Source organism: Rhodocytophaga aerolata (assembly GCF_030503435.1).
Taxonomy (GTDB): domain Bacteria; phylum Bacteroidota; class Bacteroidia; order Cytophagales; family 172606-1; genus Rhodocytophaga; species Rhodocytophaga aerolata.
Genome location: NZ_JAUKPO010000012.1, coordinates 1 through 115,343, shown reverse-complemented (window position 1 = coordinate 115,343; position 115,343 = coordinate 1). Strand labels below are relative to the sequence as shown.

General features: G+C 40.6%; 106 protein-coding genes (1 of these 106 running past the window's edge). 80 read left to right on the top strand and 26 right to left on the bottom strand.

Translation table 11 applies throughout. From position 1 onward, the window contains the following. From mrdA to Q0590_RS19770, 8 genes are all read left to right on the top strand, one after another. Positions 1 to 1,000, top strand: the 3' portion of a protein-coding gene (gene mrdA / locus Q0590_RS19805) for a penicillin-binding protein 2 (protein ID WP_302039333.1). It extends 959 nt beyond the left edge of the window; 1,000 of the gene's 1,959 nt are visible here — the last part of the coding sequence; its start codon lies beyond the left edge, outside the window; the stop codon is at positions 998 to 1,000. A 21-nt stretch (positions 1,001 to 1,021) separates the two neighbouring features. After that, entirely contained in the window at positions 1,022 to 2,299 is a 1,278-nt protein-coding gene (gene rodA, locus Q0590_RS19800) for a rod shape-determining protein RodA (RefSeq protein WP_302039332.1), read from the top strand. A 106-nt stretch (positions 2,300 to 2,405) separates the two neighbouring features. After that, on the top strand, positions 2,406 to 3,146 hold the full coding sequence (locus tag Q0590_RS19795) for an NRDE family protein (RefSeq protein WP_302039331.1): 741 nt from the start codon (positions 2,406 to 2,408) through the stop codon (positions 3,144 to 3,146). After that, positions 3,143 to 4,177: an ATP-grasp domain-containing protein gene (locus Q0590_RS19790; RefSeq protein ID WP_302039330.1), complete on the top strand. Its 1,035-nt coding sequence runs from the start codon at positions 3,143 to 3,145 to the stop codon at positions 4,175 to 4,177. Before Q0590_RS19795 ends, Q0590_RS19790 begins: the two co-directional genes overlap by 4 nt. A gap of 214 nt (positions 4,178 to 4,391) precedes the next feature. Further along, positions 4,392 to 5,486 (top strand): vWA domain-containing protein, encoded by a 1,095-nt coding sequence (locus Q0590_RS19785; RefSeq protein WP_302039329.1) that lies wholly within the window; start codon positions 4,392 to 4,394, stop codon positions 5,484 to 5,486. Between the two features lie 133 nt (positions 5,487 to 5,619). Continuing rightward, the gene (locus tag Q0590_RS19780) at positions 5,620 to 7,182 is read left to right on the top strand and encodes a P-loop NTPase family protein (RefSeq protein ID WP_302039328.1); all 1,563 of its coding nucleotides are present in this window, start codon (positions 5,620 to 5,622) and stop codon (positions 7,180 to 7,182) included. Between the two features lie 106 nt (positions 7,183 to 7,288). Continuing rightward, positions 7,289 to 8,605 (top strand): MutS-related protein, encoded by a 1,317-nt coding sequence (locus tag Q0590_RS19775; RefSeq protein WP_302039327.1) that lies wholly within the window; start codon positions 7,289 to 7,291, stop codon positions 8,603 to 8,605. 158 nt (positions 8,606 to 8,763) lie between these two features. Beyond that, positions 8,764 to 9,276: a PRC-barrel domain-containing protein gene (locus tag Q0590_RS19770; RefSeq protein WP_302039326.1), complete on the top strand. Its 513-nt coding sequence runs from the start codon at positions 8,764 to 8,766 to the stop codon at positions 9,274 to 9,276. Positions 9,277 to 9,357: 81 nt separating this feature from the next. Here the strand turns inward: Q0590_RS19770 and Q0590_RS19765 are convergent, their stop codons facing one another. The 3 genes from Q0590_RS19765 to Q0590_RS19755 all read right to left on the bottom strand — a co-directional run bounded on the left by Q0590_RS19765 (position 9,358) and on the right by Q0590_RS19755 (position 14,554). Further along, on the bottom strand, positions 9,358 to 9,978 hold the full coding sequence (locus Q0590_RS19765) for a sterol desaturase family protein (RefSeq protein WP_302039325.1): 621 nt from the start codon (positions 9,976 to 9,978) through the stop codon (positions 9,358 to 9,360). A 90-nt stretch (positions 9,979 to 10,068) separates the two neighbouring features. Further along, positions 10,069 to 11,232 carry an N-acetyl-alpha-D-glucosaminyl L-malate synthase BshA gene (gene bshA / locus Q0590_RS19760; RefSeq protein ID WP_302039324.1) on the bottom strand — a complete coding sequence of 388 codons (1,164 nt, stop codon included), beginning with the start codon at positions 11,230 to 11,232 and terminating at the stop codon, positions 10,069 to 10,071. Between the two features lie 337 nt (positions 11,233 to 11,569). Next, positions 11,570 to 14,554 carry a serine hydrolase domain-containing protein gene (locus Q0590_RS19755; protein WP_302039323.1) on the bottom strand — a complete coding sequence of 995 codons (2,985 nt, stop codon included), beginning with the start codon at positions 14,552 to 14,554 and terminating at the stop codon, positions 11,570 to 11,572. Between the two features lie 88 nt (positions 14,555 to 14,642). On the opposite strand from Q0590_RS19755, the gene Q0590_RS19750 reads away from it, so the two are divergent. The 5 genes from Q0590_RS19750 (at position 14,643) to Q0590_RS19730 (ending at position 19,686) form a co-directional block, all read left to right on the top strand. After that, on the top strand, positions 14,643 to 15,275 hold the full coding sequence (locus Q0590_RS19750) for a hypothetical protein (RefSeq protein WP_302039322.1): 633 nt from the start codon (positions 14,643 to 14,645) through the stop codon (positions 15,273 to 15,275). Continuing rightward, the gene (mutL, locus tag Q0590_RS19745) at positions 15,275 to 17,125 is read left to right on the top strand and encodes a DNA mismatch repair endonuclease MutL (RefSeq protein ID WP_302039321.1); all 1,851 of its coding nucleotides are present in this window, start codon (positions 15,275 to 15,277) and stop codon (positions 17,123 to 17,125) included. Before Q0590_RS19750 ends, mutL begins: the two co-directional genes overlap by 1 nt. 125 nt (positions 17,126 to 17,250) lie before the next feature. Further along, positions 17,251 to 18,042 (top strand): rhomboid family intramembrane serine protease, encoded by a 792-nt coding sequence (locus Q0590_RS19740; protein WP_378410487.1) that lies wholly within the window; start codon positions 17,251 to 17,253, stop codon positions 18,040 to 18,042. A gap of 5 nt (positions 18,043 to 18,047) precedes the next feature. Further along, on the top strand, positions 18,048 to 18,944 hold the full coding sequence (locus tag Q0590_RS19735; protein WP_302039319.1) for a rhomboid family intramembrane serine protease: 897 nt from the start codon (positions 18,048 to 18,050) through the stop codon (positions 18,942 to 18,944). An 88-nt stretch (positions 18,945 to 19,032) separates the two neighbouring features. Further along, a complete protein-coding gene (locus tag Q0590_RS19730) occupies positions 19,033 to 19,686 on the top strand; it encodes an AlbA family DNA-binding domain-containing protein (RefSeq protein ID WP_302039318.1) in 654 nt (217 codons plus the stop codon). Positions 19,687 to 19,794: 108 nt separating this feature from the next. Here Q0590_RS19730 and ileS read toward each other — a convergent pair whose 3' ends face one another. Beyond that, entirely contained in the window at positions 19,795 to 23,235 is a 3,441-nt protein-coding gene (gene ileS / locus Q0590_RS19725; protein ID WP_302039317.1) for an isoleucine--tRNA ligase, read from the bottom strand. 391 nt (positions 23,236 to 23,626) lie between these two features. Further along, positions 23,627 to 26,035 carry an efflux RND transporter permease subunit gene (locus Q0590_RS19720; RefSeq protein WP_302039316.1) on the bottom strand — a complete coding sequence of 803 codons (2,409 nt, stop codon included), beginning with the start codon at positions 26,033 to 26,035 and terminating at the stop codon, positions 23,627 to 23,629. A gap of 200 nt (positions 26,036 to 26,235) precedes the next feature. On the opposite strand from Q0590_RS19720, the gene Q0590_RS19715 reads away from it, so the two are divergent. From Q0590_RS19715 to Q0590_RS19670, 10 genes are all read left to right on the top strand, one after another. Beyond that, entirely contained in the window at positions 26,236 to 26,535 is a 300-nt protein-coding gene (locus Q0590_RS19715; protein WP_302039315.1) for a hypothetical protein, read from the top strand. A 313-nt stretch (positions 26,536 to 26,848) separates the two neighbouring features. After that, positions 26,849 to 27,475, top strand: a complete 627-nt coding sequence (locus Q0590_RS19710) for a tetratricopeptide repeat protein (RefSeq protein WP_302039314.1) — start codon at positions 26,849 to 26,851, stop codon at positions 27,473 to 27,475. Positions 27,476 to 27,707: 232 nt separating this feature from the next. Next, a complete protein-coding gene (accD, locus tag Q0590_RS19705; protein WP_302039313.1) occupies positions 27,708 to 28,550 on the top strand; it encodes an acetyl-CoA carboxylase, carboxyltransferase subunit beta in 843 nt (280 codons plus the stop codon). A gap of 130 nt (positions 28,551 to 28,680) precedes the next feature. Beyond that, on the top strand, positions 28,681 to 29,235 hold the full coding sequence (locus Q0590_RS19700; protein WP_302039312.1) for a DUF1003 domain-containing protein: 555 nt from the start codon (positions 28,681 to 28,683) through the stop codon (positions 29,233 to 29,235). Positions 29,236 to 29,272: 37 nt separating this feature from the next. Next, entirely contained in the window at positions 29,273 to 30,253 is a 981-nt protein-coding gene (locus tag Q0590_RS19695; RefSeq protein ID WP_302039311.1) for a radical SAM protein, read from the top strand. Between the two features lie 225 nt (positions 30,254 to 30,478). Beyond that, a complete protein-coding gene (gene nqrF, locus Q0590_RS19690; protein WP_302039310.1) occupies positions 30,479 to 31,744 on the top strand; it encodes an NADH:ubiquinone reductase (Na(+)-transporting) subunit F in 1,266 nt (421 codons plus the stop codon). A gap of 168 nt (positions 31,745 to 31,912) precedes the next feature. After that, the gene (locus tag Q0590_RS19685) at positions 31,913 to 33,064 is read left to right on the top strand and encodes a formimidoylglutamase (RefSeq protein ID WP_302039309.1); all 1,152 of its coding nucleotides are present in this window, start codon (positions 31,913 to 31,915) and stop codon (positions 33,062 to 33,064) included. Between the two features lie 71 nt (positions 33,065 to 33,135). Then, complete coding sequence (locus Q0590_RS19680) at positions 33,136 to 35,712, top strand: M14 family metallopeptidase (RefSeq protein ID WP_302039308.1); 2,577 nt, start codon at positions 33,136 to 33,138, stop codon at positions 35,710 to 35,712. 21 nt (positions 35,713 to 35,733) lie between these two features. Continuing rightward, positions 35,734 to 36,705 carry an ABC transporter ATP-binding protein gene (locus Q0590_RS19675; protein WP_302039307.1) on the top strand — a complete coding sequence of 324 codons (972 nt, stop codon included), beginning with the start codon at positions 35,734 to 35,736 and terminating at the stop codon, positions 36,703 to 36,705. A 53-nt stretch (positions 36,706 to 36,758) separates the two neighbouring features. Next, positions 36,759 to 38,327, top strand: coding sequence for an ABC transporter permease/substrate-binding protein (locus Q0590_RS19670; protein ID WP_302039306.1), 1,569 nt, complete (start codon positions 36,759 to 36,761; stop codon positions 38,325 to 38,327). A 56-nt stretch (positions 38,328 to 38,383) separates the two neighbouring features. Here Q0590_RS19670 and Q0590_RS19665 read toward each other — a convergent pair whose 3' ends face one another. Continuing rightward, complete coding sequence (locus Q0590_RS19665) at positions 38,384 to 39,808, bottom strand: BamA/TamA family outer membrane protein (RefSeq protein ID WP_302039305.1); 1,425 nt, start codon at positions 39,806 to 39,808, stop codon at positions 38,384 to 38,386. A 285-nt stretch (positions 39,809 to 40,093) separates the two neighbouring features. On the opposite strand from Q0590_RS19665, the gene yidD reads away from it, so the two are divergent. Beyond that, positions 40,094 to 40,306 (top strand): membrane protein insertion efficiency factor YidD, encoded by a 213-nt coding sequence (yidD, locus tag Q0590_RS19660; protein WP_378410488.1) that lies wholly within the window; start codon positions 40,094 to 40,096, stop codon positions 40,304 to 40,306. 11 nt (positions 40,307 to 40,317) lie between these two features. Here the strand turns inward: yidD and lgt are convergent, their stop codons facing one another. The 4 genes from lgt to carB all read right to left on the bottom strand — a co-directional run bounded on the left by lgt (position 40,318) and on the right by carB (position 46,790). Continuing rightward, entirely contained in the window at positions 40,318 to 41,154 is an 837-nt protein-coding gene (lgt, locus tag Q0590_RS19655) for a prolipoprotein diacylglyceryl transferase (RefSeq protein ID WP_302039304.1), read from the bottom strand. 70 nt (positions 41,155 to 41,224) lie between these two features. Continuing rightward, positions 41,225 to 41,485, bottom strand: coding sequence for a DUF4834 family protein (locus Q0590_RS19650; protein ID WP_302039303.1), 261 nt, complete (start codon positions 41,483 to 41,485; stop codon positions 41,225 to 41,227). Positions 41,486 to 41,651: 166 nt separating this feature from the next. Then, the gene (locus tag Q0590_RS19645) at positions 41,652 to 43,640 is read right to left on the bottom strand and encodes a glycoside hydrolase family 127 protein (protein WP_302039302.1); all 1,989 of its coding nucleotides are present in this window, start codon (positions 43,638 to 43,640) and stop codon (positions 41,652 to 41,654) included. A 309-nt stretch (positions 43,641 to 43,949) separates the two neighbouring features. Further along, complete coding sequence (carB, locus tag Q0590_RS19640; protein ID WP_302039301.1) at positions 43,950 to 46,790, bottom strand: carbamoyl-phosphate synthase large subunit; 2,841 nt, start codon at positions 46,788 to 46,790, stop codon at positions 43,950 to 43,952. A gap of 371 nt (positions 46,791 to 47,161) precedes the next feature. Between carB and Q0590_RS19635 the strand changes: the two genes are divergently transcribed. From Q0590_RS19635 to Q0590_RS19410, 46 genes are all read left to right on the top strand, one after another. After that, entirely contained in the window at positions 47,162 to 48,475 is a 1,314-nt protein-coding gene (locus Q0590_RS19635; RefSeq protein WP_302039300.1) for an O-antigen ligase family protein, read from the top strand. A gap of 259 nt (positions 48,476 to 48,734) precedes the next feature. Continuing rightward, positions 48,735 to 49,490, top strand: a complete 756-nt coding sequence (locus Q0590_RS19630) for a TolC family protein (protein ID WP_302039299.1) — start codon at positions 48,735 to 48,737, stop codon at positions 49,488 to 49,490. A 3-nt stretch (positions 49,491 to 49,493) separates the two neighbouring features. Next, positions 49,494 to 51,608 (top strand): GumC family protein, encoded by a 2,115-nt coding sequence (locus tag Q0590_RS19625; protein ID WP_302039298.1) that lies wholly within the window; start codon positions 49,494 to 49,496, stop codon positions 51,606 to 51,608. Positions 51,609 to 51,744: 136 nt separating this feature from the next. Continuing rightward, positions 51,745 to 52,992 (top strand): glycosyltransferase, encoded by a 1,248-nt coding sequence (locus tag Q0590_RS19620; RefSeq protein WP_302039297.1) that lies wholly within the window; start codon positions 51,745 to 51,747, stop codon positions 52,990 to 52,992. Between the two features lie 64 nt (positions 52,993 to 53,056). Beyond that, positions 53,057 to 54,367, top strand: coding sequence for a lipopolysaccharide biosynthesis protein (locus Q0590_RS19615; protein WP_302039296.1), 1,311 nt, complete (start codon positions 53,057 to 53,059; stop codon positions 54,365 to 54,367). Further along, complete coding sequence (locus Q0590_RS19610) at positions 54,364 to 55,323, top strand: glycosyltransferase family 2 protein (RefSeq protein WP_302039295.1); 960 nt, start codon at positions 54,364 to 54,366, stop codon at positions 55,321 to 55,323. The genes Q0590_RS19615 and Q0590_RS19610 overlap by 4 nt, the downstream gene beginning before the upstream one ends. After that, the gene (locus Q0590_RS19605; protein WP_302039294.1) at positions 55,323 to 56,501 is read left to right on the top strand and encodes a glycosyltransferase family 2 protein; all 1,179 of its coding nucleotides are present in this window, start codon (positions 55,323 to 55,325) and stop codon (positions 56,499 to 56,501) included. Before Q0590_RS19610 ends, Q0590_RS19605 begins: the two co-directional genes overlap by 1 nt. A 52-nt stretch (positions 56,502 to 56,553) precedes the next feature. Beyond that, complete coding sequence (locus Q0590_RS19600; RefSeq protein WP_302039293.1) at positions 56,554 to 57,204, top strand: acyltransferase; 651 nt, start codon at positions 56,554 to 56,556, stop codon at positions 57,202 to 57,204. A 312-nt stretch (positions 57,205 to 57,516) separates the two neighbouring features. Beyond that, positions 57,517 to 57,945 (top strand): 30S ribosomal protein S12, encoded by a 429-nt coding sequence (gene rpsL / locus Q0590_RS19595; RefSeq protein ID WP_302039292.1) that lies wholly within the window; start codon positions 57,517 to 57,519, stop codon positions 57,943 to 57,945. Between the two features lie 72 nt (positions 57,946 to 58,017). Beyond that, positions 58,018 to 58,485, top strand: coding sequence for a 30S ribosomal protein S7 (gene rpsG / locus Q0590_RS19590; RefSeq protein ID WP_302039291.1), 468 nt, complete (start codon positions 58,018 to 58,020; stop codon positions 58,483 to 58,485). Between the two features lie 2 nt (positions 58,486 to 58,487). Beyond that, positions 58,488 to 60,584 (top strand): elongation factor G, encoded by a 2,097-nt coding sequence (fusA, locus tag Q0590_RS19585; RefSeq protein WP_302039290.1) that lies wholly within the window; start codon positions 58,488 to 58,490, stop codon positions 60,582 to 60,584. A 65-nt stretch (positions 60,585 to 60,649) separates the two neighbouring features. After that, positions 60,650 to 60,955, top strand: coding sequence for a 30S ribosomal protein S10 (gene rpsJ, locus Q0590_RS19580; RefSeq protein ID WP_162445067.1), 306 nt, complete (start codon positions 60,650 to 60,652; stop codon positions 60,953 to 60,955). A 270-nt stretch (positions 60,956 to 61,225) separates the two neighbouring features. Beyond that, positions 61,226 to 61,846, top strand: a complete 621-nt coding sequence (gene rplC, locus Q0590_RS19575; RefSeq protein ID WP_302039289.1) for a 50S ribosomal protein L3 — start codon at positions 61,226 to 61,228, stop codon at positions 61,844 to 61,846. Between the two features lie 4 nt (positions 61,847 to 61,850). Further along, complete coding sequence (rplD, locus tag Q0590_RS19570; RefSeq protein ID WP_302039288.1) at positions 61,851 to 62,477, top strand: 50S ribosomal protein L4; 627 nt, start codon at positions 61,851 to 61,853, stop codon at positions 62,475 to 62,477. Positions 62,478 to 62,483: 6 nt separating this feature from the next. Then, positions 62,484 to 62,771: a 50S ribosomal protein L23 gene (rplW, locus tag Q0590_RS19565; protein ID WP_302039287.1), complete on the top strand. Its 288-nt coding sequence runs from the start codon at positions 62,484 to 62,486 to the stop codon at positions 62,769 to 62,771. Positions 62,772 to 62,846: 75 nt separating this feature from the next. Then, positions 62,847 to 63,671: a 50S ribosomal protein L2 gene (gene rplB / locus Q0590_RS19560; protein ID WP_302039286.1), complete on the top strand. Its 825-nt coding sequence runs from the start codon at positions 62,847 to 62,849 to the stop codon at positions 63,669 to 63,671. Next, positions 63,671 to 63,949: a 30S ribosomal protein S19 gene (gene rpsS, locus Q0590_RS19555; protein WP_302039285.1), complete on the top strand. Its 279-nt coding sequence runs from the start codon at positions 63,671 to 63,673 to the stop codon at positions 63,947 to 63,949. The genes rplB and rpsS overlap by 1 nt, the downstream gene beginning before the upstream one ends. Before the next feature lie 5 nt (positions 63,950 to 63,954). Continuing rightward, positions 63,955 to 64,353, top strand: a complete 399-nt coding sequence (gene rplV / locus Q0590_RS19550) for a 50S ribosomal protein L22 (protein ID WP_302039284.1) — start codon at positions 63,955 to 63,957, stop codon at positions 64,351 to 64,353. Then, on the top strand, positions 64,353 to 65,213 hold the full coding sequence (gene rpsC / locus Q0590_RS19545; RefSeq protein WP_302039283.1) for a 30S ribosomal protein S3: 861 nt from the start codon (positions 64,353 to 64,355) through the stop codon (positions 65,211 to 65,213). The genes rplV and rpsC overlap by 1 nt, the downstream gene beginning before the upstream one ends. A 92-nt stretch (positions 65,214 to 65,305) precedes the next feature. Further along, positions 65,306 to 65,725, top strand: coding sequence for a 50S ribosomal protein L16 (rplP, locus tag Q0590_RS19540; RefSeq protein WP_302039282.1), 420 nt, complete (start codon positions 65,306 to 65,308; stop codon positions 65,723 to 65,725). Positions 65,726 to 65,735: 10 nt separating this feature from the next. Further along, positions 65,736 to 65,936, top strand: coding sequence for a 50S ribosomal protein L29 (rpmC, locus tag Q0590_RS19535; RefSeq protein ID WP_302039281.1), 201 nt, complete (start codon positions 65,736 to 65,738; stop codon positions 65,934 to 65,936). A gap of 9 nt (positions 65,937 to 65,945) precedes the next feature. After that, positions 65,946 to 66,206, top strand: coding sequence for a 30S ribosomal protein S17 (gene rpsQ, locus Q0590_RS19530; RefSeq protein WP_302039280.1), 261 nt, complete (start codon positions 65,946 to 65,948; stop codon positions 66,204 to 66,206). Positions 66,207 to 66,208: 2 nt separating this feature from the next. Then, a complete protein-coding gene (gene rplN, locus Q0590_RS19525; protein WP_302039279.1) occupies positions 66,209 to 66,577 on the top strand; it encodes a 50S ribosomal protein L14 in 369 nt (122 codons plus the stop codon). Positions 66,578 to 66,579: 2 nt separating this feature from the next. After that, on the top strand, positions 66,580 to 66,915 hold the full coding sequence (gene rplX / locus Q0590_RS19520; protein WP_302039278.1) for a 50S ribosomal protein L24: 336 nt from the start codon (positions 66,580 to 66,582) through the stop codon (positions 66,913 to 66,915). Then, the gene (gene rplE / locus Q0590_RS19515) at positions 66,908 to 67,462 is read left to right on the top strand and encodes a 50S ribosomal protein L5 (RefSeq protein WP_302039277.1); all 555 of its coding nucleotides are present in this window, start codon (positions 66,908 to 66,910) and stop codon (positions 67,460 to 67,462) included. Before rplX ends, rplE begins: the two co-directional genes overlap by 8 nt. A gap of 9 nt (positions 67,463 to 67,471) precedes the next feature. After that, entirely contained in the window at positions 67,472 to 67,741 is a 270-nt protein-coding gene (gene rpsN / locus Q0590_RS19510) for a 30S ribosomal protein S14 (protein WP_302039276.1), read from the top strand. A 93-nt stretch (positions 67,742 to 67,834) separates the two neighbouring features. Continuing rightward, complete coding sequence (gene rpsH / locus Q0590_RS19505; protein WP_302039275.1) at positions 67,835 to 68,230, top strand: 30S ribosomal protein S8; 396 nt, start codon at positions 67,835 to 67,837, stop codon at positions 68,228 to 68,230. 12 nt (positions 68,231 to 68,242) lie between these two features. Further along, a complete protein-coding gene (gene rplF / locus Q0590_RS19500; RefSeq protein ID WP_302039274.1) occupies positions 68,243 to 68,800 on the top strand; it encodes a 50S ribosomal protein L6 in 558 nt (185 codons plus the stop codon). Between the two features lie 5 nt (positions 68,801 to 68,805). Continuing rightward, complete coding sequence (rplR, locus tag Q0590_RS19495; RefSeq protein ID WP_302039273.1) at positions 68,806 to 69,153, top strand: 50S ribosomal protein L18; 348 nt, start codon at positions 68,806 to 68,808, stop codon at positions 69,151 to 69,153. 8 nt (positions 69,154 to 69,161) lie between these two features. Continuing rightward, positions 69,162 to 69,680, top strand: coding sequence for a 30S ribosomal protein S5 (rpsE, locus tag Q0590_RS19490; RefSeq protein WP_302039272.1), 519 nt, complete (start codon positions 69,162 to 69,164; stop codon positions 69,678 to 69,680). Positions 69,681 to 69,685: 5 nt separating this feature from the next. Next, entirely contained in the window at positions 69,686 to 69,865 is a 180-nt protein-coding gene (gene rpmD, locus Q0590_RS19485; RefSeq protein WP_302039271.1) for a 50S ribosomal protein L30, read from the top strand. Positions 69,866 to 69,867: 2 nt separating this feature from the next. After that, positions 69,868 to 70,314 (top strand): 50S ribosomal protein L15, encoded by a 447-nt coding sequence (rplO, locus tag Q0590_RS19480; protein WP_302039270.1) that lies wholly within the window; start codon positions 69,868 to 69,870, stop codon positions 70,312 to 70,314. Between the two features lie 2 nt (positions 70,315 to 70,316). Further along, complete coding sequence (secY, locus tag Q0590_RS19475; RefSeq protein ID WP_302039269.1) at positions 70,317 to 71,633, top strand: preprotein translocase subunit SecY; 1,317 nt, start codon at positions 70,317 to 70,319, stop codon at positions 71,631 to 71,633. Between the two features lie 20 nt (positions 71,634 to 71,653). After that, positions 71,654 to 72,463, top strand: coding sequence for a type I methionyl aminopeptidase (map, locus tag Q0590_RS19470; protein WP_302039268.1), 810 nt, complete (start codon positions 71,654 to 71,656; stop codon positions 72,461 to 72,463). Continuing rightward, complete coding sequence (infA, locus tag Q0590_RS19465) at positions 72,441 to 72,659, top strand: translation initiation factor IF-1 (RefSeq protein WP_162445089.1); 219 nt, start codon at positions 72,441 to 72,443, stop codon at positions 72,657 to 72,659. The genes map and infA overlap by 23 nt, the downstream gene beginning before the upstream one ends. A gap of 12 nt (positions 72,660 to 72,671) precedes the next feature. After that, on the top strand, positions 72,672 to 72,788 hold the full coding sequence (gene ykgO, locus Q0590_RS19460; protein WP_302039267.1) for a type B 50S ribosomal protein L36: 117 nt from the start codon (positions 72,672 to 72,674) through the stop codon (positions 72,786 to 72,788). Positions 72,789 to 72,797: 9 nt separating this feature from the next. After that, positions 72,798 to 73,175: a 30S ribosomal protein S13 gene (gene rpsM, locus Q0590_RS19455; protein ID WP_302039266.1), complete on the top strand. Its 378-nt coding sequence runs from the start codon at positions 72,798 to 72,800 to the stop codon at positions 73,173 to 73,175. A 62-nt stretch (positions 73,176 to 73,237) separates the two neighbouring features. Beyond that, positions 73,238 to 73,645, top strand: coding sequence for a 30S ribosomal protein S11 (gene rpsK / locus Q0590_RS19450; RefSeq protein ID WP_302039265.1), 408 nt, complete (start codon positions 73,238 to 73,240; stop codon positions 73,643 to 73,645). An 87-nt stretch (positions 73,646 to 73,732) separates the two neighbouring features. Beyond that, positions 73,733 to 74,338, top strand: a complete 606-nt coding sequence (gene rpsD / locus Q0590_RS19445; RefSeq protein WP_302039264.1) for a 30S ribosomal protein S4 — start codon at positions 73,733 to 73,735, stop codon at positions 74,336 to 74,338. Between the two features lie 55 nt (positions 74,339 to 74,393). Next, on the top strand, positions 74,394 to 75,383 hold the full coding sequence (locus tag Q0590_RS19440; protein WP_302039263.1) for a DNA-directed RNA polymerase subunit alpha: 990 nt from the start codon (positions 74,394 to 74,396) through the stop codon (positions 75,381 to 75,383). Positions 75,384 to 75,460: 77 nt separating this feature from the next. Further along, positions 75,461 to 75,967: a 50S ribosomal protein L17 gene (gene rplQ, locus Q0590_RS19435; RefSeq protein WP_302039262.1), complete on the top strand. Its 507-nt coding sequence runs from the start codon at positions 75,461 to 75,463 to the stop codon at positions 75,965 to 75,967. A gap of 140 nt (positions 75,968 to 76,107) precedes the next feature. Beyond that, entirely contained in the window at positions 76,108 to 77,211 is a 1,104-nt protein-coding gene (carA, locus tag Q0590_RS19430; protein ID WP_302039261.1) for a glutamine-hydrolyzing carbamoyl-phosphate synthase small subunit, read from the top strand. Between the two features lie 189 nt (positions 77,212 to 77,400). Further along, a complete protein-coding gene (eno, locus tag Q0590_RS19425) occupies positions 77,401 to 78,678 on the top strand; it encodes a phosphopyruvate hydratase (protein ID WP_302039260.1) in 1,278 nt (425 codons plus the stop codon). A gap of 162 nt (positions 78,679 to 78,840) precedes the next feature. Continuing rightward, complete coding sequence (locus Q0590_RS19420; RefSeq protein ID WP_302039259.1) at positions 78,841 to 79,137, top strand: FtsB family cell division protein; 297 nt, start codon at positions 78,841 to 78,843, stop codon at positions 79,135 to 79,137. A gap of 378 nt (positions 79,138 to 79,515) precedes the next feature. Next, positions 79,516 to 79,995: a low molecular weight protein-tyrosine-phosphatase gene (locus tag Q0590_RS19415; protein WP_302039258.1), complete on the top strand. Its 480-nt coding sequence runs from the start codon at positions 79,516 to 79,518 to the stop codon at positions 79,993 to 79,995. 27 nt (positions 79,996 to 80,022) lie between these two features. Then, complete coding sequence (locus Q0590_RS19410; protein WP_302039257.1) at positions 80,023 to 80,910, top strand: fructosamine kinase family protein; 888 nt, start codon at positions 80,023 to 80,025, stop codon at positions 80,908 to 80,910. 70 nt (positions 80,911 to 80,980) lie between these two features. Here Q0590_RS19410 and Q0590_RS19405 read toward each other — a convergent pair whose 3' ends face one another. The 3 genes from Q0590_RS19405 to Q0590_RS19395 all read right to left on the bottom strand — a co-directional run bounded on the left by Q0590_RS19405 (position 80,981) and on the right by Q0590_RS19395 (position 87,049). Further along, positions 80,981 to 83,953, bottom strand: coding sequence for a glycosyltransferase family 117 protein (locus tag Q0590_RS19405; protein WP_302039256.1), 2,973 nt, complete (start codon positions 83,951 to 83,953; stop codon positions 80,981 to 80,983). A 247-nt stretch (positions 83,954 to 84,200) separates the two neighbouring features. Further along, a complete protein-coding gene (locus Q0590_RS19400; protein WP_302039255.1) occupies positions 84,201 to 85,514 on the bottom strand; it encodes an ABC transporter permease in 1,314 nt (437 codons plus the stop codon). Between the two features lie 203 nt (positions 85,515 to 85,717). Next, positions 85,718 to 87,049 (bottom strand): alkaline phosphatase D family protein, encoded by a 1,332-nt coding sequence (locus Q0590_RS19395; RefSeq protein ID WP_302039254.1) that lies wholly within the window; start codon positions 87,047 to 87,049, stop codon positions 85,718 to 85,720. 216 nt (positions 87,050 to 87,265) lie between these two features. Between Q0590_RS19395 and Q0590_RS19390 the strand changes: the two genes are divergently transcribed. The 6 genes from Q0590_RS19390 to Q0590_RS19365 all read left to right on the top strand — a co-directional run bounded on the left by Q0590_RS19390 (position 87,266) and on the right by Q0590_RS19365 (position 96,066). Further along, complete coding sequence (locus Q0590_RS19390; RefSeq protein WP_302039253.1) at positions 87,266 to 89,770, top strand: penicillin-binding protein 1A; 2,505 nt, start codon at positions 87,266 to 87,268, stop codon at positions 89,768 to 89,770. Positions 89,771 to 89,924: 154 nt separating this feature from the next. Then, on the top strand, positions 89,925 to 91,295 hold the full coding sequence (locus tag Q0590_RS19385; RefSeq protein ID WP_302039252.1) for a vanadium-dependent haloperoxidase: 1,371 nt from the start codon (positions 89,925 to 89,927) through the stop codon (positions 91,293 to 91,295). 199 nt (positions 91,296 to 91,494) lie between these two features. Beyond that, the gene (locus Q0590_RS19380; RefSeq protein WP_302039251.1) at positions 91,495 to 91,902 is read left to right on the top strand and encodes an EVE domain-containing protein; all 408 of its coding nucleotides are present in this window, start codon (positions 91,495 to 91,497) and stop codon (positions 91,900 to 91,902) included. Positions 91,903 to 92,209: 307 nt separating this feature from the next. Further along, entirely contained in the window at positions 92,210 to 93,775 is a 1,566-nt protein-coding gene (locus tag Q0590_RS19375) for a hypothetical protein (protein WP_302039250.1), read from the top strand. Between the two features lie 165 nt (positions 93,776 to 93,940). Continuing rightward, positions 93,941 to 94,822, top strand: a complete 882-nt coding sequence (locus Q0590_RS19370) for a class I SAM-dependent methyltransferase (RefSeq protein ID WP_302039249.1) — start codon at positions 93,941 to 93,943, stop codon at positions 94,820 to 94,822. A gap of 203 nt (positions 94,823 to 95,025) precedes the next feature. Then, positions 95,026 to 96,066 (top strand): tetratricopeptide repeat protein, encoded by a 1,041-nt coding sequence (locus Q0590_RS19365; RefSeq protein WP_302039248.1) that lies wholly within the window; start codon positions 95,026 to 95,028, stop codon positions 96,064 to 96,066. A gap of 21 nt (positions 96,067 to 96,087) precedes the next feature. On the opposite strand, the gene Q0590_RS19360 is transcribed toward Q0590_RS19365, so the two are convergent. The 7 genes from Q0590_RS19360 to Q0590_RS19330 form a co-directional block, all read right to left on the bottom strand. Beyond that, the gene (locus Q0590_RS19360) at positions 96,088 to 96,900 is read right to left on the bottom strand and encodes a sugar phosphate isomerase/epimerase family protein (RefSeq protein ID WP_302039247.1); all 813 of its coding nucleotides are present in this window, start codon (positions 96,898 to 96,900) and stop codon (positions 96,088 to 96,090) included. A 6-nt stretch (positions 96,901 to 96,906) separates the two neighbouring features. Beyond that, positions 96,907 to 99,783: a PVC-type heme-binding CxxCH protein gene (locus tag Q0590_RS19355; RefSeq protein WP_302039246.1), complete on the bottom strand. Its 2,877-nt coding sequence runs from the start codon at positions 99,781 to 99,783 to the stop codon at positions 96,907 to 96,909. Between the two features lie 70 nt (positions 99,784 to 99,853). After that, on the bottom strand, positions 99,854 to 100,243 hold the full coding sequence (locus Q0590_RS19350) for a VOC family protein (RefSeq protein ID WP_302039245.1): 390 nt from the start codon (positions 100,241 to 100,243) through the stop codon (positions 99,854 to 99,856). Between the two features lie 33 nt (positions 100,244 to 100,276). Beyond that, on the bottom strand, positions 100,277 to 100,678 hold the full coding sequence (locus Q0590_RS19345; protein WP_302039244.1) for a GxxExxY protein: 402 nt from the start codon (positions 100,676 to 100,678) through the stop codon (positions 100,277 to 100,279). Between the two features lie 65 nt (positions 100,679 to 100,743). Continuing rightward, positions 100,744 to 101,631, bottom strand: a complete 888-nt coding sequence (locus Q0590_RS19340; protein ID WP_302039243.1) for a sugar phosphate isomerase/epimerase family protein — start codon at positions 101,629 to 101,631, stop codon at positions 100,744 to 100,746. A gap of 195 nt (positions 101,632 to 101,826) precedes the next feature. Then, the gene (locus Q0590_RS19335) at positions 101,827 to 102,669 is read right to left on the bottom strand and encodes a phytanoyl-CoA dioxygenase family protein (RefSeq protein ID WP_302039242.1); all 843 of its coding nucleotides are present in this window, start codon (positions 102,667 to 102,669) and stop codon (positions 101,827 to 101,829) included. A gap of 86 nt (positions 102,670 to 102,755) precedes the next feature. Beyond that, positions 102,756 to 103,949 (bottom strand): Gfo/Idh/MocA family protein, encoded by a 1,194-nt coding sequence (locus Q0590_RS19330; RefSeq protein ID WP_302039241.1) that lies wholly within the window; start codon positions 103,947 to 103,949, stop codon positions 102,756 to 102,758. A gap of 169 nt (positions 103,950 to 104,118) precedes the next feature. Here Q0590_RS19330 and Q0590_RS19325 point away from each other — a divergent pair, with 169 nt between their 5' ends. Next, the gene (locus tag Q0590_RS19325; RefSeq protein WP_302039240.1) at positions 104,119 to 104,964 is read left to right on the top strand and encodes an AraC family transcriptional regulator; all 846 of its coding nucleotides are present in this window, start codon (positions 104,119 to 104,121) and stop codon (positions 104,962 to 104,964) included. 344 nt (positions 104,965 to 105,308) lie between these two features. Here Q0590_RS19325 and Q0590_RS19320 read toward each other — a convergent pair whose 3' ends face one another. Next, the gene (locus tag Q0590_RS19320; protein ID WP_302039239.1) at positions 105,309 to 106,034 is read right to left on the bottom strand and encodes a DUF4197 domain-containing protein; all 726 of its coding nucleotides are present in this window, start codon (positions 106,032 to 106,034) and stop codon (positions 105,309 to 105,311) included. 177 nt (positions 106,035 to 106,211) lie between these two features. Between Q0590_RS19320 and Q0590_RS19315 the strand changes: the two genes are divergently transcribed. Then, entirely contained in the window at positions 106,212 to 107,867 is a 1,656-nt protein-coding gene (locus Q0590_RS19315; RefSeq protein WP_302039238.1) for an amidohydrolase, read from the top strand. Between the two features lie 131 nt (positions 107,868 to 107,998). On the opposite strand, the gene Q0590_RS19310 is transcribed toward Q0590_RS19315, so the two are convergent. Beyond that, positions 107,999 to 108,787, bottom strand: a complete 789-nt coding sequence (locus Q0590_RS19310) for a hypothetical protein (RefSeq protein WP_302039237.1) — start codon at positions 108,785 to 108,787, stop codon at positions 107,999 to 108,001. A gap of 253 nt (positions 108,788 to 109,040) precedes the next feature. On the opposite strand from Q0590_RS19310, the gene Q0590_RS19305 reads away from it, so the two are divergent. Both Q0590_RS19305 and Q0590_RS19300 read left to right on the top strand, forming a co-directional pair. Next, a complete protein-coding gene (locus Q0590_RS19305; RefSeq protein ID WP_302039236.1) occupies positions 109,041 to 110,660 on the top strand; it encodes an aminopeptidase P N-terminal domain-containing protein in 1,620 nt (539 codons plus the stop codon). A gap of 38 nt (positions 110,661 to 110,698) precedes the next feature. Beyond that, positions 110,699 to 111,589 carry a phytanoyl-CoA dioxygenase family protein gene (locus Q0590_RS19300; RefSeq protein ID WP_302039235.1) on the top strand — a complete coding sequence of 297 codons (891 nt, stop codon included), beginning with the start codon at positions 110,699 to 110,701 and terminating at the stop codon, positions 111,587 to 111,589. Here Q0590_RS19300 and Q0590_RS19295 read toward each other — a convergent pair. The 4 genes from Q0590_RS19295 to Q0590_RS19280 all read right to left on the bottom strand — a co-directional run bounded on the left by Q0590_RS19295 (position 111,577) and on the right by Q0590_RS19280 (position 115,228). Beyond that, positions 111,577 to 112,206 (bottom strand): lysophospholipid acyltransferase family protein, encoded by a 630-nt coding sequence (locus Q0590_RS19295; protein ID WP_302039234.1) that lies wholly within the window; start codon positions 112,204 to 112,206, stop codon positions 111,577 to 111,579. The two genes, Q0590_RS19300 and Q0590_RS19295, sit on opposite strands and share 13 nt — an antisense overlap. A 122-nt stretch (positions 112,207 to 112,328) precedes the next feature. Then, positions 112,329 to 113,012 (bottom strand): CAP domain-containing protein, encoded by a 684-nt coding sequence (locus tag Q0590_RS19290; RefSeq protein WP_302039233.1) that lies wholly within the window; start codon positions 113,010 to 113,012, stop codon positions 112,329 to 112,331. A 76-nt stretch (positions 113,013 to 113,088) separates the two neighbouring features. Continuing rightward, on the bottom strand, positions 113,089 to 114,561 hold the full coding sequence (crtD, locus tag Q0590_RS19285) for a 1-hydroxycarotenoid 3,4-desaturase CrtD (RefSeq protein WP_302039232.1): 1,473 nt from the start codon (positions 114,559 to 114,561) through the stop codon (positions 113,089 to 113,091). A 175-nt stretch (positions 114,562 to 114,736) separates the two neighbouring features. Then, positions 114,737 to 115,228, bottom strand: coding sequence for a CARDB domain-containing protein (locus Q0590_RS19280; protein ID WP_302039231.1), 492 nt, complete (start codon positions 115,226 to 115,228; stop codon positions 114,737 to 114,739). Positions 115,229 to 115,343 lie beyond the last annotated feature (115 nt).

Below are 115,343 nucleotides of genomic sequence, written 5' to 3'. Positions count from 1 at the left end.
GTCATTGGTAGGTTTGCAGCAAGGTTCACTTACTACTACGGCACATTTGCCTGATGTTGGCCCTATGGGGTGCCATCACCATTCAGGGGCGCATAATGGGTTGCACAATGCTATTCAATTTTCCTGCAATGTTTATTTCTACCAGGCCTTCCGGCAGTATATCTATCATAAAGAGACAGGAAATACTTTTAAAGATTCAGAAAGAGGCTTAATGCGCTGGCGTGATGCCATTAGTAAGTTTGGATTTGGCCGTACGTTAGGTATTGATCTTCCTAATGAAAAACGGGGCTTTGTACCAGATACGAGTTTCTTCAACCGGGTATATGGAAAAGGCAGCTGGAAATTCTCCAACTGGTATTCCATGGCTATTGGCGAAGGTGAGTTAGGGGTAGTACCGCTGCAAATGGCTAACTTAGCAGCCATTATTGCTAACCGCGGCTATTATTATACCCCTCATTTAATCAAAGGCGTTGGTAAAGAAGGCAAGATAGATTCCAAATATACTACCCGGAACTATGTGGGGGTAGAAAGTGATAAATTCCAGGTGGTAGTAGATGCTATGGCCGATGTGGTACGTGCAGGTACGGCCAGGTTAGCGATTATCGACAGTATAACCGTATGTGGAAAAACGGGTACCTCCGAAAATAAAAAAGGCAAAGATCACTCCGTATTCATTTGTTTTGCTCCAAAAGACAATCCTAAAATAGCAGTGGCTGTGTATGTAGAAAATGCAGGGTTTGGTGGGGTAATAGCTGCTCCAATTGCCTCACTGATTATGGAAAAATATATCAAAGGTGAAGTTAACAAGAAGCGGAAGCCCTTAGAGAAATCATTAATTGAGAAAAGCTTTATGCCTGAACTGCCTAAACCGACTTCCATAGTAGTCTCTAAAAAAGATACAACGATTGTGAAAAAGGAAATGAAAGTGGTGAAGAAAGATACGGTGGTTAAGCAAGCAGAAGAACCAGTACTGGTAAGAGAAATAAAAAGCAACCGATAATTATTAAATTTTATACAGGAGATGTACGACGACAGAGATAGTGTTTCCAGAACGATAGATTGGCTGACGGTGCTACTGTTTGCCATCTGCGTAATAGCTGGATGGCTCAATATATTTGCTGCGGTGTATGATCCGGAGGCCAAGCAGAATATTTTCAGCATGTCACTAAACTCAGGCCGGCAGTTGTTATGGATTGGGTGTGCCGTTTTTATTATTCTAGTGATTTTGCTCTTAGATTATAAATTTTACGAGTTCTTTGCTTATATAATTTATGGCGTAGTGCTTATAGCATTAATAGGCGTACTGGCGCTTGCCCGGGACGTAAATGGCGCTAAATCCTGGTTTGAGATAGGCAGCATACGTATTCAGCCTTCTGAATTTGCTAAGTTTGCTACAGCACTTGCCCTGGCAAAATACATGGGCCGGGTAGGAGTACGCTTCGATCAGTTGCGTACGCAAATTACTTGTGCCATTCTTTTAGGCGTGCCGGCTTTACTGATTCTGATCCAGAACGATACAGGATCAACCATGGTGTTTTCTGCTTTTATATTGGTGTTGTACCGCGAAGGCCTTACGCCCTGGGTGTTGATTTTGGGTGCATTTGCCATTTTTGTATTCGTACTGGCATTAATTGTTCCTCAGTTATATCTGGTGCTAGGCATAGCAGCCGTTGGCCTTATTGTGATCGGGCTTACTCCTAAAAAAACATTTAAGAATATAGCCTTAGTGTTAGCAGGATGCTTGCTGATAGCTGGTGTAGCGATAGGAGTAGATAAAATAGTAAATGATGTAATGCTTCCTCACCAGCGGGCCAGAATTATGGTGCTTTTCGATCCAATGGTCGACTTACATGGCGTAGGCTGGCAGGTAATTCAATCAAAAATTGCAATTGGTTCTGGCGGTCTGGCAGGTAAAGGGTTTCTGGAAGGTACACAAACCAAACTGAACTATGTACCTGAGCAAAGTACTGACTTTATATTCTGTACAATTGGTGAAGAACACGGCTGGATTGGAAGTTTAATTATTATCAGCCTATTTATAGGTTTGTTTTGCCGGATTATCTATTTAGCTGAAAGGCAAAAAGACCGTTTTGCACGTATTTATGGTTATTCAGTAGCCTCTATTATATTTATTCACTTCTTTGTAAATATAGGCATGGCTATTGGGTTGCTGCCCGTAATTGGTATTCCTTTGCCATTCTTCAGCTACGGAGGTTCATCCTTGTGGTCATTTACTATCTTGCTGTTTATTTTCTTGAAATTGGATGCACACCGCAATCAGATGACAGCCAGGTATTAACATAGGTAATTGAAGGTAATTCATCTATTCCACCAGGTTGCTTGTAAGCCTGGTGGAATTTTTTTTATATACCTTTGCTTTTTAAGCTATTACTTGTTTTACCGTAATGTGTACAGTTACCTATCTGCCAACAAGCGATACTACGTTTATTCTTACGTCCAGCCGCGACGAACGGATAGCCCGTAAGCCTGCACTTTTTCCTGTATATAAACACACCCCTTTCCATGCCAAGGTTTTGTTTCCACAAGACGGCGACAAAGGTGGTACCTGGATAGCTAGCAGCAGCACATTAACGGTGTGTTTACTGAATGGGGCTTTCGAAAATCATGTACCAGAACCTCCATACCGGCTAAGCCGCGGGCTGGTAGTAGTATCCGTTTTTGATTATGCATCTGTAGATGAATTTATCCATGCTTATAATTTCCAGGGAATAGAACCCTTTACCATGATTATGGTGCAACATGCCAGCACAGTAATACTAACCGAACTCCGCTGGGATGGGAAAGAAAAACATATCAGTAAAACAAATTCTCAACAGCCATATATATGGTCATCGGTAACTTTGTACGACCGTCAAATGATAGAAGAACGGACTTTGTGGTTTTCACAGTGGCTACAGGAAAAGGCTTTTAACGTAGAATCCATTAGAGGCTTTCATCAAAGTGGTGGCAAGGGAACTGATACATCCTATAATATCCGGATGAATCGTCCAGGACTCGTTTCTACCGTGAGCATTACTAGTGTAGAAGTTGAAATATCTTTACTCAGGATGTATTATGAAGATTTAGCTACTAACACACTGGCGCAACAAACCTTCCGCCGGCTAGCGTACCCACAAATAATATGAGTAACTCCTGGATAAAATTAACGAAATGGGAATTCTGGCCATTCTGGTTGTTTTATACACCTATTTACTTTTATTGGATCTGGTTGAGTATCCGTGCCCGGTCTTTTGTTTTTTTTAGTGCGGCCAATCCCAGAATGGAGTTAGGAGGTTTTGGGGGGTATTCCAAATACAACGTAATCAAGCAGTTTTCTAGCGAACTTATTCCGAAGACAGTATTGATAAACTCAGCCGTCAGTGATCCGGAAGAACTTCTTAAGCAAATCAAAAGTCAGGGCCTGTCTTTCCCGTTAATTATTAAACCAGATGTAGGCGAACGGGGGTGGAAAGTAGAGAAGATCAATCACAGTCAAGCGTTTATGGAATACCTGAGCCAGAACCGCCAAAAATTATTGATACAGGAATATATCGATTATCCGCTTGAATTTGGAATAATGTATCATCGGATGCCTGGACAGGCTCGGGGTTATATAACCTCTATCGTACAAAAAGAATTTTTGTCTGTCACTGGCGATGGAAAGTCTACCTTACAGGAATTGTTTAACCGGTTTACCCGGACAAAGTACCATTTGCCTATGTTGCTGAAGCTGTATAAAGGGGAACTCACGAAAGTGTTGAAGCCAGGAGAAGTACTTGAATTAGTAAGCATTGGCAATCATGCGCGGGGCACTACCTTTCTGAATGCCAATCATCTGATTACACCTGGGCTTGTACAGGTTTTCGACAACATCAGTAGAACTATAGATGGGTTTTACTTTGGCAGATATGATATCAGAGTACCTGGTCTGGAAGATCTGTATGCAGGACGGAATATAAAAATACTTGAACTGAATGGAGCTAACTCAGAGCCTGCACATATTTACGATCCGCAGATGCGTATTTCACATGCCTATAAACATCTTTTTCGGCATTGGCACATTTTGTTTAACATAAGCATGCAGAACCATAAAAAAGGTCATTCGTTTACACCACTTTTGAAAGCTATGACTATACTCCGCAACAGAAAATCAGTGCACTATCTTGCATCTTCCTGAAAAGGTATATTAAATGAATGGTGAAGAGATATGCTGGTTAGAACAACTCGTGTTTGCTTAGCGCAGCAGCTTGCAATTAAAATCAACTTATTTTTTTAGTAAGCTTGTAAAAAATACTCAATTTCAATAAATTACATTTACCGCTTTATTTTACAACCAAATCCCGTAAACTATTGTTAACCTGGTAACGTTAGTTTACAAATTCCACTGACTTATGCTTGGTTACAGATTCTCCCAATTTTCTCCTTCGGAAGAGGGAAAAAGCACCTTTGATAATTTACTGAAAGTATTCATGCAACTAATGGTAGTCACTTCCGGCGACGTAAGTGAAACCTTGCAGTGGATGAATGAACTAGACAAACAATACGGCATGACTACCGATGAGTACGGCATGGGCGATTTTATTCAGGAGCTGAAAGATAAAGGATACATTACGGAAGAAACACCCGGCGGTAAAATTGTGATGACCGCTAAAAGTGAGCAATCTATCCGGAAGAGTGCCCTGGAAGAAATCTTCGGCAAACTGAAGAAAACGCAGAGCGGTAACCATCACACTCCCTTCTCCGGCACTGGTGATGAACTAAGTTCCGATAAACGAAACTTCCAGTTTGGGGATACTTTAGAGCAAATATCCATGACGGAATCTATCCGCAATGCGCAGATCAACCATGGGATTAATGAGTTCATGCTCATGGAAGACGACCTGGAAATAATGGAGACGGAGTTTAAGTCCCAGACGTCTACTGTACTAATGATAGATATTTCCCATTCCATGATTCTTTACGGAGAAGACCGGATTACGCCTGCCAAAAAGGTAGCGATGGCCTTAGCCGAACTCATTACCACGAAATATCCAAAAGATACCCTGGACATTATTGTTTTCGGAAACGATGCCTGGAAAGTACAAATCAAAGATCTGCCTTACCTGGAAGTAGGCCCCTACCATACCAACACGGTAGCAGGTTTAGAACTGGCTATGGACATCTTGCGGAGGCAGAAAAATAAGAATAAGCAGATTTTTATGATTACCGATGGAAAGCCTACTTGCTTAAAAGAGGGTATCCGGTATTATAAAAATAGCTTTGGTTTAGATAGAAAAATACTTAACCGTACCTTGAACCTGGCTGCCCAATGCCGCCGTATAAAAATACCCATCACTACATTTATGATTGCTACCGACCCTTATTTACAGCAGTTTGTTCGCGAATTCACCGAAGTAAACCAGGGCAGAGCCTATTACAGCAGCCTCAAAGGATTAGGCAATTATATTTTTGAAGACTACCAGCGCAACCGCCGGAAAAATGTGTAAAGGATAAGATGTATTATGCTATTTGCTATAAGCTGCTTTGTGTCATTGTGCAGAAGGAGCTAAGCTAGATTGCATCCCATTTTTTACTAGTTAATATCAATGCATTCAAATCAAACCAACGATAAATCGGAACATGAAATATAAGGATCTCTCAACAGAACAATTAGTAAAAGTAAAGACTTTAGGAGAACTAAGGGCTACGGGTTACCAGCCAACCCCTATCCGGCAGGAACTGCGGAATAATCTTATCGCCAGGTTACGGAACAAAGAAGAAGTTTTTCCAGGTATCTGGGGCTATGAAGAAACCGTAATTCCGGATATGGAACGGGCCATATTATCTATGCACCACATTAACCTGCTTGGGTTACGTGGACAAGCTAAAACCCGCCTGGCCCGTATGATGATTAATCTGCTGGATGAGTATATTCCGGTAGTAAAAGGTTCTGAGCTAAATGACGATCCCTTGCAGCCACTTTCCAGATATGCGATAGACCTGATTGCCGAACACGGGGATAAAACGCCTATTGAATGGATGCACCGGTCAGAAAGATATACCGAAAAACTAGCTACTCCAGATGTATCGGTAGCTGACCTGATTGGCGATGCTGACCCAATAAAGGCGGCTACGCTGAAATTACCTTATTCGGATGAACGCGTAATTCATTTCGGGTTGATTCCACGTTCGCACCGGGGAATATTTGTGATAAATGAACTTCCAGATTTGCAGGCAAGAATACAGGTATCTTTATTTAATATTCTTCAGGAAGGCGATATCCAGATCCGTGGCTTTAAAATACGTTTGCCCTTAGACATACAATTTGTGTTTACAGCTAATCCGGAAGATTACACCAACCGCGGAAGTATCGTTACACCATTAAAAGACCGGATAGATAGCCAGATTGTAACCCATTATCCGAAGAGCATTGAAATAGGTAAGAAAATTACCAGACAAGAAGCCATTGTAAAAGAGGAGCAAGTAGATAAAGTACAGATCAACGAACTCGTGGCTGACCTGATTGAGCAGATTGCTTTTGAAGCACGTAAAAGTGAATATGTAGATGCCAAAAGTGGGGTATCGGCTCGTTTGACCATTTCGGCCTATGAAAATTTATTAAGTGCGGCTGAACGCAGAACATTATTAAACAGTGAGAAAGATACCTATGTTCGCGTAAGTGATTTATGGGGTATAATTCCTTCTATTACCGGGAAGGTAGAACTGGTATATGAAGGAGAACAAGAAGGCCCCGTGATTGTAGCCCAGAATCTGATTGGCAAAGCATTACGTACGCAATTCCTGCTGTATTTTCCGGACCCGGAAAAACTAAAAAAACAGCAAAAAAATAAAACAGACAATCCTTATCGCCGCATAACCGACTGGTTTGGGGAGGGTAATACCATAGATTTGCTAAACGACCTGTCTAACAAAGATTATAAAGCTGCGCTGAACAATGTAAAAGGCTTGAGAGAACTAATAGATGCGTATCATGCCCGTCAGGATGAAGCTACCAAGTTGTTTCTGATGGAATTTGCTCTACATGGCCTGGCTGAATACTCCATGATCAGCAAAAATATGTTGACTGCAGGATTACAGTTTAAAGATCTGCTCAGCAGTATGTTTTCCGGGCCGGGCTCCTTTGGCGACGACGACGATGAAGATGATACAGACGACAAAGGCAGAGGCAAGAGATATAGGTAACGATAAAGCGTTCTTTAAGGAGCTGATAAAAAACCGGAGTAAGGCAGATGCATTTACTCCGGTTTTTGTATATTATGGAAGATGTTTTCGCAGCAGGTAAAAATTCATGCAAAAAACCGATAACCAGACCTTAAAAGAACTGGAAATTTTTGAATCCGGATCAGGTAACACTTCTTTGTTAACTAAGCTTGATTTTACCAAAACCAGAAGAGGAAAGATAAAGCTACGGGAAAAACTATCCCATTACTGTACCAGCCAGGAAGAAATATATGCGGTACAGAGCTGCTTACGGTTTTTAGTAGCCGATATCGAAAAATGTACTTTTAAGGTGCATGAGGAGGAGATTTTTAACCTGGAAAACTATTTTTATTCAAATATATCTCCCATTTTCTCTAATACGAAGCTGGATACCTTGCTTCAGATTGCCCGTTACCAGCTCCTATACCAAAGTGAATATGCCTATATCAGAGGGGGAACCTTTAGGCTATTGTCTTTTCTGCATACTATCCAGAAATATACAGACTCATTGAAAGAAGAAACACTGCCACATTTGCTAGGTCAGTGGGTAGAGAAAGTACAGGAAGTGTTGAGGCAAGAACGTATAAGCCGGGCCCTAACTAATTATGCGCACAACACAATGAATTTTGTAGAAGTGATAGAGTACGACCGCCTCTTTAGAGTACAGTTAAAAGATCAAATTATTGTGCTGTTGGATTTATTGGCAGAAATGGATGCATTCTTATCCATGGCTCAAAGTATCCGGAACTACCAACTGGTTTTTCCGGAATTTGTTGCTACCGAAACTCCCTATATAGTTTTTGATAATCTATACCATCTGTATATTAACTCACCCGTCAGCAATGATCTTCGCTTTGATTCACAAACAAATTTTTTGTTTTTAACAGGCCCAAATACGGCAGGCAAAACCACATTACTGAAGGCTGTTGGAACGGCTATGTATCTGGCTCATATTGGGATGGGCATACCAGCGGGTAGTGCAAAGTTAAGTGTGTTTACAGGCATATTTAGTAGCATTAGCCCTTCAGATAATTTGTCAGCGGGGTACAGTTACTTTTATAGTGAAGTTATGCGGGTAAAGGAGGCAGTAGATAAGCTAAAAGACAATACTTCTGTATTTTTTATTTTTGATGAGTTATTCCGGGGAACCAATGTAAAAGATGCCTATGATTGCTCTAAGCTGGTAATAGATGGGTTGCAGCAATGGAAGAATAGTGTATTTATTGTTTCTTCTCATATCACTGAGCTGGCAGCAGAAATAAAGCTTTACCCAAATGTTTTATTCCGGTATATGGAATCTGCTATAGAAGGCAACAAGCCAGTATTCACCTATAAACTTGCTGAAGGCGTTTCCAAAGAACGCTTAGGCTTGCTAATACTGGAAAATGAAAAGATATTTGAATGAGTTACGATTTCATGCTTAGCCAGTATATTCAGTAGGAATAAAACTTCTTTTGCTTTTGCAGGGCTGGCAAAACTTCTCCAACCTACTATCTCATTTACCCGTACATTACTATACATAAAATTTAATTACGCATTAAACGCTAACTAGTTATGAGATATATGAGTTTTGTACCTACCAGTAAAATGAGTTCTGGTAAGGTAACAGATAAATTAGGAGAGCCTTACGGCCACATTACGGACCTGTTGGTAGACCCTTCGAATGGTAAAATTGCCTTGGCTGTATTGTCTTTTGGAGGCGTGCTTGGGTTAGGAGATACGCACAAAGTTATTCCTTTTGAAGCCTTACAGATGAACCCCAATACGTTTGATTACCAGATTACTATTGGTAAAGATGTGATAGAAGATGCGCCAAAAATGGATGCCAGCGACGTAACGGATTATAAGAAACTGAATGAACTATTCAAATATTATGGGATGCCTGCTTACTGGGATCAGAATATTAATTTTGATACCCAAGATCCTGTGTATAAAGAAACCAAAGCAAATGACCATGAACAATATGAAGGTTCATACCAGATAAGTGACCCACGAAGGAATCCGGTTGATAACAATAAATTTACAGAGGATGTAGACACGGATAAGCTGGAAGGCAGACCTTCCTCCAAATCATAATGTCAAATTGAAGTATCATAAAAAAGCCTGGAAGTAAAATTCCAGGCTTTTTTATGATACTGTTTTGCGAACATACACTCATTAAGGCAATGTACGGAATACATAATCCCATAACGGTGAGGAAACGCCAAAAGCCTTGTTGTTGTCTTTATAATGATGAATGCTATGGTTTATCCAAAGGATCTTAAAAAGATTTTTGGGCGGCTGATACGCGTGCACAATAAAATGTACAAATAAATAAGAAGCATAGCCCATAATAAAGCCAGGCAAAAAAGCATACGTATATTCACCAATCACAAAATTAAAAGCAACTAACAACCCCACAGCTAATAACACACTTACTACTGGTGGCATAGCCAGGCGGCCTTTATCTTTTGGATATTCATGGTGAACGCCATGCAGATTGTATTGGAGTTTTTGCTTTAATTCAGTATCCGTATCCATATGGAATGCATACCGGTGAACCAAATATTCAATAAATGAAAAAATCAACAAACCACTCAAAAATAATGTGCCTATTAAATAGGCCGGCAACTGAGCATAGGTAAACGCATAATAGATTAAGCCTGCAGAAAATACTGAAAATATAGAGATAGGTACAGCAATATGAGTTCTGGTCAGTCTTTCTAGAATAGGGTTTTTGAAAATTACTTTCTGACCTTTATTTTTTGGTCTTATAGGTGTGGAATGTGTTGTTGCCATAATAACTTTTTTAGTAGCTATCCAAGATAATCAAGGCGAATATAAGGTAATTAATCGGGAATGTAAAGCTTGTTATTGTACAAAAATAGTTTATATAGTTTCGTTCGTATGGGGTAGCAGGTTTTTATTTTTATATTGTTCTAGCACTTTCTGGTAAAATGCCTCATACTTAGGACGAATGCTTGTTACATCAAATTCTTTGGCCCGTTCAATGGCATTCTTCTTAAAAACGGGTAGGTTTTCATCTTTCAGAATATACAAGGCATTTTGCACCATATCCGCAATATCACCTATTTCGCTGATCAGGCCGGTTTTGCCGTGTATGTTTAATTCAGGTATGCCGCCTGCATTGGAAGAAATAACGGGCACCTCGCAAGCCATAGCTTCCAGAGCAGCCAGTCCAAAGCTTTCTTTCTCAGAAGGCATTAAAAACAAATCGCATACAGAAAGTACTTCTTCCACTGCATCTAGCTTTCCTAAAAAACGAACATCATCACAGGTACCCAGTTGGCGGCACAGACTTTCCATAGCTGTCCGTTCCGGGCCATCGCCTACCAGTAACAACTTGCTGGGAATTTTTTTCCGCACTTCGTTAAATACCAGAATAACATCTTCTATGCGTTTTACCTTGCGGAAGTTAGAAGTGTGAATCAGCAGTTTTTCGCCATGTGGGGCTATTGCCTTCTTAAAATGCTCTTTCTTCTGCTTCTTAAACCTATCCAGATCTATAAAGTTGGGTATAACTTCAATCTCTTTTTTTATATTGAAATGATTATAGGTATCCTGCTTTAAGTTTTCAGAGACGGCCGTTACACCATCCGATTCATTGATACTAAACGTAACTACAGGTTCGTATGAAGGATCTTTACCAACTAAGGTAATATCAGTGCCATGCAGCGTGGTTACCACAGGTATGTATATTCCCTGTGTTTTTAAAATTTGTTTGGCCATATAGGCGGCTGAAGCATGGGGGATAGCATAGTGTACGTGCAGCAAATCCAGTTGCTCGTACTTAACTACGTTTACCATTTTGCTGGCTAATGCCAGTTCATACGGGGGATATTCAAAAAGTGGATAAGAAGAGATCGGTACTTCATGGTAGAACAAATTCTCACTGATAAAATCGAGCCGGGCAGGCTGCGTATAGGTGATAAAATGAATCTCGTGTCCTTCACTTGCTAGGGCTTTACCAAGCTCAGTAGCTACTACGCCACTTCCACCAAAGGTAGGATAACAAACAATGCCTATTTTCATCTGCTAATAATGGATTTTAGATGGACAGATGAAATAGCCGAATTCAAATAATTGATTCCAAATATATAATAACGCATGGCTATTTCATGTATTAAGTGGCTGTTTATATAACAGTATATTGCGATGTTTAACAGTTTTCGCAAATTACACCTATTTAACCAATAAGCCGCAGAGTTGGTTCTAATTTTCCATAATGGAATTTGCTTTATATAAATAACCAAAGAAGCCGCTTGCAACCTTGCAAGCGGCTTCTTTGCCTTTGTATCTATCTATAGAAGTATGAGTATTACTTAGAGGATACCCGTATTCCCATATTTTACTGTCTGGATTTCCGGAATTATCTTTTTTTGATACTGGTTAAACTGGTCTGATGGGTAGCCTGATAGTTAATAATAGATTTGTATATAATATCTTGTACACGCCGGCGGATATTGTTTTTCATTAGCTTTTCATTATGTGCACTAGGATATATCCGGTTAGATAAGAAGATATAGACCAATTCTTCATCCGGATCAACCCAGGCAAACGTACCGGTAAACCCTGTATGGCCGTATGAATTCCTCGAAGCAAAATCCGATACCAGGCCGCCGCCTTCTGGTCTTGGTCTATCCCAACCTAGCCCTCTGCGGTTACCTGCATTGTAGCTTTTGGTAAACGTAGGTAGTGTAGGCTCCAGTAAATAACGTCTGCCACCATAGTAGCCTTTTTGCAAGTTCATTTGCATAAGAATAGCCAGATTATTAGCATTGCTGAATAACCCTGCATGGCCGGCCACGCCACCCATCATAGCTGCTCCCTGGTCGTGTACACTTCCCCGTATTTGCCGGCCCCGGAATACTCTGTCCTGCTCAGTAGGCGCAATACACGATTCATCGAAGTTGCAGAGAGGATTGAAGGTAAGGCGGTATAAACCCAACGGACTATAGAAGTTTTGCATCAGGAAATCTTCAATGGGCTGGTTAAGCAACCTTTCAGCTACTTTCTGCATAATATAAAATCCCAGATCACTATACTCAAACCGGTGTTGCGTCTGATTCCGGGGTTTGTATAATAATCTGGAATCAATTGTCCACTTCCACAACGAATCTTTCATAGATTCAATCCCATACAATCCTGGGGCAATTTCCAGGGAGTGCAGGTTGTTTTGAATCTGACTATAATAGCTCGAATTAAGACCCTTGCCGGAAGTTCTGGTTTTTTCCCAGTGTGCCAGATACGCAATCAATCCAGCCTGGTGCATCAGAATATCGCGTATCAGCATATTTTCTTTGTTCGACCCTTTCAGTTCAGGTAGATAATACGATGCTTTCTGATTTACATCTAGCAATTGCCGTTCGTGCAGGAACATTACGGCCTGTAAGGTAGCTGCTACTTTAGTTACTGAAGCAATGTCGTAAATGGTATGAGGTTTAACTTGCTCTACAGAGTCATAGGTCAGATGCCCGTATGATTTGCTGAATATAACTTTTCCCTGTTTGGCAACCAGTATCTGGCAACCAGGCATGTTTTTGTCTTTAATAGCCCAGTTTATCAGGCTGTCAATGCCTTCGTTGAGGTACGCAGCACTCATGCCCACACTTTCTGGAACTGAGTAACTTAGCCGTTTAAGGGAAGCCGTTTGTATGCCTGTCCCTTGTTTAAAGGGAGCAGCTGAAACAGGCAATTTCCCTTTCATTTCAACTGCGCCAAACAGCATTTGTGGGACTAAGCTTTGGGTAATTTCATTGTCTTCATAGGCGCACACCAAATGCTTAATTTTATCGAAATACTTTAAGCTATATGGATTGCCAAAGACAGCTACTACTACCTGCGTTTTCGTGCGCAACCGTTCAATGAATGTACGTGTCTGTAAGCTAATACCATAAGACTTGGTTGCTGCATTGTTCATCTTATGCAGACTTACTACCACTACCTTAAAATGGCTTAGTTTTTCAGCCAGTGTATGATAGTATTGTTCGGTAGCATTCTCGGCTGTTACCGCATAATGCTGGAATGAAGCATAATTATCTAAGGTTGCCTGAAATTCGTTCCCTGTAGGAAGGCCAATAGAGACAGAAGCAAAAGTATTAGTATCTAATACCTGAAAAGGAACAAGTTTGCTTTCATTAGCTACCAGCGTAATAGCTTGTTCATATAAATTACGCTTTACCAGTTCTGCCTGCGGATTGTTCAGGTCCTGATGTAAATTAGTTGGATCTATGCGAGCAGGCGAATGTAAACCTGCCCAATATTTACCGGCAAGAATTCTTTTTACTTTGGCATCTACTTCGGATTGTGAAATTTTCTTAGTTTTAATGGCTTTCTTTATGCCTTTAATGGCCTCTGGTACATCCTCTGAGTAAAGTAATACATCATTACCGGCTAGTAAAGCTTGTACATCTACCTCGCCAGGCTTATAGTACTGGCTTACTCCTTTCATATTCAGGGCATCTGTAAAAACAAGCCCTTTAAAACCCAGTTCTTTCTTAAGAAGGTCTGTTACAATAGCTTTAGAAAGGGTAGAAGCCTGATTTTTAGTAGCGTCATACGCAGGAATATGCATATGGGCAACCATTACACTCATTAGGCTGTCTGCAAAAAGCTTTTTGAAGGGGAATAATTCTGTTTCACTCATGCGCTGCTTGGAGTGTGCCACTACTGGCAGCGTAACATGCGAATCGGAACCGGTGTCTCCATGTCCAGGAAAATGTTTGGCATTGGCCATTACGCCATTGTATTGTAAGCCGTGCATATAGGCAATGCCTTTGGCAGCTACATTTTCTTTCTCTTCGCCGAACGAACGGGTGCCTATTACCGGATTTTCAGGATTGCTGTTGATATCTACTACTGGTGCAAAGTTAATATGTACACCCAGCCTTTTACTCTGACGGGCTATTTCGGCACCCATGCGGTAAATTTGTTCGTTATCGGTAATAGCGCCAAGTGTCATCTGGCGTGGGTAGCTGATGGTGCTGTCTAAGCGCATACCGAGTCCCCATTCCGCATCCATGCCAATGAACAAAGGAACTTTAGCAGCATGCTGGTAACGGTTCGTAAGATTAGCCTGGCGTACAGGGCCTCCTTGGAAGAAGATCAGCCCTCCTATGTTGTATTCCTGTATAAGCGATTCAATATCTTTTTGGTGTTTTTCGTTCTGGTTAGAATAAGCAGCCACCATAAACAGCTGGCCCAGACGCTCATCGGGTGACATAGCGTTGAAAACGCTGTCTATCCATTTATTTTCTTTGGCTTTGTATACATAAGGTTCACGGGAATGCTCAGAGGCTACAGATAAAAATATAATAGAAGGCAAAAGAAACAGCGCAAAAACTTTTTTCAACATAGTAGGGTTTGTAAACTATAAGGCTATACTATTGAGGCTTTAAATTAAGTATTTTTGTATAAATTTTAGATATTCTCTGATCACCTGTATGAAATTACCATCTTTAGTCCGTGTACCAAAATACAAGCGTTTCAACTTCGAACCCAGGCATTATGACCCTGTAAAGGAGGAAATCAAAAATCGTACTGAAAGAATCAAAAGCGAATTAAATAGTTCAGAAAATACAGTTTCTACCGATTCTGTGAACGAACTTCAAGTTAAACAACGAATTTCTGAAGCTTTTGTACGTGACAAGCGCAGGAGTGGTGGAAAAATGAATGGCTTACAACTGTTTCTGGTCTTACTGCTGAGTGCCACGTTTGTGGGGTTTCTCTATATAGGTTTTCCGGCTTTAATTATTACAGGTGTAATTATTTGTTTGTATATTCTACAGCAAAAGGGGTTACTTTCCTTCAATTTTTTTAGTAAAGCATCTGAGGAAAAAGAAGCTGAAGAAGATATACTATCGCCTGCCAGCCGCATTTCCGGTCATATGCGGGAGGGTAGATATTTTGGCAGAAGCCGGACTGTTAGCCGCAATGGGTGGTATAAAATGCTTATTTTGTTTGCTACCGGAGGTGTAGCTCTTGCCTATTATATTTTCCAGCTTAACGGCATTATGTCGTTGCTGATGATTTTTATCTTGCTTATTTTATTTATCAAGGAATCTAACAAAGCTTAATGTCTGATATTATCCGTCTGCTGCCCGATGCACTCGCTAACCAGATAGCAGCAGGGGAAGTAGTGCAGAGACCAGCCTCTGTTGTGAAAGAATTGCTGGAAAATGCCATAGATGCCGGCAGTACCACTATTCAGCTAATTGTTAGAGAAGCGGGTAAATCTCTGGTGCAGGTGATTGACGATGGATCGGGTATGTCGGAAACGGATGCCCGCATGAGTTTTGAACGGCATGCTACCTCTAAAATTAAACAATCCGATGACTTATTTGCCATACGGACCTTAGGGTTCCGGGGCGAAGCGCTAGCGTCTATTGCTGCTGTAGCGCAAGTAGAGTTGCGTACACGCCGGGAAAACGAAGAATTAGGCACCTTAATCCGGATGGAGGCCTCGCAACTCAAAGCACAAGAAGCGGTAGCTAGTTTGCCAGGTACCAACATTGCCGTAAAAAATTTGTTCTTTAATGTACCAGCCCGGAGGAATTTTCTGCGTTCCAACCCGGTGGAGATGCGCCATATTCTGGACGAGTTTCAGCGGGTGGCTCTGGCTAATCCACAAATCAATTTTTCGCTTTACCACAACGACCAGGAAGTATACAATTTGCAAGCTGGTAAGTTAAGCCACCGGATTGTAGGTATCTATGGGAAAAGTTACCGCGAACAGTTAGCTCCCTGCCAGGAAGAAACACCTTTTGTATCCGTAACAGGGTACATTGGTAAGCCAGAGTTTGCCAAGAAAACCAGGGGCGAACAGTTCTTTTTTGTAAACAACCGCTACATACGCCACAATTATCTGCATCATGCAGTAATGGCAGCTTTTGAAGGTTTGTTGCCCGATGAAAGCTATCCTTTTTATGTGCTGTTTATAGACATTGATCCGGTACACATAGATATTAATGTGCATCCGACAAAAACAGAAATTAAATTTGATGATGAACGGTCGGTGTATGCTATTATTCTAGCTTCTGTAAAAAAGGCTTTGGGTACGCATAATATTTCTCCTTCTCTGGATTTTGGCTTTAATGTAAATTTTCCGGGATTAGATACTATGCCTGCTTCTTCGCCATCTGCTGATAGTTTTAAGAGTGCCGCTGGTTCATACACAAAGTCTCCTCTGGAAAAATCTAATTTGAATAACTGGAAAGCCTTATATCAGGAATTTCAGAATAATTTTCCAAAGCAGGATATACCAGAGGAGCGTAAGGAAGAAACTACTTCTCTTACCTTCGAAAGCAAAGCCAACGATTTACCCATGGCTAAGTCTGCTTCTACAGTAATTCCTACGGAAAAAGAAATAGCTACATTCCAGTTGCACAACCGCTTTATTGTAGCCCAGGTAAAAAGCGGTATGATGCTGATAGACCAACATGCCGCACACGAACGGATTTTGTACGACCGGTTTATTATGAACCTGCATGAAAGTACAGCAACAGCCCAGCAACTACTTTTTCCAGTGACGATAGACTTGAATCCGTCTGATTTTTTGATTTTGATGGAGATTCAACAGGAGATTATTAAACTGGGCTTTGTCTTTCGTCTGTTGGGAAAAAACACGGTAGTTATAGAAGGGATACCGGCCGATGTACCTACAGGGAACGAAAAAGACCTCATAGAAGGGTTAATTGAGCAGTTTAAATGGAATAAAGCACAAATTGACCTGACAGCTAAAGAAAATATTGTACGTGCTCTAGCCAGGCGTTCTGCCGTAAAAAAAGGTGTAAAGCTCTCCTCTGAAGAAATGCACAAGCTGATCGAACAGCTTTTTTCTTCTACCAATCCCAATTATGCGCCGGATGGAAGTCCGACCCTGGTTGTATTGAACCTGGAAAAGATTAATAGTTTTTTTGCTAAATAACTATGTTAGGGCCAAAGCTCTATGTATTTTAGCAGCAGAAAGCAAGTAAATTTCTCAACATCGTTTATTTCATTCTAACAATTTGTACCAAAAACAATTATACACTTAAGACATCATCGTATCGCATGGGATTTAATTTGACGCCAATGGTTAGGAATTTATTATTGCTTACTATAGCAATATTTATTTTGCAATCATTGGATTTGCCGTTTATGAGGTATATGCAGTTGTATCCGGTTACTTCTGACTATTTTATGCCTCACCAGTTTGTCACCTACATGTTTTTGCATGATACAAATGGTTGGGGACATATTTTTGGTAATATGTTTGGCTTACTTATTTTCGGGCCGCTGCTGGAACGTTTCTGGGGACCTAAACGGTTTTTGTTTTTTTACTTTTTTACAGGTATTGGTGCAGGCGTACTTCATTCAGGTGTTACTTATTATGAAACTTCCCAGCTGCGTAATGCAACAGAGGCCTACATAGAGGCGCCTACTCCTACAAAGTTTGTATCTTTTATCAGTAAATATGCGTCTAACTCTTATAACTCGTTATATAATTTTCTGAACGACTTTGAAGAAAATCCGACCAGTTCTGAATATTTGGATTATTCTAAAAGGGTTGTAGCAGAAGTGTTTAATGGCCGGGCTAATATTCCAACAGTAGGTGCCTCGGGTGCTATATTTGGAATATTGATGGCATTCGGTTTGCTTTTTCCTAACACAGAAATATTTTTATATTTTCTTTTTCCCATAAAAGCAAAGTATATCGTAGCTTTTTATGGGTTATATGAACTGTACGCCGGTTTTGGCCGCACCCCGGGCGATAGCGTAGCCCACTTTGCACACATCGGCGGAATGTTTTTTGCGTATATTCTTATCAGATACTGGGGAAGCCAGCGGAATAAATTTTATTAATACCCATGAACGGACTACTGGACGATTTTAAAGGAGCTTTCAGCAAACCCAATAACGGACTCATTCAGATCATCCTGATAAATGTGATCGTATTTCTTGTACTGATTCTGCTACGAGTGATACTAAGTATTTCTGAAGTTCCAGAAGTATATTCTACCATTACGAATCAGTTGATGATTCCTCCGTTGATCAGGAATTTTATCTATAAACCCTGGACAGTATTTACTTATTTCTTTACCCACGAAGAGATTTTTCATATACTGTTCAATATGTTGTTTCTGTATTGGTTCGGTAAACTGGTAGATGAGTATCTGGGCAACAGGCGTTTGATTAATCTATATATTCTGGGAGGTTTGGCTGGGGGCATTATCTATCTGCTTATTTATAACTTAATACCGTATTACCAGGTGCGCTCCTCATTTCCCGGAATGATTGGTGCTTCGGCAGCGGTATATGCCGTAGTAGTTGGGGCAGCCACCTTAATGCCTAATTATACTTTCTTTTTGTTTCTGCTGGGTCCGGTACGGATTAAATACATAGCTGCGTTTTATGTAATTCTATCTTTTGCTCAATCTATTGGCAGCAATGCCGGCGGAAATATAGCTCACCTGGGAGGCGCCTTGTTAGGGTTTATTTTTGTTAAGCAATTGAAAAAAGGCACTGATCTGGGCCAGCCACTAACCAATGTAGCAGAAAGCATTAGAAAATTGTTTTCCCGTAAGCCTGCCATGAAGGTAACCTACCACCGGCGCGATGTAAACAAGGCATCGTACAATCCAAATTCGTATACACCAAACCAAGACGAGATAGATGCCATCTTAGATAAAATTTCACGGTCTGGCTACGAGAGCCTGACAAAGGAGGAAAAGCAAAAGCTATTCCGCGCAAGTCAGAAGAATTAAGCATGGTATTGGTGTGCACGAATAGATGAGTAGAATTAACACACTTATCTAAGTCAATCGTTTATAGTAAACTCATTCACCAAAGGCCATGGATTTGAAAGAGTTAAAAGCATTAGTGAAGAAAGGGGAGGGGTTGCATTTGGAATTTAAATTTAAGGCTACTCATCCGGAAAAAATTGTCCGGGAGATAGTAGCCTTTGCCAATACAGAAGGAGGTCTGCTACTGGTGGGAGTAGGCGATGATAAATCCATACCGGGATTAAAATTTGCCGATGAAGACGAATACATACTGACCCGAGCCATCGAGAAATATTGCAAGCCTGCTATTTCCTACACCTTACGCAGGATAATGGTACAACCTGAACGGGAAGTGCTTATTTTAGCTATTGCTGCTAGTGTACAGAAACCCCACTCCGTTATTTACGATTTTGAGAATAACCTTGGAAAAGTATATGTACGGGTAAAAGACAGAAGTGTGCAAGCCAGTAAAGAAATGCGGGAAGTATTGAAAGGCGAACGCAAAGCCCGGAACATCCGCTTCACATATGGAGATAAAGAACGTACGCTCATGCAGCACTTAGCCGTAAAAGGGATGATTACGGTAGATGAGTTCTCTAAAGCCGCTCAGATACCCAGAGCCATTGCCTCTCGAACGCTGGTTCTATTAGTGTTAGCCAATGTGCTCAAAATTCTTCCCAACGAAGTACAAGATTATTTTATAGCTTCTACTGAAGTAGCTTAAGATAGACTAAACAAAAGGCCTCACAGGTTTCTAAAACCTGTGAGGCCTTCTCACTTGGCTAATCTGTTAGAACTGTTAGGTTTAGCACCTAAACAGGTCGGTCAACACTTAGTTCACCACAGTTATCTTCAGATTTAGTATGAAATCATCCATATCCAGTGCGTTGGCGCCTTCTACCTGATCTTGTAAATTAAGCTCCAATGCCTGAGTTTCGGCACAGATATATTCTTTATTGGATTCCAGGGCAGCATTTACCAGATCATTGGATAGTTGTACATCAATCTTAATTTTGTCTTGTACTTCCAGGCCCATATCTTTCCGTAGGTTTTGAACCCGGTTTACTACATCACGGGAAATTCCTTCTTTTTTCAACTCTTCAGTAATAGTAATGTCCAGAGCTACGGTTAAGCCATTTTCACTGGCCACGATCCATCCTGGAATGTCTTCAGAAGTTATCTCTACATCTTCTAACGTCAGATTTACTGCTTGTCCATTCAACGAAACAGAAAGCGTTTTATCCTTTTCCAGTTTCTTTATTTCTTCCTGGCCAAAGGCCTGAATTAGAGCGGCAATTTCTTTCATTTTTGGCCCATACTCTTTACCTAATTTTTTGAAGTTAGGCTTGATTTTTTTGACCAGTATGCCGGATGTATCATCAATATATTCTACCTGCTTAATATTCACCTCTGACAAAATAAGGTCTTCTACATCCTGTATTTGCGCTTTTACTTTTGCTTGCAACACCGGAATAAGAATTCTAGACAATGGTTGGCGCACTTTAATGGTATGTTTTTTCCGTAAAGAATGCACCAGTGAAGAGATATTTTGTGCCAGTGCCATCTTCTCTTCCAGGTTCTGATCTATTGCTGGTGCATCTACCTTGGGGAAGTGGCTTAAATGAACAGACACTACCTCTTCGCGTTTGCTTACCTTATTCAGATCCAGGAACAATTGCTCAGCATAGAAAGGCGCAATGGGTGAAATTAGTTTAGCTACCGTTTCCAGACAGGCGTACAAAGTTTGATAGGCTGCTTTTTTATCTTCATTGTACTCTCCTTTCCAGAAACGCTTTCTATTGAGACGTACATACCAGTTGCTTAAGTCATCCGTCACAAAATCCTGGATAGCTCTGGCGGCTCTGGTGGGTTCGTATTCATCATAGGCTTGTGCCGTTTTCTTGATCAGGCTATTGAGTTTAGAGATAATCCACCGGTCACTTTCCGTTCGCTGGGCCAGAGGTATCTCTTTCTCCTGGTAAGTGAAATTATCCAGATTCGCATACAGAGCAAAGAAAGAATAAGTATTATGCAAGGTTCCAAAGAAACGCCGCTGTACTTCTGTAATACCCTCCAAATTAAATTTCAGGTTATCCCAAGGGGGTGCATTCACAATCATGTACCACCTAGTAGCATCCGGACCAAAAGATTTCAACGTTTCAAAGGGATTAATAACGTTACCTAACCGTTTAGACATTTTGTTGCCATTCTTGTCTAACACTAGTCCGGTAGAAACCACATTTTTGAAAGCTACACTATCAAATAACATTCCGGCAATGGCATGGAGGGTAAAGAACCATCCACGGGTCTGGTCTACACCTTCCGAAATAAAGTCTGCCGGATAATTATTATTGAACACCTCTTGATTTTCGAAAGGATAGTGCCACTGGGCATACGGCATAGCTCCAGAATCAAACCACACATCTATGAGGTCTGCTTCGCGGAACATGCGTTTTCCTTTAGGTGAAACAATTACTATGTCATCAACATAGGGGCGGTGCAGATCTATATTGCCTTTGTTGATACGTTCAATAAACGATGTATTTCTTTGTTTCTGCTCTGCTGTCAGTTCCTTCGCATTCAGGCTTTCGGCAAGCTTTTCTTTTAGTTCTGTTAAGGAACCAATACATGTTTCTTCTGACCCATCTTCTGTTCGCCAGATAGGCAGAGGTGTACCCCAATACCGGGAACGGGATAAGTTCCAGTCTACCAAGTTTTCAAGCCAATTGCCAAACCGGCCTGAACCGGTGGACTCTGGTTTCCAGTTAATAGTTTTATTCAGTTCAACCAGGCGGTCTTTTACTGCCGTCGTTTTGATGAACCAGGCATCCAAGGGATAATATAATACTGGTTTATCTGTCCGCCAGGAGTGCGGATAGGTGTGTTCGTATTTTTCAACCTTAAACGCTTTGTTCTCTTCTTTGAGGATAATAGAGATAATTACATCCGTAGTTTTATAATCGGGATGGCTTTCATCTTCATTAGTATAATTCTTCACATAGAAGTCATCCGGGCTAAGCGGCTTATGTGTTTTAATTTTATACTTCTCAACTCCTTCCTGAAGTTTTATGCCAACTTCCCGGATGAATTTCCCTTTTCTATCAACGGTAGGCAGTTCGTTGCCAGCTTCATCTTGTATAGTTAATGCAGGAATACCGTGTTGTTTGGCTACCCGGAAGTCATCGGCACCAAAGGTAGGGGAGGTATGCACTACCCCGGTTCCATCTTCTGTGGTAACAAAATCTCCGGCAATTACCTGAAAAGCTTTGTCGGCATCATAGAATGGTTGCAGGTACGGCATTAATTGCTCGTAGCGGGTTCCAATTAATTGCTTACCCGTAAATTCCTGCACCACTTCAAAAGGGATGGCTTTATCGCCAGGTTTGTATGCTGATAGTTTCAGGTCTTTATTCTTTTCCGAGAAATACTTTCCTACCAACTCTTTTGCCAATACCACACTTACTGGTTTATGTGTATAGGCGTTGAATGTGTTTACCTGCACATACGTTATTTTTTCACCGATAGCCAGAGCTGTGTTTGATGGCAACGTCCAGGGTGTAGTTGTCCAGGCAAGAATAAATACATCGCCTACAGGCTTGGTAAAAAGAAAGGCTGATTTTGAATCATTCACTACTTTAAACTGGGCCACAATAGAGGTATCCTTCACTTCCTTATAGCAGCCTGGCTGGTTTAATTCATGCGAACTTAAGCCGGTACCATCAGAAGGAGAGTAGGGTTGAATAGTATATCCTTTATAGAGAAGTCCTTTTTCATACAGTTTCTTGAGCAGAAACCAGACTGATTCAATATATTCGGTATGATAGGTAACATAGGGATGTTCCAGGTCTACCCAGTAGCCTATTTTCTCCGTAAGATCGTTCCACTGGTCCGTGTACTTCATTACCGCTTCCCGGCATTTCTTATTGTAGTCTTCAATGGAGATAGTTTTGCCTATATCATCTTTGGTAATACCGAGTTCTTTTTCTACTTGTAACTCAATAGGAAGCCCATGTGTGTCCCAGCCGCCTTTGCGTTTTACCTGAAAACCTTGCAATGTCTTATATCGGCAGAAAATATCCTTAATGGTGCGGGCCATTACGTGGTGTATGCCAGGCGTACCATTGGCTGAAGGAGGGCCTTCAAAGAAAGTAAAGCTGGGTTTGCCTTCGCGTGAACTGACGGACTGTTCAAAAATTTTATTCTCTTTCCAATAGGTCAATACAGATTCACCTACCTTGGCGTAATCTAGATTTTTATATTCCTTATATTTCACCTTAATGCCCTTTAAATAAGCTGCAAAGGTATGAAAAATTGTAGTAAGGCGAAAGATAAGATGCAGCTACGTATGGTTGTCTGCCTCCCACTGTTGAGCAGGATAGTCTTCTTCTATAAATCTAGCGGGTTGCTTTGCCGGTTGGCCTAGAAAGTGAATATAGCAGCGCCGGCTATTATAGCTAGTTTAATAATATTTATGGTTATCCTTTCCATACACCTGATAATTATATACTCCTCTATAACCTTGATTTCAGATACGGTAACTAACGTAGAAAAAAGTAACCAGGTTGTGTGTGTAAGGTAAGACAGTAAGTTTGGACTATTATTAAGGTAAGTTAAGCAAATAGTGCCTGTTTACAGCAATTAAGTTAGGAAGTGGATAATGCAAGTCAGGCTGATTTACCGGCTTTTACGCCAAGTAAAGATAAATCTATTTCCTCGTCTTCATCTTCCAGATAAAATTCATTGTACTCTTCAATCCAGCCATATTCTCCTTTTTTAATTTTACCTGTATCAAAACTAATTAACAGGGAAGGTAACAGAATAAGGTTGGTAAACATAGCACAGAGCAGGGTACTGGAGGTAAGGAAACCCAAAGCTACCGTACCGCCAAAGTCGGAGCCCGCAAAGATGATAAAGCCCGAAAACAGAATGATGGATGTATAAATCATGCTGGAGCCGGTTTCAAATAAGCTGGCACTTACGGCTTTGGGTACGTTTAATTTATGCAGCAATAGTTCCTGCCGGTACTTAGCCAAAAAATGAATTGTATCGTCTACCGAAATTCCAAATGCAATGCTGAAAATGAGAGCTGTACTGGGTTTCAACGGAATGTTAAAATACCCCATTAGGCCCCCGGTAATAAGCAACGGAATAATATTAGGGATTAACGAAATAATAATCATGCGCGGCGATTTGAACAAAATGGCCATAATACAAGCTATTAGCACAAAGGCAATGAGGAGGCTGGACTGCAGGTTTTTGATCAGATAATCGTTTCCTTTAATAAATAGCAACGTGGTTCCGGTTACATAGGCTTTCATAGCTGTACCTGCCAGAGTGGCCTGTAATTTGGGGTTTATCTCATGCTTCACCAGGGAATCCATTTTAATAGAACCCATATCGGCTATTTTTACCGAAATCCGCACTACTTGGCCGGTAGAATCTACAAATGATTTGAGTAACCCAGACTGGTCATCCTGATTGCTTAAGTACCGCAGTAAAAAGTTTTTTTCTTGATTGGTAGGCAGGCGGTAATATTGGGTGTTGCCATTAAAAAAGGCTTGTGTAGATGCCTTAACAAAACTTACTACCGAAACAGGTTTAGATAGTGCCGGAATCCGGGCCAGCGTATCTTCTAAAGATTCTATCTGCTTAAGATTTTCCAGGCGCAGTACTCCCCGTTTTTTACCTGTATCTACTACAATTTCCAGAGGCATTATTCCTTTAAAATTAGCTTCAAAAAAAGCCAGATCTTTTTTTACAGAACTTGTTTCCGGTAAGTCGTCTACCATGTAGGCCAGAGCCTTTATTTTTAATACGCCTGCCAGAGAAACAACAACTACCAGACTTGTAAATACATAAATAGCTACACGGTTATGATGAATGCTATGATGAAAAAAGCGGAGTACGCCATTTAGCATCCGGGCGTCCAGATGCCTGGTCTGGCGGGCTGTAGGAGAGGGTAAATACGAAAATACCGCCGGAATAAGAATAAGGCTAATCAGAAAAGTATTCAGAATGTTGATACCAGCAATAATACCAAACTCCCGCAGGATAGAGATATTGGCAAAACCTAACACAATAAATCCAATGGCTGTAGTAGCATTGGTCATTAAAGTGACGATGCCAATTTTGCGGATAATCCGGCTGAGGGCTTTAATCTTATTGCCATGCGCCCGTATTTCCTGGTGGTACTTAGTCAGCAGATAGATGCAGTTAGGAATCCCGATTACAACAATAATAGAAGGCAATAACCCGGTAAGCAACGTTATTTTGTACCCAAACAGAACAATGGTGCCTAGCACCCATACCACTACTACACCAACTACGATCAATGGAAAAAAAACGGCATAAAAAGACCGGAAGAAGATAAAAAGAATAAGAGCTGTAATTACCAAAGAAAACACCAGGAAGCGGCTTAACTCTGCTTTTACCTGTGTGGTCATAATAGTACGTACGTAAGGCACACCGGCATAATGCAGCCGGATACCTGTTTGCTGCGTAAATTGTTCTCCCAGTTTTTCTATCTCATTTACCAGACCAATCCGGTTCTCAGAGTTGAGCATACTTTTTTCTATGGCTACCAGCAGAATGGTGGCTCCTGTTTGCTGATTGATTACTTGTCCTTTGTAAAACTCCAGCTTATTAGCCTCCGCCAGCAAACTATCCAATTCAGCTTGGTTCTGAGGGAGAGGGCTGAAAAGTGGACGGGGTATCAATTTTCTGGTAGCAGTGTCTTTTGCCAGATATTGTAAGCGGGGCAGAGATAGTACAGTAACAATGCCTGTTTGCCCGGCAATCTGATCGGATAAGGTTTTTAGCTCAATGAAATTACGTAATGCATATACTTGGCTATCCTGCATGCCTATAGCCAGTATGTTACTGTCTTCGCCGAATTGCTTTTTAAATTGTTGAAAATAAATAAAGTCTGGGTCTTCTTTAGGAACAACAGCAGCAAAGTCATAGCTCATCTCTGCTTTTCTGCCTAGCAAACCCATACATATAGTAAGCACTCCTATAATAAGAATGAGGGTAAGGCGGTATTTAAGTATAATATGGGCTAATCTGGTCCACATATGGTAGGAAATATGAAAGCAAAGGTATGAATCCAGAGTTTATGCTGGCAATGAACAATACTTTCTCCCTACATAATTTATATAGTATCCGGGCAATTTTATGGTCAGGTAATTAAATTCTAACAAAAAATTACAGGAAGGAGTTATGTAGTTAGCAAAAGCTGTCTATTTTTGTGGCAATATTAATTAAATACAACGGTATGATTATAAAGATTTCCCATATCAAATCGAAATTTGTACAGGCTGCTTTCCTGCTGGTGTTAATCAGTACGGTTGCTTGTACCGGCCCTCAGTCTAAATACAATACAATAGATATATCAGATCCTAATGCTGGAAGTGATTATGTATATGGAAACATAGATGGCCCGCCCTTGCAGGCAAACCATCAATACGAGGCAGATCCTGAAGTAGGAGCACGTATAAATGGGCTACGCGATAAAATGTTTGGTAGCCCCACTGGTGCTGAAGCAGGAGTACAACAGAACAATCCAGGACAATAAATTTCAACTACACCCTATGCCAACAGGCAGGAAGTTTCTCATCACTTGAAACTTCCTGCCTGTTTTATTGATTTTTTAGTAGATTATTTATAACTTAACAGCCTTTATTTTAACGGACCTATATTTTAAGGAGCCAGGTGAAATAAAAAAACAATTAAAAGCAATTTATATTATTTGTTCTTTTATCCATCCTTAGATGTGGAGTAAAAGAATTGATTTCAAATAATATCTTCTGATAAAATGTATTTTTACAGAAGGCAGCTAGGGAACTTAACTGATTGGTTTTGAATTAATTCTTTTAAATCAGCGTAGCATGGCAACAAATAATTTAATTGATGGCGAAAATGTACCTGATCGAGGAAGTGAGTCGTCTTCTATTCCTTCTGCCGAAGGGGTACAAGATTATGATTTATCATCTACGGTAAAGCCTGCCACTACACTTTCCGCTACAGTTATTTTATTTATTCTGGCTGGTATTGCGTTATTAGTTTTTACCCGTTTTGAGCATTCGCAGAGTTTGTTATATTATTATGATGAGAAGGAAGATTTTTCTCAGGTACTGCCTATTTCGCTAACCGAGCAACTAGCCGCTGCCAGTACCACGTTTACTTCCAAATCTGATCCTGCTCACTATCTGCAACCGCTGTACAAGCAACTTATCCACAAACCCACAAACGATACCTTGCATTATTACCTGGGCGTTTGTTATTACCAAATGGACGATCCGGTAAACGCCATTCGTAATTTCCGTACGGTTATGCGCCAGCCCCAGAGCGTATGGGAGCAGAAAGCGCAATTCAGGTTAGGATTATCTCTACTCAAAGCTGAAAAATCTGCAGAAGCCAAAGTGCTTTTTGAGAAGATCAGCCGCCAGCCGCACCATCCTTACCGCGAAAAGGCCGCCAGTATACTCCAGGAGAAAGAGTTTTTTAAAAGATAATATTATTTTTTGAGCCACAGCCTGTGTATCTGGCGATATAAAATATCCGTCTGGGCTGATAGGGTTTTGTAAATTATAAATATCTTTGCTATTCTTCTCTGAAAAATACATTCATACATGTTATGTCACGGAAGGATTACTAGTCAATTTTAATGAACAGTTTCCAACGATCACTCTGATGGAGTAACTCTGGTGCTGCTTATTATTCATTCAACATTCATTATTGGAGATTATGTCTTGGTTTACCAGAAAAGAAAAAGGTATACATACCCCCACAGAGCTTAAAAAAGAAACTCCTGATGGATTATGGTACAAATGCCCTTCCTGCAAGAAAGTGATGCATACACGTGAACACAAAACAAATGCGTATACCTGTATCCATTGTAATTACCACGAAAAAATAGGTTCGGCAGAGTATTATGAACTGCTATTTGATAAAAATCAGTTTACGGAGCTGGATGCAAATATGAGTTCCTCAGATCCGCTTCACTTTGTAGATACCAAACCCTATACCGGCCGTATAGTAGCTACCCAGAAAAAAACCAACCTGAAAGATGCTGTCCGTTCGGCTTATGGCCCGGTAAATGGCTATGATCTGGTAATCAGTTGTATGGATTTTGACTTTATTGGGGGCTCCATGGGCTCGGTAGTAGGCGAGAAAATTGCAAGAGCTATTGACTATTCCATTACCCATAAAATTCCTTTTCTGATGATATCCCGTTCGGGTGGTGCACGGATGATGGAAGCAGGCTTTTCTTTGATGCAGATGGCTAAAACTTCTGCTAAACTGGCCTTACTTGCTGAAGCTAAAATACCCTACATTTCCCTGCTGACAGACCCTACCACAGGTGGTGTAACGGCTTCCTATGCCATGCTTGGCGATTTTAATATAGCCGAGCCGGGTGCCTTAATTGGCTTTGCCGGCCCACGCGTAATCCGTGAAACCATCGGTAAAGACCTGCCTAAAGATTTTCAGAGTGCAGAGTTTGTTCTGGAACATGGCTTTCTGGATTTTATAGTCGACCGGAAGGAGCTTAAAACCAAAATTGCGACATTAGTAGGAATGTTGAAATGATAATACTTTTACTCTTTTTAAAACCTTCTGTTTGTTTAGCTACAGAAGGTTTTTTATTTTATTAACCTTGCAACTGATGCAACTTATCCGGCATTCAGAACCAGATTAACTGATTTTAAGCATTTGAAAAATGGCTAGTGAAGATCACATAAAAGAATTATTAGCTTCTGAAGATGAGCATATCCAGCGCCTGAATGAGATTGTTGTAGATGCTATTCAGGAAGAACAACTGATTACGCAGAAGTTATATGGACAATCTGCAGATAAACCAACATTAGGCGAACGGCTGTCAGATAAAGTAGCCGAGTTTGGAGGAAGCTGGAAGTTTATTATCAGCTTCTCTTTAGGCTTGTTTATATGGATTAGTATAAATACGGTTGTTCTTATTGCGCATCCTTTCGATCCATATCCCTTTATTTTACTAAATCTGATATTATCCACTGTGGCTGCTCTACAAGCTCCTATTATTATGATGAGCCAAAACCGGAAAGAGGAAAAAGATAGAAAACGTGCAGAAAATGACTATCAGATAAACTTAAAAGCGGAACTGGAAATCAGAAACCTGCACCGCAAAATTGATTTGCTAATAGCTGAAGAGTTTAAGAACTTGCATGTCGTCCAAAAATTGCAGCTGGAAATGCTGGAAGAGCTGGAAAAGAAGATGAAAAACCTATCTGTTAAATAGGGCAGGTAAACAATTCATCTCAACAGTAGATAAAAATATGCGGTTAGTTCATCATCCGGTCTTGTGCAATTACTATGTTACCTACCGTTGTAATGCAACCTGTAGTTTTTGTGATATATGGGAAAAGCCTTCGCCCTATGTTACTCTGGAATCGGTAACTCAAAATCTGCAACACTTAAAAAAACTTGGTGTAAAAGTAATAGATTTTACAGGGGGCGAACCACTCCTACACCGGCAAATAGATCAGTTAGTCTCTCTCGCAAAACAACACAACTTTATTACCACCCTTACTACCAATGGCTTGCTCTATCCAAAATATGCTGAAAAATTAAAAGGGAAAGTAGATATGCTACATTTCTCCCTGGATTCGGCCGATAAAGAAGAGCACGACCGGCTTAGGGGAGTAAAATGCTTCGACTTTGTAATGGAATCTATCCGGATTGCCCGAAACTTGGGCGAACGGCCAGATATACTTTTTACCGTCTTTGAACACAACACAGATCAAATAGAAGTGATATGGAGGGATATATGCTTGCCTAACAAGTTAGTTCTTATTCTTAATCCGGTTTTTGAGTACAATGCCGTACAGACTGGCACTAAATTATCCACTCAAACCTTACAGAAACTTTCCTACTGGGCAAAGCAGAAAAACATTTACTTGAATGAAGCATTTATTTCCTTGAGGCAAGATGGAGGCAATCATACAGATAAGCCTGTTTGCCGGGCGGGTAGTTCTACCATCGTCATATCGCCGGATAACAAACTGGTTGTGCCTTGCTACCATTTGGGAACAGAAGCATTTAACATAGAAAACGATCTGTATACTTTATATCACTCAGCTCCTGTGCAGAAGCTTATTACGATGGAAGGCCGGCTTCCTGCCTGTGAAGGCTGTACCATTAACTGCTATATGCAGCCCTCTTTTGCTGTAGAGATGAATAAATATTGGTGGAAAGCTTTGCCCAGTACCTGGAAGTATACTATTACCAAAGGAACCTGGAAACAATTATTTACCTGACCGAGTTATACCATATAGGCTGTGCAAGAGGTTTAATAGCAACAGCTATCAGGCAAAGGCTTGTTGATATAATTTGGTGGGCTTTGCATTTTTTACGAAAAACTTAGCTGCAATCAGGTAGAAAAGCTAAATAAAATGTAAAAAAGCGTTCATCCTTTTTAGGAAATATCAATATATTTGCGGCTGCTAATCAAGCAAAACTTAATTATCTAAATTAATAGTTCAATGGCGCCAGTTGTAATTACATCAATAGTTGCTTTTACGCTTGTAATTCTGTTATTGGTATTTGCCCTGTTGTATGCGCAGAAAAAACTCGTTCAAAGTGGAGATGTTACAATTCTGATTAATAATGAGAAAAAGCTGGTAACTCCTGCTGGCTCGTCGTTATTATCCACACTTGCCAACGATAAAATCTTTTTGCCTTCTGCCTGTGGTGGTGGTGGTACATGTGCTATGTGCCGCTGCGTAGTAGAAGAAGGTGGAGGAGATGTGCTGCCCACAGAAACAGGTCATTTATCCAGAAAAGAACAGCAGGATCATGTCCGTTTAGCTTGCCAGGTAAAGGTGAAGCAGGATATGAAAATACGGGTACCAGAGCAAGTATTTGGTATCAAGAAATGGGAGTGCGAAGTAGTCTCTAACTATAACGTAGCTACCTTTATTAAAGAGTTTGTGGTACGGTTACCAGAGGGAGAATTTCTGAACTTTGAATCTGGCGGATACATCCAGATAGATGTGCCAGCCATTGATGTAGACTTTAAGACCATGGATATTAAGCCAGATCCTAAAGTAGATACCAATGTAGACAAGTTCCGCCCTGATTGGGATAAGCTGAAAATTTGGGACCTGAAGATGAAAAATCCGGAGCCATTATTCAGAGCCTATTCAATGGCCAACCATCCGGCAGAAGGCAATATTATTATGTTGAACATCCGTATTGCTACCCCACCCTGGGACCGGGCAAATAACCGCTTTATGGATGTAAATCCTGGTGTGTGTTCATCGTATGTATTTTCCAGAAAACCTGGCGATAAAGTTACCATCTCTGGTCCGTATGGTGAATTCCATATCAACCCAACTAACCGGGAAATGATCTACATTGGTGGTGGTGCTGGTATGGCTCCGTTACGTTCACATATTTTCCACCTGTTTCATACAGAGAAAACCAACCGGAAAGTATCCTACTGGTATGGGGGCCGTTCAGTGAGGGAGTTGTTTTACACAGAGCATTTCCGGGCAATCGAACAAGAGTTTCCAAACTTCAAATACAATATTGCTCTTTCTGAACCATTACCAGAAGACAACTGGACAGGGTATAAAGGATTTATTCACCAAGTGTTGTTTGAAAACTATCTGAAAACACACCCAGATCCAGAAGAAATAGAATATTACCTATGCGGCCCGCCAATGATGAACGCCGCTGTATTAAAGATGTTAGATGACTTAGGTGTTCCTAAAGATAACATCCGCTTCGACGACTTCGGAGGGTAGAATTAGAAATAATTGCAGAGGTACACCTCACAGGTTTTCAAAACCTGTGAGGTGTTTTTGTTATAGCTGGTTAAATTATCTGTAGGCTGGTGGTTTCTCATTACATTCTTCTCTATATTGCACAGAAGCTATTAGTAATACATACTTACCATTTCACCTGATTATCCTATGGATTTAACCATTTTCTTCGATCCATTAGACGAAAGCCTGCTCTTGCCTCATGCGGCTCCAGATACCCTGCAGCAATATATAAATAGCCATATTGAACGTATGCCTTCGTGGAAAAATAGTGACATCGCTATTATTGGCGTGCCAGAAGACAGAGGAACACCTACCAATAAAGGAACGCATAAAGCCATGTGGGGTGTGAGAAAGAAACTATACAACCTAAAGAAAGGCAACAAAGCCTATAAAATTACTGATCTGGGAGATTTGCGGCCTGGTATTACTTTAGCAGATACCTATTTGCGGCTGCGGGAAGTATGCGAAACCCTCATGCGGAATAATGTAGTGCCACTCATTATTGGCGGCTCCCATGATCTGGATTATGGACAGTACTTAGCCTATGAGCACATTCCTATGCGGGTTTCATTGCTGAATATAGATGCTACCCTGGATATGCAGGAAAGTGATGCCTATACCATGAGTGAACGGCACATACATGAAATACTCGTGCATGAGCCTAATTATTTATTCACCTTCAGCCACCTGGCTTATCAGTCTTACCTTACTTCAGCACACGATTTAGCTATTCTTGAAAAATTATATTTTGATGCTCACCGCTTAGGTCAGTTACGCGAGAATCTGGCAGAAATAGAGCCAGTTATCCGGGAAGCGAACATGATGAGCTTTGATATAAAAGCTATCAAAATGGCAGATGCGCCAGGGAATGCCAATGCCCATGTGTTTGGCCTCACCGCTGAAGAGGCTTGTCAGATTTGCTGGTATGCAGGTTTGAACGAAAGAATGGCTTCGGTGGGTTTTTATGAATACAACCCAGATTATGATAACCGGAGCCAGACAGCAGAAGTGCTTGCAACCATGATCTGGTATTTTGTAGAAGGCTATTATCACCGCAAGAAAGAAGTAGAGTTTTCAGACAAAACGTATACCCGGTATGTCGTGCCTATGTCAGAATCAGAGTCGCAGCAGATTGTTTTTTATAAAAATAAGTTTAATGAAAAGTGGTGGATGGAAGTGCCTTATCCCAGCAAACCTGAGAAGAATTCTGTTATCCCATGCAGTTACAACGATTACCAGATGGCACTAAAGGGCGAACTGCCTCAACGTTGGATAAACCGCTATGCAAAACTGATTTAACTTCTTTCCGTCCTTCACAAACACTAAAACTTGTAGGAAAAGTGGGCTTTACGGATTAACTATACACCCTGATGAAATACCTGTACCTGTTTGTTTTCTTTTACTTTTCAGTCTATTTATCAGCTTTCGCACAACAGATAGAGTTAAGTTATTATCTGCCAGGGCAGACTTCGTATGATCCAGCTATTCCAACACCGGAAGCTTTTTTAGGATACCAGGTAGGTGAGTGGCACGTTACGCATGACCAGTTGGTAGCCTACATGCGTGAGCTGGACAGGGTATCAGATAGAATTACGTTGGTACAGTATGCCCGAACCTACGAATTTAGGCCGTTGCTGTTGCTAACCATTTCTTCACCTCAGAACCACACAAATATTGATCAGATAAAAGCGCAGCACCGGGATCTTTCAGATCCGGCAAAGGCTAGTAGTCTGAATGTGCAGCACATGCCAGCAGTCGTTTGGATGGGATATAGTGTGCATGGCAATGAGCCTAGTGGCACCAACGCATCCTTAGTGGTAGCTTACCATCTGGCAGCGGCTAAAGGACCGACTATAGATTCGTTACTCAACGAAACTGTTATTCTGCTCGATCCAAGTTTCAACCCGGATGGCATGAACCGTTTTGCCAGCTGGGTAAATACACATAAAAGCAAAAATCTGGTAACTGATCCTTATAACCGCGAGTTAAATGAAGTTTGGCCTAATGGCCGCACCAACCATTACTGGTTTGATTTGAACCGCGACTGGTTATATGTGCAGCATCCGGAGAGCCAGGGTAGAATAGCTAAATTTCATGAATGGAAGCCGAATGTACTTACCGATCACCATGAGATGGGTACAAATTCTACCTTCTTCTTCCAGCCCGGGGAACCAACCCGTATTAACCCCCTTACACCGCAAAAAAACAGAGAGTTAACAGCCCGCATGGGTGATTTTCATGCAAAAGCTCTAGACAAAATTGGCTCGTTATACTTTACTGGTGAAAATTATGATGATTTTTATTATGGGAAGGGATCTACTTTCCCTGATGTAAATGGGGCCGTGGGGATTCTATTTGAACAGGCAAGTTCCCGTGGGCATGCCCAGGAAAGTGTAAATGGAGTGTTGCGTTTTCCTTTTACCATCCGTAACCAGGTTACTACGTCTTTTTCTACATTGGCAGCCGTCCGTGCGTTGAGGTTAGAATTGCTCAATTTCCAACGGGATTTTTATAAATCCTCTGCCAAGGAGGGTGCTGCATCCGCTATAAAAGGATATGTGTTTGGTAGCAAAGATGATCCGGTTCGTACCTATCAGATGCTGAAAATTCTGCAACAGCATCAGATAGAGGTGTACCAGCTAGGCAAAAGTATGTCGCAAAATGGAAAAACATTTGATCCGCAGTGGGCATATGCAATCCCAACTAATCAACCTAAGTACCGCCTTCTGCGGGGTATTTTCGATCTAACCACCACCTTTGAAGACAGTTTGTTTTATGATATATCGGCTTGGTCATTGCCTATGGCGTTTAATATGCCCTATATAGAAGCTAAATCAGCACCAACAGTAGGAAAAAAAGTTGAGAAACTATCTTATCCGGAAGGGAAGCTTTATGGCAGTGCAGAGGCCTATGCCTATGTGTTTTCATGGAAAGGCTATTATGCTCCACGTGCGGTACATTCTTTATTGCAACAAGGCTATCAAGTAAGGGTAGCTACCGAGCCTATTACAACCATGAATAATGGGAAGCAGCAGTTATTTGACTACGGATCTATTTTATTGCCGATTGGCACACAAACAAAGGATAAAGGCGAGATACATACGTATTTGCAGGAACTGGCTAAACGCGATGGCATAGAAATATATGGGCTAGAAACCGGCTTAACTCCGGAAGGATTAGATTTAGGAAGTGCCAGCTTCGCCCAGCTGGCTTTACCGAAAGTATTATTACTGGTGGGAACAGGGGTTAATGCCAACGATGCCGGCGAGGTATGGCACCTGCTGGATCAACGGTATAACATGCCTCCTACTATGGTAGACATTCAATCGCTAAACCGGGTTAACTTAAGCAAGTATACCACGGTTGTTATGGTAGGAGGTAATTATAATTCATTAGGCAAAATGGAAGAAGATAAATTGCGGGCATGGATACAAGCAGGCGGCTCGCTAATCAGTATGACGGATGCTATTTCATGGGTTATTAACAAAGGATTTTCTACGGTAAAACTAAAAAATGCTCCTACAGATTCTTTAGCAGCGCAACGGAGCTATGCACAGTTAGAACGTTTCCAGGGAGCCCAACTAATTGCCGGGGCTATATTTCAGGCCAGGCTGGACAGGTCTCATCCGCTAGCTTTTGGGTACCCAGAGGAACTCATTCCGGTTTTCCGTGACCATACCCTGTTCATCGAAAAACCTAAAAACCCCTACGCTGCACCGTTAATGTATACAAATAACCCCTTAATCAGCGGCTATGTACACCCGGCTAATGAGAAACAGCTTCGAAATTCTGCAGGAATTGTAGTAAGCAATTTAGGAGCAGGCAGAGTAATTCTGATGGCAGACAACCCTAATTTTCGTGCGTTCTGGTATGGAACCAATAAGCTGTTTATGAATGCAATCTTCTTCGCTCCACTGATTAATGCATCGGCAGGCCGGGTAGATTAAGGCCGCCTAATTCACCTTTTTATGGTACAGGTTGAACATGTGTATAAAAACTTTGGCGGAACCGCTGCAGTTGCCGATGTGTCATTTGAGGTGGCTGCCGGAGAAACACTTGTTTTACTAGGCAGCAGTGGCAGTGGAAAAACCACCACCTTAAAAATGCTGAACCGCCTGGTAGAGCCGTCGGCTGGAAAGATATGGATTGATGGAAAAGATATTACTACACTACCAATAGTAGCCTTGCGTAGAAAAATAGGCTATGTCATTCAGCAAATAGGGCTTTTTCCGCATTATACGGTAGCGGAAAATATAGGCTTACTACCTGGACTTCTGCAATGGCCTGAATCTAAAATTAAACAGCGAACAGCCTTACTATTAGAAACATTGGGTTTACCGCCAGAGCAATTTATCCGGAAGTATCCGCATGAGTTAAGCGGTGGCCAGCAGCAACGGGTAGGTCTGGCACGTGCTCTGGCAGCCAATCCGCCTATTATTCTGATGGATGAACCTTTTGGCGCTTTAGACCCAATTATCCGTCACACCATCAGGCAAGAGTTTCTGCAACTGGACGAGTTAAAAGACAAAACCACCATACTGGTAACGCACGATGTAACAGAAGCCATTCAGCTAGCTGACCGCATTTGCCTGATGGATAAAGGACGTATTCAGCAAATAGGTCCGGCAAAGGAACTTTTGCTGAACCCAGCTAATACATTTGTACAGCAGTTTTTCAATCATACCCGTTTTCAGCTGGAGCTTATGGTACAAACTTTAGCTGATATTCTGCCAGGAATTTCACTAAATGAATTACCAAATGCTAGGGAAGTGCCGGTTTTTGCCGCTGATGTTAGCTTATGGAATGTTGTAAATAAACTACAAGAAGTGAAAACGGGAGAGCAGTGGTTGGGCATTAAACAAGGACCTTCTGTTTATTATACTACACTTTCTACTATTTTGAGCTACAAGAATGAGCATAGTAGTGATCAACAGGCTTGACACCGGTAGGTTGTTTATTTTTCTTTCAGGACTTGAGCATTAGCCTTTTGTACATGGATTATCTTTCAGGCTTGTTAGCCTATTTTATGGAAAATGGTTCCCTTCTGGCTAAGCAAACAGCCGAGCACCTGGGCCTGACTATCGTATCGGTAGCAATGGCCATACTTACCGGCGTGCCTTTAGGAATAGTATGTACGCACTACCGGAAGTTAGCAACCATAGTTTTGGGAGTTACGGGAATGCTGCAAACAATTCCGAGTATTGCCTTATTAGGTTTTATGATTCCGGTAGTAGGTATAGGCGCTTTGCCGGCTATAATAGCATTGTTTCTGTATGCCTTGCTTCCTATCGTCAGAAATACAGTTACAGGTATCCATGGGGTGGACCCTTCTGTGCGTGAGGCAGCTATAGGCATGGGCCTTTCCCGGAAACAGCTTTTAACAAAAGTAGAACTTCCACTGGCCTTGCCAGTAATTTTTGCAGGCGTACGCACCGCTACTGTAATTAATGTAGGGGTTGCTACGCTTGCCGCTTTAATAGCCTCTGGCGGCCTGGGCGAATCTATTTTTGGGGGAATTGCCCTGAATAATACGTACATGATTCTGGCTGGAGCTATTCCTGCGGCATTGCTGGCTATTGTGTTAGATAATTTTCTTGGGTGGTTGCAAGGCAAGAACGTTGCAAGGATTCAGCCGGGAGCATGGCTGGGTATATGGCTCAGCATAACAGGTATTACCCTATGGATGTTGTTTTCTTCGGTCAGCCATTCTTTCCGGGCAGGTTTTGCTCCGGAGTTTATGGTCATGTCGGAAGGTTACCCAGGCTTACGAAAAACATATAATTTTCAGCTAAGTACGGTAGTGCTGCAATCTGGTTTAATGTATGATGCCTTGCATGCAAAAGCAGTAGATGTTATCAGTGGCTATTCAACCGATGGCCGGATTAAAGAATATAAGCTTTTTACTTTGAAAGATGATTTATCGCATTTTCCTTCGTATGATGCCGGAATTACAATCCGGCAGGAGGTACTTGATACATACCCTCAAATAAGAACAGCATTAGAACAACTGTCGAGCAAGTTTACAGATGCGGATATGATTCAGCTAAATTACCAGGTAGATGTGCTGAAAAAATCTCCGGCTAGTGTGGCAACAAATTATCTCAAGCGAATTGGTTTATTCAGGCCGCCCACGCAAAAACCAATAGCGGTGATCCGGATTGGTTCCAAAATATTTACTGAGCAATATATTCTGGCAGAAATGATAGCCAGGCTTATTGAAGGATATACCAATTTGAAAGCAGACGTAAAAACAGGCATGGGTGGTACCCAGATTTGCTTTGAAGCCCTGGCTAGCGGAGCCATTGATCTGTATCCCGAATATTCCGGCACTGGTTTGGAAGTAATACTGAAGCAGAAACACCTGCTGCCAGATTCAGTAAGCAAAAATCCGGAATATTTATATGCGTATGTAGATCGGGAGTACAAGAAGAAATTCAATATCCGTTGGTTACCACCTTTGGGCTTTAACAATACCTATGCCTTGCTGATGCGGCAGGAACAAGCCAAAGCCTTACATATTGAGAGTATTTCTGATTTGAAAAGGTATATTGAGAGTAAATAATCTGTTGTAAGTAAATAAGCTACCTATACGGATTTGATAAACCTCCTCTGCAACAATTAAATATCCCGTACGAAATGGAAGAAAAAACCTGCTTGTTTCTGACGGTTCATAGAGAAATCTACACGGAATACTGTGTTATAGAAAGTTACAAAGTCAAACCCTACGCCATATCCATACAGGAGTTTATTAGCCAGGAAGTTATCTTCCACATTATAGGTCTTGTTTTGCACATATCCGGCATCTCCATATACTTTCAAGTATAAAGCCATAGGTATTGTCTGAAACTGGCGGAAGGGCATATACTCCGATATATCTGCCTGAACATTAAATAACTCCCTTTTGAATGTTAGCTTAGCCAGGCCATAATTTTGCCCGTCTACTACGTAATACTCATACCCTCTGACAAAATCTTGTCCATAACCGAATCCCCGGATATTATGAAATGGCTGCTGTTCCGGAGAAGATACTTTGCCACGCAGGCTGGCTGTCCAGAAGTATTTGGGGCTAATGGGGCGGTACAAAGCAATGTCTGCCAGTAGGGTAGTCAGATGAAGATCTTCTTTAGGAGTAATACCTGACTGGGCTATTGTCGTGGTAAAATAATGGCCGTGTAAGGGATAAGCCGCTATATCCCGGCGGTCAAGGGTGAGTGTGTAAGCCAGACGAACATACTGCTGCCGCGTGCGTCCTTTCAGGAAATAATCCGGATTGAGTATAGCTAATGTATCGGCAATATGGCTGTCGTGGTATTTGGCTTCCAGGGTATGGAAACAATAGTATTTATTCCGGCGAGTTAACCGGATTCCGGCACTGAATCTACTTCGTAAAACGGATTCTGAATCCAGGTAGTCTAACTTATGTGCCTGTGTTTCATAGGCAACGGATTTATTTTGAGAATAGGATATATCAAATCCAATTCCGGTCTTCTGGGCTTTATCCAGATAAGGAATGCTGTAGCCTAATTCAAAACGTTTGGTAAAACCAAACTGCGCCGTAGCTCTTAATTGCTCACCCCGTCCGCGGAAGTTTTTATGGGCAATTTTAAATCCATAATTTACCCGTTTTAAACTTCTTCCGCGTTCTACCCACCATTCGTTGAAATTCCTATCAGCCAGTTCAAAAATCAGCATCGGAAATATATACCAGCGTTCCGTAACCTTTACCAGCAGGTAGGCAACATTTTTATCCACCTTCAGCATGTGCAAGTCTACTGTTACGAAAAGATTCGTGTTGACTATTTTATTCTTATTTCTGAGCAAAGCCAAGTCGGCAGAAGCCGCATGCAAGGTATCTCCGGCTGTAATATCCAGTTCCCGCAAAATCATGGCTTCTTTGGTTTTTACATTGCCCTCTATAATAATGTGATTTACAATGACATATTCAGCTGCCAAAGTATCTTTATCTGCTATAGTTGCGACTGTGGCAACCGCAGGCTGTGTGGTACGAAGGTTTAGCAACAAGGCTAATAATATGGCTAACATTCGTTGTTCAATGAGAAATAGTTGCTTGCAAAACCAGGTAATTTTTGAGTAAAGCTGTACAAGTTACGCAATTTATTTATAATGTGCCTAGCCTGCCATTCCGGAAACCATAAGCATATATATAGCTAACTGGCAATTATATCTGGCGGCTATTTATTTAAATTAATTTACCTAGAGGACAAAGGTAACCATCAGTTTATCATAAATAATTTGTTAACAAGACGGCATTGAATAAACTTATAAACAAAGCTGCCTGTTAGTGTACAGAGAAAACAGCCTATTGCTATGATGCGAAAAATTTTTATTCTACTGATCCGGTTTTATCAGTATGCCCTTTCTCCTTTTCTGCCAGGTGCTTGCCGGTATACGCCAACTTGTTCGCAATATAGTATTGAGGCTATACAGAAATACGGACCCCTAAAAGGAACATGGCTAGGCCTAAAAAGAATAGGCCGCTGCCATCCGTGGGGAGGGAGCGGCTACGATCCTGTGAAATAAAAGTTTATTACTTACCTTACAGCACTTTGTGTAATACCTTGGGCTTGTTTCTTCGCATTTTTCTGGGCGATCATCAAGATTACTATGCCGGCAATTACAGCAGGTATACTTAATATTTGTCCCATATTCAACAACATATCTGCTTCAAACTCTACCTGAGGCTCTTTTAAAAACTCAACCAGGAACCGGAAAGAAAACAACGTTACCAGAAAGATGCCTAGTAATAAGCCATCGGGGATGGCACTTTTTCTTTTCTTCCATATCTGGAAAAGGGTAATGAATAAAACAAGGCAAAACAAGGCTTCATAGATTTGAGTAGGATGTTTAGCAACAGTTTCTCCTCGTAAGGCAAATATGAATCCCCAGGGTAAATCGGTCTGGTAGCCATAAATTTCAGAGTTCATCAGGTTGCCGAGCCGTATCAGCATACCGGCGAAGGCAACAGTAATTACTATTCTGTCTACAACCCACAAATAGGTCTGGTCTTTTTTCTTGCGGGCATATAAATACAAGGCGAATAAAATACCTATCGTAGCTCCATGACTGGCAAGGCCACCTTCCCAGATTTTGAGTATATCTATTGGGTTCCGTAGATATTCAGCAGGTTCGTAGAACAACACATGGCCTAGCCTGGCTCCAATAATGGTAGACAATACCATGTATACCGTAAGTGTTTCTACATCACTTTCAGGCTTCCCTTCTTTTCTGAATATATGAAATAATATCTGCTGTCCAATAAGGAAACCAAGGGCAAACAATAAACCGTACCACCGGGGAGCAAACTCCATCCCAAATAGTTCTAACGTAAAAATTTCAGGCTTTACATCCCAGACTATGTATTGAAGCATGTTTAGAAAATTAATTGACGAAGCAAAGATAGGTATAAAAAAACAAGACCCTGTAAAGTTAAGATATAGGTTACTTTACTTCTTCATAATCTACGTATTCGCCTCCATTAAAGCTGGTCTTATTTTTTTTGGTATCATTCTCTGGAATATAGTCTATATGAATATCGCCAGCAGTTCTATGTTGTTGCGGACGTTGTCCGTTTTGCCTGTACATATTCCGGTTACCGGCACGGGCACCTAGCATCCAGAAAAGTGTTTTAAAAATAAAGCCACCTATCCGGATAAGTACAAAAATGATAAGGAAGGTTATTATTAAAAATTTGAGTATCATCGATTAGCAATATGTTTTAACTCTAACGAAACAAGTATCTATCTATTTAATGGAAATTTTTACTTTTTTGTTCAGGCAAATATACTAATAGCCCTAAAAACTATAGTATAAATTTATATAAGCGGTAGTGCTATTTACCCTATAGCCTAAGATAATATGTTAAGCACTAATCTTGCTTTTGGAGCCACACGGCCATTTCGCCGGCACCTCTATGCGACCAGGCATAGTAAGGAATAGCCGTAAAAATTGCTTCAGGCTTAGTAGCCTTAGAAGATGTATCACTCGCTTTTAGAACCATTATGCCATGTAATAGCTTTGGCTGTAACTCCGCCGTTAGCTTTGTTTTCCTGGAGACTACGGCATTAGCTATACTTCCCCCATTATCTACTCCTTCTACGCAATATACCAACGGACCTCTTTCTAAAGCCACTTTTCCTCTGTTTTCTTCCACCTGCTGGTTGCTGATTACTTGCCGGATGGGCATACTTAACGTAAGTTCAACGTTATCTCCTTTTTTCCAGACTTGATTTAGCACTGCAAAGCCATTTTGCATTTGGTACTTAGCTGGCTTCTTATTTACAGTAATTGTTAGGGTTGGTTTTTGAGAATCAGTATAGCTATATAAGTCTCCCGGCACAGGCTGATTAGTAGCCCAGCCAGGAATGCGGATATGGAAGGCAAATGGGGAAGATTTTTCTGGCTGCAAGGTAAAGGTAACCTGGCCGTTCCAGGGGTAATCGGTCTGCTGGGTAATCTGCACTTGTTGATTGGCTGTTTTGATAGTGCCTGTTCCGGCTACAAATAAGTTGGCATATATGTCATTGGCTTTAGTGGCATATACATAACCGGGTAAAGAGGGCAAGAACCGGGCTACATTCGTAGGGCAGCAAGAGGTACTAAACCAGGAGCTGCGGGTAGCATGGCCATGATTAAATTTCTGTTGGCCATCTGCTTCCAAAGGGTTTGGGTAAAAAAACAAATTCCCTTCCAGAGAAACACCAGATAAAAATCCATTATACAGTGTCCGTTCAAATACATCCAGATATTGTGAGTTGCCCGAAAGCAGGAACAGCCGGTAGTTCCATAACATACTGGCTAAGGCAGCACAGGTTTCATTATAAGCGGTAAGGTTTGGTAAATCATAGGGCTTGCCGAAGCCTTCTGTCCCTCTTTCGGCACCCAGGCCACCGGTTACATACATCTTCTTGTTGAATGTAAAATCCCAGATCTGGTTAATTGCAGTAATATATGATTGTTCACCAGTAATGGCGGCTACATCGGCCATGCCTGAGTACAAGTAACCGGCTCTCACCACATGACCTACAGGTTCTTTTTGCTGGGTAACCGGAATGTGATCCTGGTAATAGGCAGAGTCTACCGGATTGGCCCAATCGGCAATATACATTTTGCGGTGCTGGTGGTTGCCCCGTTGATCAATAAAAAATTTGGCTAGTTCTAAATAAGATTTGTTTCCGGTTACTCTGTAAAGTTTAACCAATCCTATTTCAATTTCTTCATGGCCGGGCACACCGTATTTTTTTCCTTCACCAAAAGTGTTTGCCAGAAAATCTGCATTTTTAATGGCTACGTTGAGGAAATTCTTTTTGCCAGTGGCCAGGTAATGTGCTACGGCGGCTTCATACATATGGCCTACATTATATAGCTCATGGCTGTCTTGCAAATTGCTCCAGCGCTGGTTGCCTGCACGTTGGTCTATTGGTTGAGCAGGATTTTTTTGATGAATAGTACGAATGGTATACAAATACCCATCTGGTTCCTGTGCAGCTGCTACCTTTGTAATTAGGTCGTCCAGATAAGCATCTAGTTTTTTGTCGGGTTGTATAGCCAGCGAGTAGGCGGCTGCTTCCATTACTTTAAATACATCCGAATCATCGTAGGCAATTCCCTTAAATTTACCCTCTTTTAACCCTCCGGCTATGGCAAAATTATCTATCCGTCCGGTTTCTTCACATTTCTGAAAAGCAAAAGGAATAGTTACTTTCTGATTGGTATCCAGTCGAGGCGACCAGAACCTGGATTGCAAATGTACCTGGGTAAACTCTACTGGATTAATGGGATAGTCCTGTGATATTACCAGCGAAGCTGAAAGCAAGCTTGGAAAAAGCAAAAGCGTTTTTTTAATAAATAAGCGCATGTATTTTAAAAATGATCTATCAGGTTTGGCCAGATAAGTTATTATACTTTATAAAGGATTACAAGTATTATCTCATTTTATGCACACCATCTATCCTTATGAAGGTTTTACTTCTCGTTTTTTATATTTTACGCTGTTTCTTACCGCTACGAAGATAGTTTACCTTAGTTAGTAGCTAACCATACTTATTGTTTCTTTGCATACACTTTCACAAAAAAACATCATTTGCTCCCAAAAATGTATTCGTTTCTTGTGTAAACAAAAAAGGCGGATTGGAATATCCGCCTTTTTTGTTTTTGAAATGTGCATTTATCTGCTCAGATACAAATTTCTTTCTCCATATACCTGTACAAAGAAATCATCCTGCAGGTCTTCTATAAAGTAGATAGCTTCTCCGGTAGACTTCATTTCCGGGCCAAGCTCCTTATTTACATTAGGGAACTTGTTAAAGGAAAACACAGGTATCTTAATAGCATAGCCATGTTTTTTAGGATTGAAGGTAAAGTCTTTTACTTTTTTCTCACCCAGCATAACTTTAGTAGCATAGTTTACATACGGCTCTTCGTAGGCTTTGCAAATAAATGGTACTGTACGGGAAGCACGGGGGTTGGCTTCAATTACATATACTACTTCATCTTTAATTGCAAACTGAATATTAATCAACCCTACTGTTCTCAAGGCTAATGCAATCTTTTTTGTGTGTTCTTCAATCTGCCTTACTACATTTTCGCTCAGATCGAAGGTTGGCAACACTGCATACGAGTCACCGGAATGGATACCCGCTGGCTCAATATGTTCCATAACCCCAATGATGTATACATCTTCTCCATCACAAATGGCATCAGCTTCGGCCTCTACAGCTCTTTCGAGGAAGTGGTCGAGCAGGATTTTGTTATCCGGAATATCCCGCAGAATGTCTACTACATGCGATTCTAGTTCTTTCTCATTGATTACAATCTTCATACTTTGCCCACCCAGTACATAGGACGGACGTACAAGTAACGGAAAGCCCAATTCACGTGATAATTCTACCGCCTGCTCAGCACTTTCAATCACTCCAAATTTTGGATAAGGTATGTTGTTCTCTTTTAATAATGTAGAGAAACTACCGCGGTCTTCAGCTAAGTCTAAGGCTTCGTAGCTGGTACCGATAATCTTAATGCCGTACCGGTGCAACTTCTCAGCAATTTTTAAGGCGGTTTGTCCACCCAACTGTACAATTACTCCTTCTGGCTTTTCATGCTGAATGATATCATAAATATGTTCCCAGAAAACAGGCTCAAAGTACAACTTATCCGAAATGTCAAAATCGGTAGAAACCGTTTCAGGATTGCAGTTGATCATAATGGTTTCATAGCCGCATTCTCTGGCTGCCAGCACACCATGTACGCAAGAGTAATCAAACTCAATTCCTTGCCCGATACGGTTTGGCCCGGAGCCTAATACTACTACTTTTTTACGGTCTGATACAAATGATTCATTTTCCAGGTGCAGCGGAGAGGTATGACTTCCATCTACAAAAGTAGAATAATAATAAGGAGTTTTTGCTTCAAATTCAGCGGCACAGGTATCCACACACTTATATACACGTTTTATTCCCAGATCATTCCGCTTCTTGTATACCTCACTTTCATAACATTCCAGCAGGTGAGCAATCTGACGGTCGGCATACCCTTTTTGTTTTGCTTCAAACAGTAAGGAAGAAGGAAGACTATCTAAATCATGCTTTCTGATTTCTTTTTCCAGGAGAATAAGTTCTTCTATCTGGTGTAAAAACCATTTATCTATCTTAGTCAGGTTTTGAATAGTCTTGAATGGAATACCCAACTTGAAAGCATCATAAATATGGAATAAGCGGTTCCAGCTGGGGTTTGCCAAGCTATCTAACAATACTTCCTGGTTTGTTACTTCCCGTCCGTCGGCTCCCAGGCCATTCCGCTTAATTTCTAGGGATTGACAAGCCTTTTGTAAAGCCTCCTGGAAGTTGCGGCCAATTCCCATCACTTCGCCTACTGACTTCATTTGTAAGCCTAAATGCCGGTCGGCGCCTTTGAATTTGTCAAAGTTCCAGCGGGGGATTTTTACAATTACATAATCCAGAGCCGGTTCAAAGTAAGCAGAAGTTGTTTTGGTAATAGCATTATTTAGCTCATCCAGGTTGTAGCCGATGGCTAGTTTTGCTGCAATCTTAGCAATTGGATATCCGGTAGCTTTGGAGGCTAAGGCCGAAGACCGGGAAACCCGTGGATTTATTTCTATGCCAACAATGGTATCATCCACCGGATTTACGGCAAATTGTACATTACACCCTCCGGCAAACTGACCAATACCATTCATCATTTTTATGGCCAGATCACGCATCTGCTGGTAAACGGTATCTGGCAGAGTCATTGCCGGAGCAACTGTAATAGAATCTCCGGTATGGATGCCCATTGGATCGAAGTTCTCAATAGAGCAGATAATTATCACATTGCCTAGGTTATCCCTTAATAATTCCAACTCATACTCTTTCCATCCCATAATACTTTGCTCTACCAACACTTCATGAATAGGAGATGCATGCAAACCAGCATTCAACGCCTGGTCAAATTTGGAAGCATCATTTACAAAGCCGCCACCTGTGCCACCTAATGTAAAGGATGGGCGAATAACCAGCGGAAAGCCAATTTGCTGAGCTATTTCTTTCCCTTCCAGAAAAGAAGTGGCCGTAGCCCCTTTACATACGTTTACGTTTAATTCCAGCATTTTCAAGCGGAATTTCTCACGGTCTTCCGTAGTTTCAATGGCTTTGATATCCACACCAATGATCTGCACGCCGTATTTCTTCCACAAACCAGCTTTTTCGCATTCTATAGCCAGATTCAGCGCTGTTTGCCCGCCCATGGTTGGAAGTACAGCATCAATTTTGTGTTTTTCCAGGATCTCTTTTATGTACTTTTTCTCCAGCGGACGAAGGTAAATATTATCAGCTGTTACACTATCCGTCATAATAGTAGCCGGATTGGAGTTGATAAGGGTTACTTCAATTCCCTCTTCCCGTAAAGAACGGGCAGCCTGTGAGCCTGCATAATCGAATTCACATGCTTGACCAATAACAATAGGGCCTGAGCCAATAATTAAAACAGATTTGATATTTTGATTTCTGGGCATGGATAGGGTTTAGTTAAAATTGGGCAAAGGTAGCAGAATTTGCTATGATATTATAAATAATTGAGAGTTAATTCACCAGGAATTTACATTATTATAGTTTTAAGAATTTATGTAAGGTTTTACTTGGGATTTTGTAATCAAATTATTCTAAAGGCAAAACTGCGCAAAAGCGCACAGGGTATTACCCTTATTCTCAATGGCTGTTTATAAAATGCCAGTAACTATCCATAGGTTAATAGACTGAAACTCATTATTCCTGACATACTACGTTGATCACTACTGCCCGATTTACTAAATTTTCACAAATAGGCCTATGTTTAGTAGTGTTGGCCATTGTTATTGTTGCAGGTCAGGTTACGGCTGTTGTAGGTATGCTTTTGCTACCATTTATAGCCGCTTATTTTTTCTTTCTGTTTAAATATCCTGTTATTGGCCTGTATACCTGTCTGTTTTTAGGTTTTGTAGCCACAGGCTTAACCAGGTATATAGATGCGCCTCTGGGACTAAGTATAGATGTGTTTCTGGCGCTTACCCTGTTAGCCACGTTCTTTCAACGATTTGATTCAAAAAATTGGCAGGAGTTAAAAAATCCGATAGTCGCAAGTGTGGTGATTTGGGTACTATACTGTGTGTTTCAGCTTTTCAATCCGGAAGTGGTAAGTTACGAAGCCTGGGTTTATGCCGTCCGGAGCCCTGCATTTTATATGCTTTTTACTTTGATTATTGGCTTGTTGTTTATAAAAACCTTACAGGAGGTAGAACGGCTATTACATGTATGGCTGGCATTTTCCGTGCTGGCTGCTTTGTATAGTTTTAAACAATATTTTATAGGGTTGGACGATGCAGAAAAGCTTTGGTTAAGTCAGAATGCGTCTACACATCTGTTGTTTGGAAACCTGCGGGTATTTTCGTTTTATTCAGATGCCGCACAATTTGGAGCTGCCATGGCTCATGCCGCTTTAGCAGCACTCATTCTGGCTTTTGGAAAATATTCTATTGGGAGAAAGCTTGCTTATCTGGTGTGTGCAGGTATTGTGCTATATGCAATGTCTTTATCTGGTACCAGAGGGGCTTTATTTGTTTTATTAGTGGGAATTATCAGCTATCTATTGCTGAGCAAAAACTTTAAAACATTGCTTGTGGGGGCCTGCTTAGTAGGAGGAATCTTCTTCTTATTGAAATTTACCTATGTGGGCCATAGTAATTATCAGATTCAGCGGATGCGCAGTGCTTTTAACTTCAATGATCCTTCTTTTCAGGTAAGAATCAAAAATCAGCTAAAATTAAGTGAGTATCTAGAAACCCGTCCGTTTGGTGGAGGGATTGGTTCAGCAGGATACTGGGGGTTACGGTTCAGTCCGGATACATTTCTGGCAAAAACACCAGTAGATAGCTGGTATGTAAAAATATGGGTAGAAACAGGGATTGTAGGTATTACTCTGTATCTGCTCATTACCTTATTCATTCTGTTGTATCTGGGGGTAAAATTATGGAAACTGAACGAATACCGGGTAAAACAGCCATTGCTTGCTTTGTATGCTGGTATTGCTGGTGTGTTTGTAGCTAATTATGGAAATCAGTTACTAGGCCAGATGCCTACAGCCATTCTATTTTATCTGAGTATTGCCATTATTTATAATCTGGTAAGCGGGCCAAGTTCCACAAAAGGCATACATCATACGTAAGATTTCACAGGCTAAGAATCATGTTTTGAACAAATGACAACTTGCTGAAGTCTGTTATTGCCTGCATCCCTTCTTCTTACCTTTATTTTCTAACCCTACACCTATCAGCTTCTTACATATAAATAATTCTCAGAGGCTTACGCAAGTGGTGCTTTCAAGGTCAATGGTTACTATCTGCAGATTTAAAAGTATTAATTAAAGTACAATGTAATATTATTGAATTCTCTGAATTACTCTTCGATTTTTTAAAACAGGAACTATGAAAATTAATTTTACGGTAAAATATACATTTGTTCTGCTAATCTTTCTCTGTAAAATTTCACTGGCAAACGCCCAGCAGAAGCCTGTAGCAAAGCAGTCAAAAGCCCCGGTTATGATTGAGGTAGGAAATGAATCAGACTTAAGAATACCTCCACTAGATACATTAGTTGCCATTGCTTTAAGAACTTCTCCTATGATAAAGTCCCAGGAGGCCTTAATGCGCAAGAATGCCTATATGATTAAAAGTGAAAAAAGGCAATGGAGTGATGCCATTGCAACAGATATAACCGCCGGTATGGGAAATCAGACCTTGTTAGTACAACAACCCACCGGAGAGGTTACGAACTTCAATAATTTTAATAATGGCTACCGGGTAGGAGCCACCCTGCGTATATCTTTATATGACCTGTTTGGAAGAAAAAATGAAGTAGGCATGGCCGTAAGTGAGTTTGAAGAATCACGCTACCGGAAAGACCTGATGGCTCGTGACGTAACAACTGAGATAACCGATCTATATTATGCCCTAATCGCGTCACAAAATATATTAAAAATTAAAAGCGACACCAAGTATGCTACCAGCTTGAATAGATCGATGGCTGAAAAAGAGTTTAACGAGGCCAATATCCCAGTGGCAGAACTTTCCAGAATAATCGAAATATCTTCCAAAGCAGCCACTGAATATGAAATAGCTAAGCAAGAGTTCTATAGAAACATTAAAGTATTAGAAAACCTGGTAGGTACCAAATTATTTTAATCTATGACTCCTTTACGCGTTAAAAAATTACTCAAAGAACATAAATGGTTGCTGCTGTTGTTTCCACTTGCATTAGCCCTGTTAGTTTTTGCATTTACTAGTGGCATGCGCAGGCAATATACTTCCAAAACGGTAGTATATACAGGCTTAGTTTCTGGCTATACACTGGAAACCGCGGAAGGTTCCCGTGTAGATTATCTGGCAATTAATAATGCTTTTGATAATTTAATAAATACTGTACGCTCCAGAATAACAATAGAGGAAGTAGGTGTGCGGTTACTAGCACAACACCTTTTAATGAATCAATCAAATCCGAAAATTGCCTCAGAAGAAACGCTTACTGAGTTATATGCTGCTGTACCTGCCCATATAAGAGCACAATTGATTGATGAAAAATCATTTCCAAAAACTGTTCAAAATATTTACCAAGCGTATAACAAGGGTGAAAAATCAATAGTGGATATATTAACCTCCAAAGATGGATACTATAGCGAATTAGGTATATCTAGCCGCCTGAAAGCTGAACGGGTTGGAACCAGTGATATGGTGGAAATCTCTTATACAGCCTACGATCCGGCTGTGTCTCAATATACACTTAAAATTCTTACGTCTATATTTCTTGGCCGTTACCGTAAAATAAAAGCAGAAGAAACAGGCTCGGTAGTCGCCTACTTTGAAGAAGAGTTAAAGAAAGCCTTGGAACGCCTGAGGGCAGGCGAAGACCGGCTAAAGGACTTTTCTACAAAGAATAAAATTATCAATTATTATGAACAAACCAAGTATATATCGGCTCAGCAGCGTGACATTGATCTGGAAATTCAGCAAGAGTACTCTAACCTGGCAGCTGCAGAAGCAGCTTTCAAAAAATTAGATGATAAACTATCTATTCGTAAGGAAATTACGTTGAAAAGTGCTCAGATTAATAAAGACCGTGATAAAATTTCTGAGCTAAGCTCCAAGCTAACCACTCTTGAAATAAATCCTGAAGCAGATATGCAGTCACTCTCAGATTTAAGAAGAGAGATTGGTATGCTGGAAGATAAGCTGAAACAAGATATATCTTCACTTTATGATTCCAATAATTCCAAAGAGGGCATTCCTTCTAAAGCTTTATTTGAAGATTGGGTAGATGCCTTAGTGGCAGTAGACAAAGGAAAAGCCCGCATCAAAGTGATGGATGAAGTTAAACGGGGTTACCAGAAGTTCTATGAGCAATTTGCTCCGTTAGGTTCTGGTTTGAACCGGTTAGAAAGAGAAGTAGGTGTAGCGGAAAGAGAATACCTGGAAATACTTCATAGTTTAAATATGAGTAAACTTCGGGAAAGGAATCTGGAGTTTTCCTCTAAGCTCCGGATTATTGACTCACCTGTTTTTCCGCTTAAAGCCAATCCTTCTAAACGCCTTATACTGATACTGGGCTCCCTTCTGGCAGGCTTATTTCTTTGTATGGGTTATATACTTACCAAAGAATATTTTGATGCTACTCTACGCGACCCTGAACGTGCAGAAAAACTAATAGGTTTGCCTTTTGCTGGTGCACTTCCAATAGCAGATGCCACAAATGTGAGTGCCCGTTATACCCAGACTGAACGCAAACTACTGAACCATTGCATTGGAAAAATAAAAACCTTGTCGCACAGCTACTCCGGCGAAAAACCATTTGTTATTGTTTTATTCAGTATATTGGATGAAGAAGGAAAAACTTATTTTGGTAGCCGCTTAACAGAAAAATTAAACCGTAGTGGAAGTTCAACCATACTGTGTGAACCGGCTGATAGTTTGAACCAATCTGGCCATACAACCTTGCCATACAAAGTGCCTGCTAATTTTAGCTCGGTTACCAGTTTACAAACTTTAACAAACCGGAGTTTGAGCACCTATGATTATGTGATACTAGAGATTCCATCCATTATCAACCATGCATTGCCAGTTGAGTTGATCCGGCAAGCAAATTTATCTTTGCTGCTAGTTTCAGCTAATAGAGTATGGGAAGATGCTGATGCCTACTCCTTATCCCGGTATAAAGAAGTAGCCATTCATCCTGTTCAATTGCTATTAAATAAAGTTAAAATTTCTTATCTGGAAGGCATAATCGGTAAAATCCGTAGACATAAGTAATATGTAATTTTAGCCTCTAAATTACAACCAGGGTTCATAAGAAATTTAGTTAATTGCTTAATGATTCAATAGCGCCAGATGTTGCTAAGTCTTTGTGGATAAGGCCCTATTGACGGATAGTAGTTAACAGATGAAAATGAACACCTTCATGCTTGAAGATAAAGACATTGTATGCATTGGTTTACCAGCCTGGGATGGCAACTATGAGAAAAGTACCATAAAACTTATGTCTCAGTTGGCTAAACGTAACCGGGTATTGTATGTGGAGTATGCATATACTTACAAAGATATATTTTCTACCTGGTTTGGTAAGCAGCAGGCTCCGGTAGGCAGGGTGCTTGGCACTAGCAACAGGTTACGTAAGATTAGTCTGCCAGAAAATAGTTTTATCCATATATTAACACCTCCACCCGTACTTTCTGTCAACCACATTAAAAATCCTGCAAAGTATAAGCGGTTACTTTTTTCAAATGGTAGAAAAATCCAGAGAGCTGTTACGCAAGCTATGCGGAAATTGAATATTAAAAATCCTGTGATGATCAATGCATTCAATCCATTTGTAGGATTGCCTATGCTTAATCAAATAGGAGAATCAGCTACCCTGTATTACTGCTATGATGAAATAAGCGCATGTACCTGGACGAAAAATCATGGGAAACTCCTAGAGGAAGAATATATAAGCAAAGTAGATGGCGTAATTGTTTCCTCTGATGGCTTACTACAAACCAAAAGTTTACTCACTGATAACTGCTATCTAGTAAAAAATGGGGTAGACTTTGCGCATTTTAATAAGGCCGCTGATTTACGAAATAAGAACAAAACGGCTGACATCACTGTAGGATATATAGGCAGCCTGGATAACCGGATAGATTATGATTTAGTAGCTCATTTAGCAGAACAACTAACAGACGTAAAGTTTGAGTTTGTCGGGCGAATTGTAGAAAAGAGTAAAGTAGCTAAACTAGATAAGTTACCAAATACTAAATTCTGGGATTCTAAAAGAATGGAGGAATTACCGGACTTCTTAAAAAGATTTGATGCCGGAATTATTCCATTTTTGAAAAATGAGCAAACAGCAGGTATTTATCCCATGAAAATGAATGAATACTTGGCTGCCGGTATACCGGTAATTTCTACGGATTTTGCATCATTCTCTGAATTTGGTTCATTTATTTCTGTTACCAGCGGACAGGATGCATTTGTACAGGGTGTAGTTGAAAACCTTTGTAATGATACACCTGAGAAAAGGAAGCAGCGAATAGCATTGGCACAAGGTAATTCCTGGGAGAAAAGAGGCGAGCAATTCGGTGCTGCTGTTGCCAGTGTACTGGTGAAAAAAGGAGTAATGTCTGAGGCAACTCACCATGCAGGTATTATGGTTTGATTGCCAGGCATCTGCTCAATCTAGCTCTCTTGTAAGCATGATCTGAACTATAAAATGGCTTGATGTGAAAAAGTTTTTGGTGAGTAATAATGCTTTTTCATTAACTGGGACAATCCTTAGTGCTACTGCAGGTTTTATTAATATATGGGCATTAGCCAGAATATTAAATGCAGAAGAATTGGGTAAATGGCTGTTATATATAACAGCCTTTACTTTTAGTGATATGCTGCGTTCTGGTATCATTCATACAGCCCTTATTAAACATTCAACTCAGAAAGATACAGGATCAGTAACAGGTTCTTCATGGGTAATAGGAATTATACTGTCAATAGTATTACTACTACTTGTATGGCTACTTGAACTCAGTATACCTATATTTAGTGAAAAGGCTTTCGAACCAGAACTTGGTTTATACCTGCAACTGCTTATTATAACTTCTTTTCCCTTTACTTTTTCACTTTGGTTGCAGCAGATAAAAGAAAAGTATAACCGGATTTTATGTATCCGGTTGATCTTAGCTGTACCTTTTCTATGCTTTACTTTAAGTGGATTCTTCTCTCCTTTTCACCTGCAAACCCTACTGCAAGTACACATACTGAGCTATTTGGTAACCTCAGGTGTTGTTATAGCCTGTGGGTGGAGTGGTATCCAAACATTATTTCAGGCAAAAGTGGCTGTTATAAAAAAACTGCTGTCCTTTGGGAAATACACCATGGGCACTTTATTGAGCACCAATTTGCTGAAAAGTGCGGATACCTTTATGATTAGCTGGTATTTAGGACCTGCAGCACTTGCCGCTTATAATCTGCCATATAAGCTTATTGAATTGCTGGAAATTCCGCTCAGAAGTGTAGCTGCTACTTATCTACCTCAAGCTGTAAGGCACAGTGGTGAACAAAATTTCTTATTTATAAAGCAACTATTCTACCGATATACAGCAATCTTGACTCTGCTTTTTATACCAGTCACGTTGGGTATGTTCTTATTTGCAGAAACGATGGTAGTCATAGCAGGGGGTGAGATGTATGCTAGCTCTGCCACTATCTTTAGATGCTTTGTAATCTATAGTTTATTTCTTCCTTTAGATAGATTCTTGGGAATTACGTTGGATATCCTGAATAAGCCTCAGGTAAATCTCCTTAAAGTGTGGCTAATGGTGATACTTAATATTGTGGGTAATCTGGTGGCTATTCATTTTTTTGCATCTCCTATACTTATGGCTGTAGCTACCATTCTTACTGTGATCAGTGGTTGTATAATTGGTTGGTTTTTGTTAAATAAAACAATACCCATAAAACTGAGTGAATTAGCTGCTACCAGCTATTTTATAATTAAACAGCCGATTCAACACTATAGCAAATACAAAGCAGCATGATTCAGAAACAATTTCCTTTAGTTTCTATCATTACGATCAATTTTAACCAGGCAAAGGTTACAATAGAATGGCTGCAGTCTATTCAAAAAATAACTTATCCAAACTATGAGGTGATTATTGTAAATAATGGTAGTGATGATAATATGTTGGAAACCTACCTAAGTAATTATGCAAACGTAACATTTATTGAGAGTACAATTAATAGGGGATTTGCTGGAGGCAACAATTTGGGTATAAAAAAAGCAAAAGGTGAGTTGCTATTACTTTTAAATAATGATACAGAAGTTGAGCCTGATTTTCTGGAGCCTCTGGTAGCTGGTATAAAGCGTCTCCCACAAGCAGGAATCATTAGTCCGAAAATTAAATACTTCGATCAACAAAATATTATTCAGTACGCAGGAGGAGGTAAAATAAATCCAATCACTGGGCGGGGGAAATTCAAAGGTAGTGGCGAAACAGATAGCCTAAAATACTCCTCTACTCAACCTACAGAACTTATTCACGGTGCTGCCATGCTGCTCTCCAGGCAATTAATTCAACAAATAGGGGGAATGGAAGAGCGTTTTTTTCTCTATTATGAAGAACTAGACTGGGGTGAAAGGGCAAAAAGAGCAGGATATATATTATATGTAGTAGGCGAGTCCGTGGTTTATCATAAAGAATCTGTATCTGTAGGCAAAAATAGCCCCTTACGTATGTATTACACCACCCGCAATCGTACGCTATTTATGAAAAGAAATTTTCCTGGCAATACCTTTCTGCTTTATTTACTGTTTTTTTTGTGTATTTCTATTCCAAAAAATAGTATCATCTTATGTATAAAAGGCGATTTCCTATTGTTAAAAGCCTTTTTAAAAGGTGCTTTTGACAGTATATCCAACAGGAATGAAACAATCTATTCAGCAAATCCATTAATGCAGGCTATGGGTAAAACATTTCAATCTACAAATAACTGATGACAGGAGTACTAGTAGTAACCAGTGTAGTGCTTATATACTTAGCTATATGTACAAGCTACTTATTTCTCTTTGCTATTGCTGGCAGACTAGTAAAACCTGTTGAAATAAGCGAAAAAAAAGAAAAACCTGGATATAAAATACTTGTGTTAATTCCTGCCTATAAAGAAGACAATGTAATTGTAGAAGTAGCCAAGCAAGCATTACAGCAGTATTATCCGCAAAATTTGTATGAAGTGGCGGTTATTTGCGATTCGTTGAAGCAAGAGACTATACTGGCTTTAAAAGCCTTACCAATTACGGTAGTAGAAGTAAAATTTAGTAATCCTACTAAGGCTAAAGCCATTAATGCAACTTTACAGCCGTTGTTTGGCTATGATCTGGCTGTGGTGTTAGATGCAGATAATATAATGGATGTTCAATTTCTGGAAAAAGTTTCGCAAGCTTTTGCTGAAGGATATACCATCATACAAGGGCACCGGATTGCAAAGAACACAAATACTAGCATAGCTATATTAGATGCTATCAGCGAAGAAATAAATAATCATATCTTTAGAAAAGGGCATTGTGCTTTAGGTTTGCCTGCAGCGCTAATTGGTTCAGCCATGGCGTTCGACTTTCAATTTTTTAAGCAAACAATGGCAAGCATTACGGCAGTATCAGGATTTGATAAGGAATTGGAATTAGCCATACTAAAAGATAGAAGATATATCTATTATGCAGAAGATGCCTTGGTTTATGATGAGAAAGTACAGCGTATAGTAGATTTCAAAAAACAACGTACCCGCTGGATTGCTGCACAGCTTACTTATTTAACGAATAATTTTTTTAGTGGAATTATTCAATTATTTCGAGGCAATGTGGCTTATTTTGATAAAGTATTCCAATTTATGCTGTTACCGCGGTTACTTCTGTTAGGCTTAGCCATCGGTACTACATTGCTTTCAGTTCTGTTGCAGCATATGCCTCTATTTGTTTTTAGCAGTACCCTAGTATTGTTGCTAATAGTTTCATTATTCCTCTCCATTCCCAACGCTCTTTTGAAGAAAATTTCCTGGAAAGAAGTATCTGCCATGCCAGCACTCTTTATTCAATTTATCTTCTCTGTACTTCAAATCCGCAAAGCCAGATATACTTTTCTTCATACACCACATGGGGAGATAAAGCAAAACAGATAAGGTAGATGAAAAAGCTGTATATATTAACTCAACGAAATGACTTTAGGTTATTATGTCTTCTGCTATCAAAGAATTATTAATGGTTGAGGTAAAAAAGGATAATTCCCAACCTAAGTTAGGGCTGGCTCAACTAGTATCTACTTGCAAGAGGTATTTTGTAGGTTTCCTTCGCTTACTAAATGCTAAAGTTAAATTGCGGCGTTGCTTGCAAGTAGGCCGGATGGTAACTGTAAGAGGGAATCTGAGAGTAGAAGGGAAGGGTGCCATTTTCATTGGTGATCGGGTAAAAATATGGTCACATATCACTATTACACAAATATCTGTAGGCGATAATGCAAATCTTACTATTGGCGATAATACCTTTATTAATACAGGTGTTGTTGTTTCGGTACGGAACCAGGTAGTAATAGGCAAAAATTGTGAGATTGCTCCTCAGGTAATTATTATGGATAATGACTTTCACGGCGTGGAGAATAGAGCTACCCCAGAAAAGCCAGCTCCTGTTATTATTGAAGATAATGTCTGGCTGGCTACCCGCTGTACTATATTAAAAGGTGTAACCATTGGGAAAGGGGCAGTAGTAGCTGCAGGGGCTGTTGTAACAAAAGATGTACCTCCCTATACATTAGTAGGAGGCGTGCCTGCAAAAGTAATCAGATACCTTACGCCATCTTGCCATACTAACGCCACCGGAAATCATTAGAAAAGATAAAGTAGAAGCTATTATTTTGTCATATAAAGGTTTGTCGAATTTTTATATGTACTTTTGTTTTGAGGATTGATTCGTATATTTTATAAAGTTATACTCACCAAAATTGTATTTCACAAAGCGGTTGCATCAGTAGATTATATCTTCAGGTTGGGCAGTTACTAGTTTACGTCGGTTCCGTATCCCTTTATTCTCATTACCTTACAAAAAATATTACAGAATAACTTTTGTATAATTTGTACAATTGCTCTACATTTGCAGTTCTAAAAAAATTAGCGTTAAAATTTACTAAAAATTATATCATAAATGCCTACTATACAGCAATTAGTAAGAAAAGGTAGAAAAGAGTTAACAACTAAATCAAAGTCACCCGCACTGGATTCTTGCCCTCAGCGTAGAGGTGTTTGTACCAGAGTGTATACTACTACCCCTAAAAAACCAAACTCAGCTATGCGTAAAGTAGCCAGAGTGCGGTTAACTAATCAGAAGGAAGTAAATGCCTATATTCCAGGTGAAGGTCATAATCTGCAAGAGCACTCTATCGTATTGATCAGAGGTGGAAGGGTAAAAGATTTGCCAGGCGTACGTTACCACATCATCAGAGGTGCTATGGATACAGCTGGTGTAAACGGACGTTTGCAAGGAAGATCTAAATACGGAACGAAGCGTCCAAAACCAGGAGCAGCTCCGGCTAAAGGTGGCAAAGGTGCACCTCCAGCCAAAGGCAAAAAATAATACAGGTAGCATTTATATATAATAAAGCAAATACAATAGATAGCTGATAGCTAAAAGCTAATAATATCAACAATGAGAAAGTCAAAACCTAAGAAAAGATATATCCTGCCAGATCCCAAATTCAAAGACGTGCTGGTGACCAAGTTTGTAAATAACTTGATGTATGATGGCAAGAAGAGTGTCGCTTACAATATTTTTTATGATGCTTGTGACCTTATTCAGAAACGCACAAATGAAAATGGGGTGGATGTATGGAAGAAAGCATTGAACAACATTATGCCTGGTGTTGAGGTAAGAAGCCGCCGGGTGGGGGGCGCTACTTTTCAAGTACCCAGTGAAGTAAGACCAGAAAGAAAACAATCGCTAGGTATTAAATGGTTAATTGCCTACGCAAGAAAGCGTGGAGAAAAAACAATGACTGAGAAACTGGCAGGTGAAATTATTGCTGCTTCTAAAGGAGAGGGTGCTGCTGTGAAGAAGAAAGATGATACCCACAGAATGGCTGAAGCAAACAAGGCTTTCTCACATTTTAAATTTTAATTATGGCCCGCGATTTAAGATATACAAGAAATATTGGGATAGCTGCGCATATTGATGCAGGTAAAACCACCACTACGGAGCGGATACTTTATTATACTGGTAAGTCTCATAAGTTAGGCGAGGTTCATGAGGGTGCTGCTACCACTGACTGGATGGAGCAAGAGCAGGAAAGAGGTATTACTATTACATCTGCTGCTGTAACAGTTGACTGGACTTACAGAGAACAAAAATATCACATAAATATTATTGATACACCCGGCCACGTAGATTTTACCGTAGAGGTAAACCGTTCTCTGCGCGTACTGGACGGTCTGGTATTTTTATTTAGTGCTGTTGATGGGGTAGAGCCACAATCAGAAACTAACTGGCGTTTAGCTAACAATTACAAAGTTGCTCGGATTGGGTTTGTTAATAAAATGGACCGTTCAGGTGCTGACTTTTTAGGTGTATGCAAGCAGGTGAAAGAAATGCTGGGCAGTAATGCGGTTGCGTTGCAATTACCTATCGGTGCTGAGGACAATTTCAAAGGAGTGGTAGATTTAGTTAACTTCCGTGGAATTGAGTGGAATGAGCATGATAAAGGAATGACTTTTAGAGAAGTGCCAATTCCTGACGACATGATGGAAGAGGCCTTGGAATACAGAGAGAAATTGTTAGAAGCAGTGGCTGAGTATGATGAATCGTTAATGGAGAAATACTTTGATGATCCTAAGTCAATCACTGAAGATGAAATACTAACTGCGCTTCGCAAAGCTACTATTGACATGGCTATTGTACCCATGCTCTGTGGTTCCTCTTTCAAAAACAAAGGTGTACAGACCATGCTCGATTATGTAATGGCGCTGTGTCCTTCACCAATGGATAAAGAAAGTATTATTGGCGTCAATCCTGATACAGGTGATGAAGTAGCCCGTAAACCAAGCGAAAAAGAACCTTTTGCCGGTCTTGCATTCAAAATTGCTACTGACCCATATGTAGGCCGTTTGTGTTTCGTGCGCGCATACTCTGGTATATTGGAGTCAGGTTCTTATGTGTTTAACACACGTTCGAATAACAAAGAGCGTATATCGCGCATTTTCCAAATGCATGCTAATAAGCAAAACCAGATCGAGAGACTGGTGGCTGGTGATATTGGTGCGGTCGTAGGTTTTAAAGATATCAAGACAGGAGATACCCTTTGCGATCCGAATGCAAAAATTGTATTTGAATCTATGGTTTTCCCTGAGCCAGTAATTGGGTATGCTATTGAACCTAAGAAACAGGCAGATGTAGATAAACTAAGTAATGCCATTGCAAAACTAGTGGAAGAAGATCCAACGCTTCATGTACAGACAGACCACGAAACTGGACAAACTGTATTAAAAGGTATGGGTGAGCTACACTTAGAGATTATTATTGACCGCATGAGACGCGAGTTTAATGTGGAAATTAATCAAGGTGCACCGCAAGTAGCTTATAAAGAAGCACTGACAAAAAGCTTTACTCACCGCGAAGTTTACAAAAAGCAGACTGGTGGTAGAGGTAAATTTGCAGATATCAGCTTTGAAATTAGTCCACGGGAAGATGGTAAGCCAGGCTTGGAGTTTGTAAATGCTATCGTGGGTGGGGTTATTCCAAGAGAATTTATTCCATCTGTTCAGAAAGGCTTTGAAGAGGCAATGAAAAATGGTGTTCTGGCAGGATATCCAGTAGATTCAATGAAGGTGCGGTTATTTCATGGTTCTTACCACGATGTGGATTCCGATGCTTTGTCATTTGAATTAGCAGCACGCATTGGCTTTAAAGAATCTGCAAAAAATGCAGGCCCAAAAATAATGGAGCCTATTATGGCAGTAGAAGTAATAACACCTGATGAATATACCGGACCTATTACAGGAGATTTAAATAGAAGACGTGGGTTGATGAAGGGAATGGATACAAAAGCCGGTTCTCAGGTAGTGAAGGCCGATGTTCCTTTGTCTGAGTTGTTTGGTTATGTAACCGACCTGCGTACAATTTCATCCGGACGTGCATCAGCAAATTTAACATTCTCACATTACGAATTTTTACCTGCTAACTTAGCAGAATCAGTTATTGCAAAAGTAAAAGGCGGAAAATAAACAGAAAATCACCATCAGAAGTATTTTATGCTATTGATGGTGATTGCTGAAGACTCATAAGATATATGAACCAAAAGATCAGAATAAAGTTAAAATCTTACGATCACAACTTAGTAGATAAATCTTCTGAGAAGATTGTAAAAGCTGTAAAGTCTACCGGTGCGGTAGTAAGCGGCCCTATTCCTTTGCCAACTGAAAAGGAAAAATTCACAGTGTTGAGATCTCCACACGTTAACAAAAAATCCAGAGAGCAATTTCAATTATGTACCTACAAAAGACTAGTAGATATTCATTCCACTAGTGCTAAAACAGTAGATGCATTAATGAAACTAGAATTGCCAAGTGGCGTGGATGTAGAAATAAAAGTTTGATAGTACTTTAGTATATATAATAAATAAGGCCTAGCCTGTGGTTAGGTCTTTTTCTTTGTATATAAAGTAGGTTAACAAATTATATAAAAAATGGATTGTACTTTTATGAGGAAAAGCGTAGATATAACTGTAAAAAGGGAGAAAATATGTAATTAATTTTTTCTCAACTATTTGCAAACTTACATTTAATCCATAACTTTGCAGTCCTTTACGAAAAAACTATCAATAAACGCACAACGATAGTTTTTGTTATTAAATATCATATAAAAAATGTCTGGTATAATTGGTAAAAAAATCGGAATGACTAGCATCTATAGTGCCGATGGAACAAGTGTTCCATGCACAGTGGTGGAGGCTGGTCCTTGCGTAGTTACGCAAGTGAAGACTGTAGAAACAGACGGTTACGTGGCAGTACAATTAGCTTATGGAGATGCGAAAGAAAAAAATGCACCTAAAGCTTTATTAGGCCATCTTAAAAAAGCTGGTACCACTGCAAAACGTAAGTTAGTAGAATTTAAAGATTTTGCTAACGCTGTAAATTTGGGCGATACAATAACAGTAGCAGATGTCTTCAAAGAAGGAGAATTTGTTGACGCCGTAGGTACTTCCAAAGGTAAAGGTTTTCAAGGTGTAGTAAAACGCCATGGATTTAGTGGTGTGGGTGGCCAAACACACGGTCAGCACAACCGCCAGCGTCACCCTGGTTCGGTAGGTGCCTCTTCGTTTCCATCAAGAGTTTTCCCGGGAACAAGAATGGCAGGCCGTACCGGTGGAGATAGAGTAACAATTCAGAACCTAAAGGTGATACGAGTAATTCCTGAACAGAACCTGATTTTGATCAGTGGATCTGTACCCGGAGCTAAAAATTCACTGGTAATTTTACAGAAGTAAACCTATGGAAATTTCAGTTTTAAATAATACAGGAAAAGATACAGGCAGAAAAGTAAACCTGCCAGATGAAATATTTGGTATCACACCAAATGATCATGCCATCTATTTGGATGTAAAGCAATACTTGGCTAATCAAAGACAAGGCACACATAAGTCTAAAGAGAGAGGTGAAATCTCTGGATCTACTAAAAAGCTTCATAAGCAAAAGGGTACTGGTGGTTCACGTAAGGGTAGCATCAAAAATCCTTTATATAAAGGTGGTGGCCGGGTATTCGGTCCAAGGCCGAGAGACTATAGCTTTAAATTGAATAAGAAGGTAAAAGCTCTTGCTAGAAAATCTGCTTTAGCGTATAAAGCGTCTACTACAGCTATTGCCGTATTGGAAGATTTTACGCTTGATGCACCAAAAACAAAAGACTATCTGAAGTTCTTACAGAATTTTTCAGCTGTAGATCAAAAAACACTTTTTGTGCTTAACGAGGTAAATACAAACGTATACTTGTCTAGCCGGAATTTGCCTAAAGCTAGGGTAACAACTGTAAACCAGTTGAATACTTATGAATTATTACATGCGGATAGGCTATTTATCAGCGAAAGCTCGCTGCCAAGAATTGAAGAACTTTTTAAATAAAAAGCGATGAGTGTTTTAAAAAGACCATTGGTTACAGAAAAAGTGGCCGCATTAAATGAAAAGGGCAAATATGGCTTTATAGTCGATGCAAACGCCAATAAAATAGAGATAAAAAAAGCGGTAGAAAAAATGTATGGAGTGAAAGTGGAAACTGTGCGAACAATCCGCTACCAAGGAAAAGCCAAAACCAAATACACTTCTACAAAAGTAATTTCAGGTAGAACTTCCACTTTCAAAAAAGCTATTGTATCAGTAGCTGAAGGCGAAGTGATAGATTTCTACAGTGGTATATAAACATTATGTACACCGAGAGTTATAAGCTACCTGTAAAGGTTAGAAACATTTATAACTCCATATATTAACAATAAAATGGCAGTAAGAAAACTAAGACCAGTTACACCAGGGCAAAGATTTAGAGTAGCTCCGGCATTTACTGAGATCACAACAGACAAGCCTGAAAAGTCATTAACTGTAGCCATCAAAAAATCTGGTGGTAGAAACGATTCCGGTAGGCTCACTATGCGCTACATAGGTGGTGGACATAAGAAGAGATACAGAATAATAGATTTCAAAAGAAATAAATTTGACGTACCTGCTACTGTACAAACCGTAGAATACGATCCTAACCGTTCTGCCCGGATTGCATTGCTGCAATATGAAGACGGTGAAAAAAGATATATTATTGCTCCGGAAGGCATTACAGTTGGCCAAACAGTTATTTCCGGTGCAAGTGTAGCCCCAGAAGTAGGAAATGCTCTGCCACTTTCGGCTATTCCATTAGGTACAATTGTACATAATATTGAGATTCGTCCAGGTGGTGGCGGGTCAATGGCGCGTAGTGCTGGAACGTATGCTCAGTTGTTAGCACGTGATGGCAAATATGCTACCCTGAAGATGCCTTCTGGTGAAATGCGTATGGTACTCGTTACTTGTATAGCAACTGTGGGCTCTGTTTCTAATGCTGACCATATGAATGTAAGCATTGGAAAAGCTGGTAGAAGCCGTTGGTTAGGTATCCGTCCACGTACAAGAGGTGTTGCTATGAACCCTGTAGACCATCCAATGGGTGGTGGTGAAGGTAAGTCTTCTGGTGGTCACCCACGTTCAAGAAACGGTTTATTGGCGAAAGGCAAGAAAACTCGTAGCAAGAAAAAATATTCTAACAGATTAATTATAAGCAGGAAGAAAAAATAATGGGACGTTCATTAAAAAAGGGACCTTATATAGATTACAGGCTTGACAAAAAAGTACAAGCTATGAATGACTCAGGAAAAAAATCAGTTATCAAGACCTGGTCCCGTCGGTCAATGATTTCACCTGATTTTGTAGGACATACATTTGCTGTGCATAATGGTAATAAATTTATACCGGTATATGTTACAGAAAACATGGTAGGACATAAGTTAGGCGAATTTGCCCCTACCAGAAATTTCAGAGGTCACGTAGCTAAAAAGGATAAAGGTAAAAAATAATTATCATGGAAGCAGTAGCTAAACTAAGAAACGTACCCACTTCCCCTCGCAAAATGAGATTAGTGGCCGACCTGGTAAGAGGACAACGAGTAAATAAAGCATTAAGCATATTAAAGTTTCAGCCTAAAATAGGTGCTACACAAATAGAAAGCTTGTTACTTTCTGCTGTGGCTAATTGGCAGGCAAAAAACGAAGGAGCCCGTATAGAAGAGGCTGACTTATATATAAAAACCATATTTGTAGACGGTGGCCGGATGTTGAAAAGATTAAGGCCAGCACCACAAGGCAGAGGACACAGAATACGTAAGCGTTCAAATCATATTACGCTGATCGTTGATTCTTTTGCTCCGGTAGAGTTTGCAGAGACAGAAACTAGTACTAACCAAGATAAAGATAATAAGTAATGGGACAAAAAGTTAATCCTACCGGACTAAGACTAGGTATAGTTAAAGGATGGGATTCTAATTGGTATGGAGGCAAAACGTTTGCTGACAAACTAGTAGAGGATGAAAAAATCCGCAAATATGTGCTTGCCCGTATTCCAAAAGGCGGCATTGCTAAAGTAATTATTGAAAGAACTTTAAAGCGGATAACTTTAACCATCAATACAGCTCGTCCTGGTGTAGTAATAGGTAAGAACGGTATAGAGGTAGAGAAAGTAAAAGAAGAGTTGAAAAAACTTACTGGCAAAGATGTTCAAATTAACATATTTGAAATCAAACGCCCGGAGATAGATGCTAAACTGGTTGGTGAAGCAATTGCCCAACAGCTGGAAGCTAGAATTTCTTACCGTCGTGCAATGAAGCAAGCAATTTCTTCTGCTATGCGTGTAGGTGCTCAAGGTATACGTGTGAAAGTATCTGGTCGCTTAGGCGGTGCTGAAATGGCTCGTTCTGAACAATACAGAGAAGGACGGATTCCCTTACATACTTTAAGAGCTGATATTGATTATGCAATATCTGAAGCACATACAGTATATGGCAAGATAGGTATCAAAGTATGGATATTTAAAGGAGAAGTTTTCGGCAAACGTGACCTAACTCCTAATCAAGCGAGTGCTTCTGCTAATGCAGCCGGACAATCACAACAGGCCTCCGGAAATGAACGTGGTGGCAAAAGAAGAGAAGGTGGAAGAGGAGATTTCGATCGGGGTGAAGGAAGAAAAAGAACTGATGGAGATAATAAGGGTGGTGATAGAGGTGGTAATAACAGAAATGACAGAGGCAGAGGTCAAGGTCAAGGTGGTCCGAAAAAGAGAAGATAATATTAAAGACTAGGTTTAGCAGTGCTGATTTAAGCTGATAATAAATAAGTCACCGGCTAAAACTAACAAACAAAACTAATTACACAATAACGATGTTACAGCCGAAAAGAACGAAATTTAGAAAAATGCAAAAGGGCAGAGTGAAAGGAATAGCCTCTAGAGGACATTCTATTGCTTTCGGTTCTTTTGCAGTAAAATCGCTTGAAGCAGGATGGATTACCAGCCGTCAGATTGAGGCAGCTCGTATCTCTATGACTAGAGCTATGAAAAGAGAAGGACAAGTATGGATACGTATTTTCCCTGATAAACCTATCACCAAAAAACCTGCTGAAGTACGTATGGGTAAAGGTAAAGGAGCTCCTGAATATTGGGTTGCCGTGGTAAAACCAGGCACTATCTTGTTTGAAGCTACCGGTGTCAGCACTGAATTAGCAAGTGAAGCTCTACGTCTGGCTGCTCAGAAATTACCAATCAAAACTAAATTTGTTGTACGTAGAGATTACGTAGAATAGAGAGAAGATCATGAAAAAAGAGGATATAAAATCGCTTAGCATTGAGGAGTTACAAGAGAAATTGACTCAGGAGCAGGAATCTTTAACAAAGTTGAAGTTTGCTCACGCAATATCTCCTATTGAAAACCCAATGAAGGTAAGGGCAAGCAGAAGAGCCATTGCCCGTATACAAACAGAATTACGAGCAAAACAGCTTGCTAAAGCAAAATAGTTTTTGAAAATGGAGCAAATAAGAAACGTCAGAAAAGAAAGAGTAGGTAAGGTTACCAGTAATAAGATGACAAAATCTATTACTGTTGCCATACAACGTAAAGTGAAGCATCCCATTTACGGAAAGTTTATGAACAAAACCACCAAGTTAATGGCTCACGACGAGAACAATGAATGTGGGATTGGTGATACTGTCCGGATAATGGAAACTCGTCCGCTTAGTAAAAATAAGCGCTGGAGATTAATAGAAATAATTGAAAAGGCTAAATAATCATGATACAGCAAGAGTCAAGGCTAAATGTAGCCGATAACAGCGGTGCAAAAGAAGTACTCGTAATACGTGTATTGGGTGGTACCAAGAAAAAATATGCTTCTATTGGAGACAAAATAGTTGTCACAGTTAAATCTGCTCTTACCTCTAGCAATTTAAAAAAAGGCACAGTTTCTAAAGCTGTTATTGTACGCACAACCAAAGAAGTACGCCGTAAAGACGGTTCATACATCAGATTCGAGGATAACGCAGCAGTTTTATTAAATAATAATGATGAACCACGGGGAACTCGTATTTTTGGTCCTGTGGCTCGCGAGCTTCGGGAGAAGCAATTCATGAAAATTGTATCATTAGCCCCTGAGGTACTATAATTATGGAGAAGAAGATAAAAATAAAAATCAGAAAAGGCGATACAGTTCAGGTCATTTCTGGTAACTCCCGCGGTAAAACCGGTAAAGTGTTGGAAATACACGTTGAAAAATACCGTGCTACTGTAGAGGGAATAAATGTAGTATCAAAGCATATTAAACCTTCTGCTAATACTCCTAATGGAGGTATAGAGAAAAAAGAAGCACCGATACACATCAGCAACCTGGCATTGGTGGACCCAACAAATGGCAAACCCACTAAGGTAGGACGCAAGTTGGATGATAAGGGAAAATTACAAAGGTATTCTAAAAAAACCGGAGAAATAATCAAAAATGGCTAATCCAAGATTAAAAGATAAATATCTACAGGAGATTGTGCCCGGCTTAAAAAATAAGTTTGGGTATAAATCTATTATGCAGGTACCAAAACTTACTAAAGTTGTAATCAACAAAGGTATTGGTGCAGCTGTAGCAGATAAAAAGTTAGTAGATGTAGGTGTAGAAGAGTTAACTACGATATCAGGGCAGAAAGCAGTACCTACTATTTCTAAGAAGGCTATTTCAAACTTTAAGTTACGGGAGAATATGCCGATAGGCGCCAAAGTAACTTTAAGGGGAGATAAAATGTATGAATTTCTTGATCGCCTAACAACGGTTGCTTTACCAAGGGTAAGAGATTTTAAAGGAATTAGCGATAAAGGATTCGACGGACGCGGAAATTATACCTTAGGAGTTAAAGAACAGATTATTTTTCCGGAGATTAGCATAGATAAGGTAACCCGTATTTCAGGTATGGATATTACTTTTGTAACTACTGCTCAGACAGACGAAGAAAGTTTAGAATTATTGAAAGCATTAGGAATGCCTTTTGCAAATCAAAAGAAATAATACAAAAAAATGGCAAAAGAATCTGTAAAAGCGCGTGAGCGTAAAAGAGAAAAGTTAGTTGCTAAATATGCAACTAAAAGGGCAGCATTGAAAGAAGCAGGTGATTACGAAGCTTTAGATAAACTTCCACGTAATGCTTCTCCTGTGAGATTGCATAATAGATGCCGTTTGACTGGCAGACCAAGAGGGTTCATACGGAAATTTGGTATTTCCAGGGTAACTTTCCGGGAGATGGCATCAGATGGTAAAATACCAGGTGTAACAAAAGCAAGCTGGTAAAAATTATATATTTACTTTTTTTTTATCATCTAAATTACTAATTTTGCAAGCCCGTTTCAAAACGAAACGGTTTTGTATTAAATATCACATACGATGACTGATCCAATAGCCGATTATTTGACCAGAGTGAGAAATGCCATAAAGGCTAAACATAGAATAGTAGAAATACCTGCATCCAACCTAAAGAAAGAAATTACTAAGGTGCTGCATGATAAAGGATATATTCAAAATTATAAATTTGATGATAGTTCAGTACAGGGTACTATCAAAATAGCTTTGAAGTATAATCCCCAGGATAAACAGTCTGCTATTGTTAAACTAGAGAGAATCAGCAAACCTGGTTTAAGAAAATATGTCAATGCAGAGGAATTACCCCGAGTACTTAATGGCTTAGGTATTGCCATTTTGTCTACATCCAAAGGGGTAATTACAGATAAAGAAGCAAGACAATATAATGTAGGTGGAGAAGTATTGTGCTACGTTTATTAATAAAAAAAGACAATGTCTAGAATTGGAAAAAAACCGATCACACTGCCTGCCAATGTAACGTTAAGTGTGGCCTCCGATAATATAGTAACTGTTAAAGGTCCAAAAGGAACCCTAACACAAGAAGTAGACCCGGATATACGAGTTTCTACAGTTGATGGAGAAATTATCGTTGAACGTCCTACTGAGCAAAAACGCCATAAAGCATTGCATGGGTTATACAGAGCTTTGGTAAATAACATGGTAGAAGGCGTTAGCAATGGCTATAAAACACAATTAGAAATTGTAGGGGTTGGTTATAAAGCTACTGCTACCAACAATATACTAGAATTAAGTCTTGGGTATTCACATAACATCTTCTTAGCGATACCTAAAGAAATAAAAGTAACCACTCTCACTGAAAAAGGAAAAAATCCTACTATTACCTTAGAGGGTATTGATAAGCAGTTGCTTGGACAAGTAGCTGCAAAAATAAAGTCATTGCGTAAAGTAGAACCTTACAAAGGTAAAGGTGTTCGCACTGCTGGTGAAACAGTAAGAAGAAAAGCAGGTAAAACAGCTTCTAAAAAATAAGTAAAATGGCTAATCAGAAAGAAAATAGAAGAACACGTATCAAAAAAAGTATACGTAGCAAAGTTTCAGGAACTGCTGAAAAACCAAGGTTATCTGTATTTCGCTCCAATACCGGTGTATATGCTCAGATAATAGATGATATGTCTGGCAAAACATTAGTAAGTGCATCATCGAAAGAAATTGAATCAAAAGGATTGAATATAGAGATCTCCAAAAACGTTGGAAAAAAACTAGCTGAAAAAGCCGTTTCCAATGGTATCTCAACCGTGGTATTTGATAGAGGCGGTTACTTATTCCACGGAAAAGTAAAAGCTTTGGCTGAAGGTGCGCGTGAAGGAGGACTTAAATTTTAATATAAGATATGTCTCAGATTAATATCAGATCAGTAAAAGCAAGCGAAGCAGACCTGAAAGAACGGGTTGTAGCCATTAAACGTGTTGCTAAAGTAGTAAAAGGAGGCCGTAGATTTAGTTTTTCAGCTATTGTGGTTGTTGGCGATAGTAATGGCGTAGTAGGATATGGATTGGGCAAAGCCAATGAAGTAACAGATGCTATTACAAAAGGTATAGAAGATGCTAAGAAGAACTTGATTAAGGTTCCTGTATTGAAAGCAACTGTACCCCATGAAATACTTGGTAAATATAGTGGAGGTTTTGTGCTTTTAAAACCAGCCGCAGCAGGTACCGGTGTTATTGCCGGCGGTGCAATGCGTGCTGTTTTAGAAAGTGCCGGAATTAAAGACGTATTGGCTAAGTCTAAAGGATCATCTAATCCTCACAACGTAGTGAAAGCAACCTTCGATGCATTACTGAAGATGCGTGCTCCTCACACAGTAGCACACCAAAGAGGTGTAGCATTGACAAAAGTTTTTAATGGATAAAAACCATGGCAAAAGTTAAAATTACACAGATCAAGAGCACTATAGATAGGCCCAAAAATCAAAAGCTAACAGTTAAAGCATTAGGTTTAGGGAAAATTAATAAAAGTGTAGAGGTAGAAAACACTCCGCAAATTGCCGGAATGATAGAAAAAGTAAAACATTTGGTTACTGTTAACGAAATATAGCAATGAATTTAAGTTCCATACAACCTGCAAAAGGATCTGTAAAAAACAAAACACGTAAAGGTAGAGGTACTGGTTCAGGTAAAGGCGGTACATCCACACGTGGCCATAAAGGCGCACAGTCCAGATCAGGTCACTCAGCTAAAAAAGGATTTGAAGGTGGACAGATGCCTCTTCAAAGAAGAGTACCTAAATTTGGATTTAAAAATATCAATCGGGTATCGTACAAGGCAATCAATCTGGATGTACTACAAGCATTATTGAATGACAATTCTGTAGAGGTGATTGATTTTGAGTTTATGCAACAGCATGGACTAGTATCTAAAAATGATTTAGTAAAAGTGCTTGGTAGAGGTGAGTGGAATGCTAAAGTTGAGGTAAAAGCACATGCTTTCTCTGCTTCTTCTATTGCATCTATTGAAAAAGCAGGCGGAAAAGCTAGCGTTATTTAATTATGAAGAAATTTATCACCACTATTAAAAACATTTTTTCAATAGAAGATTTAAGAAGAAGAATCTTAAATACCCTATTGTTTTTAGTAATATTCCGGCTAGGTTCTTTTGTAGTATTGCCAGGAGTCAATCCTAACCGGTTGCCTGGTAGATCTGAGGGAGTTCTAGGAATATTAGATAATTTACTTGGTGGTGCTTTTAGTAATGCCTCAATCTTTGGTTTAGGCATTATGCCGTATATATCGGCATCTATTGTGGTACAATTATTAACTGTAGCACTTCCGGCAGCTCAAAAAATGCAAAAAGAAGGTGAGTCCGGAAGAAAAAAACTTAATCAGTACACAAGATATCTTACTATAGTAATAACGCTGGCTCAATCGGTTGCTTATCTTACAAGCACTATACCGAATGAAGCCATCACTATAGATAGAACATTCTTTATGGTTTCTTCAATGATTATCCTTACGGCCGGTACTATATTCTGCATGTGGTTGGGCGAGAAGATTACAGATAAAGGAATAGGAAATGGTATTTCTATGCTGATTATGATAGGAATTATCTCAAGATTCCCGGCCGCTATTTCAGGAGAAGCTTTATCAAGAGGTTCCAATGGAATTCTCTTTTTTATCATGGAGATAATAGTACTATTCTTTGTAGTAATGGGAGTTGTAATGATTACACAAGCCACGCGGAGAATACCTGTACAATATGCCAAACAAGTAATAGGAAATAAAGTATACGGAGGTCAAAGGCAATATATACCCTTAAAGCTGAATGCGGCAGGAGTTATGCCAATTATATTTGCGCAAACACTTATGTTCCTACCAGCAACAGTTGCTTCTTTCTGGGCAGACAGAAGTGAGTTAGCCAATTCTACGGCGGCTGTATTTTCTGATTTCACTTCATGGCAATACAACGTATTGTTTGCTGTTCTGATTATTCTGTTTACATTCTTCTATACTGCAATCTCTGTGAGTCCAAAAAACATATCGGACGATATGAAGAAAAATGGAGGGTTTATACCAGGTGTGAAGCCAGGAGCACAAACTACAGAATATATCGATCAAATCTTATCTAAGATTACATTACCAGGAGCTATTTTTCTGGCGATTATAGCTATTTTTCCAGCTATAGCAAGTTTGTTCGGAATCACTAGAGAGTTTGCTGCTTTTTATGGTGGAACCTCATTGCTGATTATGGTTGGAGTTGTACTAGATACTTTGCAACAAATTGAAAGTTATTTGTTAATGAGACATTATGAAGGCCTGATGAAATCTGGAAGGATTAGGGGGCGTTCAGAAAATGTCGCAGTAGCCTAAGTTTGTAGAAGGGAGAAGAATTGAGTAAGAAACAACTTTTTCTAAAAACGAAAGAAGAAATTGAATTAATTCGGCAAAGCGGAGATGTGCTAGGTAAAGCACATGCTGAGGTTGCTAAATTAATAGAGCCCGGTATTACTACGTTAACATTAGATAAACGGGCTGAAGAGTTTATAAGAGATCATGGTGGAAAACCTTCTTTTAAAAATTACAACGGTTTTCCTGCTTCACTATGTATATCTACCAATGAAAAGGTAGTACATGGAATACCAGGAAAATATGAACTAAAAGAAGGGGATATTGTTTCTATAGACTGTGGTGTACAATTGCATGGTTTTCACAGCGATAGTGCATATACTTATGCTGTTGGTGAAGTAAGTAAAGAGATAGCTGATCTACTCCAAATTACCAAAGAGTCTCTTTACTTAGCTATAGATCAGGTAACCGCAGGTGCCAGGATAGGCGATATAGGGTATGCAGTACAATCCCATGTAGAAAAATATGGCTATTCAGTAGTAAGAGAATTAGTAGGACATGGAGTAGGTAAGCACTTACATGAAAGTCCGGAAGTTCCAAACTATGGTAAACGAGGAAACGGAATTAAATTGCAAGAAGGCTTAGTAATTGCTATAGAGCCGATGGTGAACTTGGGTACAAAAAATATAGTGCAAGAAAAAGATGGCTGGACTATACGTACGCAAGACCGTAAACCTTCTGCTCACTTTGAGCACACAGTTGCCCTGAATAATAACAAAGCCGATATATTAACAACTTTTAAATACATAGAAGAGGTACTTAAATCCAAATATGGCCAAACAATCATCCATTGAGCAAGACGGAACTATAGTAGAAGCTTTATCCAACGCGATGTTTAGAGTAGAACTACAAAATGGTCATCAGGTTATTGCTCATATCTCCGGAAAAATGCGGATGAATTATATTAAAATACTGCCAGGCGATAGAGTGAAGTTAGAAATGTCGCCATACGATTTAAGTAAAGGTAGAATTGTTTACAGATATAAATAATTTAATAGAGACATGAAAGTTAAAGCATCTATCAAGAAACGTAGTGCTGACTGTAAGGTAATCCGCAGGAAAGGCAAACTTTACGTTATCAACAAGAAAAATCCTAGATATAAACAAAGACAAGGTTAATTTAATAATATGGCTAGAATTTCAGGCGTAGACATTCCAGATAGGAAAAGAGGAGAAATTGCTCTAACCTACATTTATGGTATTGGTCGCAGATCAGCACAACATATCCTTAGTAAAGCAGGGGTAAATTTCGATAAGAAAGTGAGTGAATGGACGGATGATGAATCTAACACTATCAGAAGCATTATTTCTGCAGAATATAAAGTGGAAGGTGTACTGAAGTCAGAAGTGCAGTTGAACATTAAGCGCTTAATGGATATTGGTAGCTACCGTGGTTTAAGACATCGTAAAGGTTTACCAGTTAGAGGACAGCGTACGAAAAACAACACTCGTACCAGAAAAGGTAAACGTAAGACAGTTGCCAATAAGAAAAAAGCTACCAAATAAGAGATAGTATAGGAATATATTAGCTGTGAGAGTTAATCACCTATCATAAAAAATAAACAACGATGGCTCAACAACAAAGTCAAGCAAAAAGAAAAGATAAAGCAAAGAAAAGAGTGGTAATTGTAGAGCCTGTTGGACAGGTTCACATCAAAGCTACTTTCAATAATATAATTATCTCAGTTACGAATGGTGCCGGTCAGGTGATTTCCTGGGCTTCTGCCGGTAAAATGGGCTTTAAAGGTTCCAAAAAGAATACTCCATATGCTGCGCAAATGGCTGCACAAAATTGTGCGCAGGCTGCATATGAATTAGGTATGCGCAAAGCTGAAGTATTTGTAAAAGGTCCTGGTGCAGGTAGAGAGTCTGCCATTCGAACCATTCAAAATGCAGGAATAGAAGTAACTACTATCAAAGACATTACTCCTTTGCCTCATAATGGTTGCCGTCCTCCTAAACGTAGAAGAGTTTAATTAATTATTTGCTGATGAACAATGATTATGATCTATGGATAATTGTTGTTCATAATCATTCAATCATCATTATTTAAATAACCACAAATGGCTAGATATATAGGTCCAAAAGCTAAAATTGCTAGAAAATTTGGCGAACCAATTTTAGGCCCCAGTAAAGCTTTACAAAAAAAGAGTTATCCTCCAGGGATGCATGGGAGAGGCAGAAAAAGAAAACAGTCTGAATATGCTGTGCAGTTGACAGAGAAGCAAAAAGCAAAGTATACATACGGCGTGTTGGAAAGGCAATTTGAAAACCTGTTTCACAAAGCTGCCCGTAGAGAAGGTATCACCGGTAATAACTTATTGATATTACTCGAAGCTAGATTAGATAATACCATTTACAGATTAGGCGTAGCTCCTACCCGCCGGGCAGGACGCCAGCTGGTTTTACATAACCATATTACTGTTAATGGTTCTATTGTAAACATACCTTCGTATTCTTTAAAGCCAGGAGATGTAGTAGGCGTTCGTGAGAAGTCCAAATCCCTGGAATCTATTACTGACAGCTTATCAGCCAGAAACGCCAAAAGATATCCTTGGCTGGAGTGGGATGGTTCTTCAATGGTAGGTAAATTTGTAACCTATCCTGAGAGAGACCAAATTCCCGAAAATATTCAAGAACAGCTGATTGTCGAACTTTACTCTAAGTAATAGTCTTGCTATTTGCGAAACAGAGTAACCTAACTTATAAAAATAAAAAAAGCATATGTCAATATTAGCATTTCAAATGCCTGATAAGGTGGTGATGGAAAAGGCCGATGACTTTCATGGTCTCTTTGAGTTTAAACCATTAGAGAAGGGATATGGAGTTACGATCGGCAATGCACTAAGGAGGATTTTATTATCTTCTTTGGAAGGCTATGCTATAACAAGTGTAAAAATACCTGGAGTACTGCATGAATTTTCATCAATAGAAGGTGTTGTAGAAGATGTTTCAGAAGTGATACTGAATCTAAAGCAAGTACGCTTGAAGAAAGTATCTGATGTGATTGATAATAAAATAGTAGTAACTATAAAAAATCAAAAAGTATTCAAAGCTGGAGATATTTCTAAATTCAGCACTTCCTTTCAGGTACTCAATCCGGAATTTGTAATTTGCAACTTGGATACCTCGGTAAACATGGAAGTAGAACTCCTTGTTGAAAAAGGCAGAGGATACGTACCAGCTGAAGAAAACAAACCAGCTGATCAATCTTTTGGACACATAGCTATCGATGCTATTTTTACACCCATTAAAAATGTAAAATACAGCATTGAAAATACCCGTGTAGAACAAAAAACTGACTACGAAAAACTGGTATTGGATATAGAAACCGATGGTTCAATTCATCCGGAAGATGCATTAAAAGGGGCGGCTAATATTCTTATTCAACACTTCATGTTATTCTCCGATCAAACAATGACCTTTGAAGCGGTTAAAACGGAAGAAGAAAACACTGTAGACGAAGAATTGCTGCATATGAGAAAGTTATTAAAGACTTCTCTAGCAGATCTTGATCTTTCAGTAAGAGCATACAACTGCTTAAAATCTGCGGATGTACGTACACTAGGCGATTTGGTATCCTTGGATATTTCAGATATGATGAAGTTTAGAAATTTCGGAAAGAAATCGTTGACTGAACTTGAGCAACTGGTAGCAGAGAAAAATCTTACTTTTGGAATGGATTTGTCCAAATATAGATTGGATGAAGATTAACAACAATAATTAGTAACACGTCTTTAGTATACGAATCGCTAAAGACTCTACTACTAAAGACTAGAGACTATTTAACAATGAGACACGGAAAAACAATCAATCATTTAGGCAGAACTGCTTCACATAGGCACGCTTTGTTATCTAACATGGCTTCTTCATTGATTCTGCATAAAAGAATAACGACTACAGTAGCCAAGGCAAAGGAATTGCGTAAATACGTTGAGCCGCTGCTTACCAAGGCAAAAGATGATACTACTCATTCGAGAAGAACGGTATTCTCTTACCTTCAGAATAAAGAATCTGTAAAAACGCTTTTTAGTGAAGTAGCAGAAAAAATAGCTAACCGTCCGGGTGGGTATACCAGAATTATCAAGTTAGGCACACGTCCTGGCGATAACGCAGATATTTGTATCATCGAACTGGTAGATTATAACGAGACGTTGCTGAAAGCTAAACCAGGTGCAACAAAAGGCAGAACACGCAGAGGCCGCAGAACTACTAAAGGTACAGCTACAACACCAGCTGCAGAAGAAGCCAACGCTGAAACTAAAAGCAAGGATAACGCTCCAGAAAATAAAGAATAGTGATCGTAACTAATAAAAATAACAATAAAAGGGATTGGAACTTGGTTCTAATCCCTTTTTTTTGACCGTATAGAAAAAAATAAACTATAAATGAACCGCTAACTATCAATAAATGTTAGCAACCAGAATAAATAAAAACTATGAAATACACACCACGAAAAGAAGCTTTATTATTATTAGAAGATGGCACCTTGTTCAGAGGAATTGCCTTAGGTAAAACAGGTACTATTGGGGGCGAACTATGTTTCAATACCGGAATGACCGGCTATCAGGAAATATATACAGACCCTTCTTACTTTGGTCAGATTATACTGAATACTACTTCTCATATAGGTAACTATGGTACCCTACCCGCAGACCAGGAGTCGGATACGGTAAAAATTAGCGGCTTGGTTTGTAATCATTTTTCAACAATTTACTCCAGAAATACAGCAGAACTTTCCTTACAGGAATATTTTGAAAGAGCCAACATTGTTGGGATCGGAGAGGTAGATACCCGCCAGATAGTAAAGCATATTCGTAATAAGGGAGCAATGAATGCCATTATCTCCTCAGAAATACTGGATGTTGCAGCTTTACATAGAAAGTTATTAGAAGTGCCGCCAATGAATGGATTGGAACTATCATCTCAAATTAGTACACCTAAACCTTTTGTACTTGGAAGTGACGAAGCAGAATATAAAGTAGCCGTTTTAGACTTAGGTATTAAAACTAGTATCCTGGAGAATTTAACGTCACGAAATATTCAATGCAAGGTATTCCCCGCTAAAACATCTTTCGAAGAGATGAACAAGTGGAATCCGGATGGTTATTTTATATCTAATGGTCCTGGTGACCCTGCCGCAATGCCGTATGCAGTAGATACAGTAAAAGATATTATAGAAACAGAAACACCTTTATTTGGAATTTGCTTAGGCCACCAGATATTAGCCCTGGCAAATGATGTATCTACGTATAAACTTCACAATGGACATAGAGGATTGAATCACCCGGTTAAAAATTTAATTACCGGAAGGGGTGAAATTACGTCTCAGAACCATGGATTTGGTGTGAATGAAGAAGATGTAAAAAAAAACAAGCATGTTGAAGTAACCCACATCAATTTAAACGACAAAAGTGTAGAAGGTATTCGCATGAAGAATGGAAGAGCTTTTTCCGTACAATATCACCCTGAATCATCTCCAGGACCACATGACTCCAGGTATCTATTCGATGATTTTGTAAAACTTATTAAAAACAAATAATCTAGTAAAATAACTGTTCGTTTCATGGCTTTCTATTCCAAATAGAAGGCCTTTTTAGTATATAAACTATCCCTGAGCAAACTATCTCTTAACAAAATAAGGATAATTGCCGGATAAATATCTGTAAAAATTGTAATTCAAAGACCATTTATTTAATTTTCGGGCACCAAAACCAAATTCTAATAAATTATGAGCATTATACAACATATCCATGCACGTCAGATCTTGGATTCAAGAGGCAATCCTACTGTGGAGGTAGACGTAAAAACAGAAAATGGATTCACTGGAAGAGCTGCCGTTCCTTCTGGAGCTTCTACAGGTTCGCATGAAGCTGTGGAACTAAGAGATGATGATAAAAAAGTATATGTAGGCAAAGGAGTATTAAAAGCGGTAGAAAATGTAAATGAACTAATTGCTGATGAACTTATAGGCTACTCCGTGTATGAGCAAAACCTGCTGGATAAAATTATGCTTGAATTGGATGGAACGCCCAACAAATCTAAACTTGGGGCAAATGCCATTTTAGGTGTTTCATTAGCTATAGCCAAAGCAGCTGCACAGGAAGCAGGGCAGCCCTTATTCCGGTATATTGGAGGAGTAAGTGCCAATACCTTACCCGTTCCTATGATGAATATTTTGAATGGTGGAAGCCATGCCGATAATTCCATCGATTTTCAGGAGTTTATGGTGATGCCTGTAAAAGCTTCTTCTTTTTCACAATCGTTACGAATGGGAGTAGAAGTTTTTCATCAATTAAAGAAAGTATTAAAAGACAAAGGAATGTCTACAAATGTTGGGGATGAAGGTGGGTTTGCGCCTAATTTGCCTTCAAATGTAGCGGCTCTGGAGGTTATTTTACAGGCTATTGAAAAAGCCGGATACAAGCCCGGTGAAGATATTTTTATTGCGCTGGATGCAGCAAGTTCTGAATTTTATGATGCTGGTACGGGGATGTATCATTTCAAAAAATCTACCGGCGATAAACTGACTTCTTCTCAGATGGCTAATTATTGGAAAGACTGGGCAAACCAGTACCCAATCATATCCATAGAAGACGGCATGGCAGAAGATGACTGGAACGGATGGAAGGAACTGACTGACCTGACTGGCAACAAAATACAATTAGTAGGCGATGATTTGTTTGTAACCAACGTACAGCGGCTGCAACAAGGCATTGATCAGAAAATTGCCAATTCCATATTAGTAAAAGTAAATCAAATAGGATCTCTTACAGAAACTATTAGTGCTGTAAATCTGGCTAAACGTAATTCTTATAAAAGCGTAATGTCGCACCGCTCCGGCGAAACTGAAGATAGTACTATTGCTGACCTGGCTGTTGCCTTGAATACCGGGCAAATTAAGACAGGGTCTGCTTCACGCTCTGATAGAATGGCCAAGTATAACCAGTTGCTACGAATTGAGGAAGAATTAGGCGAAGTAGCCTATTTCCCAGGTATTAAATTTTAATTTTTTAGGTGCCATTCACAGAGTGGCACCTTTTTGTTTACTCTATAGGTTTCCTCGGATACTTCTCCCTAAACCGTTTTTCTCAGGCATTTCTTTTTACATGTGGCAGATATGTGTAAATTACTGTTGATTAAAACTATTAGAGATAATTAATCTTATCTTATGCGCTGGAAACTCCCGTCTTTTACCAGAAATTATTATTTTATTGCTACTACCACTTTTTTAATATGGATGCTATTTTTTGATGCAAATGATTTTATATCGCAGTATCAGATGAGAAGAGAGGTAAATGATTTAGAGGAGAAAAAACGGTTTTATCTGGAGAGAATTGAAGAAGTAAAGAGAGAAAGAAGAGAGTTGCTGAGCAATCCTAAATTATTGGAGAAGTATGCAAGAGAACAATACCTGATGAAAAAAAATGCCGAAGACGTATTTGTAGTAATAGAAGAAGATAAATAGGAGCAGAGTATAGGTTACTCTTTTATAGTTGATTGCCAGGAAACATTTTTTAGGAATACATATCTGCTGTCAGACGGTACACTGTTTGTGTCTTTCTTCATGTGTATAGCATCTATATTATTGTAGAAATATTGAGAAGTATCTTTTTGCCATACCCTGCCCAACATAACCAATATCCCAAGAAGAGTTATTTTAAAGGCGAAAGAAAAATTGCTATTCCTTCTTTTCATAAGTAGCCACTGTACGAGCAAAATTAAATGCTCTATTCATTTTTAGGCAGGAAAGTTACAAAAAATTAATATGCGTGCTTAATCTATATTATAAAAAACTGTACATGTACAATATAAGTGCTAAATTTAACAGACAGAATCTACTATAATGATAAAAGTTCTTTTTGTTTGTTTAGGAAACATCTGCCGCTCACCTATGGCAGAGGGCATTTTTAAACAACTTATTCAAGAAAAAAGGCTAACAGATAAGATATGCTGCGATTCCGCCGGCACTTCTAACTATCATATAGGAGATTTACCTGATCATCGTATGCGTAGCACAGCCCGAAAATATGATATAGACCTTACACACCGGGCCCGCCAACTTGCAGGTACTGACTTTGAAGCGTTCGATTATATTATTGCAATGGATGAGTCAAATCATGCAACTATCATCACTCATACAAAGTGGAAAGATTCCTATGCTGACAAGTTAGTTTACATGCGCCAATACGACCCAATTCCAGGCAATATGAACGTACCTGACCCATACTTTGGCGGACAGCAAGGATTTGAAAAAGTATATCAAATGTTACTAAAAGCCAATACCCAATTTTTAAATTATTTAATTGAAAAACATCAATTATAGTCAAGTTATCGTGTAACCAGCTCATCAATGAATTTTAATAGTATACATAACAACCAGATTCAATTTTTTGAGAGTATTTTATTTGAGGGCCTAGGCAAAGAAATCCCTGTGACTAGTTATGAGTTTTTGTCTGGCGGAAATATCAATAATGCCGTAAAACTAGATACAGCGGAAGGATATTTCTTTGTGAAATGGAATGAAAGTGACCATACAGAAGCATTTGCCGCTGAAGCTAAAGGCTTACAACTGCTAAGAAGTACTCAGGAAATAACTCTGCCGCATGTAATAACCTATGGGCATAAAATGCAGAAATCCTATATCATGCTTGAATACATTAGTTCTAATCGTCCACAAGCAGGGTATTGGGAGCACTTTGGGAGAGCACTAGCTAAATTACATACACATACACATTCTCATTTTGGCCTGGATTACAACAATTTTATAGGATCATTAAAGCAGAGTAATGAATGGGAGGAAGACGGCATACAATTTTTTATTGAAAAGCGCTTAAAAGTACAAGCCGGTCTGGCTTTATATAACGGCGAAATTACAAGAGTTTTGTACGACAAGTTTGATGCCTTGTACGAGAAATTGCCAAACTTACTGCCTGCTGAGAAACCAGCCTTACTACATGGCGATTTATGGAGCGGAAATGTGATGATAGGAAATGACGGATGGGTATGCTTAATAGATCCGGCTGTATATTATGGCAACCGGGAAGCAGAGCTGGCTTTTACAAAGCTTTTCGGTGGATTTAATGCAGCCTTTTATCAGGCATATATGGAAGCTTATCCGGTAGAAAAAGGTTTTGAAGAACGCATAGAAATATATAATCTTTATCCGCTTCTTGTGCATGTAAATTTATTTGGATCGGGGTACTTAAGCGGTATAGAAAAAGTTTTGAAGAAATTCTGAAAGTACATGCTAACAAAAAAGCGGTAAAGTCATTTACCGCTTTTTTGTTAGTGAAGTGAATGCGTAAGCCTTAGGAACCAGGCATACCTTGGCTATTGAGGAAGTTTGTATAATGCTTTGTAAACATAGCTTCGTATTTGTCGCCTTCTTTTTTGCCGGCATCTTTAAAAGCAGACACTACCTGATTTAATATATATAAATTTGTTTGGATTTCACGCGTATTGCCTGGCTCTTTTGTCATATAATATTCCAGGCTTTGGTTTGCCCTGGAGGCCAGAATGTCCGAAACCTCTACCGCTTTTTTAGTTTCACCTACAGCAATAAGCACCGATATCATATTGGATGTCATTTCATCGAAGGGCACTCCGGCATCTGGTAATACATTTAACGAATGTAGAGCTACTTCTTTCGCTTTGTCAGTTTTGCCTTCTTCTAGCAGCGTTTCAGCTAGCCGGTAGAAGTGCAAACGCGCATTAATAGGGAAGCGGCGATAATTTTCATCATAATATACATCTGCATTGTCCATTTCGCGCCAGAACATTTTTTTCATCATGTTCTCAAACATAATGTCTGTATTAACATATCCTTGCGAAGCTCCACTCACTCTCACAGGCAATAGACGGTAAACCATTCCTTCTACCTGTAAAAATTCTTTTAAATTCAGATAACTGGAAGGAGCCAAGGTGCTGGAGAAATAAATAGGCCGTTCCCAATTGTTGGTAGCTATCATATCCAGGATAATTAAGTCAGGTTTCAACAAGTCGCCTCTGTTTACATTCCAGATCATCCTATCTGTTAAAGAATCACGCAGGGAAGGCATAATAAGGCCGCTTTGCAGTACTTTTTCTTTGTCAATGGGTTGTACCAGCGTAGCAGAAGGCAGAATGGTCAACTGCTCATCCCGGTAAGGTACTTTAATAGCCGGGCTATTCTTACGTACCAAATCTATGTATTGAGGCAGCGGTAAGCCTCCTTTTACATTCGGGTTTTCCAGTACAGGAATCTGGTCGTTGGTACCTGAAATATAATTTTTGTACTCCAGAGAAATAGGCAATGGTTTCGATTCATACGTTTGCCGCTTCATTTGCTGAATATACCAGTCTGTACCCAGTAGACTTAAGTTACATACCCGCACATCGGTACGGAAACCTTCCACTTCCTGTACATACCATAGAGGGAAAGTATCATTATCGCCACCGGTAAATAAGATAGCATTAGGCGCACAAGCATTTAATAAATTTTTGGCAGAATCCACCGAATGATACCGGTCAGAACGGTCATGGTCATCCCATCCTTCAACTGCCATGATTCCAGGGACAACCAGACATAAAACTGAGGCGGCAATATTACCTGTAGCTGGTTTCTTAATAAGGTTTGTAAATAGTTCTGCTACCGCCATTACGCCTATGCCAATCCACATAGCAAACACATAAAATGAACCTACATAAATATAATCCCGTTCACGAGGTTCTACTGGCGGTGAGTTCAAGTATAGAATAAGTGCAATACCTGTCAGGAAGAAGAGCAGGGTAAGTACTAGGAAGCTTCGTTTGTCCTTACTGAATTGGAAAAGAAAGCCTGCCAGGCCCAGAATAAAGGGAAGCATATAGAAATTATTGCGGCCTTTATTGGTAGCCAGTTCAAAAGGCAGATTATCTCTGCTTGAACTGAAAGGAGTAAGCCATCCGGCACCTTCTATATCACTTTCCCGGCCTGCAAAATTCCACATAAAATACCTCCAATACATATGCCCTAGCTGATGAGTGAGCAGAAATTGTATATTATGCACCATCGTTGGCCGCTCTCCTTCCCGTAAGCCTAGAATCTGGCGGTATAAGGCTGTATGGCCTGGCTGACGGCTATGAATCCGGGGCAGCAGCATGTTTCCACGCGGATCAAATTCATTGATCAAATCATAATCATACACCTCATACTTGTTTTCTCCTCTGATATATTTAGGCGTTCCTTTCTTCTGATCTACCAGTTGTGCAGCAAAGGTAGGGCCGTATAATAGAGGTCTGTCACCGTATTGCTCCCTTTTTAAGTAAGAAACAAACGTGAGCACATCACTTGGATTATTCTCATTAATTGGCGGGTTGTATTCAGCCCTAATAAGAATAATAGCATAGGAGGCGTACCCAATCAGGATAAATGTAGTAGAAAGGAGGGCAGTATTTAATAATACGTTGTGTTTTCTTTCACTATAGATAATGCCATATATCAAAGCCCCCAGGAAAAGGATCGTAAATACAATAATACCTGATCCGAAAGGTAACCCGAATCCATTCACAAACAGAATTTCCATTTTGCCAGCCAAAGATGGTAAGCCAGGAATAATCCCTATCATAATAGCTACAATTACAACACCACCGATAAGCAGGGATGTTATCACACCCATTGTGGTGGGTTGTTTGTATTTTTTATAATAATATACAAGAGCCAAAGCAGGCATGGCTACCAGGTTCAGTAAGTGTACGCCTATGGATAAGCCTACCATATACGCCGTCAGTATAAGCCAGCGGTTTGCAGCCGCTTCATCTTCTATTAACTCCCACTTTAATATAGCCCAGAAAACAAAGGCCGTGAAAAAGGAAGACATAGCATATACTTCTGCCTCCACGGCTGAAAACCAGAACGAATCCGAGAAAGTATAAGCTAGCGAACCAACTACGCCAGCTCCCATTAAAATATAGGTTTGTGCGGAGGTAAGTTTATCTGAGGTTACATTAAGGACTTTCCGGCCTAGTAGCGTAATAGACCAGAATAAGAAAAGTATTGTGAAGGCACTGCACAATGCAGAACAAAAATTCATCCAGAAGGCTACGTTAGTTACATCTCCGGCCAGAAAAGAAAACATCCGGTTTACCAGCAGAAAGAAAGGGGCTCCAGGTGGGTGAGGCACCATCAGCTTATAAGAAACGGCAATAAATTCGCCAACATCCCAAAAACTGGCAGTAGGCTCTACGGTAAGTCCATAAACAATGGCAGCTATAACAAAAACCACCCAGCCAGTCAGATTGTTGACTTTTCTGAAATCAATCATAAAGTATGTAAGTAGATGAAAATTTTGGCAAAATTACTAAATAAAGTAGAGAATGCTACATATCTGTATAGGAGGAAAGGTGCATTGAAGTGCGGATTAACTTACTTTATCACTGTTAGAATTTCTTATTTCTTTATCTAGTAATTCCTAGGTTAGCTACAAAATTATGTTCATGAAAAACAATAGCTATCGAGCTTAGAATACTCAGGTGTACTGGCAGCGGTATAGCCGGGTACAATTAATTTTATCAGACCTTATATAATACCCACTTGGCCAGTTCTTTATAGTTTACTTTTTTGCCATACATCAGAATGCCTACGCGGTAAATACGGGCAGCTACCCAGGTGATGCCTAAAAAACCACCCAATAATAAGACCATAGAAGCAACCAGTTCAATAGGAGGTACACCAAATGGAATACGTACCATCATTATAATAGGCGAAGTCAGCGGAATCATAGACAACCAGAAAGCCATACTGCCATCCGGATTCTGAATTACAAACTGTGCCAACACAAAAGAGAGTATCAACGGAATAGTAATCGGAAACATAAATTGCTGCGTATCGGTCTCACTGTCGGCCGCGGCGCCAATGGCAGCAAATAAGGCACTATAAATTAAGTAACCTCCCAGAAAATAAAACAGAAAGCAGGATAAGATCAGCGGAAAATTAATTGTGGCAATGGCAGATTCAAAATTAGTAACCATGGCCGGAACCTGGTCGCCAGCTGGCATATTGGGCTGCATAGCGGCTTTTACACGTTCGTCCTGAAGTTTGTCTGTTCCCAATATAGACAGGGCAGTGGTGCTGATAAGTAAGCTGAATATAATCCATATCAGAAATTGGGTAAGGCCAACCAAAGCAATTCCTAAAATCTTTCCCAGCATCAGCTGAAACGGTTTGATGGAAGAAATAATTACTTCCACAATCCGGTTCGTTTTTTCTTCAATTACTCCCCGCATGACCTGTACTCCATAAATGAAGATAGATAAATAAATGATGAATGCTGCTGCAAAACCCACAGCCGTGGCAGTACCAGAACTACTTCCTTTTTCGCCTTCATCTTCGCTCAGGTTAAGGGTAGAAATAGCTACATTAGTTTCGATATTTTTCAGTATTTGCTTATCAATCCCGGCATCCATTAATTTTTTATCTTCTATGGCTCTTTTCAATGCCCGTTCTACCGTGCCTTGTACCTCCAGGCTAATTCCTTTTTTGGAATACATGCGGATACCCTGCGGACTGTTAATATCTATTTTTGGGATATAAATTAACGCATAATAGTCTTCGGCCAGTACTTCTTTCTTGGCCTGTTCCAGAGAAGCAACTGCTGGAATAAATGTCAGGTTGCGACCACTTTCAAAAGTATTATTGAATAATCCGCTTTCATCGATAAACGCAATGGTCCGTTTATCACTACCGCCTTCAGAAACTGCCAGGTATATTACAGTCGCATACAAACCTCCAATGAGCAGAGGCCCCAGGATAGTCATGATGATAAACGACTTTTTTTTAACTCGAACCAGATATTCACGCTGTAAAATCAATAATATTTTGCCCATAGGTATATAAATAGAATCCTGAGGTTAGTGCTGAATAACAGTATTGGAAGCAGGCTAACAGTAGACTTTTATAAAGTTACATTAAATAACACGAATTATGATATTTCAAAGTAAAATTATGATGGAATGGACGAATCGGCTGATGAACCATGAATGTAGGTTATAATTTCTGTAACATTACCTCCCTAATAAAGCGGATAAATTTATTTCAATTCACTTGCTTTAATCTCTTTGCTCCACACTTCTGTTCCTTTGTCGTTCATCAGGCGGATGGTAAGCACTCTATCGGTACGTGGCCCTTTAACCGAAAGCAAGGCAAAATTATGCTCAATAAACATAGTGTTTGGAACCATCAATGACAGATCTTCTTCAGGCCATGGTTTGGCAACCCCAGCTGTCAGGGGAGAAACGGTTAGGTCATATAAGGGATAGGTGCCCTCTCTATCCATCTTCATCAGCACACTGTGGTGCCGGTCGCCATCCAGAAAAACAACTCCGGGAATGTTTGCCTGCCGGATAGCTTTTAGTAGTTCTTCTTTTTCTTCCGGATAAAAGGTATAACTGTCTTCCAGCTTTGTAGGATTTATTACCTGGTTGCCAATAACAATAAACTTGAACGTAGCCTTACTGAATATTAAGGCATCGATAAGCCACTGTAACTGATCGGCTCCCAAAAGGGTGCGTTTTCCCAGGAAATTGTGATTAGGCGTTTTATAATAGCGGTTATCCAGTAGAAAAAATTGTACGTCGTTCCACTGAAAAGTGCCATAAATACCTTCCTTCTCACCGGAGGCATAATTAGGATTTGCCCAGAAAAGCTTAAAAGCCTCTTTTGTAATCTCTTTATTCCAGAAACTTCTGTCAGCATTGTCAGGACCAAAGTCGTGGTCGTCCCAGGTGGCATAATGGTGAATAGAGCCCAAAAGGGGCTGCAGTTCCTTCGTAGCCCGTGTATGAGTATAACGGTGTAAAATTCCAGAACGGGTATTCCAGTCTACTTCCCGTAAATACGTATTATCGCCCATCCAGAGCATAAAATCTGGTTTCTGCTGGTGGATGGTAGTAAAAATTTCATAGCCGCTGCCATAGGGTTTGCCAGGCCGGTCTACCTCCGGTTCATTAATATAGGCACAGCTTCCCATAGCAAAGGTAAACTCGGGCGGATCGCTACGCCATTGCCATAACGTCTGGCTCTGGAACTGTAAGGGATAAGGCCGTTTTACTGAGTTGCCATTTATATAGAGTTCATAAGTGTATTTCTTTCCGGGTTGCAGTTGATCGGCTTTTACAAGGGCGGTAAAAGCTTTTTCCTGAGTAGTCGTTACTTCTTCTGTGGATCGCTTTTGTTGTGGAGCGGCAGTCTCCCAGTACATAAACTTTACTTTGGCAGGCTTTGTTGTTTGTACCCATAGCGCCACTTCTACCATTTCAGAATAGCCTACCATGGGGCCGGCTTGTAGAAGAGACGCCTGGGCATACGTAGTTATATTCAGGAAAATAAGAAAGTAAGCGAACAGGTATACGTGCTTTTTCATAGTAGATGCAGGCTAAATGCGGTGCAAATTACAGGTTTTGTTGAAAAGTATACCAACTTGGATAAGGAGAACTGATTATGGAAGAACACTGTTTTTACTAATCTGCTTCTGTATGTTCTCTACATACCTATCTGTTACCTAGGTGTGGCGGCTTTCTATTTTTACTTAACTTATACCAAGCCTAGTATCGTATAAAACTATGGAGAACATAAACGTGTGAAAAAGATACAAAATACCAGATTTAAACATACACTGACTACATTCAGGAAAAGGCCGGTATTTACCAAGCTTTACTGGCAACAAAAAATTCGTGCACTTAAAAACTATAGCTGGCGGAAACGAGGGCGGGCAGATGCTGTTTACCTGCTGAAACTAGGCGGAAAAATGTTTTTATTTTTTGTAGCTACCTTTATTCTGTTTTATATATCGGTATATGCAGGATTATTCGGACACATACCCAGCCAGAGCCAGTTAAAAGAATTGCAAAACAGCACCGCCTCAGAGGTATACTCTGCCGATAGTGTATTGCTTGGCCGTTATTTTATTCAAGACCGTACCAATATTCCCTACAGCCGTATTGCACCAGATGCCATCAATGCCTTAGTAGCTACCGAAGATGCCCGTTTTTACTCGCATAATGGTGTCGATTCGAGGAGTATGTTCAGGGTGTTCTTTAAATCATTAATCTTAGGTAATGAAAGTTCCGGTGGAGGAAGTACCATTAGCCAGCAACTGGCAAAAAACCTGTTCCCACGCCGCCGGTACCGCTTTTTCAGCACCCCTATTAATAAGTTTAAAGAGATTATCACTGCCCGCCGCCTGGAGGAAGTTTACTCCAAAAAGGAAATAGTAGAACTCTACCTCAATACCGTACCTATGGGAGAGAATATTTTTGGGATCGAGCGGGCGGCTGACCGGTTTTTCAGTAAACAAGCAAGCGATTTAAAACCGGAAGAAGGAGCTGTTCTAATAGGCATGCTAAAAGCAACTACTTCCTATAACCCCCGGCTCTACCCGGACCGGTCCAGGCAACGGCGTAATGTAGTGTTGCAGCAAATGGTGAAATATGGCTATCTGCCTCAAAACAAAGCCGATTCGTTAAAGAATCTACCGCTAACGATTAAATACTCTTTTAAAGACCACAACGATGGCTTGGCTCCTTATTTCAGAGAGCAGCTACGGCAGGAATTAGCCAGATGGTGTGAAAATACACGTAAAGAAAATGGACAGCCGTACAATTTATACACCGATGGATTAAAGATTTACACCTCCATCCACTCAGGTATGCAGGCGGAAGCAGAAAAAGCTGTGGCCAGGAGAATGGCTGCCTTACAAAAAGTATTTAATGCTCACTGGAAAGGACGCAACCCCTGGCAAGGCGATGAGCAAGTAATACAGAACGCCATGAGGCAGTCGAAGCGGTATAAAATGCTGATGGAAGAAGGTTATTCTGAAGAAGAGATCAGAGAAATTTTTGAAAAGCCCATTCCTATGCGCCTGTTCAGCTGGGAAAAGCCCATCGAAAAAACTATAAGCCCACTGGACTCCATCCGGTATTACCAGAAGTTTTTAAATACAGGCTTAGTATCTATTGAACCAGGTAGTGGCTTTGTACGGGCTTGGGTAGGCGGCATCAGCCACGAGGAGTTCCAATATGACCATGTGCGGTCTAAACGGCAAGTGGGTTCTACCTTTAAACCCATAGTATATGCAGCTGCCCTGGAAAAAGGCATTGGCCCCTGCGATTTTTTCCCCAATCAACAAGTAACCTACGCGCAGTACGAAAACTGGACACCCCGCAATGCAGATGGCCAGTATGGGGGAGAATATTCCATGCGGGGAGCATTAGCTAATTCTGTAAATACAATTTCGGCCCAGTTAATTATGGAAACAGGTATTGAGCCTACCATTCAACTGGCGCAGCGGATGGGTATTAAGTCTGACCTGCCCAAAGTACCGGCACTAGCCTTAGGAGCGGCTAATATTTCTTTACTGGAGATGGTAAGTGCTTATGCAACCATTGCTAACGGAGGAAAAAGTATAGAGCCGGTATATATTCTTCAAATTAATGACAGACGGGGCAAAACTATCAGAAAATATAAGCCCGCGGCTCCAGTGAAAGCTTTTTCTGAAGAAACAGCTTTATTGGTAACCAAGCTGATGCAGGCTGTAGTAAACGAAGGAAGCGCCGCCAGAATTAGATCGCAGTTCGGACTAACCATGGACATAGCCGGAAAAACCGGTACAACCCAAGATCAGACAGATGGTTGGTTTATTGGCTTTACACCCAAGCTGGTTACCGGCGTATGGGTAGGAGGGGAACACCCCTCTGTACGCTTCCGCACGTTAAGTTTGGGAGGTGGCGCAGCTACGGCCTTACCAGTATGGGCAGATTACATGAAAGCTGTAAGCCAGAAAAAAGTTTATAAAGCCAATGGATCAGACCGCTTTCCTGTATTACCTGTAGAATTGGAAGAACGTTTGTCTTGTGAAGCTTATATTGAAGATTCCTCCACTGCGGAAACTTTTGTAGACCGCTTGCTGGATAATATTCTGAATGTACGGAACCGGAGTGAAGAAGATAAGAAAAGAGCTGAAGAAGAAAGAATAGCCAGAGAGCAGCGGAAACAGGAAGAAAAAGCTGCCAAAGAGCAAAAGAAAGAAGAACGTAAAAAGCGGCGGGAAGAGAGAAAACGTAAAAGACAATCTAAAGATAACTAAGGCTTATATAGACGTAATTCAGGTGCCGGGTATTTTCTATACCCGGCTTTTTTTTGTATTTTTGTAAAGTAAAATAGAATAATTATTATAACCCCGTTGTGAGTTCCTGCAAATACCATCTATCACAAGGTTAGCTGTTAAAATACCCGATTGTATGAGGATAAAGCATTACACCTACTTCCTGCTTCTTGCCATGCTGATTTTTGTGCCAGTCAGCTGCCAGCAAAATACCGGTGAATACCGTGCCAAAGCCAATAATCCGGCTTTCCTCCACCGGTCTGTAAAAAAACTGACCGATGTTATCGTATATGATATTTTTTCGCCTCCCGTAGCCAGCCGCATTTATACCTATGCCAGTATTGCTGCCTATGAAGCTTTATTGCCTAATCAGCAAGAGTACAAGTCTATGGTTGGGCAGTTAAAAGGATTAGAGCAGATGCCTGCTGTGTCTCCCGGGCTGGAATATTGTTTTCCTCTGGCCAGTGTGAAAGCCTTATTAACCGTTGGCAGAACCCTAACTTTTTCGGAAGAAAAGATAGAAGCTTTTGAACAGGAAATTCTCAAAGAGTTTAAAGACACTGGTATGCCAAAGGAGGTATATAAAAACTCTATTGCGTATGGGCAGCAAGTGGCAGAAGCTGTACTTGCCTGGGCGGCTAAAGATAAATACAAAGAGTCCAGAGGCTTTGAGCGGTATACGGTTACTAACCTGCCGGGTACCTGGGTTCCTACCCCTCCCGATTATATGGATGCCATTGAACCCCACTGGAACAGCATCCGGACGTTTGTATTAGATTCCTGCAGCCAGTTTAAAGCCCAACAATTACCTGTGTACAGCCTCGATAGCACGAGCAAATTTTATAAAGAACTGAAAGAGGTATATGAAACCACTAGCAAGCTTAGTGAAGAACAGAAAGAGATAGCTAATTTCTGGGACTGTAATCCGTTTAATATAGAGCACACCGGCCATTTTATGTTTGGCAAGAAAAAGATATCGCCAGGAGGACATTGGATAGGAATTGCAGCTCTTACCTGCCGCAAAGCAAAGGCTGATTTTCTGCAATCGGCCGAAACCTATGCCATCGTATCTCTGGCCCTGGCAGATGGCTTTATCAGTTGCTGGGATGAAAAATACCGCAGTAAATTAATCCGCCCGGAAACAGTAATTAATCAGCATCTGGACGAAACCTGGCAACCTATGCTGACTACCCCTCCATTCCCAGAATATCCAAGTGGTCATAGTGTTATTTCATCTGCTGCGGCTGTGGCACTTACTGATTTGTATGGAGATAATTTTACCTTTGTAGATTCTACGGAGATGGATTTTGGGCTGCCTCCACGCGAGTTTAATTCATTTATTCAGGCTTCTGAAGAAGCCGCCATTAGCCGGTTATATGGCGGAATACATTACCGTTCTGCTATTGAAGATGGTATAATAATGGGCCGCAAAGTAGGCACACATTTAATTCAACGGATAGAAACCCGTAAGAAGACCCTGACACTTGATCAAAAAGTCAGTAAATAAATTATATCGAAACCTTACCAGTGGAAAGAGAAGCTAATCAAAAGCTTCTCTTTTTGTTTGTCATCAGCCTTAGTAACTTTTCTAGCTAGTAAGCAATATTAATTTTGCCTTTCTTTTCAGAATGCTGGTTCAAATACTAAACTTTGCAAAGGAATCTGGATACCAATTTATAATCTGCCAAAACTAAATCTACCTTTTCATGAATTATTGGTTAGTAAAATCTGAACCACATAAGTATAGCTGGGAAATGTTTGAAAAAGAGGGCCGTACCTTCTGGGACGGTGTACGTAATTACCAGGCAAGAAACAATCTAAAAGCAATGCAAAATGATGACCTAGTGCTGTATTACCACAGCAACGATGGAAAAGAAGTAGTAGGTATTGCCAAAGTAATAAAAGAAGCCTACCCGGACCCTACTACAGATGAGGCTGATTGGGTAGCTATAGATCTGGCACCAGTACAGCGGCTAGCCAAACCGGTTACGCTGCAACAGATAAAGAAAGATAGTCGCCTGGAAAACATTGGCCTGCTCCGGCAAATGAGGCTTTCGGTAATGCCCTTGAAAAGAGAGGAGTTTGATGCCATTGTAGCCTTAGGAAGTCAATAAAAAATAAGTACTCGGCTATCTGATCTACTGTGCAACCTTTGCTCCGCCTGGAGGGTCATGGGGTTATCGACCAAACTGTAATAAATGTTTGTAAGGGTTGACTGTGTATACTTGTAAAAAGTATGCCGGAAAGACTAAATAAGGCAAGTCAAAAGTTAGGAATATAGTTACCAGAACTAAACTTTTTAACCAGAAAATACTGTTTTAGAGATACACTACATCATTCCAATTGGATTTTTGGAATAGTATATTTTCTATAATTTTTTGAACAATATAACGTTAATTAGCTACTTTATAGCTTCATTCTATGATAAATAAACTCATTTTTACGCTGCTCTTTGCTTGTTTGCTTGTATCTGGCACGCAAGCCCAGGAGAAAAAACGCATTGAAATAGAAATGCGGAATAATGCAAATGATATTGCCGTAGTTCCTATTGGTGCAGATGGCTTAATTCTCTTCTCTCAGGTAATGCCTGGGAAATACAATTTCACCAAATACACAACTGATCTACAGCAAGACTGGTCCATCGATTGTATGGTTAATTCCTCCCTCGATTTATCTAAATATGTGTACCGCAACAATGCCTTGTACCTGTTATTTAACCGGTTTAAAAGCCCAACCTATCAGGTAGTAAAGCTAAATGTACGCGCAGGTTTTGCAGAAAAATACGAAATACATTCCCTGAATAAACTCGAAATTACTGATTTTGAAGCCATGGGGAATAACGTATTTATTTCCGGCAAAACACGCAACGAGCCTATTCTGCTCCATTTAAGCCTGCTTAGCAAACAAACCCGTGTATTGCCTACTTCCTTTAAAGGTAAAGCTGAAATACAGTCTATGGAGGTAGACACAACCAATGAATTAATTCATGTGGCGTTTGCTAATTGGAAAAACCGTGAAAATAAGATGTTTATTAAGTCTTTTACGCCACAAGGCATGCAAGCAAAAACAGTGGCCATGGATTCAGAGGCAGATAAAAGTTTACTGACTGGCCGGGTATCTGCGCTGAATGAAAGTGAAGATCTGGTTATTGGCACCTACGGCAGCAGAGGATCTAGTTACACAAACTATTCCCGTGGATTTTATACCAGGAGTGTATATACAGGCCAGGCAGATTATACCCAAGGCTTATACATTAGTAAAATGCAGAATGGAGCGCCGGAATTTATGAAGTATTATAGCTTCACCGACTTTAAGAACTTCTTTAAGTTTATGGGCGAACGGGCACAGGAGCGGATGGAAAAGCGTATCAGCAAAAGAAAACAACAAGGTAAGGATCTGAAATTGCAATACCGGTTGCTGGTACACGATGTTATTCAGCACAATGGCCAGTATATTATGGTAGCCGAAGCCTATTATCCGGAGTACCGCAGCAACAATTATTACCCTGGCATGTATGGCATGGGAGGTTTTGGCTACGGCTATGGCATGTATGGCAGTCCATATGGGTATGGCCGGAATATGCCGGTATTCGATGGCTGGGTATACACCCATGCGGTAATAGCAGGTTTCGATATGCAAGGTAATCTGCTCTGGGATAATAGTTTTGAGATAAACGATGTAAAAAGCTTCAACCTGCGTGAAAAAGTAAAAGTAAGCTTTGATAACGAAAATATTTTATTGGCCTACAGCCACAATGGGTTACTAAAAACCAAAGTAATCCGTGGCAACGACATTGTAGAAGGAAAAGGCAACATTAAGCTGAGCAACTACGAAGGCGATAAAGTGAAAAGAAGTTATACAGACAACGTAGATTACTGGTATCAGAATAACTTCCTGGCATGGGGCTTGCAAAAAATCAGTAACCAGAAAGATGAGCAGGTGAAAGGAAAACGCAGTGTATTTTATTTCAGTAAAGTAGAGTTTTAGTAGAGTACAGAAAATAGATTAGCCTCATAGGTGTACAAACCTGTGAGGTTTTTTATTTTATACTTTGCCCACACAGCACTTGTTAATTAACAACTGTCTTTCCACCTTCGCAAGCAAAAGCACGTTTATTCTATTAGCATAGTTCTCAGATTAGCAAATTTACGTATGCAACTACTTAGCCCCCAACATTGGAAAGCCTATCGCCTTATAGATTCCGGCAATTTTGAGAAACTGGAAAAATTCGGCGACTTTACACTGTCGCGCCCGGAGCCACAGGCCGTATGGGACAAATCGCTGCCGCAAAATGAATGGGAAAAAATGGCCTCTGCCTTTTTCAGAAAAGAGAAAAACAATCCAGAAAAAGGGCAATGGGAATTAAAAAAAGGAATGCCGGAACGGTGGTTTATGGATTACAAGCATACGCAGCTGAATTTAACCTTTAAGCTTGCCTTGTCTTCCTTTAAACATGTAGGTATTTTTCCTGAGCAAGCTACTAACTGGGATTTTATCTATGAAAAAACAAAACAGTTCGCCCAGCCTCAACCCAGAGTGCTCAATTTGTTTGCGTATACGGGTGGCGCTTCGCTGGCAGCAAAAAGTGCAGGTGCCGATGTAGTCCATGTGGATTCAGTGAAGCAGGTCGTAAGCTGGTCTAGGGAAAATATGGAGGCTAGCAAACTGGATAACATCCGCTGGGTAGTAGAAGATGCATTAAAATACGTAAAGCGGGAAGTAAAACGGGGTAGCATTTACCAGGGACTTATTCTGGACCCGCCAGCATACGGCCGTGGCCCAGACGGGGAGAAATGGGTGTTGGAAGAAAATATAAATGAGTTGCTGAAACTGTGCAGCCAGTTGCTAGATAAAAAGAATTATTTCTTTATCATTAACCTATATTCACTAGGCTTTTCTGCACTCATTGTCGATAACTTGATTAATGGGATTTTTGGCAAAGTAGCCAATCCGGAATGGGGGGAATTATACCTGGAAGACCAGTTTCATAAAAAATTACCCTTAGGCGTATTTTACCGCTTCAGCAGCCATTAAGTAGAAGAGAAGGACACAAGCAAGAAAGGCTAGAAGAACGTACTCTTTTCAAAGACAAAAGAAAAAATGAAGTTTTACAATCTTTTTTCTTAAAAATTTAGTTAAAAATATATAGCCAGTCCATTTTGGAAATGTATATGCTTTGCTCATGCATCCATGAACAAGCAGGTAGAGAGCTATATCTGGTCAACTTACTTTTTGTTATGCATTTTACGTGGAAATATATTTATTATCTGTTTGTGTTCGGCCTTAGCTTGCTAGTTGTTGCATGTAATACAGCCAGCCGGGGCGATGATACTATCCGGTTTTTTCAGCGGGGAAATGTAAAACTCCGCGAAAGAGAATACCGGGAAGCCATCCGGCTATATACAGAAGCTATTCAATCAGATACTACGTTTGCCGATGCTTATAATAACCGCGGAATAGCTAAATACCACTTAGGCGATTACAAAGCCGCCATTGCCGATTATACCCAGGCTCTGAAAATAGCTCCTTCCTATACTGATGCTTACTATAATCGCTCCAACGCATTGTTTGAACTTGCCGACTATAAAGCGAGCCTGGAAGATATAAACCAGGTAGCTGAAATTTATAAAGATACTGCCAAAGTGTATTTGAGCCGGGCTACCATCAAAGCACAGTTAAATGATTATTCCGGAGCTGCTGCTGATTTTGAACGTACACTAGAACTGGATGCAAACAATGTAGATGCCTATGTAAACCGGGGTTTCTTAAATTTTAATCAAAAAAAATACGAAGCTGCCGAAAAAGACTTTCGTGAAGCCATTGAATTAAACCCGAGACAGGACTTTGCTTATAATAACTTGGGCCTGGTAAAAGCCAATCAGGAACAATATACAGAAGCCTTGCAGCTATTAAACCGGGCAGTGGAGCTAAATCCTACACAGCCGTATTATCTCAACAACCGTGGCTATGTAAAATTGCAGCTAGACCAACTGGAAGATGCCCTGGCTGATATTCAGGAGTCGCTTAAACGGGACAGTAAAAATGGTTGGGCCTACCGTAACCGGGGAATCTACTACCTGGAAACCGGACAACCAGAGCTGGCATTGAAAGATTTTCAGACAGCCACTCAGCTTACCTATAACATAGAATCTATTCATTACTACCTGGGCTTAGCCTACGAACGCACTGGTAACAAACAAAAAGCTTGTGAAGAGTGGAGTTTAGCTAAAAAGTTAGGTGAAAAAGAAGCCGAAGCCCTGAGCCAGGAAACTTGCTGAGAAATAGTTAGTAGAAAACGCTTATTTATACCGTTCTCTCAACAGATTTCGCATAAATAAATTTACTTCCCACTGGCTGGTAACCGGCTGCCGGGTATATGGTAAGGCAGGCATATACGGCCAGGGACCGAATTCTGGCGTGATGGTAAACAGTGTAGTTCCGGCCTTGCGGTGTCTGTCAATAATCGCATCCCACCATTGCAGGTGAATAGTCAATGCTTCTTGCCATTCTGGCACCCTGGGATCACTTACCTGTGCTCCCTGCGGATGACCTACTCTGGCATGAATATGCTTTGCTCTACCAATAGCAACCGCTACGGTCTCCTGCTGATCTTGCAAGTATGATTCAGATACATTGCACCAGTGCGAGAAATCTGCTGCAAGGCTGAAGTCTGGTATGGCTTCCAGGAATTTTCGGGTAGTGGCTGCACAAAAACTGAATTTACCCCGGTGTGTTTCGTGGACAATGGGAGTACCAGTTTCCTTTTCAATGTCGGTGGCTAGCCGGATGAGTTCACTAGTTTGCTCAAACGTATAATAATCCTTTCCTGTCTGGGAATTGATGAACAGAGGTTTTACAGCCGCAAAATGATACAGATGTTCTTTAAAGGATTGTTTGTATGCATTAAAGGTATTTCCTGCGGCAGACCATTGCTGGGCAATCAGTGCCAGTTCATATTTGGCTAACAGGTGTAAAAAATGCTCTTTTTCTTTGGCATCAAAGGGTACAGCCATTTCAACGCCATCATATCCGGCTTCTTTTATTTTCTGAAAAGCTTGTTCCAGGGGCAGACTCTCCATTCCCCAATGCGGGCTAAAAAATTGAATCTTCATTATAAGTTAATTAGTAGGGAAAGATAGTAAATATTGGGCTACGTCTGCCAGGTCTTGTTCTGCCAGACCCATCGTAAGGGGGTCGGGCATTAGGCTGGTGGTAAGTTGCTTGCGGCTCGCAATGTCTCCGGCTTTAAATGTATGTTGCCCGCCTGCCGGATCTTTCAGGACAAGGGTTGGGCCATCGGCCATTAGAAAGCCATAGAAGGAGGAGCCTTTTTTAGTTTGAATCATCCAGGGTTCATAGCCAAAAGCCATACCGGCACTTGGGTTGATAATAGCATCCAGTAGGCCGGTTTTGTCAAACTTTTTATGAATTTGCGTTAAGTCCGGGCCAATTTCGCCTCCTGTATTCCCATGCTTGTGGCAAGTGCTACAGTTCTTCTGGAATATGGCCTTACCTTTATCTACAAATGCCTGCAATTGCGTAATTTGCTTTACCGATACGGTTTTAGCATTGCCAGGCCTTGTGAAATAATCTCCTGCCAGCACCCGTACCGTTTGATCCGGATTTAGGAAAATAGCCGAACTGACTGCTTCATTAACCTCTGCAGGCAATTTTTTGTCAGACACCAGGCTAATTAACATCTGGCCACCTATTTTGTCTTTTGCCATTTCCAGTGCGGCTTCTGTACGGGCAGTAGCGGGTTTGGTCTTGTCTAATATTTGCTGTTGAAGGGTATACATTTTCTCCCGTAAGGCAAGTTGATCGTCGGCAAAGGTTTCTTCCCAGTTGAGCAGTGCCAGCCAATCGTTTCCCTGGCGGAACTTCAGCCACCAGTAGGCTTGGTCGGCTACATCTGGCAAAGTGCTCTTGCTCAGTTCTGTCATAGCCAGGGCGGCTTTCGCATCTTTTGTAAATCCTAAAGCCACAAGTGCTTTTTTCCTTTCTTCCGCTGAAAGTTCAGCTGCATTAGCTCTGGATTTTAACGCTTCAATAGCGGCAACCGGGTGTAACCGCCAAATTAAACTAGTTGTTTTTTCATCCCACTTCACAGCTTCCCCGGCATTTGCTATGAGTTGAGCATACATGCTTTCTTCTTTTCCTTCCAGAGCCATACCCAGGGCCTCCAGGTACCAGCGGTCTTTGCCATCGTAGCCGTTTACTAAATCAGTAATAATAGCTTGACTTTTCTCTAAAGGAACTTCCCGCAAAGCAACCGCTATCTCACGCCTAACAGCCGGAGAATTATCTTGAGCCAGTTTAGTTGTATACGTGAGGAGGTTATCGGACTTTACCTGTTTTAATGCCCGGAAAGCCGTAATGCGGATATCCGGATTTGTATGGGTTAACAGATTTTCTACTTCAGTTATTCCCTTGCTGCCCAACTGAGCCAGTAGCCACACAGCCCTTGCCTGGTGATAGGGATTTGTATCTTCCAGAAGTTTTCTGACAGGCTTAATAGCTTTACTCCCTTTTGCTTTTAACATTTCAAAGCCAGTATTCCGGACATTAATAGCCGGACTAAGTAATGCTTGAATCTGACCAGAGGTGGTTTTTAGATTATAGGATGGAGAAATAAGTTTCTTGTTTTTAGGAGTGATCCGGTAGATACGTCCATATCCTTCTTTGTCGTGCATGAGGTGGCCCCCTACAACAGAGTCGTACCAGTCGGCTATGTAAATGGCTCCATCTGTGCCTACGGCCACATCGCTGGGCCGGAACCACTTCCGCAAGTCATTTACCTGTTCATTCCACACATAATTTTCTGTAGATTCTTTTAAGGAAGAAATAAGGTCGATGCGGTTGAGTTGATAGCCTGCTCCCTGCGGCTGTGGTTTATACGCAAAAATTACGTTACGTCCGGCATCGGCACTGAGCAGCATGCCTCTGTAGTTGGGTCCCAGGGCATCACTTTCGTATACGGCTACGCCCGTAGGGGAGCCTGCGCCAGTGTTATCACCGGCAGGAATTACCCCCGGATCTTCCTGATGCCAGTGGGCAGCAAACATATCTTGCCCGGGACGTTTGTCTGCCTGCCAGAAGCGGGTACCATCGGCGCTGAAATAACCTGCATTGCCCCCTTCCATTAGCCAGGTAGTGCGGCAGGTGACAACCTGGTCGTCGTTATCGTTCTGCCACATATTGCCATAGGAATCAATGGCTAGCTCGTATGCATTCCGGAAATTGTGGGCCAGTACTTTCAGGCCTTTTCCATCGTTGCCAATGCGTAAGGCCATGCCGCCCACCCACACCCGGCCATCATCACTTTTGCGGTTGCCCTGGTTCTCTTTATTATAGGGCGTACCTCCGGTATAAATACTTCCCGATCTCAGGGTCCATCCATTTTTATCGGTAACCGTATGTGGACCTGCGTTTCCGGTGTTGAAATACCAGTTGCCATCTGGCCCGGCCACCACCGAATGCAGGCTATGGTCGTGATCATAGCCACCAAACCCTTTCAGAAAGATTTCTTTGCTATCGGGTTTGTCGTCGCCATTGGTATCGGTGTAAATAATTAGGTTAGGCGCACAGGAAACGATTACTTTATTGCCAATAACAGCTATTCCCAGTGGAGCTACCAGGTCTTTATCCTGTACAAATACCTTAGAATTATCCGCTTTGCCATCTCCATCGGTATCTTCCAGAATCATTACCCGGTCTCCTTGTGGATGGTGTCGTTCTGGTTTGTTATTAAAATCCCGGTAGTTTACGGCTTCCGTTACCCAGATACGACCTTTGTTATCTACATCTATATTGGTAGGGTTGAAGAACTGCGGAGATTCAGCCCACAAAGTAGCTTCCAGGTCATCGGGTAGCACCAATTCCAATGGTTCAGTTTTTCTTTCTTTCCAAACGGAGGGATAGGAAAGTTGTTGAACTACTTGGTTGTGGCTAACAAAGAAGAAGGTAAGGCAACTGGTAAGTAGGAGGTATTTCATACGAAGGTTTGTTTGCTAAGCTGACTTATCTAAGGGGTGTGTAGTGGTTTGTGCATGGGAGTTTACATACCTACTTTGGCTCTACAAAATCCCAGAGGTTTCCATAGATATCTTTAAAGACTACCACTGTTCCGTATACTTCTTCCCGGGGATTTTCTATAAATTGAATGCCATGTTCCTGCATCTGCCGGTAATCCCGCCAGAAATCGTCGGTATGCAGGAATAAAAACACCCGCCCGCCAGTTTGATTCCCAATATGGCTGACTTGCGCAGGATTGGCTGCTTTTGCCAGTAACAGATTGCAACTGTTGCCGCCTTTAGGCGCTACGACTACCCAGCGTTTGGTTTCACTCATTACTGTATCTTCCACCAGTTCAAACGATAATTTTTGAGTATAATACGCGATGGCTTTATCATAGTCGTCTACCAGCAGGGAAATAAGAGCTATGTGTTGTTTCATGGTCAATCTATCTGGATCACGGATTAGTCGGATTTAGGAATTACGCTGATTTTTGTTTGAAAGTATTAACCGCTTGAATTCAAGGCTCTTTGAGCCGAAATTAATTAGCAACCCAATTTCAAGCCTGTAAGCTTTCAGATAGTTGAGCGCCTGCGCCAGATGTACATCTTCTAATTTTATAAGTGCCTTCAGTTCAACAAGTACCTTGTTTTCTACTATAAAATCTGCCCTGCGTTTCCCGATAGGGTCGGGCAGGTCTTTGTAGAAAATATCCTGCTCAATTTCTCTGGCAAAGTCCAGTCTGGCTTGTCTCATTTCCCAGGCAAGGGCTCTTTGGTATATCACTTCCTGAAATCCATTTCCCAAAAATGTATGCACCTCAAACGAAGCCCCAATAATTTTTTCCGTTATTTCTTTATGCTTCAACTCCTCCATAATCCGTGAAATCAACTAATCGATTAAATCTGTGATTCCGACTTTTTCTTCATAAGAACCGCACCTTAACTCCTTTTACTCTCCGGAAAAATACCCCGTAAGAACTGGTTATTTTGCTGGTAGCTTTCCAGAACTTCTTTTTTCTCCGGAATAGCTCCCTCAATCTGTACCCAGCCAGTATAGCCAATATCGTCAATGGCTTTGCGTACTTCTTTAAAGTCTATTTTTCCCTGGCCTAACAGGTATCCGTTTTCTTTGGCATGTATCTCACAAATCTGGTTTTTGCCCAGCCAGCGGATTTCTTCGTAAATGTTATAACCCATCTGGTGGGAGTTGGCTACATCGTAATATACCTGTACATTTTTAGAACCTACTGCCTGAATAATATCCACATGTTCCTGGGCACTCAACCACGATTCTATGCCTAAAATAATGCCCTGTTTCTCTGCCTTGGGAGCTACTTTGCGCAGCCGTTCGATTACTACTTTTTGCCCTTCCGGGTCATTTTTCAAGTCGCCTTTGTGGAAGAAGGCAAGTAACACAGTTTTTACACCAATAGCTTTGGCCACATCAATACTGTCGCTTACCCAGGCCTCCGTACGCGGATCGGATTTGTAAGGGATATTGTTGAGTTCTCCAATGGCCAGGCCTCCTATGCGGACTCCATGTTTCTTCCCTGCCGCTTTATAGGCTTCCTGCATGTCTTTGCGGCGCAGGTGCATATCATTATCCACCGTTCCCAGGCTCAGTTGTACACCATCCAGGCCAATTCTGGAAGCCAGTTCCATTGCCTCTACAGAGTTAGCTTTTTGAATAGACCAGTCGCAGGCACCAATATTGAAGCGGCTTTTCACCTTACTGCCACTAACCGGATCTGCTAATAAATCGCGGGATATAGCACTCATTCCTGCCAGGGCAAGTGTACTTTTTAATAAGGTTCGTCTGGAGAGCATAAGGTTGATGGTTTAATGTGGTGATATGCGGATGTAATCTGAGTAGTGATACATGTAGTCCACTTATTTGCTCGAACAAACCTGTTAGGTTTCTGAAAACCTAACAGGTTTTACTGCATTGTATGCTTTAAATTAAATCGGCAGCGTGCCAGCAAGGAATATAAATCAGCACACTAGCACCTCAGCACATCCATTTTAAGCTTCCGGTTGCACAATGGTTTCTTTGAATTTCGAATCAACTTCCTGGGTCAGAAAATCAGCGTTGTCAGATATACCTTTCATGCCTGCTTTTACAATGGCATCGTCCGGAACTTTGGCAATAGGCGTGTAGTGGGAAGAAGGCTCATTTTTATACGACTTGTTGCTTACTAAATTGTAGGCCGAAATCAGCGACCACCTGGAATTTTCACTCAGATTGGCTTCCGACCGGTGCAGAATATTGCAGTGGAAGAACAAGGTATCGCCAGGCTGTAGTTCTACATAGACCAACTCCAGGCGTTTCAGGGCTTCTTCTACCTTTTCCATACTGGCGCCTACCTGCTGACCGGCTATGCCATGTTCCACGCGGCCCATTTTATGTGAACCTTTAATTACCTGCAAGCAACCGTTTTCTTTGTTGGCCGATGTAAGTGCCAGCATAACAGACACCATATCCGGAAATAGAAATCCATTGTTATACCAATACCCATAATCCTGATGCCACTCCCAGGCGCCGCCTACTTTAGGTTCTTTCTGCATCAACTTAGAGTGATAGTGGGCTGCCTGTCCGCCTAAGATCATTTCCACGGCATTTACCATGCGTTCGCAGCGGCTGTACATGCCATATACATCGTCTTGCGGGGTATACCATAAAGCCAGTTTGGTACGCAAGCCTTTGCTGTCGTTAAAGTCGAAGGACTTCTGGCTGATTACATGATCTTTCGTGGAAGTACCGTAAATGAGGTCTACTTCTTCGTTGGTAAAGAAGTTTTTCAGAACCACATAGCCATCGCGGTCAAATGTGTCTTTATCTGCCTGGGTAAATTGATGAGGAGCCATAGGAGGGGATTTAGGAAATTTGAAGATTAGAAAATATGAAAATGAATGTATAGGATAGGCGACAATGCCTATCCTATACATGATAATCAGGCTATTTCTCTTTGAATGATCTCACCTGACTTTTTATCTTTCAGGATGATTTTTTTAGTACCGTTAGGAAGCTTTTCTTCTTTAATCAATAAATACTGGGCATCGTATTCCTGAATTGCTTTTCCATCCTGCACATCATTCCGGCCACGCCAGATTTCCAGTTCTACTGGTTCCCACTTTTTAGTTTTGGCTGATTTATAGCATGCATCCATTATGGCATTTACTACATAGCCGTCATAAAAAGTTTCGGTAGGCTCCGTGCCTTGTTCCAGACAGTTAAACATTTCAGTAAACATATGCGTGTAGCCCAGTTCGTGTACCTCGTCACCTACCGGGAAAAGCCAGCCGGTTTCACTTTCTGCTTTCTCGGCCACATAGCCCCGCTGATCGGCGGCGGTGAATACCTCAAACCCGGTGCGTAAAAAGTGATCGGTGCGGATACTGCCTTCGGTGCCGGAAACTTCATCGCGTAGGTCCATACCCCCACGGAAACACCAGCTTACTTCAAACTGGCCTATGGCCCCGTTGGCATATTTTACTAGGCCTATGGCATGGTCTTCAGCATCGATGGGTTTTACCTGGGTATCGGCCCAGCACATCACTTCTACCGGCCTTATGTCTTTGCCTATGAAACTGCGGGCAATCTCAATACAATGGCAGCCCAGGTCTACCAGAGCCCCCCCACCAGACATCTCAAAGTTCCAGAACCAGTCGCTATGCGGACCGGGATGTGCCTCGCGGGAACGGGCCCACAAAACTTTGCCTAATGCGCCTTTTTTTACATAATCAATTGATTTTAAAGTTTTGGGTGTATACACCAGATCTTCCAGGTAGCCGCCCATCACACCAGCTTCTTCAACTGCTTCCAGCATAGCTTTGGCTTCCGCAGCGGTACGTCCCAGGGGTTTGGTACAGAGTACGGCTTTGCCGGCTTTGGCAGATAGTTGTACAGCCTCCAGGTGCAGGTGATTAGGCAGGGAAATGATTACCGCATCTATCTCCGGGTCGTTTACGGCTTCTTCCATACTGGTGGTCCACTTGGGGATGTTCCATTTCTGGGCAAACTTTTTCCCGTTTTCTTCACTCCGCGAGTATACAGAAACTACTCGGTCAGGGTTCCGTTGTCCATGCAGAGCCATTGTGTAGAACTCTCCGATGAACCCCGTTCCCAGCATTGCTATTTTAGCCATTCGGTTAGTAGGTTTTATGGTAAAAGTATTATTATCTATAGATTTAATTAGACAAAGATGAGAAATTTGTCAAGAGGAGACTACCACTTTTTACTCAAAAAAATAAACTTTTTAAACGTAATCTTCTTATACTTGGCAAAAGTACAGCTTGAATTTTACTAAACTGCTTATGAAAACACATATTCAGAAGCTGCCCTTGTCGGAGAATTCCAGTTTTATGGCTGATATTTTCCGCACGCCCCATTTTGAAACACCCTGGCATGCTCACCCGGAGTATGAGTTAGCCTTGATTGTAGATGGGCAAGGAAAGCGATTAATTGGTAACCATATATCTGATTACAAAGAGGGAAATCTGGCATTTATAGGGGCTTACCTGCCGCACCTGTACCGCAAAACCAGTCACAATCAACCAGGCGGCTCGTTAGTTATCCAGTTCCGGGAAGATTTTCTGGGAAAAGATTTTGTAGCTGTTCCGGAAATGCAGTCCATACGCTTGTTGCTGGAAAAGTCGCGGATGGGCATGCACTTTTATGGCAAAACCCGTGAGTATGTGAGCAGAGAAATGTTCCGCCTGCTCGAACTGAAAGGGATGCAACGGCTTACCTCCTTACTTACTATTTTGTCGGTTTTAGCGGAAAGCCAAGAATATGAATTGTTATCCGATCCGCAGGTACACAGCCACTCTCCGCAGGAAAGCGACCGGCTAAGCAAGATATTTGAATACATCATGGAGCATTTTCAGGAAGATATTCAGGTGGAGAAACTTGCCGGAATAGCCTTGATGAGTTACTCTGGCTTTTGCCGGTATTTTAAAAACCATACAAAAAAGAATTTTTCCCAGTTTGTGAATGAAATCCGGATAGGGTATGCCTGTAAGCGGCTGATGGAAAGTGAAGAGTCGATTAGCTGTATTTGTTATGAGAGTGGCTACAACAATATGACCAACTTCAGCAAACAGTTTAAAAAAGTTCTAAACTGTACCCCCAAACAATTCCGCAGCAAAAACAAACTATAGAGAAACCTGTAGTGAAGGGTACAATGGGCTATTACTAACCCAAGTATACCTAAGGAAATGTGTAAATTTGGAAATGTGCTAATATGCCAATGAATGGTTGGTAACCAACGTTTTGATGCAGATCAGGTCTGAGTCTGACGGTTCACTTCAACGGCAAAATATTAAAGGCAACCGGTTGAAAACCCATTAGTCATTTTTACATTTTCAAAGCGGATAGATATAAGCATAGTTTCTACAGCAGCCTTGATTTATCTTTATATGTTGTTAAACACACAGTCTGCATACATAAAAAAGTCCTGCTTGCTTTAAGCAGGACTACACGTTAGCAGATAGGTTGTAATGAATTATCCGTTTGTGCTGCCAAATACTTTTTTCAGCAGGTCGGTTACTCTGGCAGCAGGGTCTTTTCTGATTTTTATTTCCTCTTCCGCTACTACCGTAAATAATCCTTTCAGTGCTTTGCTGGTAGTATATTTTACTAAGTCTGTTTCAACTTTTTTTACCAAAGGTATTTTATTGTATAGTGTTGCTAATTCAGTCCATTTTTTTGTAGCTGTAGTAGCATCCAACGCTTTTTGAATATGGGGAGAGAAGGCAGAAGCCAAAGGATCAGACGTTTTAGTCCGCAGATAACTGGTAGCCGACGTATCCGCACCCATTAAAATGTTTTTAGCATCGGTAATGGACATAGAGGTGATGGCATTTACAAAAATAGGAGCGGCTTCTTTGGCAGCCTGCTCAGCCGCCCGGTTCAAGGTTTGCTCAAATTCATCTACTTTTTTGCCAAAGCCCATTTCCCGCAGTTTAGTGGCTACCCGCTGGGCATCTTCCGGAAAAGGGATGCGCACTTTCATGTTTTTGTTAAATCCATCTACCGCGTTCAATTGGGAAGAAGCATTTTTTGCACCTACGGTTAAGGCTTCTTTTAAACCCTTAGCAATTTCCGATTCGGATAAGGTAGCAGAGGAAGTAGCCGTGGTTACTGTTTTCTTCAGATTTTTCAGGCTAAACTGTCCGTAGGAGTACGAACTGATAATAACACCTATAAGCAGGACAACTATTTTTTTCATAAGATAAATTTCTAACAAAATTGATGTAAACTAAAAAGAATAAAGCATATATGTATCTATGCAAATGTAAAGCCACACTAGTTGAGTGTAAGAAAAGCAGCGGTTGTTAGCATGTGCAGATTTCAAAAAATGACTTTATCTTTACTTTATTGAACCTACACTTCCAAACAATCCTACATGCTCAAGTCATCTTTACTAGCTACTCCATACGCTTTACTAACTTTTGTTTTGCTGCTTTTGTTCAGTTGCACGGCTACCGAGAAAGCCGACCTGATTATACATAATGCCCTAGTATACACGGTAGATAGCAGTTTTACTGTAGTACAAGCATTTGCCGTGAAAGATGGCAGGTTTCTGGAGAGTGGCAGCAATGAGCAAATTCTAAAAAACTATAAAGTAGATCAGACGATAGATGCCGGAGGCAAAGCCGTATACCCAGGGTTTATAGATGCCCATTGCCATTTTCTGCGGTATGGCTTATCTCTACAGAATGCAGACCTGACCGGAACTACTTCTTTCGGGGAAATTATAGAGCGGATACAAGCTCACCGCAACAAATACCCGGCTGCCAGCTGGATTGTAGGCCGCGGCTGGGACCAGAATGACTGGCCAGAGAAAGCATTTCCTACCAAAGATACCCTGGACCTGTTATTTCCAGATACGCCTGTTTTCCTGGAACGCATAGACGGGCATGCGGCTCTGGTAAATCAGAAAGCCCTGGATCTGGCCGGGGTCACGACTAGCACACGTGTTTCCGGAGGCTTAGTGGAGTTGAAAAACAATGAGCCAACCGGGATTCTGGTAGATAATGCGGCAGATCTGGTAAGTAGGGTTATACCCCAGCCTGGCCGCCAAGAGGTAAGCCAAGCTTTGCAACAAGCAGAAAAAAACTGCTTTGCCGTAGGATTGACTACGGTAGATGATGCCGGGTTGGGCAAGGCAGAGGTCGATCTGATTGATTCATTACAGAAAGCTAAAGGGTTAACCATGCGGATGTATGTAATGCTGAATCCATCGCAGGAGAACCAGGACCATTATTTTACAAGTGGACCTTATAAAACGGATCAATTGAATGTACGGTCTTTTAAAATATACGCCGATGGTGCATTGGGCTCCAGAGGTGCTTGCCTGCTGCACGATTACCATGACAGGCCGGGCAACAAGGGATTTTTGCTGCAAACCCCGCAAGACTTGAAAAATATAGCTACAGCTTTATATCAGCATAATTTCCAGATGAACACCCATTGTATCGGCGATTCGGCTAACCGTTTATTACTTGATTTTTATGGAGGGCTGTTGAAAGGCAAAAATGACCGCAGGTGGCGCATAGAACATGCACAAGTGGTTGCTACAACTGATGTAGCAAAGTTTGGGGAATATTCAGTTATTCCTTCCGTACAGCCTACCCATGCCACTTCGGATATGTACTGGGCCGGCGAACGTTTGGGAGAAACCAGGGTAAAAACGGCCTATGCGTTTCAGGATTTATACAAACAAAATCAAACCATTGCTTTTGGCAGTGATTTTCCGGTAGAAGCCATCGAACCCTTATATGGATTTCATGCAGCTGTTGCCAGGCAAGATGCCAAAAACTATCCCAAAGGTGGTTTTCAGCCAGAAAATGCCATGACCCGTGAGCAAGCCTTACGCGGGATGACAATCTGGGCAGCTTATAGCAATTTTGAGGAAAAAGAAAAAGGAAGTATTGAAAAAGGCAAGTTTGCTGATTTTGTGATCCTGGAAAAAGACATTATGAAGGCAAGTAACGCAGAGTTGAGAAACATAAAAGTTGCCCAAACATTTGTTGGAGGAAAACAGGTGTATAGCCGCTAGAGTTTCACATGGCTTGTTTTGCTAGAAAGCAATTGTTGAAAACCAACAAGGGAATATCAGAAAATATGTAGCTGCCTTATTGGGTGTTTATGATAAAGTTATCAAAAATACAAAGGTTACGCAGGTACCTTTTAGTTACAGGCATACGAATAAACTTCTTCTGCTATGCCTTCCCAGCCTGGCGCATTTACAACTTTCTTAGTGGGTTTTCCGCCATTGTCATATTGATACGCATAGGATACTTCCGGAAGCTCTGGCTGATGGCGGTGGGAGACAATTTTAGAATGAATCACATTGTTTTTAGAAGATTCCTGCACATGATCGGCCCGGAAAGGATGGGTATGGTAAAAGGGATTGGCTTTATCATCGTACTGGTAGTAATCTTCTTCCACCAGCTGTCCAGTAGCTAGATCATAGGCTTTTACAATAGTGATGTTGTCTCCAGTATATTCGTAGATAGCGTAAAAAGAAGAGCCTCCATTGAAGAACATATACGATACCCGGCTTATTTTGTCTCCGGTATATGTTAAGGTTTTTTCATACAGCTTTCCATAGGTCTGATCTGCTTTTTTTACGAAATGTTCAAGCTTTACCACCCGATCTTCCTCGTAGGTTAACAGCGTTTCAGCTGATTTACCAGAAGAAGAGCCAGTTACCAATTTAGTTGCCCGGCCGTTGCTGAATTCATATTCAGTATAAGCAAACAATTCTCCAGTTTGATTGTATTCTTCTGTTTTCTGTAACTGGCCAGTGGAGGTATAGAAATAGTGGGTTTCATTAAAAGATTTATCCGGGTACATGTACTTCTTGGAGACAAGTGTACAGGATGTAAGCGGAGGTTCCGGTATTTCATCATCTGGCGTGCAAGAAAATAGTATGACGGTGAACAGAAATAGTAGTATTGGGAGTAATGTTTTCATGATACAGAAATATGCTAGGCTGAGGGGTACTTTAGAGATTGGCTTTTATTAAATTATGCGCCTCTGGTAACCCCTGTTACTGAATTGATTAAGATCTATCTGCAGCATATATTCCTACATATTATTGTGCTGGAGGAAACTACTTGTTAAGAACTGTCTAAGAGGATCAATAAACGGATACTGGATATTACCAGGATTTTCAAGTACATTTACCTGAATACATATTTTTGTTTAGTTTTCAATAATTAATCAGATGAGAGCCATTGTTCCATACACCGCTGTTCTATTTCTCATTTTATTTACTATCAGCAGTTTCAGGCTGAGTAACGATACTCCGCAAGATCATTTACCGGCTGCCTTTCATCAGGAAAGAAGAAACCAGTTACGGAAATTATTGCCACCCAATTCGGTAGCCGTGTTTTTTGCCAACGCTGTCCGCAACCGGGCCAATGATGTGGAATATATCTATCATCAGGACCCGGATTTTTACTACCTCACAGGCTATCAGGAACCACATGCCATGCTGATGATCTTTTCCGAAGATCAGAAAAATGCGCAGGGAGAAGTCTATAAGGAATTGTTATATGTTCAACCCAAAGATGCACTCCGGGAAATGTGGACTGGTAAACGGCAGGGCGTAGAAGGTGTGAAACAGAACCTGGGTATGAAGCAGGTTTTCAATAACACTGACTTTACAGATGCCTCAATTGATTTTACTAAGTTCAACAAAGTGTTTTTCCTTCCCTTCCACAACGATGTGCGGGATGAAGAAAATATCAAAGGCGATTTGTACGACCTCATTGCTCAGTTCAAACAGAAAGTGAATTATCCGGCTGATTATAATGCAGAGGCACATCAATTATATGAACTCATTCAGCAATCAAAAGCCGACAAAAGCGTAAATGCTGCTCAAACAATCCGCAGTTACCAACAAATGAACGAACGGCTCAAAGAAGATAAAATACTGTCGGATTATGCCCAGGCACAGGATGAGAAAACCAGGGAAGAAATAGCCAAGCAAGTGCCACAAATCAATATTAATGGCTATGCTTTAGATGGTATGATGAATACTTTGAGGGAGGTAAAAACGCAGGAAGAGTTAAAGCTATTACGCAAAGCAATCAATATCTCGGCTGTTGGGCAAATAGAAGTAATGAAGGCGATGCACCCGGGTATGTCCGAGAAAGAAGTGCAGGGAATTCATGAGTTTGTTTTCCGGAAGTATGGGGCCGAGTTTGAAGGTTATCCCTCTATTGTAGGTGCCGGCAATAATGGCTGTGTGCTGCATTATATTGAAAACAACAAAACCAAGCTGGAAAACGATCTGGTGCTGATGGATTTAGGAGCCGAATATCACGGCTATACAGCTGACGTAACCCGTACCATTCCGGCCAATGGTAAATTTACTAAGGAACAAAAGGCCATTTATGACCTCGTATATAAAGCGCAGGAAGAAGCTTTTAAACTTTGTTTGACGGATAGCTCAGTACAGGCACCAGGCCGGGTTGCCCGGCAAATTATTAACAAAGGGTTGAAGGAGCTGGGCATTATTGCTGATGAAAATGAACGGCACCTGTACTTTCCACATGGAACATCTCACCATTTAGGGCTAGACGTGCATGACCGCAGCAATTATGGAGCTCTAAAGCCAGGTATGGTGATAACTGTAGAACCAGGCATCTATATTCCGGATAGCAGTAAGTGTGATAAAAAATGGTGGGGCATTGCTGTACGGATAGAAGATGACATCCTGATTACAGAAAAAGGCTATGAAAATCTGTCGAAAATGGCTCCGCGCAAATCAGAGGAAATAGAAGCCCTGATGGCTAAGAGCAGTGTACTTAACAAGTTAGCGTTGCCCAAACTGGATTAATTATAGGTAAGAAAAAATTAGTTTAACCGCCCCTACCGATGGAAACCATACATACACCCGTACAAGACCTTTCTAAAGTGCATACCCTGGTAAGTGATTTATTCAGGATGCCTCAAACACCCAAAGACTGGGAGCCCTACAAATTGACGGAAGAACAGGTTAACTTCTTTCATGAAAATGGCTATTTGTCAAACATAAAACTGTTGACAGATGAACAAATAGAGGTATTGCGGTCGGAACTAACAGAAATTGTTGATCCCAAGCATCCAGGCAATCATCTGTTCTATGAATTCCATTCCAATGAATCAAGTGATCCGAATGCCGTATTGTTTCACGCGTTGGGTGCATGGCGAATTACACCAGGCTTTCATGATGTGCTGTGGAATCCGGCTTTTGTAATGGCAGCTAGCCAGTTATTAGGTGGTTCCGTACGTTTCTGGCACGATCAGCTGTTTTACAAACCTGCTAAACATGGAGGCGTAGTAGCCTGGCATCAGGACTACTCTTACTGGACACGTACCACTCCTATGGCGCATCTCACCTGCTGGACCGGCCTGGATGATGCTGATACGCAGAATGGATGTATGTATTACATTCCTGGTAGCCACAGATGGAATTTATTGAATATGCCGGAACTTGCCGGAGACATGAATGGCATTCAGCGGTTTTTGTCTGAGGAGCAAAAAGCACAGTTCAAACCTATTCCGGTGGAGATGAAAAAAGGGTATGGCTCTTTTCATCATCCCTTGCTGGTGCATGGCTCTTATGAAAACAAAACTGACCGGCCCAGAAGGGCGTTTGTTATTAATGTATTCAAGGATGGAGTAATCTCCAATTCCAATGAAGAGATGCTGGCAGGCGTACCACCGATACCCAAAGGAAGTAAAATGGAAGGTGACTTTTTCCCATTATTGTATCAGGCTGAGTAAGTAAGCCGCTGCCTCCGGAGTGCCTCCTGGTAATGTAAATTGTAAGCCCTTTCTATCTCTTCCAATGTGCAGGAAGGTTGATATGTATATTCTTTTAGATAGAAATGCAACGTGGGTTTGCGGTGGGCACAATAATCTATTAAAGCGGTAGAAAAAACTACTTGTACCTCTTTCCGGCACTGGTCTATTACTCGTTTAATTCCCTTTTCAAAATGAATATAGGGAGCATGCATACTTTCTATTTTACCTTGCGGAAAGATAATTACCAGATTGTCCGGATTTTCCAGTAGAGTGGAGGTATAGTTTAACGATTCCAGGATTTTGCGGCCTTGCCGGTTAATAGAATAAGCACCTGCGTAGCGTAAAAAGGAGTTTTTACTTAGCTGATCTTCCAGCATCATTAAATGCAATCGTTTGTGGAAGTATAGTTCATTGAGCCGGAATAAAATAAAGCCATCCCACCAGCTGAAATGGTTGCCAAGTACCAGCAACGCTTTATCTTGGCTAATCAGTATATCTTTGTTATACTGTATCTCCTTAAAATCTGAGCGGAGGATATAGTTCAGATACACATGCCAGAACCAGTCGGTAAGCAAATAATGGGCAGGTTTAATCATGCAGCAATACAGAAAAAGCTAAACGCCAATGCAAGTATATAGTAAAATTTCTAGCCAGGTGTTAATATATACATTTGCGTGAGAAAAATACTCGTTGTTGGAAGGTTGATTAATTTCACTTTCTAATAGCCGCCAAAGTTTTGTGTAAGCCGGGCAAAAGGAAGCTTCCGCTCCTGATACGGATTCTTAGAAAACCTGGCAGCACAGCCCATATATTGGAAATCCGGACTTAAAATATTTTTCCGGTGAGGTGGCGAATTCATCCACTTATCCACAGCCATTTTTGCATACGCTATATACGAATATATCTCCAGTGGTTTGTGTGTTTTGCAATTAAAGTAGATGAACTTTCCGTTTTTCTGCCGTTCCGGACAATACGTTTCTCTAGACCACATTAGTGGGTATTCGCCAATATTTTCGCCAATAAGCGGGACTCTTTTGTCGAACTCACGGACTCTGTCTAAGGGAAAATAAAAATACCGTATTTGTTCATTGTAGTGGCTATGAAAGTCCAGATCAATCATATGGGTGGCGTGCAAGGCAGCTGCTTTATGCAATGCCTGGTTGTATTTTAATGGAGGAAGGTTTTCAAGGGCTCTGGCTTCATTTGTTGCGTGGAAAATTGCTGCATCCAGTAAATGGTAATTGGGCTCTCCGATGTCAATGGTTTTATACACATCTGGTAAACTGTAGAAAAAATCTTCAAACGTGTAGGTGTAGTACAAAGAATCTGGTAATGCCGGTTGCCCACCGGCTGTGAATCGGATAAGAAGAATCAATAAACTAATATAGCTACTCCTAATCATAAAGGTATGGGCGGCTAACACGGAAACCGTACCTAATATAACATGTAAGCCTTGGATATATAATACCTGTTCTTGGTTACTTAATCAAGTCCGTGGCAATTTTAGCTGAAAGCAGACACAAAGGAATTCCGCCTCCTGGGTGTACACTCCCTCCGCAGAAGTATAGATTTTTAATCTGCGATGAGAAATTTGCATGACGCAAAAAAGCCGCATAGCGGTTATTGGAGCTGTTGCCATACAATGCCCCTTGCGAACTGGAAGTCCGGCTTTCGATTGTTCTGGGATCTAATATACTCTCGCAAGCTATCAGTGGCTCAATATCTTTATCTAAGACCCGGCTTAGTTTCGTTAGTATATTTTTTCTGGCCTCTTGAATCAATTTATCCCAATCCTGCCCAGCATTGTTGGGTACATTAATCATTACAAACCAGTTTTCGCAGCCTTCTGGCGCATCGTCTTTCTTATGTTTGCTGGTAATGTTAATATACACAGTTGGATCTTGATACACAGTTTGCTTTTGGAAAATATGCGTAAACTCTTCCTGATAGTTCTGGCTAAAAAAAATGTTATGCATATCTAGCTCTGGGAACGGATGTTGAATGCCCCAATAGAAAATAAGGGCTGAACTGGATTTAGGCTGATTTAGTATCTTTTTTGGCTGGGAAGCTTTTGGGAGTAGTTTTTTATAGGTATTCACCACATCCATATTGCTAATCACTATATCTGCCTGTATATTCTGATTATGTACTTTTACTCCATTGGCTTGCTGCCCATCGGTAAGTATTTCCTGTACAGGGGCATTAAAGTTAAAATTGACTCCTTTTTCGTTTGCCAGCTGCACTAAGCTATGGGTAATATGATGCATCCCTTTCTTTGGAAAATAAGCACCCATGTTATATTCCAGATGTGGAATAATATTCATAGTGGCCGGCGTCTGGTAAGGATCGGAGCCATTATAGGTAGCATAGCGGTTAAAAAGCTGTATTACTCTCGGGTCTTTAAAGGTAGCTTTATTTGCCTGGTGCATGGTGCGGAATACATCCAGTTTAGGAAAATGGGTATATCCTTTCCAGGCATGTGCATTTAAATAGGTAGAGGCTTTATGCAGCGAGCGGTGCAGAAACACTTCTGAAGTTAACTCGTATTTTGTCTGGCTATCTTGCAGAAAATGCAGGATGTTTTCACATGGCTCACCTGTTTTCTGTTCTATCTCTCTGGCAAACTCTTCTGGCTGGCTATAGGCGGTTATTCTGGTGCCATCCTCATAAAAATACTGGCATACAACAGGCAGGCGGATATACTCAAAATAGTCAGATGGATTTTTGCCAGAAACAACAAAAAGTTCGTCTACCAGTTGCGGCAGTGTAAACAGGGAAGGGCCTGCATCGAAGCGGTATCCTTTTGTCTCAAACGCAGATAGTTTGCCACCGGCATAAGAATTAGCTTCATAAACAGTTACACGAAAGCCTTTATTGGCTAAACGGATGGCGGCTGCTATGCCAGCAATTCCTGCTCCTACAATAGCTGCTTCACGCTTAAAGTTGTTCATGTATATGGATGCCCTTATTCTATGGTTGATGTCAGGTTATATCCTAAGTAGGTAGTTTAGCCCAGACAAAGCCTATGCAAAGATTATCAACTAAAATAAACGCAATATGTTATACTTGATAAGCACAGAAGCACATACAGAACTAATCTGCCTTTGCTAAACTTCTGATTTTCATTTATTCAATTAGCACATGAAACTTGTTAACAGCAAAAATATTATCTGTTTCATCACTTTCATCTACAGCGTTTTGCTTATCTGCTTCCCATTGAATTTTGTAATAACCTGATTTATAAAAATCAACTTTCGATTCTACTTCAATCATCTGGTCTGCGGTTAAGGTAGGTACTGTAATAAAAGACTCATCTAGTACCACCACATTTGTAGAAAAATCTTCAGTTTGGCTGTATAACACCTGTTGTTGGATAAAACATTGCTTACTGTCTGGTGTACAACTCTGGCTACTTTTGTTGGTTGCATTCAGGTAATAAATTACATGATGTGCTTTGGAAGCAGGGTCAATAAACGTTTTTCTTTTGCCGGAAAAGGCTACCTGAATATTTGGTTTGCCTTCACAAAGAGGTTGCGTTTCAACTTCATCACAAGAGAATAAAGCGAGTAATAATCCAAAAGAACAGAGATTTACAAATACTTGTCTGGAGTTCGTCATACATTTACGTGAGTATATCAAAATGACAGGTTTTATTTTTAGAACTTACCTCTATCTATTTATAACGTGAACTATGGATTAGCCGGTGCAACATTAGGCAGCCATAGGGTAGTGC

Excerpts from the sequence above, each read along its gene's own strand:
- rodA (WP_302039332.1), top strand. The coding sequence starts at position 1,022 with ATGTACGACGACAGAGATAGTGTTTCCAGAACGATAGATTGGCTGACG.
- Q0590_RS19795 (WP_302039331.1), top strand. The coding sequence starts at position 2,406 with ATGTGTACAGTTACCTATCTGCCAACAAGCGATACTACGTTTATTCTT.
- Q0590_RS19790 (WP_302039330.1), top strand. The coding sequence starts at position 3,143 with ATGAGTAACTCCTGGATAAAATTAACGAAATGGGAATTCTGGCCATTC.
- Q0590_RS19785 (WP_302039329.1), top strand. The coding sequence starts at position 4,392 with ATGCTTGGTTACAGATTCTCCCAATTTTCTCCTTCGGAAGAGGGAAAA.
- Q0590_RS19780 (WP_302039328.1), top strand. The coding sequence starts at position 5,620 with ATGAAATATAAGGATCTCTCAACAGAACAATTAGTAAAAGTAAAGACT.
- Q0590_RS19775 (WP_302039327.1), top strand. The coding sequence starts at position 7,289 with ATGCAAAAAACCGATAACCAGACCTTAAAAGAACTGGAAATTTTTGAA.
- Q0590_RS19770 (WP_302039326.1), top strand. The coding sequence starts at position 8,764 with ATGAGTTTTGTACCTACCAGTAAAATGAGTTCTGGTAAGGTAACAGAT.
- Q0590_RS19765 (WP_302039325.1), bottom strand. The coding sequence starts at position 9,978 with ATGGCAACAACACATTCCACACCTATAAGACCAAAAAATAAAGGTCAG.
- bshA (WP_302039324.1), bottom strand. The coding sequence starts at position 11,232 with ATGAAAATAGGCATTGTTTGTTATCCTACCTTTGGTGGAAGTGGCGTA.
- Q0590_RS19755 (WP_302039323.1), bottom strand. The coding sequence starts at position 14,554 with ATGTTGAAAAAAGTTTTTGCGCTGTTTCTTTTGCCTTCTATTATATTT.
- Q0590_RS19750 (WP_302039322.1), top strand. The coding sequence starts at position 14,643 with ATGAAATTACCATCTTTAGTCCGTGTACCAAAATACAAGCGTTTCAAC.
- mutL (WP_302039321.1), top strand. The coding sequence starts at position 15,275 with ATGTCTGATATTATCCGTCTGCTGCCCGATGCACTCGCTAACCAGATA.
- Q0590_RS19740 (WP_378410487.1), top strand. The coding sequence starts at position 17,251 with ATGGGATTTAATTTGACGCCAATGGTTAGGAATTTATTATTGCTTACT.
- Q0590_RS19735 (WP_302039319.1), top strand. The coding sequence starts at position 18,048 with ATGAACGGACTACTGGACGATTTTAAAGGAGCTTTCAGCAAACCCAAT.
- Q0590_RS19730 (WP_302039318.1), top strand. The coding sequence starts at position 19,033 with ATGGATTTGAAAGAGTTAAAAGCATTAGTGAAGAAAGGGGAGGGGTTG.
- Q0590_RS19720 (WP_302039316.1), bottom strand. The coding sequence starts at position 26,035 with ATGTGGACCAGATTAGCCCATATTATACTTAAATACCGCCTTACCCTC.
- Q0590_RS19715 (WP_302039315.1), top strand. The coding sequence starts at position 26,236 with ATGATTATAAAGATTTCCCATATCAAATCGAAATTTGTACAGGCTGCT.
- Q0590_RS19710 (WP_302039314.1), top strand. The coding sequence starts at position 26,849 with ATGGCAACAAATAATTTAATTGATGGCGAAAATGTACCTGATCGAGGA.
- accD (WP_302039313.1), top strand. The coding sequence starts at position 27,708 with ATGTCTTGGTTTACCAGAAAAGAAAAAGGTATACATACCCCCACAGAG.
- Q0590_RS19700 (WP_302039312.1), top strand. The coding sequence starts at position 28,681 with ATGGCTAGTGAAGATCACATAAAAGAATTATTAGCTTCTGAAGATGAG.
- Q0590_RS19695 (WP_302039311.1), top strand. The coding sequence starts at position 29,273 with ATGCGGTTAGTTCATCATCCGGTCTTGTGCAATTACTATGTTACCTAC.
- nqrF (WP_302039310.1), top strand. The coding sequence starts at position 30,479 with ATGGCGCCAGTTGTAATTACATCAATAGTTGCTTTTACGCTTGTAATT.
- Q0590_RS19685 (WP_302039309.1), top strand. The coding sequence starts at position 31,913 with ATGGATTTAACCATTTTCTTCGATCCATTAGACGAAAGCCTGCTCTTG.
- Q0590_RS19680 (WP_302039308.1), top strand. The coding sequence starts at position 33,136 with ATGAAATACCTGTACCTGTTTGTTTTCTTTTACTTTTCAGTCTATTTA.
- Q0590_RS19675 (WP_302039307.1), top strand. The coding sequence starts at position 35,734 with ATGGTACAGGTTGAACATGTGTATAAAAACTTTGGCGGAACCGCTGCA.
- Q0590_RS19670 (WP_302039306.1), top strand. The coding sequence starts at position 36,759 with ATGGATTATCTTTCAGGCTTGTTAGCCTATTTTATGGAAAATGGTTCC.
- Q0590_RS19665 (WP_302039305.1), bottom strand. The coding sequence starts at position 39,808 with ATGTTAGCCATATTATTAGCCTTGTTGCTAAACCTTCGTACCACACAG.
- yidD (WP_378410488.1), top strand. The coding sequence starts at position 40,094 with ATGATGCGAAAAATTTTTATTCTACTGATCCGGTTTTATCAGTATGCC.
- lgt (WP_302039304.1), bottom strand. The coding sequence starts at position 41,154 with ATGCTTCAATACATAGTCTGGGATGTAAAGCCTGAAATTTTTACGTTA.
- Q0590_RS19650 (WP_302039303.1), bottom strand. The coding sequence starts at position 41,485 with ATGATACTCAAATTTTTAATAATAACCTTCCTTATCATTTTTGTACTT.
- Q0590_RS19645 (WP_302039302.1), bottom strand. The coding sequence starts at position 43,640 with ATGCGCTTATTTATTAAAAAAACGCTTTTGCTTTTTCCAAGCTTGCTT.
- carB (WP_302039301.1), bottom strand. The coding sequence starts at position 46,790 with ATGCCCAGAAATCAAAATATCAAATCTGTTTTAATTATTGGCTCAGGC.
- Q0590_RS19635 (WP_302039300.1), top strand. The coding sequence starts at position 47,162 with ATGCTTTTGCTACCATTTATAGCCGCTTATTTTTTCTTTCTGTTTAAA.
- Q0590_RS19630 (WP_302039299.1), top strand. The coding sequence starts at position 48,735 with ATGAAAATTAATTTTACGGTAAAATATACATTTGTTCTGCTAATCTTT.
- Q0590_RS19625 (WP_302039298.1), top strand. The coding sequence starts at position 49,494 with ATGACTCCTTTACGCGTTAAAAAATTACTCAAAGAACATAAATGGTTG.
- Q0590_RS19620 (WP_302039297.1), top strand. The coding sequence starts at position 51,745 with ATGAACACCTTCATGCTTGAAGATAAAGACATTGTATGCATTGGTTTA.
- Q0590_RS19610 (WP_302039295.1), top strand. The coding sequence starts at position 54,364 with ATGATTCAGAAACAATTTCCTTTAGTTTCTATCATTACGATCAATTTT.
- Q0590_RS19605 (WP_302039294.1), top strand. The coding sequence starts at position 55,323 with ATGACAGGAGTACTAGTAGTAACCAGTGTAGTGCTTATATACTTAGCT.
- Q0590_RS19600 (WP_302039293.1), top strand. The coding sequence starts at position 56,554 with ATGTCTTCTGCTATCAAAGAATTATTAATGGTTGAGGTAAAAAAGGAT.
- rpsL (WP_302039292.1), top strand. The coding sequence starts at position 57,517 with ATGCCTACTATACAGCAATTAGTAAGAAAAGGTAGAAAAGAGTTAACA.
- rpsG (WP_302039291.1), top strand. The coding sequence starts at position 58,018 with ATGAGAAAGTCAAAACCTAAGAAAAGATATATCCTGCCAGATCCCAAA.
- fusA (WP_302039290.1), top strand. The coding sequence starts at position 58,488 with ATGGCCCGCGATTTAAGATATACAAGAAATATTGGGATAGCTGCGCAT.
- rpsJ (WP_162445067.1), top strand. The coding sequence starts at position 60,650 with ATGAACCAAAAGATCAGAATAAAGTTAAAATCTTACGATCACAACTTA.
- rplC (WP_302039289.1), top strand. The coding sequence starts at position 61,226 with ATGTCTGGTATAATTGGTAAAAAAATCGGAATGACTAGCATCTATAGT.
- rplD (WP_302039288.1), top strand. The coding sequence starts at position 61,851 with ATGGAAATTTCAGTTTTAAATAATACAGGAAAAGATACAGGCAGAAAA.
- rplW (WP_302039287.1), top strand. The coding sequence starts at position 62,484 with ATGAGTGTTTTAAAAAGACCATTGGTTACAGAAAAAGTGGCCGCATTA.
- rplB (WP_302039286.1), top strand. The coding sequence starts at position 62,847 with ATGGCAGTAAGAAAACTAAGACCAGTTACACCAGGGCAAAGATTTAGA.
- rpsS (WP_302039285.1), top strand. The coding sequence starts at position 63,671 with ATGGGACGTTCATTAAAAAAGGGACCTTATATAGATTACAGGCTTGAC.
- rplV (WP_302039284.1), top strand. The coding sequence starts at position 63,955 with ATGGAAGCAGTAGCTAAACTAAGAAACGTACCCACTTCCCCTCGCAAA.
- rpsC (WP_302039283.1), top strand. The coding sequence starts at position 64,353 with ATGGGACAAAAAGTTAATCCTACCGGACTAAGACTAGGTATAGTTAAA.
- rplP (WP_302039282.1), top strand. The coding sequence starts at position 65,306 with ATGTTACAGCCGAAAAGAACGAAATTTAGAAAAATGCAAAAGGGCAGA.
- rpmC (WP_302039281.1), top strand. The coding sequence starts at position 65,736 with ATGAAAAAAGAGGATATAAAATCGCTTAGCATTGAGGAGTTACAAGAG.
- rpsQ (WP_302039280.1), top strand. The coding sequence starts at position 65,946 with ATGGAGCAAATAAGAAACGTCAGAAAAGAAAGAGTAGGTAAGGTTACC.
- rplN (WP_302039279.1), top strand. The coding sequence starts at position 66,209 with ATGATACAGCAAGAGTCAAGGCTAAATGTAGCCGATAACAGCGGTGCA.
- rplX (WP_302039278.1), top strand. The coding sequence starts at position 66,580 with ATGGAGAAGAAGATAAAAATAAAAATCAGAAAAGGCGATACAGTTCAG.
- rplE (WP_302039277.1), top strand. The coding sequence starts at position 66,908 with ATGGCTAATCCAAGATTAAAAGATAAATATCTACAGGAGATTGTGCCC.
- rpsN (WP_302039276.1), top strand. The coding sequence starts at position 67,472 with ATGGCAAAAGAATCTGTAAAAGCGCGTGAGCGTAAAAGAGAAAAGTTA.
- rpsH (WP_302039275.1), top strand. The coding sequence starts at position 67,835 with ATGACTGATCCAATAGCCGATTATTTGACCAGAGTGAGAAATGCCATA.
- rplF (WP_302039274.1), top strand. The coding sequence starts at position 68,243 with ATGTCTAGAATTGGAAAAAAACCGATCACACTGCCTGCCAATGTAACG.
- rplR (WP_302039273.1), top strand. The coding sequence starts at position 68,806 with ATGGCTAATCAGAAAGAAAATAGAAGAACACGTATCAAAAAAAGTATA.
- rpsE (WP_302039272.1), top strand. The coding sequence starts at position 69,162 with ATGTCTCAGATTAATATCAGATCAGTAAAAGCAAGCGAAGCAGACCTG.
- rpmD (WP_302039271.1), top strand. The coding sequence starts at position 69,686 with ATGGCAAAAGTTAAAATTACACAGATCAAGAGCACTATAGATAGGCCC.
- rplO (WP_302039270.1), top strand. The coding sequence starts at position 69,868 with ATGAATTTAAGTTCCATACAACCTGCAAAAGGATCTGTAAAAAACAAA.
- secY (WP_302039269.1), top strand. The coding sequence starts at position 70,317 with ATGAAGAAATTTATCACCACTATTAAAAACATTTTTTCAATAGAAGAT.
- infA (WP_162445089.1), top strand. The coding sequence starts at position 72,441 with ATGGCCAAACAATCATCCATTGAGCAAGACGGAACTATAGTAGAAGCT.
- ykgO (WP_302039267.1), top strand. The coding sequence starts at position 72,672 with ATGAAAGTTAAAGCATCTATCAAGAAACGTAGTGCTGACTGTAAGGTA.
- rpsM (WP_302039266.1), top strand. The coding sequence starts at position 72,798 with ATGGCTAGAATTTCAGGCGTAGACATTCCAGATAGGAAAAGAGGAGAA.
- rpsK (WP_302039265.1), top strand. The coding sequence starts at position 73,238 with ATGGCTCAACAACAAAGTCAAGCAAAAAGAAAAGATAAAGCAAAGAAA.
- rpsD (WP_302039264.1), top strand. The coding sequence starts at position 73,733 with ATGGCTAGATATATAGGTCCAAAAGCTAAAATTGCTAGAAAATTTGGC.
- Q0590_RS19440 (WP_302039263.1), top strand. The coding sequence starts at position 74,394 with ATGTCAATATTAGCATTTCAAATGCCTGATAAGGTGGTGATGGAAAAG.
- rplQ (WP_302039262.1), top strand. The coding sequence starts at position 75,461 with ATGAGACACGGAAAAACAATCAATCATTTAGGCAGAACTGCTTCACAT.
- carA (WP_302039261.1), top strand. The coding sequence starts at position 76,108 with ATGAAATACACACCACGAAAAGAAGCTTTATTATTATTAGAAGATGGC.
- eno (WP_302039260.1), top strand. The coding sequence starts at position 77,401 with ATGAGCATTATACAACATATCCATGCACGTCAGATCTTGGATTCAAGA.
- Q0590_RS19420 (WP_302039259.1), top strand. The coding sequence starts at position 78,841 with ATGCGCTGGAAACTCCCGTCTTTTACCAGAAATTATTATTTTATTGCT.
- Q0590_RS19415 (WP_302039258.1), top strand. The coding sequence starts at position 79,516 with ATGATAAAAGTTCTTTTTGTTTGTTTAGGAAACATCTGCCGCTCACCT.
- Q0590_RS19410 (WP_302039257.1), top strand. The coding sequence starts at position 80,023 with ATGAATTTTAATAGTATACATAACAACCAGATTCAATTTTTTGAGAGT.
- Q0590_RS19405 (WP_302039256.1), bottom strand. The coding sequence starts at position 83,953 with ATGATTGATTTCAGAAAAGTCAACAATCTGACTGGCTGGGTGGTTTTT.
- Q0590_RS19400 (WP_302039255.1), bottom strand. The coding sequence starts at position 85,514 with ATGGGCAAAATATTATTGATTTTACAGCGTGAATATCTGGTTCGAGTT.
- Q0590_RS19395 (WP_302039254.1), bottom strand. The coding sequence starts at position 87,049 with ATGAAAAAGCACGTATACCTGTTCGCTTACTTTCTTATTTTCCTGAAT.
- Q0590_RS19385 (WP_302039252.1), top strand. The coding sequence starts at position 89,925 with ATGAGGATAAAGCATTACACCTACTTCCTGCTTCTTGCCATGCTGATT.
- Q0590_RS19380 (WP_302039251.1), top strand. The coding sequence starts at position 91,495 with ATGAATTATTGGTTAGTAAAATCTGAACCACATAAGTATAGCTGGGAA.
- Q0590_RS19375 (WP_302039250.1), top strand. The coding sequence starts at position 92,210 with ATGATAAATAAACTCATTTTTACGCTGCTCTTTGCTTGTTTGCTTGTA.
- Q0590_RS19370 (WP_302039249.1), top strand. The coding sequence starts at position 93,941 with ATGCAACTACTTAGCCCCCAACATTGGAAAGCCTATCGCCTTATAGAT.
- Q0590_RS19365 (WP_302039248.1), top strand. The coding sequence starts at position 95,026 with ATGCATTTTACGTGGAAATATATTTATTATCTGTTTGTGTTCGGCCTT.
- Q0590_RS19360 (WP_302039247.1), bottom strand. The coding sequence starts at position 96,900 with ATGAAGATTCAATTTTTTAGCCCGCATTGGGGAATGGAGAGTCTGCCC.
- Q0590_RS19355 (WP_302039246.1), bottom strand. The coding sequence starts at position 99,783 with ATGAAATACCTCCTACTTACCAGTTGCCTTACCTTCTTCTTTGTTAGC.
- Q0590_RS19350 (WP_302039245.1), bottom strand. The coding sequence starts at position 100,243 with ATGAAACAACACATAGCTCTTATTTCCCTGCTGGTAGACGACTATGAT.
- Q0590_RS19345 (WP_302039244.1), bottom strand. The coding sequence starts at position 100,678 with ATGGAGGAGTTGAAGCATAAAGAAATAACGGAAAAAATTATTGGGGCT.
- Q0590_RS19340 (WP_302039243.1), bottom strand. The coding sequence starts at position 101,631 with ATGCTCTCCAGACGAACCTTATTAAAAAGTACACTTGCCCTGGCAGGA.
- Q0590_RS19335 (WP_302039242.1), bottom strand. The coding sequence starts at position 102,669 with ATGGCTCCTCATCAATTTACCCAGGCAGATAAAGACACATTTGACCGC.
- Q0590_RS19330 (WP_302039241.1), bottom strand. The coding sequence starts at position 103,949 with ATGGCTAAAATAGCAATGCTGGGAACGGGGTTCATCGGAGAGTTCTAC.
- Q0590_RS19325 (WP_302039240.1), top strand. The coding sequence starts at position 104,119 with ATGAAAACACATATTCAGAAGCTGCCCTTGTCGGAGAATTCCAGTTTT.
- Q0590_RS19320 (WP_302039239.1), bottom strand. The coding sequence starts at position 106,034 with ATGAAAAAAATAGTTGTCCTGCTTATAGGTGTTATTATCAGTTCGTAC.
- Q0590_RS19315 (WP_302039238.1), top strand. The coding sequence starts at position 106,212 with ATGCTCAAGTCATCTTTACTAGCTACTCCATACGCTTTACTAACTTTT.
- Q0590_RS19310 (WP_302039237.1), bottom strand. The coding sequence starts at position 108,787 with ATGAAAACATTACTCCCAATACTACTATTTCTGTTCACCGTCATACTA.
- Q0590_RS19305 (WP_302039236.1), top strand. The coding sequence starts at position 109,041 with ATGAGAGCCATTGTTCCATACACCGCTGTTCTATTTCTCATTTTATTT.
- Q0590_RS19300 (WP_302039235.1), top strand. The coding sequence starts at position 110,699 with ATGGAAACCATACATACACCCGTACAAGACCTTTCTAAAGTGCATACC.
- Q0590_RS19295 (WP_302039234.1), bottom strand. The coding sequence starts at position 112,206 with ATGATTAAACCTGCCCATTATTTGCTTACCGACTGGTTCTGGCATGTG.
- Q0590_RS19290 (WP_302039233.1), bottom strand. The coding sequence starts at position 113,012 with ATGATTAGGAGTAGCTATATTAGTTTATTGATTCTTCTTATCCGATTC.
- crtD (WP_302039232.1), bottom strand. The coding sequence starts at position 114,561 with ATGAACAACTTTAAGCGTGAAGCAGCTATTGTAGGAGCAGGAATTGCT.
- Q0590_RS19280 (WP_302039231.1), bottom strand. The coding sequence starts at position 115,228 with ATGACGAACTCCAGACAAGTATTTGTAAATCTCTGTTCTTTTGGATTA.